The organism is Citrobacter sp. Ca225 (genome assembly GCF_030337175.1).
Classification (GTDB): Bacteria; Pseudomonadota; Gammaproteobacteria; order Enterobacterales; family Enterobacteriaceae; genus Citrobacter_A; species Citrobacter_A amalonaticus.
On the sequence record NZ_JAOWCD010000103.1, the window covers coordinates 162838 to 278180 of the forward strand.

The 115343-nt window shown below is 53.5% G+C and carries 99 protein-coding genes, 3 tRNA genes and 2 pseudogenes (2 of these 104 only partly in view); 47 read left to right on the forward strand and 57 right to left on the reverse strand.

The genetic code is table 11. The annotated features are described in order from the left end of the window. The 5 genes from eno to rlmD form a co-directional block, all read right to left on the reverse strand. On the reverse strand, positions 1-1066 hold the 5' portion of the coding sequence (gene eno, locus OGW13_RS24650) for a phosphopyruvate hydratase (RefSeq protein WP_042999518.1). It extends 230 nt beyond the left edge of the window; only the first 1066 of its 1296 coding nucleotides appear in the window; the start codon lies at positions 1064-1066; its stop codon lies off the left edge, out of view. An 89-nt stretch (positions 1067-1155) separates the two neighbouring features. Beyond that, a complete protein-coding gene (gene pyrG, locus OGW13_RS24655; protein ID WP_042999517.1) occupies positions 1156-2793 on the reverse strand; it encodes a glutamine hydrolyzing CTP synthase in 1638 nt (545 codons plus the stop codon). Between the two features lie 350 nt (positions 2794-3143). Further along, positions 3144-3935, reverse strand: a complete 792-nt coding sequence (gene mazG, locus OGW13_RS24660) for a nucleoside triphosphate pyrophosphohydrolase (protein WP_044264270.1) — start codon at positions 3933-3935, stop codon at positions 3144-3146. A 60-nt stretch (positions 3936-3995) separates the two neighbouring features. Then, a complete protein-coding gene (gene relA, locus OGW13_RS24665) occupies positions 3996-6230 on the reverse strand; it encodes a GTP diphosphokinase (protein WP_042999515.1) in 2235 nt (744 codons plus the stop codon). Positions 6231-6281: 51 nt separating this feature from the next. Next, entirely contained in the window at positions 6282-7580 is a 1299-nt protein-coding gene (gene rlmD / locus OGW13_RS24670; protein WP_044327279.1) for a 23S rRNA (uracil(1939)-C(5))-methyltransferase RlmD, read from the reverse strand. 57 nt (positions 7581-7637) lie between these two features. On the opposite strand from rlmD, the gene barA reads away from it, so the two are divergent. Next, positions 7638-10394, forward strand: coding sequence for a two-component sensor histidine kinase BarA (gene barA, locus OGW13_RS24675; RefSeq protein ID WP_287116601.1), 2757 nt, complete (start codon positions 7638-7640; stop codon positions 10392-10394). 33 nt (positions 10395-10427) lie between these two features. Here barA and OGW13_RS24680 read toward each other — a convergent pair whose 3' ends face one another. The 8 genes from OGW13_RS24680 to syd form a co-directional block, all read right to left on the reverse strand. After that, positions 10428-11570, reverse strand: a complete 1143-nt coding sequence (locus tag OGW13_RS24680) for a glycerate kinase (protein WP_287116602.1) — start codon at positions 11568-11570, stop codon at positions 10428-10430. Between the two features lie 88 nt (positions 11571-11658). Beyond that, positions 11659-12999 (reverse strand): glucarate dehydratase, encoded by a 1341-nt coding sequence (gudD, locus tag OGW13_RS24685; RefSeq protein ID WP_044254254.1) that lies wholly within the window; start codon positions 12997-12999, stop codon positions 11659-11661. Between the two features lie 19 nt (positions 13000-13018). Next, the gene (locus OGW13_RS24690; protein ID WP_042999510.1) at positions 13019-14359 is read right to left on the reverse strand and encodes an enolase C-terminal domain-like protein; all 1341 of its coding nucleotides are present in this window, start codon (positions 14357-14359) and stop codon (positions 13019-13021) included. Then, positions 14356-15714, reverse strand: coding sequence for a galactarate/glucarate/glycerate transporter GudP (gene gudP / locus OGW13_RS24695; RefSeq protein WP_042999509.1), 1359 nt, complete (start codon positions 15712-15714; stop codon positions 14356-14358). The genes OGW13_RS24690 and gudP overlap by 4 nt, the downstream gene beginning before the upstream one ends. 482 nt (positions 15715-16196) lie before the next feature. Then, a complete protein-coding gene (locus tag OGW13_RS24700) occupies positions 16197-16646 on the reverse strand; it encodes a flavodoxin (protein ID WP_042999508.1) in 450 nt (149 codons plus the stop codon). Between the two features lie 6 nt (positions 16647-16652). Next, positions 16653-17447: a tRNA pseudouridine(65) synthase TruC gene (truC, locus tag OGW13_RS24705; RefSeq protein WP_287116603.1), complete on the reverse strand. Its 795-nt coding sequence runs from the start codon at positions 17445-17447 to the stop codon at positions 16653-16655. After that, positions 17447-17776 (reverse strand): YqcC family protein, encoded by a 330-nt coding sequence (locus OGW13_RS24710; protein ID WP_042999506.1) that lies wholly within the window; start codon positions 17774-17776, stop codon positions 17447-17449. The genes truC and OGW13_RS24710 overlap by 1 nt, the downstream gene beginning before the upstream one ends. 637 nt (positions 17777-18413) lie before the next feature. Continuing rightward, positions 18414-18959 (reverse strand): SecY-interacting protein, encoded by a 546-nt coding sequence (syd, locus tag OGW13_RS24715; RefSeq protein WP_044254248.1) that lies wholly within the window; start codon positions 18957-18959, stop codon positions 18414-18416. Positions 18960-19027: 68 nt separating this feature from the next. On the opposite strand from syd, the gene queF reads away from it, so the two are divergent. From queF to xni, 5 genes are all read left to right on the forward strand, one after another. Beyond that, the gene (gene queF / locus OGW13_RS24720) at positions 19028-19876 is read left to right on the forward strand and encodes an NADPH-dependent 7-cyano-7-deazaguanine reductase QueF (protein WP_044254245.1); all 849 of its coding nucleotides are present in this window, start codon (positions 19028-19030) and stop codon (positions 19874-19876) included. 112 nt (positions 19877-19988) lie between these two features. After that, the gene (gene ppnN, locus OGW13_RS24725; protein ID WP_044264278.1) at positions 19989-21353 is read left to right on the forward strand and encodes a nucleotide 5'-monophosphate nucleosidase PpnN; all 1365 of its coding nucleotides are present in this window, start codon (positions 19989-19991) and stop codon (positions 21351-21353) included. A 507-nt stretch (positions 21354-21860) separates the two neighbouring features. Then, complete coding sequence (gene sdaC, locus OGW13_RS24730; protein ID WP_042999502.1) at positions 21861-23150, forward strand: HAAAP family serine/threonine permease SdaC; 1290 nt, start codon at positions 21861-21863, stop codon at positions 23148-23150. A gap of 60 nt (positions 23151-23210) precedes the next feature. Further along, complete coding sequence (sdaB, locus tag OGW13_RS24735) at positions 23211-24578, forward strand: L-serine ammonia-lyase II (RefSeq protein ID WP_042999501.1); 1368 nt, start codon at positions 23211-23213, stop codon at positions 24576-24578. Positions 24579-24690: 112 nt separating this feature from the next. Continuing rightward, positions 24691-25446, forward strand: coding sequence for a flap endonuclease Xni (xni, locus tag OGW13_RS24740; RefSeq protein WP_044326723.1), 756 nt, complete (start codon positions 24691-24693; stop codon positions 25444-25446). Positions 25447-25510: 64 nt separating this feature from the next. Here the strand turns inward: xni and fucA are convergent, their stop codons facing one another. From fucA to OGW13_RS24765, 5 genes are all read right to left on the reverse strand, one after another. After that, positions 25511-26158 (reverse strand): L-fuculose-phosphate aldolase, encoded by a 648-nt coding sequence (gene fucA, locus OGW13_RS24745; protein ID WP_044264281.1) that lies wholly within the window; start codon positions 26156-26158, stop codon positions 25511-25513. A 57-nt stretch (positions 26159-26215) separates the two neighbouring features. Next, entirely contained in the window at positions 26216-27214 is a 999-nt protein-coding gene (locus OGW13_RS24750; protein WP_042999498.1) for a LacI family DNA-binding transcriptional regulator, read from the reverse strand. Positions 27215-27356: 142 nt separating this feature from the next. Then, complete coding sequence (locus OGW13_RS24755) at positions 27357-28307, reverse strand: ABC transporter substrate-binding protein (RefSeq protein WP_287116604.1); 951 nt, start codon at positions 28305-28307, stop codon at positions 27357-27359. A gap of 73 nt (positions 28308-28380) precedes the next feature. After that, positions 28381-29364: an ABC transporter permease gene (locus OGW13_RS24760; protein WP_044254230.1), complete on the reverse strand. Its 984-nt coding sequence runs from the start codon at positions 29362-29364 to the stop codon at positions 28381-28383. A 3-nt stretch (positions 29365-29367) separates the two neighbouring features. Next, positions 29368-30867 carry a sugar ABC transporter ATP-binding protein gene (locus tag OGW13_RS24765; protein ID WP_042999495.1) on the reverse strand — a complete coding sequence of 500 codons (1500 nt, stop codon included), beginning with the start codon at positions 30865-30867 and terminating at the stop codon, positions 29368-29370. A 476-nt stretch (positions 30868-31343) separates the two neighbouring features. On the opposite strand from OGW13_RS24765, the gene fucI reads away from it, so the two are divergent. The 4 genes from fucI to fucR all read left to right on the forward strand — a co-directional run bounded on the left by fucI (position 31344) and on the right by fucR (position 35809). Continuing rightward, the gene (gene fucI / locus OGW13_RS24770) at positions 31344-33119 is read left to right on the forward strand and encodes an L-fucose isomerase (RefSeq protein WP_287116605.1); all 1776 of its coding nucleotides are present in this window, start codon (positions 31344-31346) and stop codon (positions 33117-33119) included. A gap of 105 nt (positions 33120-33224) precedes the next feature. Further along, positions 33225-34622: an L-fuculokinase gene (gene fucK, locus OGW13_RS24775; RefSeq protein WP_287116606.1), complete on the forward strand. Its 1398-nt coding sequence runs from the start codon at positions 33225-33227 to the stop codon at positions 34620-34622. A gap of 11 nt (positions 34623-34633) precedes the next feature. Beyond that, positions 34634-35056 carry an L-fucose mutarotase gene (fucU, locus tag OGW13_RS24780; RefSeq protein ID WP_042999492.1) on the forward strand — a complete coding sequence of 141 codons (423 nt, stop codon included), beginning with the start codon at positions 34634-34636 and terminating at the stop codon, positions 35054-35056. A 42-nt stretch (positions 35057-35098) separates the two neighbouring features. Then, on the forward strand, positions 35099-35809 hold the full coding sequence (gene fucR, locus OGW13_RS24785; protein ID WP_287116607.1) for an L-fucose operon activator: 711 nt from the start codon (positions 35099-35101) through the stop codon (positions 35807-35809). Between the two features lie 64 nt (positions 35810-35873). Here fucR and rlmM read toward each other — a convergent pair whose 3' ends face one another. From rlmM to OGW13_RS24805, 4 genes are all read right to left on the reverse strand, one after another. Continuing rightward, on the reverse strand, positions 35874-36974 hold the full coding sequence (gene rlmM, locus OGW13_RS24790; RefSeq protein WP_042999490.1) for a 23S rRNA (cytidine(2498)-2'-O)-methyltransferase RlmM: 1101 nt from the start codon (positions 36972-36974) through the stop codon (positions 35874-35876). Further along, positions 36967-37362 carry a DUF423 domain-containing protein gene (locus OGW13_RS24795; RefSeq protein WP_042999489.1) on the reverse strand — a complete coding sequence of 132 codons (396 nt, stop codon included), beginning with the start codon at positions 37360-37362 and terminating at the stop codon, positions 36967-36969. Before OGW13_RS24795 ends, rlmM begins: the two co-directional genes overlap by 8 nt. Before the next feature lie 18 nt (positions 37363-37380). Beyond that, a complete protein-coding gene (gene gcvA, locus OGW13_RS24800) occupies positions 37381-38298 on the reverse strand; it encodes a glycine cleavage system transcriptional regulator GcvA (RefSeq protein ID WP_042999488.1) in 918 nt (305 codons plus the stop codon). A gap of 350 nt (positions 38299-38648) precedes the next feature. Continuing rightward, the gene (locus OGW13_RS24805) at positions 38649-38876 is read right to left on the reverse strand and encodes a YgdI/YgdR family lipoprotein (RefSeq protein ID WP_042322452.1); all 228 of its coding nucleotides are present in this window, start codon (positions 38874-38876) and stop codon (positions 38649-38651) included. Positions 38877-39068: 192 nt separating this feature from the next. Between OGW13_RS24805 and csdA the strand changes: the two genes are divergently transcribed. Continuing rightward, positions 39069-40274, forward strand: a complete 1206-nt coding sequence (csdA, locus tag OGW13_RS24810; RefSeq protein WP_104446056.1) for a cysteine desulfurase CsdA — start codon at positions 39069-39071, stop codon at positions 40272-40274. After that, positions 40274-40720: a cysteine desulfurase sulfur acceptor subunit CsdE gene (gene csdE, locus OGW13_RS24815; RefSeq protein WP_287116608.1), complete on the forward strand. Its 447-nt coding sequence runs from the start codon at positions 40274-40276 to the stop codon at positions 40718-40720. The genes csdA and csdE overlap by 1 nt, the downstream gene beginning before the upstream one ends. A 54-nt stretch (positions 40721-40774) precedes the next feature. Here the strand turns inward: csdE and tcdA are convergent, their stop codons facing one another. Further along, complete coding sequence (tcdA, locus tag OGW13_RS24820) at positions 40775-41581, reverse strand: tRNA cyclic N6-threonylcarbamoyladenosine(37) synthase TcdA (protein ID WP_125339095.1); 807 nt, start codon at positions 41579-41581, stop codon at positions 40775-40777. Positions 41582-41688: 107 nt separating this feature from the next. After that, the gene (gene mltA / locus OGW13_RS24825) at positions 41689-42786 is read right to left on the reverse strand and encodes a murein transglycosylase A (protein ID WP_099433201.1); all 1098 of its coding nucleotides are present in this window, start codon (positions 42784-42786) and stop codon (positions 41689-41691) included. A gap of 207 nt (positions 42787-42993) precedes the next feature. Here mltA and OGW13_RS24830 point away from each other — a divergent pair. The 3 genes from OGW13_RS24830 to OGW13_RS24840 all read left to right on the forward strand — a co-directional run bounded on the left by OGW13_RS24830 (position 42994) and on the right by OGW13_RS24840 (position 43351). After that, positions 42994-43070, forward strand: a tRNA-Met gene (locus tag OGW13_RS24830). A 63-nt stretch (positions 43071-43133) separates the two neighbouring features. Continuing rightward, a tRNA-Met gene (locus OGW13_RS24835) sits at positions 43134-43210 on the forward strand. Between the two features lie 64 nt (positions 43211-43274). After that, positions 43275-43351: transfer RNA gene (locus OGW13_RS24840), tRNA-Met, on the forward strand. A gap of 72 nt (positions 43352-43423) precedes the next feature. On the opposite strand, the gene amiC is transcribed toward OGW13_RS24840, so the two are convergent. Next, positions 43424-44677 (reverse strand): N-acetylmuramoyl-L-alanine amidase AmiC, encoded by a 1254-nt coding sequence (gene amiC, locus OGW13_RS24845; protein ID WP_042999483.1) that lies wholly within the window; start codon positions 44675-44677, stop codon positions 43424-43426. Between the two features lie 234 nt (positions 44678-44911). Between amiC and argA the strand changes: the two genes are divergently transcribed. Continuing rightward, entirely contained in the window at positions 44912-46243 is a 1332-nt protein-coding gene (argA, locus tag OGW13_RS24850; RefSeq protein ID WP_042999482.1) for an amino-acid N-acetyltransferase, read from the forward strand. A gap of 50 nt (positions 46244-46293) precedes the next feature. Here the strand turns inward: argA and recD are convergent, their stop codons facing one another. The 12 genes from recD to rppH all read right to left on the reverse strand — a co-directional run bounded on the left by recD (position 46294) and on the right by rppH (position 64562). Further along, positions 46294-48111, reverse strand: a complete 1818-nt coding sequence (gene recD, locus OGW13_RS24855) for an exodeoxyribonuclease V subunit alpha (protein WP_156595740.1) — start codon at positions 48109-48111, stop codon at positions 46294-46296. After that, positions 48108-51653, reverse strand: coding sequence for an exodeoxyribonuclease V subunit beta (gene recB, locus OGW13_RS24860; RefSeq protein ID WP_125339096.1), 3546 nt, complete (start codon positions 51651-51653; stop codon positions 48108-48110). Before recB ends, recD begins: the two co-directional genes overlap by 4 nt. Beyond that, positions 51646-54534 (reverse strand): pitrilysin, encoded by a 2889-nt coding sequence (gene ptrA, locus OGW13_RS24865; RefSeq protein WP_287116609.1) that lies wholly within the window; start codon positions 54532-54534, stop codon positions 51646-51648. The genes recB and ptrA overlap by 8 nt, the downstream gene beginning before the upstream one ends. A 113-nt stretch (positions 54535-54647) precedes the next feature. Continuing rightward, positions 54648-58016 carry an exodeoxyribonuclease V subunit gamma gene (recC, locus tag OGW13_RS24870; RefSeq protein ID WP_109739439.1) on the reverse strand — a complete coding sequence of 1123 codons (3369 nt, stop codon included), beginning with the start codon at positions 58014-58016 and terminating at the stop codon, positions 54648-54650. A gap of 15 nt (positions 58017-58031) precedes the next feature. Next, the gene (locus OGW13_RS24875) at positions 58032-58352 is read right to left on the reverse strand and encodes a prepilin-type N-terminal cleavage/methylation domain-containing protein (protein WP_054176844.1); all 321 of its coding nucleotides are present in this window, start codon (positions 58350-58352) and stop codon (positions 58032-58034) included. Continuing rightward, on the reverse strand, positions 58337-58744 hold the full coding sequence (locus tag OGW13_RS24880) for a DUF2509 family protein (protein ID WP_109739440.1): 408 nt from the start codon (positions 58742-58744) through the stop codon (positions 58337-58339). Before OGW13_RS24880 ends, OGW13_RS24875 begins: the two co-directional genes overlap by 16 nt. Further along, the gene (locus OGW13_RS24885) at positions 58741-59304 is read right to left on the reverse strand and encodes a prepilin peptidase-dependent protein (protein ID WP_042999475.1); all 564 of its coding nucleotides are present in this window, start codon (positions 59302-59304) and stop codon (positions 58741-58743) included. The genes OGW13_RS24880 and OGW13_RS24885 overlap by 4 nt, the downstream gene beginning before the upstream one ends. Further along, on the reverse strand, positions 59295-59765 hold the full coding sequence (locus OGW13_RS24890; protein ID WP_042999474.1) for a prepilin peptidase-dependent protein: 471 nt from the start codon (positions 59763-59765) through the stop codon (positions 59295-59297). Before OGW13_RS24890 ends, OGW13_RS24885 begins: the two co-directional genes overlap by 10 nt. 182 nt (positions 59766-59947) lie before the next feature. Continuing rightward, positions 59948-60742, reverse strand: a complete 795-nt coding sequence (thyA, locus tag OGW13_RS24895; RefSeq protein ID WP_042999473.1) for a thymidylate synthase — start codon at positions 60740-60742, stop codon at positions 59948-59950. Positions 60743-60748: 6 nt separating this feature from the next. Then, positions 60749-61624 (reverse strand): prolipoprotein diacylglyceryl transferase, encoded by an 876-nt coding sequence (gene lgt / locus OGW13_RS24900; RefSeq protein ID WP_287116610.1) that lies wholly within the window; start codon positions 61622-61624, stop codon positions 60749-60751. A 148-nt stretch (positions 61625-61772) separates the two neighbouring features. Next, positions 61773-64019: a phosphoenolpyruvate--protein phosphotransferase gene (ptsP, locus tag OGW13_RS24905; RefSeq protein ID WP_044254183.1), complete on the reverse strand. Its 2247-nt coding sequence runs from the start codon at positions 64017-64019 to the stop codon at positions 61773-61775. Between the two features lie 12 nt (positions 64020-64031). Next, entirely contained in the window at positions 64032-64562 is a 531-nt protein-coding gene (rppH, locus tag OGW13_RS24910; protein WP_042999471.1) for an RNA pyrophosphohydrolase, read from the reverse strand. Positions 64563-65246: 684 nt separating this feature from the next. Between rppH and mutH the strand changes: the two genes are divergently transcribed. The 4 genes from mutH to OGW13_RS24930 all read left to right on the forward strand — a co-directional run bounded on the left by mutH (position 65247) and on the right by OGW13_RS24930 (position 68223). Then, positions 65247-65942 (forward strand): DNA mismatch repair endonuclease MutH, encoded by a 696-nt coding sequence (gene mutH, locus OGW13_RS24915; RefSeq protein WP_044254180.1) that lies wholly within the window; start codon positions 65247-65249, stop codon positions 65940-65942. 63 nt (positions 65943-66005) lie between these two features. Further along, complete coding sequence (locus tag OGW13_RS24920) at positions 66006-66719, forward strand: TerC family protein (protein ID WP_042999468.1); 714 nt, start codon at positions 66006-66008, stop codon at positions 66717-66719. 137 nt (positions 66720-66856) lie between these two features. After that, on the forward strand, positions 66857-67075 hold the full coding sequence (gene ygdR, locus OGW13_RS24925; protein WP_000758655.1) for a lipoprotein YgdR: 219 nt from the start codon (positions 66857-66859) through the stop codon (positions 67073-67075). Between the two features lie 107 nt (positions 67076-67182). Further along, positions 67183-68223, forward strand: a complete 1041-nt coding sequence (locus OGW13_RS24930; protein WP_042999467.1) for an NADP(H)-dependent aldo-keto reductase — start codon at positions 67183-67185, stop codon at positions 68221-68223. A 33-nt stretch (positions 68224-68256) separates the two neighbouring features. On the opposite strand, the gene lplT is transcribed toward OGW13_RS24930, so the two are convergent. Together lplT and aas are read right to left on the reverse strand one after the other, a co-directional pair. Further along, positions 68257-69453: a lysophospholipid transporter LplT gene (lplT, locus tag OGW13_RS24935; RefSeq protein WP_044254177.1), complete on the reverse strand. Its 1197-nt coding sequence runs from the start codon at positions 69451-69453 to the stop codon at positions 68257-68259. After that, entirely contained in the window at positions 69446-71605 is a 2160-nt protein-coding gene (gene aas / locus OGW13_RS24940) for a bifunctional acyl-ACP--phospholipid O-acyltransferase/long-chain-fatty-acid--ACP ligase (protein ID WP_061069641.1), read from the reverse strand. Before aas ends, lplT begins: the two co-directional genes overlap by 8 nt. Before the next feature lie 589 nt (positions 71606-72194). On the opposite strand from aas, the gene galR reads away from it, so the two are divergent. Both galR and OGW13_RS24950 read left to right on the forward strand, forming a co-directional pair. Then, positions 72195-73223 (forward strand): HTH-type transcriptional regulator GalR, encoded by a 1029-nt coding sequence (galR, locus tag OGW13_RS24945; protein WP_042999464.1) that lies wholly within the window; start codon positions 72195-72197, stop codon positions 73221-73223. Positions 73224-73236: 13 nt separating this feature from the next. Next, positions 73237-74250, forward strand: a complete 1014-nt coding sequence (locus OGW13_RS24950) for a LacI family DNA-binding transcriptional regulator (protein WP_044254291.1) — start codon at positions 73237-73239, stop codon at positions 74248-74250. Positions 74251-74355: 105 nt separating this feature from the next. Here OGW13_RS24950 and lysA read toward each other — a convergent pair whose 3' ends face one another. Continuing rightward, positions 74356-75618: a diaminopimelate decarboxylase gene (gene lysA / locus OGW13_RS24955; RefSeq protein ID WP_181627836.1), complete on the reverse strand. Its 1263-nt coding sequence runs from the start codon at positions 75616-75618 to the stop codon at positions 74356-74358. Positions 75619-75735: 117 nt separating this feature from the next. Between lysA and OGW13_RS24960 the strand changes: the two genes are divergently transcribed. Beyond that, a complete protein-coding gene (locus OGW13_RS24960) occupies positions 75736-76671 on the forward strand; it encodes a LysR family transcriptional regulator (protein WP_042999462.1) in 936 nt (311 codons plus the stop codon). On the opposite strand, the gene OGW13_RS24965 is transcribed toward OGW13_RS24960, so the two are convergent. Next, positions 76658-77350, reverse strand: coding sequence for an aspartate/glutamate racemase (locus tag OGW13_RS24965; RefSeq protein WP_216082159.1), 693 nt, complete (start codon positions 77348-77350; stop codon positions 76658-76660). The two genes, OGW13_RS24960 and OGW13_RS24965, sit on opposite strands and share 14 nt — an antisense overlap. A gap of 138 nt (positions 77351-77488) precedes the next feature. Between OGW13_RS24965 and OGW13_RS24970 the strand changes: the two genes are divergently transcribed. After that, positions 77489-77815, forward strand: coding sequence for a cupin domain-containing protein (locus OGW13_RS24970; RefSeq protein WP_042999460.1), 327 nt, complete (start codon positions 77489-77491; stop codon positions 77813-77815). Positions 77816-77873: 58 nt separating this feature from the next. Here the strand turns inward: OGW13_RS24970 and kduD are convergent, their stop codons facing one another. The 4 genes from kduD to OGW13_RS24990 form a co-directional block, all read right to left on the reverse strand. Further along, positions 77874-78635: a 2-dehydro-3-deoxy-D-gluconate 5-dehydrogenase KduD gene (gene kduD / locus OGW13_RS24975; RefSeq protein WP_044254168.1), complete on the reverse strand. Its 762-nt coding sequence runs from the start codon at positions 78633-78635 to the stop codon at positions 77874-77876. A 55-nt stretch (positions 78636-78690) separates the two neighbouring features. Beyond that, positions 78691-79527 carry a 5-dehydro-4-deoxy-D-glucuronate isomerase gene (gene kduI, locus OGW13_RS24980; protein WP_042288966.1) on the reverse strand — a complete coding sequence of 279 codons (837 nt, stop codon included), beginning with the start codon at positions 79525-79527 and terminating at the stop codon, positions 78691-78693. Positions 79528-79916: 389 nt separating this feature from the next. After that, positions 79917-81095 (reverse strand): acetyl-CoA C-acetyltransferase, encoded by a 1179-nt coding sequence (locus tag OGW13_RS24985; RefSeq protein ID WP_287116611.1) that lies wholly within the window; start codon positions 81093-81095, stop codon positions 79917-79919. Between the two features lie 111 nt (positions 81096-81206). Then, complete coding sequence (locus tag OGW13_RS24990) at positions 81207-82082, reverse strand: LysR family transcriptional regulator (protein ID WP_130097316.1); 876 nt, start codon at positions 82080-82082, stop codon at positions 81207-81209. Between the two features lie 101 nt (positions 82083-82183). Between OGW13_RS24990 and OGW13_RS24995 the strand changes: the two genes are divergently transcribed. Together OGW13_RS24995 and OGW13_RS25000 are read left to right on the forward strand one after the other, a co-directional pair. Then, on the forward strand, positions 82184-82639 hold the full coding sequence (locus tag OGW13_RS24995) for a multidrug/biocide efflux PACE transporter (protein ID WP_061069638.1): 456 nt from the start codon (positions 82184-82186) through the stop codon (positions 82637-82639). 141 nt (positions 82640-82780) lie between these two features. Next, entirely contained in the window at positions 82781-84010 is a 1230-nt protein-coding gene (locus tag OGW13_RS25000; RefSeq protein WP_042999455.1) for an amino acid permease, read from the forward strand. A gap of 29 nt (positions 84011-84039) precedes the next feature. On the opposite strand, the gene OGW13_RS25005 is transcribed toward OGW13_RS25000, so the two are convergent. Together OGW13_RS25005 and OGW13_RS25010 are read right to left on the reverse strand one after the other, a co-directional pair. After that, positions 84040-84510 (reverse strand): YqeJ family protein, encoded by a 471-nt coding sequence (locus OGW13_RS25005; RefSeq protein WP_044254160.1) that lies wholly within the window; start codon positions 84508-84510, stop codon positions 84040-84042. Next, on the reverse strand, positions 84497-85291 hold the full coding sequence (locus OGW13_RS25010; protein ID WP_044327636.1) for a winged helix-turn-helix domain-containing protein: 795 nt from the start codon (positions 85289-85291) through the stop codon (positions 84497-84499). Before OGW13_RS25010 ends, OGW13_RS25005 begins: the two co-directional genes overlap by 14 nt. 602 nt (positions 85292-85893) lie before the next feature. On the opposite strand from OGW13_RS25010, the gene OGW13_RS25015 reads away from it, so the two are divergent. Further along, entirely contained in the window at positions 85894-86595 is a 702-nt protein-coding gene (locus tag OGW13_RS25015; RefSeq protein ID WP_043001830.1) for a helix-turn-helix transcriptional regulator, read from the forward strand. Positions 86596-86615: 20 nt separating this feature from the next. Continuing rightward, positions 86616-86927: a hypothetical protein gene (locus tag OGW13_RS25020; protein WP_042999452.1), complete on the forward strand. Its 312-nt coding sequence runs from the start codon at positions 86616-86618 to the stop codon at positions 86925-86927. A 27-nt stretch (positions 86928-86954) separates the two neighbouring features. On the opposite strand, the gene rcnR is transcribed toward OGW13_RS25020, so the two are convergent. Next, positions 86955-87227: a Ni(II)/Co(II)-binding transcriptional repressor RcnR gene (gene rcnR, locus OGW13_RS25025; RefSeq protein WP_042999451.1), complete on the reverse strand. Its 273-nt coding sequence runs from the start codon at positions 87225-87227 to the stop codon at positions 86955-86957. A gap of 120 nt (positions 87228-87347) precedes the next feature. Between rcnR and OGW13_RS25030 the strand changes: the two genes are divergently transcribed. The 6 genes and pseudogenes from OGW13_RS25030 to OGW13_RS25060 all read left to right on the forward strand — a co-directional run bounded on the left by OGW13_RS25030 (position 87348) and on the right by OGW13_RS25060 (position 94987). After that, entirely contained in the window at positions 87348-88241 is an 894-nt protein-coding gene (locus tag OGW13_RS25030; protein ID WP_187251046.1) for a nickel/cobalt efflux protein RcnA, read from the forward strand. An 834-nt stretch (positions 88242-89075) separates the two neighbouring features. After that, a complete protein-coding gene (locus OGW13_RS25035; protein ID WP_043001829.1) occupies positions 89076-89609 on the forward strand; it encodes a fimbrial protein in 534 nt (177 codons plus the stop codon). Between the two features lie 52 nt (positions 89610-89661). Continuing rightward, the gene (locus tag OGW13_RS25040) at positions 89662-90414 is read left to right on the forward strand and encodes a fimbria/pilus periplasmic chaperone (protein WP_054176836.1); all 753 of its coding nucleotides are present in this window, start codon (positions 89662-89664) and stop codon (positions 90412-90414) included. After that, a pseudogene (locus OGW13_RS25045) lies at positions 90395-92943 on the forward strand (fimbrial outer membrane usher protein). The gene OGW13_RS25040 and the pseudogene OGW13_RS25045 overlap by 20 nt, the downstream one beginning before the upstream one ends. A gap of 12 nt (positions 92944-92955) precedes the next feature. After that, positions 92956-94296 carry a fimbrial usher protein StbD gene (stbD, locus tag OGW13_RS25055; protein WP_042999447.1) on the forward strand — a complete coding sequence of 447 codons (1341 nt, stop codon included), beginning with the start codon at positions 92956-92958 and terminating at the stop codon, positions 94294-94296. After that, positions 94262-94987: a fimbria/pilus periplasmic chaperone gene (locus OGW13_RS25060; RefSeq protein WP_287116613.1), complete on the forward strand. Its 726-nt coding sequence runs from the start codon at positions 94262-94264 to the stop codon at positions 94985-94987. The genes stbD and OGW13_RS25060 overlap by 35 nt, the downstream gene beginning before the upstream one ends. A 31-nt stretch (positions 94988-95018) precedes the next feature. Here the strand turns inward: OGW13_RS25060 and OGW13_RS25065 are convergent, their stop codons facing one another. Beyond that, positions 95019-95291: a GNAT family N-acetyltransferase gene (locus OGW13_RS25065; RefSeq protein WP_042999446.1), complete on the reverse strand. Its 273-nt coding sequence runs from the start codon at positions 95289-95291 to the stop codon at positions 95019-95021. 11 nt (positions 95292-95302) lie between these two features. Continuing rightward, entirely contained in the window at positions 95303-95533 is a 231-nt protein-coding gene (gene yjdI, locus OGW13_RS25070; RefSeq protein ID WP_042999445.1) for a 4Fe-4S mono-cluster protein YjdI, read from the reverse strand. A 616-nt stretch (positions 95534-96149) separates the two neighbouring features. On the opposite strand from yjdI, the gene OGW13_RS25075 reads away from it, so the two are divergent. Both OGW13_RS25075 and OGW13_RS25080 read left to right on the forward strand, forming a co-directional pair. After that, a complete protein-coding gene (locus OGW13_RS25075; RefSeq protein WP_042999444.1) occupies positions 96150-96998 on the forward strand; it encodes a winged helix-turn-helix domain-containing protein in 849 nt (282 codons plus the stop codon). A 106-nt stretch (positions 96999-97104) separates the two neighbouring features. Continuing rightward, a complete protein-coding gene (locus OGW13_RS25080; RefSeq protein WP_224267557.1) occupies positions 97105-97473 on the forward strand; it encodes a YqeJ family protein in 369 nt (122 codons plus the stop codon). 45 nt (positions 97474-97518) lie between these two features. On the opposite strand, the gene OGW13_RS25085 is transcribed toward OGW13_RS25080, so the two are convergent. Further along, positions 97519-98070, reverse strand: a complete 552-nt coding sequence (locus OGW13_RS25085; RefSeq protein ID WP_042999442.1) for a hypothetical protein — start codon at positions 98068-98070, stop codon at positions 97519-97521. A 277-nt stretch (positions 98071-98347) separates the two neighbouring features. On the opposite strand from OGW13_RS25085, the gene OGW13_RS25090 reads away from it, so the two are divergent. Further along, positions 98348-98971, forward strand: coding sequence for an ECs1377 family protein (locus OGW13_RS25090; RefSeq protein WP_042999441.1), 624 nt, complete (start codon positions 98348-98350; stop codon positions 98969-98971). Here OGW13_RS25090 and OGW13_RS25095 read toward each other — a convergent pair. From OGW13_RS25095 to OGW13_RS25120, 6 genes are all read right to left on the reverse strand, one after another. After that, positions 98968-99492 (reverse strand): HD domain-containing protein, encoded by a 525-nt coding sequence (locus OGW13_RS25095; protein WP_044254135.1) that lies wholly within the window; start codon positions 99490-99492, stop codon positions 98968-98970. The genes OGW13_RS25090 and OGW13_RS25095 overlap by 4 nt on opposite strands. Positions 99493-99615: 123 nt before the next feature. Next, positions 99616-100707 (reverse strand): fimbrial protein, encoded by a 1092-nt coding sequence (locus tag OGW13_RS25100; RefSeq protein WP_043001827.1) that lies wholly within the window; start codon positions 100705-100707, stop codon positions 99616-99618. 17 nt (positions 100708-100724) lie between these two features. Next, positions 100725-103181 carry a fimbria/pilus outer membrane usher protein gene (locus tag OGW13_RS25105; protein ID WP_248381688.1) on the reverse strand — a complete coding sequence of 819 codons (2457 nt, stop codon included), beginning with the start codon at positions 103179-103181 and terminating at the stop codon, positions 100725-100727. A 62-nt stretch (positions 103182-103243) separates the two neighbouring features. Continuing rightward, on the reverse strand, positions 103244-103909 hold the full coding sequence (locus OGW13_RS25110; RefSeq protein ID WP_042999438.1) for a fimbrial biogenesis chaperone: 666 nt from the start codon (positions 103907-103909) through the stop codon (positions 103244-103246). Positions 103910-103976: 67 nt separating this feature from the next. Next, positions 103977-104519, reverse strand: coding sequence for a fimbrial protein (locus OGW13_RS25115; protein WP_042999437.1), 543 nt, complete (start codon positions 104517-104519; stop codon positions 103977-103979). A 565-nt stretch (positions 104520-105084) separates the two neighbouring features. Beyond that, positions 105085-105660 carry an LOG family protein gene (locus tag OGW13_RS25120; RefSeq protein WP_044254122.1) on the reverse strand — a complete coding sequence of 192 codons (576 nt, stop codon included), beginning with the start codon at positions 105658-105660 and terminating at the stop codon, positions 105085-105087. A 788-nt stretch (positions 105661-106448) separates the two neighbouring features. Between OGW13_RS25120 and OGW13_RS25125 the strand changes: the two genes are divergently transcribed. The 10 genes and pseudogenes from OGW13_RS25125 to OGW13_RS25170 form a co-directional block, all read left to right on the forward strand. Beyond that, entirely contained in the window at positions 106449-107054 is a 606-nt protein-coding gene (locus OGW13_RS25125; RefSeq protein ID WP_042999435.1) for a tyrosine-type DNA invertase, read from the forward strand. A gap of 456 nt (positions 107055-107510) precedes the next feature. Continuing rightward, a pseudogene (locus OGW13_RS25130) lies at positions 107511-108120 on the forward strand (tyrosine-type DNA invertase). A 481-nt stretch (positions 108121-108601) separates the two neighbouring features. After that, positions 108602-109150, forward strand: a complete 549-nt coding sequence (fimA, locus tag OGW13_RS25135; protein ID WP_042999433.1) for a type 1 fimbrial major subunit FimA — start codon at positions 108602-108604, stop codon at positions 109148-109150. A gap of 68 nt (positions 109151-109218) precedes the next feature. Further along, on the forward strand, positions 109219-109758 hold the full coding sequence (fimI, locus tag OGW13_RS25140) for a type 1 fimbrial minor subunit FimI (protein WP_181627848.1): 540 nt from the start codon (positions 109219-109221) through the stop codon (positions 109756-109758). Positions 109759-109814: 56 nt separating this feature from the next. Next, positions 109815-110519, forward strand: coding sequence for a fimbria/pilus periplasmic chaperone (locus OGW13_RS25145; RefSeq protein WP_042999431.1), 705 nt, complete (start codon positions 109815-109817; stop codon positions 110517-110519). Between the two features lie 72 nt (positions 110520-110591). Beyond that, positions 110592-113213 (forward strand): fimbrial biogenesis usher protein, encoded by a 2622-nt coding sequence (locus tag OGW13_RS25150; RefSeq protein WP_222167681.1) that lies wholly within the window; start codon positions 110592-110594, stop codon positions 113211-113213. Between the two features lie 10 nt (positions 113214-113223). Beyond that, positions 113224-113751: a type 1 fimbrial adaptor subunit FimF gene (gene fimF / locus OGW13_RS25155; protein WP_042999429.1), complete on the forward strand. Its 528-nt coding sequence runs from the start codon at positions 113224-113226 to the stop codon at positions 113749-113751. Between the two features lie 12 nt (positions 113752-113763). Next, on the forward strand, positions 113764-114264 hold the full coding sequence (fimG, locus tag OGW13_RS25160) for a type 1 fimbrial minor subunit FimG (RefSeq protein WP_044254116.1): 501 nt from the start codon (positions 113764-113766) through the stop codon (positions 114262-114264). Between the two features lie 16 nt (positions 114265-114280). Then, a complete protein-coding gene (locus OGW13_RS25165) occupies positions 114281-115186 on the forward strand; it encodes a fimbrial protein (RefSeq protein WP_042999427.1) in 906 nt (301 codons plus the stop codon). Between the two features lie 16 nt (positions 115187-115202). Further along, a protein-coding gene (locus OGW13_RS25170; RefSeq protein WP_287116614.1) for an EAL domain-containing protein crosses the window boundary here: on the forward strand, positions 115203-115343 show its 5' end (the start). The gene runs 1281 nt beyond the window's last position; 141 of the gene's 1422 nt are visible here — the first part of the coding sequence; it begins with the start codon at positions 115203-115205; its stop codon lies beyond the right edge, outside the window.

The following is a 115343-nucleotide window of genomic DNA, read 5'->3' on the forward strand; positions in this document are numbered from 1 at the left end:
TTGCAGCCAGCGTTTCGGTCAGAGAACCGATCTGGTTGAATTTGATCAGGATGGAGTTAACGATGCCTTTTTCGATACCTTCTTTCAGGATCTTGGTGTTGGTTACGAACAGGTCGTCACCAACCAGCTGGATTTTGTCGCCCAATACTTTGGTCTGGTATGCAAAACCATCCCAGTCAGACTCGTCCAGACCGTCTTCGATAGAAACGATCGGATACTGTTTGGTCAGGTCTTCCAGGAAGTGAGTGAATTCTTCAGAGGTGAACGCTTTGTTGCCTTCGCCAGCCAGAACGTATTTACCGTCTTTGTAGAATTCAGATGCTGCGCAGTCCATCGCCAGAGTGATGTCTTTGCCCAGCTCGTAGCCAGCAGCTTTAACCGCTTCAGCAATGACAGCCAGCGCTTCAGCGTTGGAGCCCAGGTTCGGCGCATAGCCACCTTCGTCACCCACAGCAGTGTTCATGCCTTTCGCTTTCAGCACTTTAGCCAGGTTGTGGAACACTTCAGAACCCATACGTACGGCTTCTTTCAGGGTTTTCGCGCCAACTGGCTGAATCATGAATTCCTGGATGTCGACGTTGTTGTCAGCGTGCTCACCACCGTTGATGATGTTCATCATCGGAACCGGCATGGAGTATTTGCCCGGAGTACCATTCAGCTCAGCGATGTGCTCGTACAGCGGCATGCCTTTAGCAGCAGCAGCAGCTTTGGCGTTAGCCAGAGACACAGCCAGGATGGCGTTCGCGCCGAAGTTGGATTTGTTTTCAGTACCGTCCAGATCGATCATGATCTTGTCGATGCCAGCCTGATCTTTGGCATCTTTGCCAAGGATAGCCTGAGCGATCGGGCCGTTAACCGCGCCAACAGCTTTCAGTACGCCTTTACCCATGAAGCGGGCTTTGTCGCCATCGCGCAGTTCCAGCGCTTCGCGGGAGCCTGTAGAAGCACCTGACGGAGCTGCTGCCATACCGACGAAACCACCTTCCAGGTGTACTTCGGCTTCAACAGTCGGGTTACCACGGGAGTCGATGATTTCACGACCGATGACTTTAACGATTTTGGACATTAGGTTTTCCTCAGTACAAGTTAAACTAAAACTCCAGACAAACAACGCGTACCTTTGGTACGCGTTGCCGTTCTAACTTTTTTTACTTCTTACTTCGCCTGACGCTTCTGATGCTCGCTGGCGGCTTTCACAAAGCCAGCAAACAGCGGATGTCCATCACGTGGCGTGGAAGTAAATTCCGGATGGAACTGACAGGCCACGAACCACGGATGATTCGGTACCTCAATGATCTCGACCAACTGATCATCACCGGAACGGCCTGCAACACGCAGACCCGCAGCTTCAATCTGTTTCAACAGCATATTGTTGACTTCGTAACGATGGCGATGACGTTCAACAATAGTCGGCGTGCCGTACAACTGACGGACCAGACTATCGTCGCCAAGCTGACACTGCTGCGCGCCAAGACGCATGGTGCCACCCAGATCGCTCTTCTCGGTACGGACTTCAACGTTACCGTCTTCGTCACGCCATTCGGTAATCAGCGCCACAACCGGGTACTTACAGTCTGGCACAAATTCCGTCGAGTTGGCGTTGTCCATACCGGCGACATTACGCGCAAACTCAATCAACGCAACCTGCATACCCAGGCAAATGCCCAGATAAGGAATATTGTTCTCACGCGCATAGCGTGCAGTCGCGATCTTGCCTTCTACGCCACGGTAGCCGAAGCCGCCAGGGATCAGGATAGCGTCCAAATCTTTCAGGATTTCGACACCGCGCGTTTCAACATCCTGCGAATCAATCAGCTTGATGTTGACGGTCACGCGATTTTTCAGACCGCCGTGTTTCAGCGCTTCAATCACGGATTTATAGGCATCCGGCAGTTCAATGTACTTGCCAACCATCCCAATCGTGACTTCGCCTGCCGGGTTCGCTTCTTCGTAAATTACCTGTTCCCATTCGGCCAGGTTAGCTTCCGGACACTCTAAGCTGAATCGTTTACAAATATAATCGTCCAGGCCCTGTGATTTCAACATGCCTGGAATTTTATAGATGGAATCGACATCTTTCAGAGAAATCACCGCTTTTTCCGGAACGTTACAGAACAATGCAATTTTCGCACGTTCGTTAGCCGGGACAGCGCGGTCAGAGCGGCAAATCAGGATATCTGGCTGGATACCGATAGAGAGCAGCTCTTTTACAGAGTGCTGCGTCGGTTTTGTTTTCACTTCACCTGCCGCTGCCATGTACGGAACCAGCGTCAGATGCATAAACAGTGTGTGTTCACGGCCAATTTCAACGGCCATCTGGCGAATCGCTTCAAGGAACGGCAGAGATTCGATATCACCAACGGTACCGCCGATTTCGACCAGCACAACGTCATGGCCTTCGCCGCCTTCCAGCACGCGTTCTTTAATGGCATTGGTGATGTGCGGGATAACCTGTACGGTCGCGCCCAGATAGTCGCCACGGCGCTCTTTGCGCAGAACGTCAGAGTAAATACGACCCGTGGTGAAGTTGTTGCGGCGGCTCATTTTGGTGCGAATGAAACGCTCGTAGTGACCCAGGTCCAGGTCGGTTTCAGCGCCGTCTTCAGTAACGAACACTTCCCCGTGTTGGATTGGGCTCATGGTGCCAGGATCGACGTTGATATACGGATCCAGTTTCATGATGGTCACGTTGAGGCCACGGGCTTCAAGAATGGCTGCGAGGGAGGCTGCGGCAATGCCTTTACCCAGAGAGGATACGACCCCGCCGGTCACAAAAATATAGTTCGTTGTCATGCTGAACCTGAGAAGTTAGGGTGAAACGATGGAATAACCAGGACGGGAAAGTAGTATACCCGAACATGACGTACGCCACAAACTTTCATTATCCCCTCTCCTTCGTTCTTCAAGCCGCACCGGTGTTGGCTTCCTTCACTCACCCCAGTCACATAGCATTTCTATGTTTCTGGGGATTCTTTCAGTCGCCGCCGTGTTGCGACTCGAATAACTCGAAGAAGCAGTATACACGGTGTCTCATCAACATAACGGGAAGAGAAAATAGCCTCTTTGAAGTAAATGTTTTTGACGCAAATCAAGCGCTTGTTATTTAAAAAATCACACAAAACGCCCTTGACCGCGCAATTCCCTTAGAGATCAATTTCCTGCCGTTTTACCTGTTGCCAGACTTCTTCCATCGTTTCCAGGTCAACACCGGTCATTTCCAGGCCGCGCGCCGCCACAATCCGTTCGACCTCACGAAAACGCCGCTCGAACTTTTCGTTGGCTTTTTGCAGAGCGGTCTCCGCTTTGGTGCCTAAATGACGGGCCATATTGACGGTGGCAAACAGCAAATCGCCCATTTCCTCTTCCAGTTTAGCCTGGTCGACAACGACCTGCCGGGCCTCGTGCATGACCTCGTCGATCTCTTCATACACCTTATCGACCACTGGTCCCAGCGTCGTCCAGTCAAAACCGACATTCGAACAGCGCTTCTGGATTTTCTGCGCCCGCATTAGCGCTGGTAAACTGCGCGGAATATCATCGAGGGCAGAATGCTGCGCTTTTTGCGCTCGTTCGCCGGTTTTGATTTGTTCCCAGCGGGCCAGCACTTCAGTGCTGTTGTTGACCTGGGCATCCGCAAAAACATGCGGGTGGCGACGCTCGAGTTTGTCACTGATGGCGGCACAAATATCATTGAAATCAAAGCGCCCTTCTTCCTGGGCTATTTGTGCGTAAAACACGACCTGAAACAGTAGATCGCCCAGCTCACCGCGCAGATCGTCAAAATCCTCACGGGAAATCGCGTCGAGCACTTCGTAGGTTTCTTCAAGGGTGTAAGGGGCGAGCGTGACGAAAGTCTGTTCGTTATCCCACGGACAGCCGGTTTTCGGGTCGCGCAGGCGTTGCATGATGCCAAGCAGGCGGTCAATTTGGGTCATTGGAACATCCTGAAAACACAGGCCCGATAAGCGAGGCGCCACCGGGCCTGGAAAGTAAAATTAATTGCCGTGCAAACGACGCGCGTCAATCACATCAGGTACCTGATTCAGCTTGCTGAGCACGCGTCCCAGCACCTGCAGGTTGTAGATTTCAATTGTCATATCGATAGTAGCAAGCTGTTGTTTGGTATCGCTACGACTGGCAACGCCGAGCACATTGACCTTCTCGTTCGCCAGAATCGTCGTGATATCACGCAATAAACCGCTGCGATCGTTGGCTTGTACGCGCACTACCAGCGAGTATCCCGCCGAATAGCTTTCACCCCACACGGCGTCCACAAGGCGTTCCGGCGCATGCGCACGCAGTTCGACCAGTTGCTCACAGTCCGCCCGATGGACGGAAATCCCGCGGCCCTGGGTAATAAACCCAACAATCTCATCGCCTGGAATCGGCTGGCAGCAACGGGCAATGTGATGCATCAAATTACCTACGCCTTCCACAACAACACGCCCATCGTCTTTACGCCGGTTCTGCGGCGCATGCGTTTTCTGCTGAAGCTGTTTCAGCGCGGCGGCGTCTTCTTCGGCGGCGCTCGGTTTGTTGAACTGCGATTGCAGGAAGTTCACCATCTGGTTCAGACGGATATCGCCCCCGCCAATCGCCGCCAGCAGTTCCTCCAGCTCGTTGAAGTTGTAGCGCGGCAGCAGATGCTTTTCCGCTTCTTTCAGGCTGATCCCTAAATGCGACAGCTCGTCATCCAGAATCTGCCGTCCGGCAAGGATGTTCTTATCGCGGTCCTGTTTCCGGAACCAGGCGTGGATTTTCGAGCGCCCACGGCTGGTCGTCACATAGCCCAGATTCGGATTCAGCCAGTCGCGGCTCGGGTTCGGCTGTTTCTGGGTGATGATTTCGATCTGATCGCCCATCTGCAACTGATAGGTAAACGGCACGATGCGCCCACCGATTTTCGCCCCAATACAACGGTGCCCCACATCACTATGAATGTGATACGCAAAGTCGAGCGGCGTAGAGCCCGCGGGCAGATCCACAACATCGCCTTTCGGCGTAAAGACGTAGACCCGATCGTCAAACACCTGACTGCGCACTTCGTCGAGCATTTCGCCAGAGTCCGCCATCTCTTCCTGCCAGGCGATCAGCTTACGCAGCCAGGCAATGCGGTCCTCATGGCCGGAACGCGCCCCGCCTGCGGCTGCGCCTTCTTTATACTTCCAGTGCGCGGCGACGCCCAGCTCAGCGTCCTCGTGCATTTGTTTAGTACGAATCTGGATCTCTACCGTTTTGCCGCCGGGCCCCAACACCACGGTGTGAATCGACTGATAGCCATTCGGTTTCGGGTTGGCGACATAGTCGTCAAACTCATCCGGCAGATGGCGATAGTGCGTGTGGACAATGCCCAGCGCGGCGTAGCAGTCCTGCAAGCGCTCGGCGACGATACGCACGGCGCGCACGTCAAACAGCTCATCAAATGCCAGATGCTTTTTCTGCATTTTTCGCCAGATGCTGTAGATGTGTTTCGGGCGTCCATACACTTCCGCCTTTACGCCTTCCGTTTTCATCTCTGAGCGCAAATGACTCACGAACTCTTCAATGTAGTGCTCACGATCGATACGCCGTTCATGCAGCAGTTTGGCAATGCGTTTGTACTCGGCAGGATGCAGATAGCGGAAGCAATAATCTTCCAGCTCCCATTTCAGCTGACCGATACCTAATCGGTTCGCCAGCGGCGCATAGATGTTAGTGCACTCTTTTGCCGCCAACACGCGCTCATCTTCCGGCGCGTCTTTCACCTCGCGCAGATGGGCGATTCGTTCAGCAAGTTTGATGACCACACAGCGGAAATCGTCGACCATCGCCAGCAGCATGCGCCGCACGTTGTCGACCTGCTCGGAGGAGACGGAATCGGTATGGGTCGCTTTCAACTGGCGAATGGCCGCCATGTCACGCACGCCATGAATCAGATTGACGATAGACTTACCTACGCTTTCCTGCAGGGTATCTTCGCTAACGACATTGGCATCTGCCAGAGGGAACAGCAGCGCTGCCCGCAGCGTGTCGATATCCATACTGAGTGTCGAGAGGATTTCCACCATCTCCACGCCACGCCACAGCAGCAGTTCCGCATCCGGATGCCCCTGTGTCTGTTGCAGGCAATACGCCCAGGTTTCGGCTAAGCGTTCACATGACTGCTGGCTGGTGATCCCAAGACTTTCGATCCACTTTTTCGGGTCAAATTCCCCAGCTTTGTTTAGATGCGCACTTCTTACCGCAACCATTGTCCTCTCCTTAAGGGACGTGACCTGTCGAAGTCGACAAGTCGTGATTCATTATGAATGCTCAAACAATACCATCGATTCCAGGTGTCCCGTGTGGGGGAACATGTCAAGCATCGCCAGCCGTTGTATTTGATATCCTGCGCGTAATAACGCCTCACTATCACGCGCCAGCGTGGCAGGATTACAGGATACATAAACAATGCGGCCAGGCTGCAATTTTATAATATGTTGCATCACGCCCGCAGCCCCTGCGCGCGCAGGGTCGAGCAAGATTTTATCAAAACCGTTTTTGGCCCACGGCTGTCGGGTGACATCCTCTTCAAGATTTTCATGAAAGAATGTCACATTGTGTAATCCATTTTGTTGTGCATTTTCGCGCCCTTTTTCCACCAGCGCAGGCACGCCTTCCACCCCGACAACGCTTGCCGCCCGGGTTGCCAACGGGAGTGTGAAATTGCCCATCCCGCAGAAGAGATCCAGCACGCGATCGCCAGGCTGTACGTCCAGCCATTCCAGCGCGCTGGCCACCATTTTCTGGTTCACCCCTGCATTGACCTGAATAAAATCACGCGGACTGAAGTTTAAGCGTAGCCCGTTTGATTCATACCAGGGCGTCTGACCAGAAACCGTTTCCAGTATCTCGCTTTGCGGTGCCAGATACAGAGACAGTCCCTTTGAATGCGAAAAGCGTTCCAGTTTTTCGTTATCCGCGCGACTTAACGGCGCGGTATGGCGCAGAATCATCAACGTACCGCTGTCTGCCTGCACCAGTTCAACATGTCCCAGATGGCGAATTCCCTGCAGGCTGCCAAGGCATGCCCTGAGATCGGGCAGCAATGCTTCAAGTTGGGGCACCAGAATGGGGCACTGTCTGACATCAACGATGTCACTGGACGCTGACTTGCGAAACCCCATCTGGAACTGCTGGGTCTTGGGTTGGAAGTTGAGACTTAAACGTGCGCGACGGCGATAGCCCCACGGCGCATCGGCGATCACCTCGGTGACATCGTTATTCATCAGGCGTGACAGCGCGGCGCTTTTACTGCGCTGCTGCAGTTCGATACTCGCGTGCTGTTGCTGACAGCCGCCGCAAATGCCAAAGTGCGGACAACGCGGCGTGACGCGATCCGGGCTATCATTCAAACGGCGCTTAACCTGAGCTTTCGCGTACTGTTTTTTATCTTCGGTGATCGCCACGTCCGCACTTTCCTGCGGCAACAATCCGGGGATAAACAACGTCTTTCCGTTGTGTCGCGCAACGCCCTGACCAAAAGAATCGAGGTCATTGACGGTAACGGTTATGATCTGGCGCGTCGTCACGCGCCGTTTTGCAGAGTAGAATTGCGCCATCGACGAGAATATTCTCAATTTAACAGTGTGACCCTAATTGTCCCATAACGGAACTCCATGACCAACTACAGCCTGCGTGCTCGCATGATGATTCTGATCCTGGCCCCGACCGTGCTTATCGGTTTACTGCTCAGTATCTTTTTCGTTGTGCATCGCTACCACGACTTGCAGCGTCAACTGGAAGATGCCGGTGCCAGTATCATCGAGCCTCTCGCGGTCTCTACCGAATACGGTATGAACCTGCAAAACCGCGAATCCATCGGCCAGCTCATTAGCGTTTTGCATCGCCGCCACTCAGAGATTGTGCGGGCGATTTCGGTCTACGACGAGAACAATCACCTCTTCGTCACCTCGAATTTCAATCTCAATCCGTCGGAAATGCAACTGCCTCCGGGCTCACCGTTTCCGCGCCGACTGAGCGTTGAGGGTCAGGGCGATATTTTAATCCTGCGCACGCCGATCATTTCAGAAAGCTATTCGCTTGACGAATCCCCGGCCACTGATGCGAAAAACGCGGGTAATATGTTGGGATATGTGGCGCTTGAACTCGATCTCAAGTCGGTCCGCTTACAACAGTATAAAGAAATCTTCATTTCTTCCGTCATGATGCTGTTTTGTATCGGCATTGCGCTGATCTTTGGCTGGCGTCTGATGCGCGATGTGACAGGGCCGATTCGCAACATGGTCAATACGGTTGACCGCATCCGCCGGGGGCAACTCGACAGCCGCGTGGAGGGCTTTATGCTCGGCGAGCTGGATGTGTTGAAAAACGGCATTAACTCAATGGCCATGTCGCTCGCGGCCTATCACGAAGAGATGCAGCACAATATCGATCAGGCGACCTCCGATTTGCGTGAAACGCTCGAGCAGATGGAGATCCAAAACGTCGAGCTGGATCTCGCGAAAAAGCGTGCGCAGGAAGCCGCCCGCATCAAGTCTGAATTTTTGGCCAACATGTCCCATGAGCTGCGTACCCCGCTGAACGGCGTGATCGGCTTTACGCGCCTGACGCTGAAAACCGAGCTGAATACCACCCAGCGCGACCACCTGAATACCATCGAGCGTTCGGCAAATAACCTGCTGGCAATCATCAACGACGTTCTCGATTTCTCTAAGCTGGAAGCGGGTAAACTTATTCTCGAAAGCATTCCCTTTGCCCTGCGCAATACGCTCGATGAAGTGGTGACGCTGCTGGCACATTCATCGCACGACAAAGGGCTGGAGCTGACGCTCAATATTAAGAATGACGTACCGGATAACGTGATTGGCGACCCGCTGCGTTTGCAGCAGGTCATCACTAATCTGGTCGGTAACGCGATTAAATTCACCGAGAGCGGCAACATCGACATTCTGGTGGAAAAGCGTTCGCTGAGTAACACCAAAGTGCAGATCGAAGTGCAGATCCGCGATACCGGCATCGGTATCCCCGAGCGCGACCAGTCACGCCTGTTCCAGGCTTTCCGTCAGGCCGATGCCAGTATTTCCCGTCGCCACGGCGGTACCGGACTGGGGCTGGTGATCACGCAGAAGCTGGTTAACGAGATGGGCGGCGATATCTCCTTCCACAGCCAGCCGAATCGCGGCTCAACCTTCTGGTTCCACATCAATCTCGATCTGAATCCGAATGTGATTAAGGATGGCCCGGCGACCACCTGCCTGGTGGGTAAACGTATTGCCTACATCGAGCCAAATGCCGCCGCCGCGCAGTGTACGCTGGATATTCTTAGCGAAACGCCGCTGGAGGTGATTTATAGCCCAACGTTTTCCGCACTGGCCGTTGAGCACTACGACTTTATGCTGCTTGGCGTTGCCGTCACCTTCAAAGAGCCGCTGACAATGCAGCACGAGCGGCTGATTCAGGCAACCAAAATGACCGAATTCCTGATGCTGGCGCTGCCGTGCCACGCTCAGGTGAACGCCGAGAAACTCAAACAGGACGGTGTGGCAAGTTGTCTGCTAAAACCCCTGACCTCCACGCGTCTGCTGCCCGCGCTGGTGGATTTGTGTCGTCAGAATCACCCCGAAAGCGCGCTGGTCTCAGACGAAAGCAAAATTGCCATGACGGTTATGGCGGTTGATGATAATCCAGCCAACCTGAAGCTGATTGGCGCACTGCTGGACGATCTGGTTCAACATGTTGAGCTGTGTGATAGCGGCCAACAGGCGGTCGATCGCGCGAAGCAGATGCAGTTTGATCTGATCCTGATGGATATTCAGATGCCGGACATGGATGGCATTCGGGCTTGCGAACTGATCCACCAGCTTCCTCATCAACAGCAAACCCCGGTGATCGCCGTCACCGCGCACGCGATGGCAGGCCAGAAAGAGAAATTGCTGAGTGCCGGAATGAATGACTATCTGGCAAAACCGATCGAAGAAGAGAAGCTGTTTAATCTGCTGCAACGCTACAAACCTGGCGCAAGTGTTCCGACACGCCGGCTTAGCGCTGAACCGATCGAACCGGTTTTCAACCCAAATGCCACGCTGGACTGGCAACTGGCGCTACGCCAGGCCGCCGGAAAACCCGATCTGGCACGCGATATGCTGCAAATACTGATCGATTTTCTGCCGGAAGTGCGTAATAAAATCGAAGAGCAGTTGGTAGGGGAAAATCCACAAGGATTAATCGATTTGATTCATAAGCTGCATGGCAGTTGCGGTTATAGCGGCGTACCGCGCATGAAGAATTTGTGTCAGTTGCTGGAAAGCCAGTTACGCGAAGGGACGCCAGAAGAAGATCTGGAACCCGAGTTTCTGGAACTGCTGGACGAGATGGATAACGTGGCGCGTGAAGCGCGAAAATGGCTATTGTAGGCCGGACAGGCAGCGCGCCATCCGGCCTGTCGATCAGCGTAGCGTCTGTCCCATTTTGAGCGTCGCCGCGACGTTGCGCGCGGTCATGCGCACGTTCTCTGCGGCGTTCTTCAACGCATCGTCCAGCGTACAGATGGTATAAATCACGCTAAAGACGGCATCCAGCCCATGTTCATGGACGATGCCGACATCGGCCGTCAGGCTACCGGCAATACCGATCACCGGTTTGTGGTAGCGCTTTGCCACCTTCGCCACCCCTACCGGAACTTTACCGTGGATCGTCTGGCTATCCATGCGCCCTTCGCCGGTCACCACCAGATCGGCATCCGCAACGCACGCATCCAGTTGTAGCGCATCGGTGACTATCTCAATTCCGCGTCGCAGTTGCGCACCGCAAAACGCATACAGCGCCGCGCCCATACCGCCTGCCGCACCACCGCCAGCCAGTTCAAGGACATCCACCTCCAGATCGCGGGCGATAATCTGCGCATAATGCGCCAGTGCCGTATCCAGACGATCGATCGTCTCTGCCGTAGCCCCTTTCTGTGGACCAAACACCGCTGACGCCCCCTCTTTACCGGTCAGCGGGTTAGTCACATCACACGCGACTTTAATACGGCATGCGGCAAGACGCGGATCCAACTGGCTGATATCGATCCGTGTAAGCGCATCGAGCGCTGCTCCGCCCTTACCAATTTCATTCTGCCGGGCATCGAGCAATTTTGCCCCCAACGCCTGCACCATGCCCGCACCGCCGTCGTTGGTCGCACTGCCGCCGAGCCCGATAATAATATGATCTACGCCAGCATCCAGCGCATGACGAATCAACTCCCCGGTTCCCCAGGAGGTTGTCTTTAATGGATCGCGTAACGCGACAGGCACCTGCTCCAGGCCGCTGGCTGCCGCCATCTCAATGAAAGCCGTGCGCTCGTCGCCGGATAAGCCGAAAAACGCGGTGACGGGTTCCCCCAGCGGACCCGTGACGTTGACATCAACAATGCGTCCCGCCGTCGCCGCCACCATGGCTTCAACCGTTCCTTCACCGCCATCAGCAACCGGAAGTTTTACGTAATCCGCATCGGGCCAGATTTCACGAAAACCTTGCTCAATGGCGTTCGCCACCTCGAGAGCACTCAAACTTTCCTTATACGAGTCCGGTGCGATCACTATTTTCATAAGCCGTCCTTACGCATGTTGACTCAGCTAAGCATACACCCGGTTTACCAATAAAAAATAACCGGTCCTTTTGGGACCGGTCGACATCTTAACGAACCATGCATGGACGTTTGTTATCGAACGTCCAGTTCGGGATCAGATACTGCATCCCCATCGCGTCATCACGCGCGCCCAGACCATGCTTCTGATACAGCTCGTGAGCTTTCATTACCTGGTCCATATCCAGTTCAACGCCCAGACCCGGTTTCGCCGGTACCTGCACCATACCGCCTTTAATTTCAAACGGCGCTTTGGTCAGACGCTGGTTGCCTTCCTGCCAGATCCAGTGAGTGTCGATCGCCGTGATCTTGCCCGGCGCCGCCGCAGCCACATGGGTAAACATCGCCAACGAAATGTCAAAATGGTTATTGGAGTGTGAACCCCAGGTCAGACCGAACTCATGGCACATCTGCGCGACGCGCACAGAACCCTGCATCGTCCAGAAGTGCGGGTCAGCCAGCGGGATATCCACCGACTGTAATGACAGCGTATGGCCCATCTGACGCCAGTCGGTGGCGATCATATTGGTCGCGGTCGGCAGACCGGTGGCGCGACGGAACTCCGCCATCACCTCACGGCCCGAGAAGCCCTGCTCAGCACCACACGGATCTTCCGCGTAGGCCAGCGAACCTTTCAGGTATTTACCGATTTTGATCGCTTCATTCAGTGACCAGGCACCGTTAGGATCCAGTGTGACGCGCGCCTGTGGGAAGCGTTTTGCCAGCGCCACAATCGACTCCGCCTCTTCTTCCCCAGCCAGCACGCCGCCTTTCAGTTTGAAGTCATTGAAACCGTATTTTTCATACGCCGCTTCTGCCAGACGGACGACCGCATCGGGTGTCATCGCTTCTTCATGACGCAGACGATACCAGTCGCATTGCTCATCCGGTTGGCTCTGATACGGCAGCGGTGTGGCTTTGCGGTTACCGACGAAGAACAGATAGCCGAGCATTTCTACTTCGCTACGCTGTTGACCGTCCCCCAGCAAAGACGCCACGTTTACGCCCAGATGTTGTCCCAGCAGATCCAGCAGCGCAGCTTCAATGCCGGTGACTACGTGGATGGTGGTACGCAGGTCAAACGTTTGCAGACCGCGGCCGCCTGAGTCACGATCGGCAAAAGTATTGCGCACCGCATTCAGCACGTTTTTGTACTCACCAAGCTGTTTACCCACCACCAGCGGGATCGCGTCTTCCAGCGTCTTACGGATTTTTTCGCCACCGGGGATTTCACCCACGCCAGTATGACCGGAATTATCTTTGATAATCACAATATTACGCGTGAAGAACGGGGCATGTGCTCCGCTCAGGTTCATCAGCATACTGTCGTGGCCTGCAACCGGAATAACCTGCATTGCCGTTACAACAGGAGTAGTAAATTGTGCGTTCATTGTTGAGTCCTTATACAAGTCAGTGACGGCCGAAAACGGGACGTTTACGGTCAAAAGTCCAGCCGGGGATCAGGTACTGCATCGGACCGGCGTCATTTCGCGCACCGCCTGGCAGTTTTTTGTAAGCGTCATGCGCCTTCTGCACCTGATCCCAATCCAGTTCAACACCCAGTCCAGGCGCGTGAGGGACAGCAATTTTTCCGTTTTTAATCTCAAGAGGATTTTTCGTCAGGCGGCAATCGCCCTCCTGCCAGATCCAGTGCGTGTCGATGGCGGTCGGTTTACCCGGCGCTGCCGCGCCAACGTGGGTAAACATCGCCAGTGAAATATCGAAGTGGTTGTTAGAGTGGCAGCCCCAGGTCAGCCCCCAGTCGTCGCACAACTGTGCCACACGTACCGCACCGGAAAGCGTCCAGAAATGCGGATCGGCAAGCGGGATATCGACGGCATTCAGCATCACCGCATGACCCATTTCGCGCCAGTTAGTGGCGATCATGTTCGTCGCCACCGGCAATCCCGTGGCGCGACGGAATTCGGCCATCACTTCGCGCCCGGAAAAGCCCTGCTCGGCGCCACACGGATCTTCTGCGTAAGTGAGCACATCGTTCAACCCTTTGCACAGCGTGATCGCCTCTTCAAGCAGCCAGGCACCGTTGGGATCAACGGTAATACGCGCATCCGGGAATCGCTTTTTCAGCGCGCGAGCGGTATCGATCTCTTGCTCACCTGGCAGCACGCCGCCTTTGAGTTTGAAATCTTTAAAACCGTAGCGATCCTGCGAGGCTTCCGCCAGACGCACCACGGCATCGCTGTTGAGTGCTTCCTGATGGCGCAGGTGATACCAGTCGTGGTTGCCCGGTGTGGTCTCCAGATAAGGCAGATCGGTTTTGGTTCTGTCGCCCACGTAGAAAAGATAACCGAGCACGGTCACTGCATCACGCTGCTTGCCTGGCCCTAACAGTTCGCAGACCGGCACGTTGAGCGCCTTGCCCAGCAGATCAAGCAGCGCGGCTTCCAGCGCGGCCACCGCATTGACACGCAGTTCGAATGTCCAGGCGCCTTTGCCAAACGTATCAAAGTCAGCGGCCTGATTGCCTTTGTGGACCTGCTGGACCACTTTATTCAGTCGGGCCACTTCCTGACCGAGCACCATCGGAATGGCATCAACCAGCGTCTGGTAGATAACCTCTCCGCCCGGCGCTTCACCGACGCCGGTGTTCCCGGCGTTATCGGTTAGCACCACGATATTGCGGGTAAAATACGCGTTATGCGCACCGCCAATGTTGAGGAGCATACTGTCATGTCCGGCGACCGGAATGACCTTCATGTCCGTGATAACGGGGCTGGATTGTGTCGTCATGATAGTTGTCCTGCGACCGGTTTCAGTTCGATACGTTTAATATCCCCCACCAGCACCAGGTAGCTCAGTACCGCGATCAACGCATGCACGCCCACATAAATCAGCGCACCGTTGAAGGAGCCGGTCGTGCCAACGATGTAGCCAATGGCAATGGGTGTCACGATGCCAGAGATGTTGCCGAACATGTTGAACAGACCCCCGCTCAGGCCGCTGATCTCTTTCGGCGCTGTATCAGCCATCACCGCCCAGCCCAGGGCACCGATGCCCTTACCAAAGAACGCCAGCGCCATGAAACCGATGATCATCCACTCGACGTTGACGTAGTTACAGAACACCATCACCATCGACAACAACATCCCCATCACGATAGGCGTTTTACGCGCAATGTTCAGTGAGCCGGTCCGACGCATCAGCCAGTCGGAGATAATGCCGCCCAGCACCCCGCCGATAAATCCACACACCGCAGGAACCGAGGCCACAAAGCCCGCTTTCAGGATCGACATACCGCGAGCCTGTACCAGATAAACCGGGAACCAGGTGATAAAGAAGTAGGTCAGCGCGTTAATGCAGTACTGACCGATATACACACCGATCATCATGCGGGAACCCAGCAACTGCTTGACCTGTCCCCATTTCACGCTGAGCGGCACTTTGGCTTTGGTGTCTTTCTGATCCATGTTGATCAGCGCACCGCCTTCTGCAATGTATTCCAGCTCTTTCTTGTTCACGCCCGGATGCTGGTTTGGCTCGTGGATCACTTTCAGCCAGATAAAGCTGATGACAATCCCAAGGCCGCCCATAAAGAAGAACACATGCGACCAACCCACTTCGTGCGTCAGCCAGCCCATGATTGGGGCAAAAATAACGGTGGCAAAGTACTGCGCTGAGTTAAAGATTGCGACCGCCGTTCCCCTCTCCTGTGCCGGGAACCAGGCCGCGACGATGCGACTGTTGCCGGGGAAGGATGGCGCTTCCGCCAGACCGACGAGGAAGCGCAAGGTAAACAGCGCGACGATAATGCCGAATCCGCTGAAGATATCGACGAAGCCCTGTAACAGGGTAAACATGGACCAAATGAAGATGGACCAGAAGTAAACGCGTTTGGAACCAAAACGGTCCAGCAGCCAGCCGCCCGGGATCTGCCCGATAACATAGGCCCATGAGAACGCAGAGAAAACGTAACCCATACCGACCGGATCCAGACCAATATCTTTGGCCATCTCCGAACCGGCAATGGATAAAGTGGCGCGGTCGCCATAGTTGAAGGAGGTGACGATAAACAACATCACCACTATCCAGTAGCGGGCATTGGTGCGTTTTTCCGCACCGCTCGCAGCCTGACTTAATGAACTCATTGTTGCACTCCTGAATTTTCGCGTTAGTCACGCTCACTCTGAACAGCACAACTGGTAGGGGATCAGAGGTGACGTTTCGTGTTTTTTATTGCAGCTTTTATTAGGTCGTTCGCCTTGCTAACTGCATTTTTTATAACTGGCAGGAGAAGTATAAAAAGCACCCGGTTCTTGCTCACCGTGCAAGAACCCAACATTTAGATGATGTATCACTTATGTTTATGGCAAAAGCCCAGGGTGATGGAAGCGACTTCACGGAATTGAAAACCTGTAACGGAAATCGCGTGGGACTTACGTGGAAAAGGCAGGAGTGTGAAACAGGTCGCTTGACCCTATGAAAACGCCCCTAAAAAACCTTCTGTGTTGAGGGTATTTAGGGGCGTTTGCCCGAGGCTAACTCGATTCAGTATGGGTAGCATAGCATCAGGTTGTTCCCGTGCCTGGCACCATAAGAGAGCCCCTCCCGGTAGGGGGAGGGTTCACTCTCAGGATAAGAGTGTGCCCCAATGTTCAACCCAGGGATTGGATTCGCTTTCGGGCTCCGGGTGCTCACTGGCATCAATCAACAACATTTCCCCCACGCGCTGCGCGCTTTGCTCCTGTAACAGGGCATCAAACTGTTTACCGCCATTACAGAAATTGACGTAGCTGCTGTCGCCTAACGCAATCACGCCGTAACGCAGATTTGGCTGGAAACCCAGTTGGTCTTTGATTCCCTGAAACAACGGCACAATGCTGTCAGGTAAATCGCCCTGCCCGGTCGTTGAGGTGACCACCAGCGCGATTTTATCCTGATATTTCTGCCAGTCCGTCAGTTCAGGATCTTCAAAAACGGTCGCATTGTGCCCCTGGGCCGTCAGGATCGCTTCGGCCTCTTCGGCCACCAGTAGCGCGTTACCATACATTGTCCCGACAAAAATCCCGATTTCCGCCATGCTTAATTACTCCCTGAATGAAGAACGTATGCGTTCATCCTGACCTGCTGGCTCACTTAACTCAACCCTTTCATTATCAGGGAGAAGTCCCTGCCAGCCAAACTGTGATAGCGCCTGCATCCAGACCGTATCCAGCCCGGCATGAATCGTCAACGGTTCACCGGTAAACGGATGAGTCAGCGAAAGCTGGCTGGCATGCAGCATCAGTCGGTTGCAGCCAAAATGTTCCGCTGCACTGCGGTTCTGCCGCAAATCGCCATGCTTGCTGTCGCCAATAATCGGATGGCGCAGGTGCGCCAGATGACGTCTGAGCTGATGCTTGCGTCCCGTTTGCGGATCCAGTTCCACCAGTCCGTAACGAGTCGTCGGATAACGCCCGGTTGCCACGGGCATTTCAACGGTGGCGAGGCCACGGTAATGAGTTACCGCAGGCTGTGGGTCTTTGTTTTCGCGGGCAAACTTGTCGGCGATTTTATCCAGTTCCTCCACCAGCGGATAATCGAGTACCGCCTCTTCCATTAACCAACCACGGACAATGGCGTGATAGCGCTTATGGATCTGGTGTTGCTCAAACTGCTGCGCGAGACGGCGTCCGGCTTCACTGGATAAGCCCATCAGCAGGACGCCGGATGTTGGTCTGTCGAGGCGATGCGCGGTAAACACATGCTGACCAATCTGGTCACGCACGGTCTGCATCACCACCACTTTTTCGTCTCGATCCAGCCAGCTGCGGTGCACCAGCCAGCAGGAAGGCTTGTTGACCGCAACCAGCCATTCATCCTGATACAGAATTTCCAGCATCAGGATTTATCTTGCGCAAAAAGCGCATCCAGCGCCTGCAACGCCTCCAGCAGGATTTCGCGCTGCGGATGATCGGCGGTCAGCGCCATTTCGTAATAAGGTGCGACGGCAAACGCCTCGGGCAGCGGTTGCGCACTGTCCAGTAGCGCATGCATGCGGGGGATAAGGACCCATTGCAGCCACTCAATGGGTTCCATCGTATCCATACAAAACGGTTGGGTGCTGGTAAACAGGTGGGCTTCGGGTTCATCCATCCGCCAGTGTTGATGCTCACGCAGCAACGCTTCAAGTGCATGAAGCTGCTGACGCACACGGTCATGAGTCGTCATGAAAGTCACCTCAATGATGAAAAATCTGGCGCGAAGGATACCACCAGTAAAATGAGAAGCAAAAAAAGGGAGCACTGTAAAAACAGTGCTCCCGGTTCGTTTCGCAGCATTCCAGCTACTTTTTGTGCTCCCTGCTCATCCGTGACAACTTTTCCTCTGGTCTTGCGACCTGTTGTTCATCCTGAACATTTTGCATCCTGCTCACACCACCCCGATGTGATTACTTCATCCTGAAGCATCCTGGCCATCCTGACCCACCGACTATCCTGACCGGCTCTCGTTCTCCTTCCTGGAGGTGTCCTTTAACGCATTCCCGCGTTATCCTCTTCACTTCATCCTGAAGCCTTTCCCTGTAACACCGTCCTGGTGTGTCCTGCTGAAGTGTCATCATCCTGATGTTCACTTCGTTGTGCGACTCCCTGTCGACGTACATAGAATCGCCTTTTTCACGCCGTCTTACAAGATGCTTACAGGCAATGCCTTAAGGAAAATTTCATATGAAAGTTGACATAAAATCATTAACTCGATGATTTATTAGGTTATTAGCCATTTTTACTTCGTGATATCTTCATTTACTACCTGGCGATCTCCTACAGGGCTTGTAAGAGATCTCTCACATATTCATGAGTGAAATGGATTACAGAAGAGGATTAAGGTGCGTAAGGAAATCCGCAAGAGAAGGGGCCAGGACGGAACGATTACGGGTTCCCAGCGTTTCTTTGATCACTTCCCCCGACAGATTGCAGAGCGAAATGACCTCCAGTTCATTGTCCAGTGTGGCAATAAAAAGGGTCGGCGACAGTTTCAAACGTTTCTGCGTCACCAGATGACCAATCAGGTTCTCCTGAACCCGTCTGAAATCATCCACGCTCCAGGTTTGCAACAGCGTCAGCGTTTCGCTGCCTGACTGCGCGCGCATATCCCCGGCAAACTGCGTGGTATAAAATGCGTGAAGCGCAGGTTGTACCACAATATCGAAGGCGCGTTCAACCGCGTTTACATTCTGTTCACCTTCAAACGGCTGCGGTTGCCAGTACACGGCATCACGGGTAGTCGAGATAATGCAGGGAGAAGGCACGCCATACAGTTCTTCGCTCATCGGCCAACTGCCGTTTTTTGCATGCCATGCGTCACAGTAACGCGCCGTAAAATCCTTCAGGGCTAAAGCTGTCTGTTCGTCCACCGGTTTCTCTCTTCATAAAAGCCAGGATACACTTGGCGCATAGTGTATCTGGTTTATGACGGTGAAACATGTCTTCTTATGAAAACCATCAGGCTCTTGATGGCCTGACGCTCGGTAAATCAACGGATTACCGGGATATTTACGACCCCAGCCTGTTACAGGGCGTGCCTCGCAGTCTGAATCGCGACCCGCTGGGTCTAAAAGCTGACAGCCTGCCGTTTCACGGTGCCGATATCTGGACGCTGTATGAACTGTCATGGCTGAATGCCAGGGGATTACCACAGGTGGCGGTGGGTCAGGTGGAACTGGATTACACCAGCCTCAATCTGATTGAATCCAAAAGCTTTAAGCTGTATCTGAACAGTTTTAACCAGACGCGGTTTGACTCCTGGGAAGCGGTACAACAGACGCTGGAAAACGATTTGCGCGCCTGTGCTGAAGGGAAAGTGACCGTTGCGCTATACCGTCTCGATGAGCTGGAAGGACAGCCGGTCGCGCATTTTCACGGCACCTGCATTGATGATCAGGACATTGACATCGATAACTACCAGTTCACTACCGATTATCTGCAGTCCGCCACCAGCGGTGAAAAAGTGGTAGAAGAGACGCTGGTGAGTCATCTGTTGAAATCAAACTGTCTGATCACCCATCAGCCGGACTGGGGCTCCATACAAATTCAGTATCGCGGACGCAAGATCGATCGCGAAAAACTACTCCGTTATCTGATCTCTTTCCGCCATCATAACGAGTTTCACGAGCAGTGCGTAGAACGCATTTTCAACGACCTGCTACGCTTCTGTCAGCCGGAAAAACTGAGCGTTTATGCACGCTATACGCGCCGTGGTGGTCTGGATATTAACCCATGGCGGAGCAACACCGACTTCGTTCCGGCAACCGGCAGATTAGTTCGACAGTGAATTATTTCACAATTTTGCGGGTCGGATTCCACGCGTAAGGTTGTGAAAGGTCATAAGCCAGGGCTATTGTACTCTACAGGGAATGACGTTTTGCGTCCCATAAGGAGTTTACTTGATTACACATATTAGCCCGCTTGGCTCAATGGACATGTTGTCGCAGCTGGAAGTCGATATGCTTAAACGCACGGCCAGCAGCGACCTGTATCAACTGTTTCGTAACTGTTCGCTTGCCGTTTTAAACTCCGGCAGTCTGACTGACAACAGCAAAGAGCTGCTGTCCCGCTTTGAAAGTTTCGACATTAACGTGCTGCGTCGAGAACGCGGCGTGAAGCTGGAACTGATCAACCCGCCAGAAGATGCCTTCGTCGACGGCCGTATCATCCGCGCACTGCAGGCGAACTTGTTTGCCGTGCTGCGCGATATTCTGTTTGTTAACGGGCAGATTCATAACGCGGGCCGTTTCCAGCATCTGGATCTCGAAAGCTCCGTGCACATTACTAACCTGGTGTTCTCTATTTTGCGTAATGCCAGAGCGCTGCACGTGGGCGAAGCGCCAAACATGGTGGTTTGCTGGGGCGGCCACTCGATTAATGAAAACGAATACCTGTACGCCCGACGCGTCGGGACACAGTTAGGTCTGCGCGAGCTGAACATCTGTACCGGTTGCGGGCCTGGCGCAATGGAAGCGCCGATGAAAGGTGCCGCGGTGGGCCATGCGCAACAGCGTTATAAAGACAGCCGTTTTATTGGGATGACTGAGCCGTCGATTATCGCCGCTGAACCACCGAACCCGCTGGTTAACGAACTGATCATTATGCCGGATATTGAAAAACGTCTGGAAGCCTTCGTGCGTATCGCCCACGGCATTATCATCTTCCCGGGCGGTGTCGGTACAGCGGAAGAGTTACTGTATCTGTTGGGGATCCTGATGAATCCGGCGAACAAAGATCAGGTTCTACCGCTCATCCTCACCGGCCCGAAAGAGAGCGCTGATTACTTCCGCGTGCTGGATGAGTTCATCGTGCATACGCTGGGAGAAGCCGCGCGCACGCATTACCGCATTATCATTGATGACGCAGCAGAAGTGGCGCGCCTGATGAAAAAAGCGATGCCGCTGGTGAAAGAGAACCGTCGTGATACCGGTGATGCCTACAGCTTCAACTGGTCGATTCGTATCACGCCGGATCTGCAAATGCCGTTCGAACCGTCCCACGAGAACATGGCCAACCTGAAGCTGTACCCTGACCAACCGGTTGAGGTACTGGCGGCAGACCTGCGTCGCGCCTTCTCCGGCATTGTAGCGGGTAACGTTAAGGAAGTGGGTATCCGCGCCATTGAAGAGTTTGGGCCATACAAAATCCACGGCGACAGTGAAATGATGCGTCGCATGGACGATCTCCTGCAAGGTTTTGTTGCGCAGCACCGTATGAAGCTTCCAGGCACCGCCTATATCCCCTGCTACGAAATTTGCGCCTGACGCGAAAAGCGTTTCATGGACCGGGAGCGGCGAATGGCCCTTCCGGTTTTTCTATAATTACCAATGAGATAACACGTTCACTTTATTAAGCCTGCTAATACATCATACAAAAAATATCGCTACGCAAACGATTACCTCGCTAATGCAACCGCGTTTTATCATCCATAATTTAAATTAGTCACCACAAACCACTATAAAGATCGCTTTTTACAACGTAACCTCCGCATCTGTCTGGCAATCCTTTCTGTCAATATGTTGTTAATGCTAGCCTTTGCACGCGTAAATTCGCTGTGATGATTTTTTAACAGACCAATGATCCAAAAATATCCACATTAGAAGTGGATTATTGCATTTGAGATCGCGATCACTGATAGATTCATTAGTTAAATGTATCTTTCTGCCCGCAAATTACTACGGTTAAAAATTTTATAAAAATCGTCGCTGCAAGAATTTCGTTTTACGGTCAGGAACATTTTCCTGATTTTTAGCTTCCTCCAGGAGAAATAGATGGAAACCATTCAAACCAGCACAATTGCTTCGACTGAATCACGAAGCGCATGGCGCAAGACCGATACCATGTGGATGCTGGGCCTTTATGGCACGGCTATCGGTGCGGGCGTATTGTTCCTGCCAATCAACGCAGGTGTCGGTGGGATGATCCCACTGATCATCATGGCAATCCTCGCCTTCCCGATGACCTTCTTCGCCCACCGTGGTCTGACTCGCTTTGTGCTGTCCGGCAAAAATCCGGGTGAAGACATCACAGAAGTGGTTGAAGAGCACTTTGGTATCGGCGCGGGTAAACTGATTACCCTGCTGTACTTCTTCGCGATTTACCCGATTCTGTTGGTCTATAGTGTCGCGATCACCAACACGGTTGAGAGCTTCCTGACTCACCAGTTATCCATCACCCCGCCACCGCGTGCGATCCTGTCGCTGATCCTGATTGTCGGGATGATGACTATCGTTCGCTTCGGTGAGCAGATGATCGTGAAGGCAATGAGCATCCTGGTGTTCCCGTTTGTCGCTGCACTGATGCTGCTGGCACTGTACCTGATCCCACAGTGGAGCGGTGCTGCGCTGGAAACCCTGTCCTTTGATTCTGCGGCTACGACCGGCAACGGTTTGTGGATGACCCTGTGGCTGGCAATTCCGGTGATGGTGTTCTCTTTCAACCACTCTCCGATTATCTCTTCTTTCGCAGTAGCGAAGCGTGAAGAGTACGGCGACGCGGCAGAGAAAAAATGCTCGAAGATTCTGGCATTCGCTCACATCATGATGGTGCTGACGGTGATGTTCTTCGTCTTCAGTTGCGTACTGAGTCTGACTCCGGCGGATCTGGCGGCAGCGAAAGAGCAGAACATCTCGATTCTGTCTTACCTGGCAAACCACTTTAATGCGCCGATCATCGCCTGGATGGCACCGATCATCGCAATGATTGCTATCACCAAATCCTTCCTCGGCCACTACCTGGGCGCACGTGAAGGTTTCAACGGGATGGTCATCAAATCTCTGCGTGGTAAAGGCAAGTCTATCGAAATCAACAAACTGAACCGCATCACTGCGCTGTTCATGCTGGTAACGACCTGGATTGTCGCCACCCTGAACCCGAGCATCCTCGGTATGATTGAAACCCTGGGTGGTCCAATCATCGCGATGATCCTGTTCCTGATGCCGATGTACGCAATCCAGAAAGTACCGGCAATGCGTAAATACAGCGGTCACATCAGCAACGTGTTTGTTGTCGTGATGGGTCTGATTGCTATCTCCGCGATTTTCTACTCCCTGTTCAGCTAAGTTGTTTAGCGCCGCTTTCGGGCGGCGCTTCCTCCCTGATATAACCGCAATGGATGCCCTATGATTAGCGTATTCGATATTTTCAAAATCGGCATTGGCCCTTCCAGTTCACACACCGTTGGACCAATGAAAGCTGGCAAACAATTCACGGATGATCTGATTGCCCGCCATATTCTGACGGATGTCACCCGCGTGGTGGTGGATGTGTATGGCTCCCTGTCGCTGACGGGTAAAGGCCACCACACCGATATCGCGATTATCATGGGTCTTGCGGGAAATCTGCCGGATACCGTCGACATCGACGCCATCCCGGGCTTCATCCAGGATGTGAACACCCACGGGCGACTGCTGCTGGCGAACGGTCAGCATGAAGTTGAATTCCCGGTTGATAAGTGCATGAATTTCCATGCCGATAACCTGTCTCTGCACGAGAACGGGATGCGCATTACCGCGCTGGCGGGCGATAACGTCCTCTACAGCCAGACTTATTACTCCATTGGCGGTGGTTTCATCGTTGATGAAGAACATTTCGGTTTACCGAACAGTGCGCCGGTCAACGTACCGTATCCGTACAAATCGGCTGCCGATTTGCAAAAACACTGTCAGGAAACCGGACTTTCCCTTTCCGGTCTGATGATGCAAAACGAACTGGCATTACACAGCAAAGAAGAGCTGGAACAGCACTTTGCTAACGTCTGGGAGGTAATGCGCAGCGGCATTGAGCGCGGCATCACCACCGAGGGCGTTCTGCCTGGAAAACTGCGCGTTCCCCGCCGTGCGGCAGCGCTGCGTCGTATGCTGGTGAGCAGCGACAAAACCACCACCGATCCGATGGCGGTCGTTGACTGGATCAACATGTTCGCTCTGGCGGTAAACGAAGAGAACGCCGCTGGCGGACGCGTGGTTACTGCACCGACGAACGGCGCCTGTGGTATCGTGCCAGCCGTGCTCGCCTACTACGACAAATTCATCCGCGAAGTGAACGCTAACTCGCTGGCTCGCTACATGCTGGTCGCCAGTGCGATTGGCTCACTGTACAAGATGAATGCCTCCATTTCCGGCGCGGAAGTGGGCTGTCAGGGCGAAGTCGGTGTGGCCTGCTCGATGGCGGCGGCCGGTCTGGCAGAACTGCTGGGCGGCAGTCCGATGCAGGTGTGTATTGCTGCGGAAATCGGTATGGAACACAACCTCGGTCTGACCTGCGATCCAGTTGCAGGACAGGTTCAGGTACCGTGCATTGAGCGTAACGCCATTGCATCCGTCAAGGCGGTCAACGCAGCACGTATGGCCCTGCGCCGTACCAGCGAACCTCGCGTTTGTCTCGATAAAGTCATCGAAACCATGTACGAAACCGGTAAAGACATGAACGCCAAGTACCGCGAAACCTCTCGCGGCGGCCTGGCCATGAAGATTGTCACCTGCGATTAATCGTGCACTCAGAGGCCTCATTTTGCGAGGCCTCTTCCCGTTTTAGCCTCCTGCAATAGCCTGCTTCCGTCCTGAATGTTACCCTACACGCTGACTGGTAAGGGAGAACACCGTGGCTGTCCATCTGCTCATCGTCGACGCACTCAATTTAATTCGCCGGATCCACGCCGTTCAGGGTTCGCCCTGTGTGGAGACCTGTCTGCACGCGCTTGACCAGCTGATTGTCCACAGCCAGCCCACCCACGCCGTGGCGGTGTTTGATGATGAAGCGCGTAACAGTGGATGGCGTCACCAGCGTCTTCCGGACTACAAAGCCGGTCGTCCACCGATGCCGGATGAACTGCACAATGAAATGCCCGCCCTGCGCACGGCCTTTGAACAGCGTGGCGTCGCGTGTTGGGTGTCGAGCGGCAATGAAGCCGATGATTTGGCGGCAACCCTGGCGGTAAAAGTCACACAAGCGGGCCACCAGGCGACTATCGTGTCGACTGACAAAGGCTATTGCCAGTTGCTCTCTCCGACGTTACGCATTCGCGATTACTTTCAGAAACGCTGGCTGGATGCGCCGTTCATTGAAAAAGAGTTTGGCGTTCAACCGCAGCAGTTGCCGGATTACTGGGGACTGGCGGGGATCAGCAGTTCAAAAGTACCCGGCGTCGCCGGTATTGGCCCGAAAGGCGCCACCCAACTGTTGGTGCAGTTTCAGACGCTGGAAGGTCTCTACGCACATCTGGATGAAGTGCCGGAAAAATGGCGCAAGAAGCTGGAGGCTCACCGGGAGATGGCATTCTTATGCCGTGATATCGCACGGTTGCAAACCGATTTGCAGCTTGACGGAAACCTGCAACAGTTGCGTCTGGCACGATAGAATTGCGGGCCGGATGGCGCAGACCGTCCGACCCGGCACACAAACCACGACGACTCTGCACCGCTTATTCTTCGATACGTAATCCGTAGGTTTTAAACTTCTCGAGCACTACGGCGATTTCTTCATCGGATAACACCGGCACCGGATCCATCACCGCCAGCGTCTTCATATAGAGTTGCGCCAGCACTTCCACCTCGTGCGCCAGCCACAGTGCCTTTTGCAGGTTCTCCTCGCAGGCAATTAAACCGTGGTGTTGCAGCAGCGTGGCTTTGCGATTTTTCAGCGCCACGACCACATGTTCTGAGAGTTCGCGAGTGCCAAAAGTGGCGTAGGGCGCGCAGGGAATGGAATTCCCTCCCGCCGCCGCAATCATATAGTGGATGGCCGGGATCGGCCGGTTGAGAATAGACACTGCGGTACAATGAATGGCGTGGTTATGCACAACAGCATTCGCTTCCGGGCGAGTCTGATAAGCCGCCAGATGAAAGCGCCATTCGCTGGACGGTAATTTCCCCTCTTCGTATTTGCCGTCGTTATCCACGTAGACAATCATCTGTTCGGTCATACGTTCATAAGGAATGCCGCTCGGGGTAATCAACATACCGTCCTGATAACGCGCGCTCACATTTCCCGCCGTCCCCTGGTTTAATCCCAGGCGCGTCATTTCAAGACAGGTTTCAATAATTTCTCGAGATAAACGAGTTCTTTCCATCTCAGTTCTCCGGGGTACTCGGTTCAATGACTGATAACACTCTTTTTGTCGCGCGTATTATTTTTGTCTTAAGCGCTTAATTAATTTCATTTCAACTTTTACCGTCTCATGAACAGGGCGATCTTCGATGGCGTTGAGCATCATTGTGAACGCTTTTTCCGCCCAGGCGTTCTCATCCTGCTGCATTGACCACACGTTATTGGACAAGAATCCCAGCATCGGGTGTTCGTCAAACGTACCGATATTGATCTCGGGCGGAATAACGCCAAAACGGTCACGAATGGCTCTTACTGCCCCTTCCAGCACCGGTAATGACGAGGCGATAAACGCCTGCGGACATCCTGCTTCGTCGATCAAAGCCTGCATGATCTGGTATCCCCCTTCCGGGGTGTTCACCGGCCCTTCGCGCACCCAGTCACGATGATGAATCCCTTTTTTACTGAGCGCATTCAGGTAACCCGTCAGACGGTCGCTGATACTGGGCAAACCGGTATCGCCCACCAGAAACCAGACCGGTAACTTTTCAGCATCCAGCAAACTTTGGGTTAAATGTTCACCGCCTGAAATATTGTGACTTTCCACCAGCGCGTTATCCGTGTATTTAAAATCACGGTCCAGCAATACCATCGGTTTTCTCACCTGACGTAAATGATGCTGCTGGTTTTCTAACGTTGACGGGACAATAAAAAGACCGTCCACATTACGGGCAATTAAAGCCTTGGTGATTTTGTTTTCGTAATCGACATCATCATAAGTACAGCTAATCATCAGCTGATAACCGGATCGGCGGCAGCGCTGCTCGAGTTTCTCTGCCAATGTGGCAAAGAAGACGTTAGAAATATTGGGAACAATCAGGCCAAGCGTATCCGTTTTATTCAGCTTCAGGCTGCGGGCGGAATGGTTAATCACATAACCATATCGCTCTACATATTCATTAATACGCGTTTGCGTTTTGAGGCTGATTCGATACTGTTCAGCTTTTCCGTTTAGCACCAGTCTCACGGTTGTCACCGATAAATTCAGGTCGCTGGCTATCTGTTCTACTGTTTTAGCCATGTATGTGCCCCAGTCACCGTCCAAGCGTCAATTGACAATCATAAAATCATTTTACACTTTTGTCTTACCGCATCAGTCGGTTAAGCGCACGCCGTTGATCTCACCTGGTAAGCGGGGGGCGAAGATACCGCCCCCTGCCGGTTTATTTCTTACCGAAAGGATGTAACAACTTGTCTATTTCCGGCGTATTGATGTTCTGGGCGCTCACAAATTTCACCGGGATATCGATCTCTTTCGCGACCGTTTGCCCGGACAGTGCCGCATTCAAGGTTTTAATCCCCTGGTAACCAATCTGATAAGCATCCTGGACGACAAAGCCCTGGATCACCCCGGTGTTCAGGAAGTGAATAATCGCTTCGGTACTGTCAAAACCAATGACTTTCACTTTCCCTTTCAGATTCTGGCTGTCGATAGCGTTGGCGACGCCCAGCGTTGAGCCTTCATTGGTGCCATAAATCCCGGCCAGATCGGGGTTGGCCTGAATCATATCAATGGTCTTATCCATCGCTTTTTGTGGATCGCCATCACTGTACTGCACGGGCAGCACCCTGATATCCGGATACTTTTCCTTCATGCGGGCAATGAACCCTTCCGAGCGTTCAATCGCTGACGACGTCCCGGCGACATGAGCGATAATGCCGACTTTACCTTTATTATTCACTTGCGCCGCCAGCGCGTCCGCCGCTTCAGCGCCAGCTTTGCGGTTATTGGTCGCCACGAAGCTAACCGGAATATCCGAGTTTACGCCGGAGTCAAAGGTGACAACCTTAATACCACGCGAATTCGCCGTTTCCACCAGAGGAGCAAGCGCATTGGCATCCAGCGCCGCCAGCAGCAGACCGTTCGGCTTTTGCGCCATGGCGTTTTCAACCAGCTGAATTTGTTCCGCAATCTGAGTTTCGTCCGCAGGTCCGACATAGCTGGTTTTATCGCCCAACTCTTTCGCTGCTGCTTCCGTCCCCATTTTCACGGTTTGCCAGAATTCATGCTGGAAGCCTTTACTGATGACCGGAAGGTTCAAATCTTTCGCTAGCGCACTGGAAGTGATGCACGCCAGCAGGGATAACGCATAGACAAAATGCCTGGTTTTCATTGTTGTACTCCGTTGTGAGTGTGTCACCCTTAACGTCAGGGTCAGTGTTCCCCGTGACTGCCGGGAGCGTAAATCAACGAATCTTTTTGCGTAACGTATCGAGGTAGACAGCGGCGACGACCACAATGCCCATCGCAACCATTTGCCAGAACTGAGAGACCCCCATCAGGTTCAGGCCGTTTTTCAATACGCTCATAATGAATGCACCGATGATGGTACCGCCGATAGTGCCAATTCCGCCCATCAGACTGGTGCCGCCGATCACCACTGCGGCAATGGCTTCCAGTTCATAACCGACGCCGACCGTTGGCTGACCGGAGTTTAGACGCGAGGCCAGAATCACCCCGGCAATGCCGGTCAGCAGGCCGCAGAAGGCATAGACAAAGATTTTGACGCGCTGAACGTTGATCCCGGAAAGGTGCGCCGCCACTTCATTACTGCCCACGGCATAGACATAGCGACCAATTACCGTTTTCTTGAGGATGTAGCCGGCGACCAGCGCCACAATCACCAGATAAAACACGGGATACGGCAGCACATCGAATAAACGCCCCTGCGCCAGCAATTTGAAGGTGGGATAATCGGCGAAATAAATAGCGCGCCCATCCGTCATCACCATGTTCATTCCCCGAACGGACATCATCAGACCCAGCGTGGCGATGAACGGGGGAATCGTCATTTTGGTCACCAGCAGACCATTCACGTAGCCACACAACCCTCCGGCCAGCACGCCTGCCAAAATACAGACCGGCAACGGCAATCCGAGCGTCGCGCAGATGCCGACCGCAACGCCGGAAAACGCCACCACCGATCCTAAAGAGAGGTCGATCCCTGCGGTGATAATCACAAACGTTACGCCAATGGCCATAATGCCGATAACCGACGTTTGCAGCGCAATTGTCATAATATTTTCGGTATTAAAGAAAAACGGCGAACTGAAACTGAAAAAGACAACCAGGATAATCAAACTAAAAAGCGGTGCAAGGCGCATTAAAAGTTCTTTATTAATTTTTATTTTCTTATTATTGCTGTCTGAAGAGGTTACAGAGATGGTCATGATTTAATCCTCTAACGTCGCATATTGCATGATTTTTTCTTGTGTGGCGTTATCAGCAGTTAATTCTCCGGTAATACGACCACTGCGCATAACTAAGATACGATCGCACATACCCAGCACCTCCGGTAATTCCGAAGAAATCATAATGATCGATTTCCCTTTTGCCACGAGGCGATTCATTAATTCATAGATTTCCAGCTTAGCGCCGACATCAATTCCACGGGTAGGTTCATCAAAAATAAGAATATCGGTATCTTTGCACACCCAACGGGCAATAATAATTTTTTGCTGATTTCCCCCACTCAAATTCAGGGCCGCCTGTTCAAGGTGTGGCGTTTTGATTCTGAGCGTCCTGACCTGCTCTTCACTCGTTTGCTGGCAGCGTTTCGAATCAACGTGCCCAAAACGGTCGGCATATTCAGGGTAATTTCCCAACATAATATTGCGCTCAACGGACAGATTAAGCGCCAGTCCCTCTTTTTTACGGTCTTCGGTTAAATAGCTAATGCCTTGCGCAATGGCGTCAGAAATCCCCTTTATCACAATGGTCTTACCGTTCAACTTAATGGTTCCACTGTCGATGGGGTCGGCGCCAAAAATGGCGCGCGCCAGCTCCGTACGCCCGGCGCCCATCAACCCGGCAAAACCCAGTATCTCGCCCCGGTTCAACGTAAAGTCGATGTTATTGAGCACGCCTTTGCGCGTGAGGCCGTTAACCTCCAGCACCGGTTCCTGATGCGTCCGCGCTTCCCGGCGAGGATAGATATTCCCCAGTTCGCGCCCGACCATCATCGCAATCAGCTCACTGATCTTCACGGTTTCATAATCAACGGTATCAATGTATTGACCGTCGCGCATAACCGTCGCTCGATCGGCAATCAGCGCTAACTCTTCCAGGCGATGCGAGATGTAGACAATCCCGGTCCCCTGCGCTTTAAGCAGGCGGGTCACCTGGAATAAGCTTTCTATTTCTGTTTCCGTCAGCGCCGCGGTGGGTTCGTCCATAATCAGGATTTTGGCATTGACGGATATCGCTTTCGCGATCTCCACCATCTGCTGTTGCGCCACGGTCAGGTCTGACACCAACGTTTCTGGCGAAATATTCAGGTTTAATTTCTGCAAAATCTCGGTTGCCGCCTGTCGCTGCTGTTTTTCATCCAGCCGCCAACGGTTATTTTTACAAAACTCTCTGCCGATAAAGATATTCTCTTCCACGGTTAATTCAGGAAAGAGATTAAATTCCTGATGAATAATGGTAATCCCGGCATTCTGCGCGCTGAGCGGATCGCTGAATGACACAGGCTTCCCCTCAAATATAATATCCCCTTCATCCGGTTGATAAACACCGGACAAAATTTTCATCAGCGTGGATTTGCCTGCACCATTTTCACCTAATAGCGCATGCACTTCGCCCTTGCGAAGAGTAAAGTTCACATTACTCAACGCTAATACGCCGGGAAAGCGTTTGGTAATATGATTCATCTGTAAAAATGTTTCGGACATTGCTGCTTTCCTCAATAATCAGAAACTGCAGGCAGTGAATCAGGCGAAGTGCATTCTCAGGGAGCGAGCGTCACCATGAATGTGAATACTTCCTGAAAACACGTTTACGTCACGTCGATATGTTGCCAGATATTGCTAACTCGAGTTAGCGAATTGCCCTTTAAAGCTATTTTAGCCACCAAAAATAGCCAAATCATTTGGGTTAAAACTGTGATACCGCACAGACATTTATTTATAAGCATCTGATTTTAAATATTTTACTAAATTTGACTGTCATTTAATTATTTGATGCAGATCGAATTTTAACCACTTCTCGTGAAGCCCCTCACAATCCCATCAGAAAAAAGTTGTGTAAAAAACACGCCAATACCTAAGCTAACTCGAGTTAGCAAATTTACCTGTTTCAGCCGACTGCTGCGGTGGTGCCCTGTCATCCACCTGAGCAGCACGCCTATACGTGAAATGAGGAACCCCGAATGAAGAAGATCAGCCTGCCGAAAATTGGTATTCGTCCGGTTATTGATGGACGCCGAATGGGCGTTCGTGAATCTCTGGAAGCACAGACGATGAATATGGCAAAGGCCACTGCCGCCCTGCTGACAGAAAAACTGCGCTACGCCTGTGGCACCCCGGTTGACTGCGTTATTGCCGACACCTGTATTGCCGGAATGGCAGAATCCGCCGCCTGTGAGGAAAAGTTCAGCAGTCAAAACGTCGGCCTGACAATCACCGTAACACCGTGCTGGTGCTACGGTAGCGAAACCATCGATATGGATCCCCTGCGCCCGAAAGCCATCTGGGGCTTTAACGGTACCGAACGTCCGGGCGCGGTCTACCTGGCTGCCGCGCTGGCAGCGCATAGCCAAAAAGGGATCCCAGCGTTCTCCATCTACGGCCAGGATGTACAGGATGCCGGAGATACATCGATCCCAGTCGACGTTGAGGAAAAACTGCTGCGATTCGCCCGGGCAGGGCTCGCCGTCGCCAGCATGAAGGGAAAAAGCTACCTTTCGCTGGGCGGGGTGTCGATGGGGATCGCTGGTTCCATCGTCGATCATCATTTCTTTGAGTCCTGGCTGGGGATGAAGGTCCAGTCCGTCGATATGACCGAACTGCGCCGCCGCATCGATCAAAAAATCTATGACGAAGCCGAGCTGGAAATGGCGTTGGCGTGGGCGGATAAACACTTCCGCTACGGTGAAGATAAAAACGCGAAGCAATATCAACGCAACGCCGAACAGAGCCGGGCCATCCTACGGGAAAGCCTGCTGATGGCGATGTGCATTCGCGACATGATGCAAGGAAATCCTAAGCTCGCGGAGATGGGACGCGTGGAGGAGTCACTCGGTTATAACGCGATTGCCGCAGGCTTCCAGGGACAGCGTCACTGGACCGATCAATATCCCAACGGTGATACCGCCGAAGCGCTACTGAACAGTTCCTTTGACTGGAACGGTGTGCGCGAACCGTTTGTTGTCGCTACCGAAAACGACAGCCTGAACGGCGTAGCCATGCTGCTGGGACATCAGTTGACCGGCACCGCGCAGGTCTTTGCCGATGTGCGTACCTACTGGTCGCCAGAAGCGGTTGAACGCGTGACCGGTCAGCCGCTGACCGGACGGGCAGAACACGGCATTATCCATCTGATTAACTCCGGTTCCGCCGCGCTGGATGGCACCTGTAAACAGCGTGACAGCGAAGGACAACCGACGATGAAACCACACTGGGAGATCACGCAGCAGGAGGCTGACGCCTGCCTCGCGGCAACCGAGTGGTGTCCGGCAATCCATGAATATTTTCGCGGCGGCGGTTATTCATCACGCTTCCTGACCGAAGGCGGCGTGCCGTTCACTATGACCCGCGTGAACATCATCAACGGCCTGGGACCAGTGCTGCAAATTGCGGAAGGCTGGAGCGTCGAGCTACCAAAAGAGGTCCATGACACCCTCGACAAACGCACCGACTCCAGTTGGCCTACCACCTGGTTTGCGCCACGTCTTACCGGCAAAGGACCGTTCTCCGACGTCTATTCCGTGATGGCGAACTGGGGGGCAAACCACGGCGTGCTGACCGTCGGCCACGTCGGCGCAGACTTCATCACCCTCGCCGCGATGCTGCGCATTCCAGTCTGCATGCACAATGTGGAAGAGGCGAAAATTTACCGCCCTTCCGCCTGGGCCGCACACGGGATGGATACAGAAGGCCAGGACTACCGCGCCTGTCAGAACTACGGGCCACTGTATAAACGTTAAGGATCGCGCAACTGCCTGATGGCGACGCTGGCACATCTTATCTGGTCTACGGGGAATGACTCGTGGGTCGGATAAGCACAGCGCCATCCGGCAACGGGAGTCATTATGAAAAATGAAATCATCCTGGTTCTCGACTGTGGCGCGACCAACGTGCGGGCCATTGCCGTAGATCGTCAGGGACACATCGTTGCTCGTGCGGCGGTTGCTAATGCCAGCGAGGTAGCCACGGAAAACACCGCCTGGCATCAGTGGTCGCTGGACGCCATCCTGCAACGTTTCGCACAGTGCTGCCGGACACTGTCGACAGAACTTTCGGCCTTTCAGATCCGCGCTATCACCGTCACCACCTTTGGCGTTGACGGCGCGCTGGTCGATGAAAACGGCGAATTGCTCTACCCAATCATCAGTTGGAAATGCCCGCGCACTGCCGCGATAATGGAAAATATCAGCCGCTTTATGCCGCCGCGTCAGTTGCAGACGCTTTCCGGCGTCGGCGCATTCAGCTTCAACACCTTATATAAGCTGATTTGGCTTAAAGAAAATCAGCCGCAACGGCTGGATCAAGCCCACGCCTGGCTGTTTATCTCCTCACTCATTACTCATCGCCTGACCGGCGAATTCACTACTGACATCACCATGGCGGGCACCAGCCAAATGCTGGATATTCAGCAGCGGGATTTCAGCGCCGATATCTTGCAGGCCGCAGGGTTGCCGAGACGGCTCTTCCCGCGACTCGTGGAAGCCGGTGAACAGGTAGGTTCGTTGCGGCCCGCAATGGCAACTATACTCGGTCTCCCTCCGGGAATTCCCGTGATCTCTGCCGGACACGATACCCAGTTCGCGCTGTTTGGCGCTGGTGCGGGGCAAGATGAGCCAGTTCTCTCTTCCGGCACGTGGGAAATCCTGATGGTGCGTAGCGCCAGGGTCAATAAAGCGTTACTGAGCAGTCATGCCGGTTCAACCTGTGAACTGGACAGTCAGCCGGGGCTTTACAATCCGGGGATGCAATGGCTTGCCTCCGGCATCCTTGAATGGGTGCGCAAGCTGCTGTGGACACCCGAAACCCCGTGGCAAACCTTGATTGCGGAAGCGAAAGCGGTTCCCGCCGGGGCCGATGGCGTGCGGATGCAGTGCGAGCTGCTCTCCTCTGTGGATGCAGGCTGGCGTGGCGTCACCCTGAATACCACCCGCGGTCATTTCTATCGCGCGGCGCTGGAAGGATTAACGGACCAGTTGCGACATAACCTGCATACGCTGGAAAAAATTGGCCAGTTCAACGCCACAGAACTGCTGCTGGTCGGCGGTGGGAGTCGCAATACGCTATGGAATCAGATTAAGGCCAACACCCTGGAGATCCCCATCAAAGTGCTGGATGACGCAGAAACCACCGTTGCCGGCGCGGCGATGTACGGCTGGTACGGTATCGGTGCGTTTTCCAGCCCACAACAGGCCAGAGAACAAGTGCGCTACCAGTACCGTTATTTCTATCCCGAAACACTGTAAAGGAATCTCGCATGCTTAAAACGATTTCTCCCCTCATTTCGCCGGAGTTACTTAAAGTACTGGCGCAAATGGGACACGGCGATGAGATTATTTTCTCAGACGCGCACTTCCCGGCGCACAGCATGGGACCGCAGGTGATCCGTGCGGATGGTCTCAGCGTCAGCGACTTACTGCGAGCCGTGATCCCGCTGTTTGAACTCGACAGCTATGCACCACCGCTGGTGATGATGGCTGCCGTCGAGGGCGATACCCTCGACCCGCACGTTGAAACACGCTATCGCGAAGCGCTTTCCCTACAGGCGCCATGCCCGGAGATCGCGCGAATCGATCGTTTCGCCTTCTACGCCCGTGCACAAAAGGCCTTTGCCATTGTTATCACCGGAGAGTGCGCAAAGTACGGGAATATTCTTTTAAAAAAAGGGGTAACCCCGTAATCTCAATCGCGGTCAGGGCATTTGATTGAGAGGTGAGAAGAGATGAAAGCGGCACGCCAGCAGACGATTGTGGATCTGCTCAGTCAGCATAAAAGCCTGACCACCGAAGCACTGGCCGTTCAGCTCAACGTCAGTAAAGAGACGATCCGCCGCGATCTCCGTGAACTACAGGAACAAGGGAAGGTTCTGCGCAACCACGGGCGCGTTAAAGGGATCGCGCGGGAAAACCCGGACAGTGGCGATCCCTTCCATATACGGCTGAAGAGCCATTACGCGCACAAAGCCGATATTGCCCGAAAGGCGCTGAGCTGGATTGAAGAAGGGATGGTGATTGCGCTGGATGCCAGCTCCACCTGTTGGTATCTGGCGCGGCAACTACCGGATATCAATATACAGGTTTTCACCAACAGCCAGCCGATTTGTCAGGAGCTCGGCAAACGCCAACAACTTCAGCTCATCAGTTCTGGTGGCCGGCTGGAGCGCAAACACGGCTGCTACGTCAACCCCGCACTCATTTCACAACTCAAATTTCTTGATATCGATCTGTTCATTTTTTCCTGCGAAGGGATCGACCGCCACGGCGCACTGTGGGATTCCAGCACCTTCAACGCGGATTTCAAATCAGTCCTGCTGAAACGCGCGTCACAGTCGTTATTGCTGATCGACAAAAGCAAATTCAATCGTTCCGGAGAAGCCCGACTCGGTCATCTGGACGACGTAACGCATATTGTGTCGGACACGCCGCAGTCATAACCACTAACGGGAATGGGTTGCAGACCTGATGAACAACAGTGCATCAGATCTGCAACGGCGCGAGCTAGCGCTCGTCGCGACGTCCGCCTACGGCGGCCCACAGGCGACGCACGTGCACCGTCACTTCTTCACGGTCGTGGTACAACTGCCGCGCCTGAATTTGCGCATTCACACCATGCTCATCAAGCTGCGCCTGGAGATAGGCCAGATTCTGCGAGACCTCTTCGTAGCGTTTTTTCATTGGCAACTTGAGGTTAAAGATAGTTTCCCGGCACCAGCCGTTGACCAACCACTGCGCCATCAACGCCGCCACTTTCGCCGGCTTCTCAACCATATCGCACACCATCCACGAGATGTTGTTGCGGTTGGGGCGATACTTAAAGCCGTCTTCGCGCAGCCAGGTAACCTGTCCGGTATCCATCAGACTTTGCGCCATCGGGCCGTTATCGACCGAATACACCCACATATTGCGTTTGACCAGTTGATAGGTCCAGCCGCCGGGGCAGGCACCTAAATCCACCGCGTACATCCCGTTTGCCAGACGCTCATCCCACTCATCTTGCGGAATAAACACGTGCAACGCTTCTTCCAGCTTCAGCGTCGAGCGGCTGGGCGCATCGGCCGGGAACTTCAGGCGCGGAATGCCCATATAGTACGGCGAGTTATTACTGGCATACGAGTAACCGGTATAGCAGCAGCCTGGCGCGATAAAAAAGACGTGCACCACCGGGCGCTTCGGCGTCTCATAATTCGTCAGCACGCCAGCCTCGCGCAGGGCGGCTCGCAGCGGCACTGTGAATTTGCGACAGAACTTCATCAGCTCTTTACTTTCGTTCGTATCCGCCACTTCCACGCGCAGATCGCCACCCTTTTCCACCACGCCCTGCAACATGCCGACAATCGGCGTAATGCGATCTTCCGGCGGCAAGTGCTGGAGCAACTCGCCGACCACAAACCACTGGCGGGCAAAAATCAGCGAACTGAATGGCAGCTCGCTGATAATTTTTTCGGCGTCTTCGGCCTGATAGCACTCATAGATGACATAGCCTGCATTTTCTTTGACGCGGGCAAAACCGAAATACTCCCGACGCCCTGCTTTATCGGTGATTTCTGCGGCACACTCTTTTTCAAAGCCCGGGCGACACAACAACACAACCTTATTCATGAACTACGCCCTTACGCTTCAAACGGATAGCGCCGATTAACATCAACACCCAACCTGCCAGGAAGCTGACGCCGCCGACAGGGGTAACAAACGCCCACAGGCGCAGATGAGACAGTGCCAGGCAATACAGGCTGCCGCTAAACAGCACCGTTCCTAGCGCGAGGAAAACGCTACTCCAGTAAAACCAGATGCTGATCCGGCGTTGCATCGCAACCGACAGCCCGAATATCGCCAGCGTATGAAACGCCTGATATTGCAGGCCGGTCTGGATCCAGCTCATTTCAACCACACCGAGGGTTTTGCTCAGGACATGCGCACCGAAAGCCCCCAGAGCGACATAAATAAAGCCGCTGATAGCGGCAAAAATCAGCATAAAACGGCTGGTCATGGTAATACCCTACGTAAGTTATTGTTCGTAACGAAAGCGGAATTTCTCTTGTTCCGTGGCCGCTTTCGCCAGTATCCACTGACGGAAGGCGGCTATTTTACCCAGTTCTGCCTGACTGTCATGACAAACCAGATAAAATGCGTTTTTACTGACCAGTACATCATTAAACGGGCAGACCAGTCGCCCCGCTTCAATTTCTGACTGCGCCATCACGTTATTCGCCAGCGCTACGCCCTGTCCGTGGATAGCGGCCTGCAGCACCATCGCGCTGTGGCTAAAGATAGGGCCCTGCTGGACGTTGATGTGATTTAACCCTAGCTGTCGCGTGTAAGTTTGCCAGTCACGACGTGAGGCATCATGTAGCAAAGTATGCGAAGCCAAATCCTCTGGCGATTTCAGGGGCTTATCGCCCGTCAACAGCAACGGCGAACACACCGGCAACAGATATTCGGCGTACAATTTCTCTACGCGCAGTCCAGGCCAGTTACCGCGACCATAAAAAATCGCCACGTCAACATCGTCCGCCAGTTTGTCTTCCTGACGGTCCACGGCCTGGATTCTGACGTCAATTCCCGGATAAGCTGAGTTAAAGCTAGAGAGTCGGGGCACCAGCCACTGAATCGCAAAACTGGGCAATAAACTGACCGTCAACGCCCCCTTTGCACTTCGCGCCTGAAGTTTACGCGTCGCTTCGGTTAATTGCGAAAAAATCTCTTTTATGTCGAGAAAGTAGCTCTGTCCTTCTTCAGTAAGAAGAAGAGAACGGTTGCGTCGGCGAAACAGCTTAAGCCCCAAAAAATCCTCAAGTGACTTGATTTGGTGGCTTACTGCGGCCTGCGTCACAAAAAGCTCTTCTGCTGCGCGGGTGAAGCTCAGATGCCGTGCGGCGGCATCAAAAACACGTAATGCGTTCAGAGGTGGAAGTCGTTTTGACATGGCTTTTAAACTTTGATGTTAAAAGAATTTAACAATTAAGCTACACTGTGTAACCTATTAGTTTTTTTAATCTGAGCCATTATAATTTGTCCGTTGAGGAACTACCAGCAAATACCTATAGTGGCGGCACTTCCTGAGCCGGAACGAAAAGTTTTATCGGAATGCGTGTTCTGGTGGGCTTTTGGCTTACGGTTGTGATGTTGTGTTGTTGTGTTTGCAATTGGTCTGCGATTCAGACCACGGTAGCAACGCTACCCTTTTTCACTTCCTGTACATTTACCCTGTCTGTCCATAGTGATTAATGTAGCACCGCCAATTTGCGGTGCTTTTTTTTACCTACTCTCTACCGACTACTGATCCAACTCGACCATCTCTTTCACATCGGTACGATTGATCTGCTGTTTGTTGCCATTAGCGTCCTTGTACGAAATCATCCCGGTTTCATCATCGGTTTTCGGCTTACCGTCCGCAACGATGCTACGCCCGTCATTGGTGTGCATCACGTAGTTCGGACCGGAACAGGCGCTCAGGGCAAAAGTCAGCATACATGCGGAAATAATTGCGGCAGTCTTTTTCATCTTCTTCTCCTTAAAGCTGTTTATGCTATTAAAAACGTACTCCGTAACAGGCAAAAAGATTTGCCTAACATAATTCAGCATAAGCTACTGGTCTGATTTCGCCACAACATCCAGAAGATTCCTGGTGACCGTACACTTCTTGAATCAACGACCAATTTGCGCCACGATCGGATTACTGAACCGAGGAATACCATGAACGCTTTCAATCCCGCGCAGTTTCGCGCGCAATTTCCGGCACTCGCTGACGCGGGCGTCTATCTGGATAGCGCCGCGACGGCCCTTAAACCGCAGGCCGTCATCGAGGCGACCCGGCAGTTCTATAGCCTGAGCGCTGGCAACGTCCATCGCAGCCAGTTCGCCGAAGCCCAGCGCCTGACCGCGCGCTATGAGGCCGCACGGGAAAAAGTGGCGCGTTTGCTGAATGCGCCAGATGACAAAACCATCGTCTGGACCCGGGGCACGACGGAGGCCATCAATATGGTGGCGCAGAGTTATGCCCGCCCTCGCCTGCAACCGGGCGATGAAATCATCGTCAGCGTCGCGGAGCATCACGCGAATCTCGTGCCGTGGCTGATGCTCGCAGAGCAAACTGGGGCGAAAGTGGTCAAGCTGCCGCTCAATGCCCAGCACCTGCCTGACGTTGAACGTCTGCAGACAACCATCACCCCGCGCAGCCGAATTCTCGCGCTGGGGCAGATGTCGAACGTGACCGGCGGCTGCCCGGACTTAGCCCGTGCCATTACCCTCGCCCATGCCGCGGGCATGGTAGTGATGGTGGATGGCGCGCAGGGAGCCGTCCATTTCCCGGTGGATGTCCAGGCGCTCGACATCGATTTCTACGCCTTCTCAGGCCATAAGCTGTACGGTCCAACCGGTATCGGCGTGCTTTACGGCAAACCGGCGCTGCTGGAGGCCATGTCGCCATGGCTCGGTGGCGGTAAGATGATCAACGACGTCAGTTTCGAGGGCTTCACTACCCAGGCCGCACCGTGGAAGCTTGAAGCAGGTACCCCTAACGTCGCTGGCGTGATTGGCATGAGCGCCGCGCTGGAATGGCTAGCCGATGTTGATATCGCCCAGGCGGAAAGCTGGAGTCGGGGGCTGGCTACACTGGCGGAAGAGGCGCTGGCCCAGCGTCCGGGATTTCGCTCATTTCGCTGTCAGGACTCCAGTCTGCTGGCCTTTGATTTTGCTGGTGTTCATCATAGCGATATGGTCACCCTGCTGGCGGAATATGGTATTGCGCTACGTGCCGGTCAGCACTGCGCGCAGCCGCTGCTGGCTGAACTTGGCGTCTCGGGTACGCTACGTGCCTCATTCGCACCGTATAATACCCAAAGTGATGTGGATGCGTTGATCAACGCCGTTGATCGCGCCCTGGAAATACTGGTGGATTAATGACTAGCCCAATGTTTGCCGGACACCCGTTTGGCACAACCGTAACCGAAGAGACGTTGCGTCATACCTTTATCCCGCTGACCCAGTGGGAAGACAAATATCGACAGCTGATTTTGCTCGGTAAACAGCTGCCGGCACTGCCCGACGATCTCAAAGCGCAGGCTAAAGAGATCGCGGGCTGCGAAAATCGCGTCTGTCTGGGATATACGCGCTCTGAAAAGGGCACTTTACACTTTTTCGGCGACAGTGAAGGTCGCATCGTGCGCGGACTGCTGGCGGTATTACTGACCGCCGCAGAAGGGAAAACCGCAGCGGAACTGCTGGCCCATTCGCCGCTGGCCTTGTTTGATGAACTGGGATTACGCACTCAGCTCAGCGCGTCGCGCAGTCAGGGGCTGGAGGCACTCAATGAAGCGATCGTCGAAGCGGCTCACGCTGCCGGATGACGACGCAGGCTCGTCTTATCCGGCCAGCGACGCATTGCCTCGCGCAAAAGAATCTCAGCCCTGACGCGCCGCTTTTGCCATCATCTTTTTCAACGCATGGGATACTGCTACAAAACCGAACGTGGCGGTAACCATCGTTGCCGCACCGAACCCCGACGCACAGTCCATTCGTTTGGGTCCTTCCGCCGTCGCCTTCATGGCGCACACACTGCCATCAGACTGCGGATACACCAGCGCTTCCGTTGAAAACACGCAGTCGACGCCGAGTTTGCCTTTGCTGTTTTTCACGACGCCAAAATCGCTTTTCAGTCGTTCGCGCAGTTTCGCCGCCAGCGGATCCTGAATCGTTTTCGCCAGGTCAACAACCTGAATCTGCGTCGGATCGATCTGCCCACCCGCGCCGCCGGTGGTCACCAGCGGGATCTTATTGCGCCGACAGTACGCAATCAGCGCCGCTTTTGGCCGCACGCTGTCAATCGCGTCAATCACATAGCTAAAGCCTGCGCTCATGTATTCTGCGACGCTATCCGGCGTTACAAAATCATCGACTACCGTCACCCGGCACTCGGGGTTAATCTGGCGGATACGCTCAGCCATCACCTCGGCTTTCGCCAGCCCAACAGTGTCGCGCAGAGCATGGATCTGGCGGTTGGTGTTGGTCACGCACACGTCATCCATATCGATGAGCGTAATCGCGCCAATCCCGGTTCGCGCCAGAGCTTCTGCCGCCCAGGAACCGACGCCGCCAATCCCAACCACGCAGATATGCGCATCGGCAAACAATTGCAGGGCTTTTTCACCATACAGACGCGCGGTGCCGCCAAAACGCTGACGCCAGGCATCACTGATAACCACAGACATAACACCTCAAATTCATTAATATCGAACGGTATGACTGCCTGATGGCGGCTGCGCCTTATCAGGCCTACCCGATGATGTAGACGGATAAGCGAAGCGCCATCCGACAACTAGCCGCTGAACACGTTACCTGCGCCCGGTGCGCTCTTCAGCACCCACACGCGACCATAGTGATTGTACCAGCCTGCGCGGTGTCCGGCGTCTGGCCCGATGCCCTGGTAAATGTCAAAGTGCTGGCCTTTAATTGCCCCGCCGACATCCAGCGCAACCATCAGACGCAGTTCATACTGCCCGTTAAATTTCCCGTTGTTGTCCAGCAGCGGGACTTCGGCGAGCAGCGTGGTGCCTGCCGGAATAATACTGCGGTCAGACGCCACCGACGCGCGACCAATCAGCGGTACAGCACTGGCACCTTTCACCGGGGCAAAAGATTGCGGTTTAAAGAAGACGAATGACGGATTCTGCTCCAGCAGCTCACGCACTTCTGCTTCGCTGTGGGTTTCGCCCCAGTGGCGAATCGCCTGCATCGACATATCTTCTTTCTTCACTTCACCACGATCGATCAGTACTTTGCCGATGCTGCGATAGGCATGCCCGTTTTTCCCGGCATAGCTGAAGAAGTTCAACGGGGAGCCGTCGCCAAAATCGATATAGCCGCTACCCTGCACGTCCATGATGAAGTTATCCATCAGAGAGTTGCTGTACGCCAGAATGTAGTTCTCGCTCAGTGCGCCCGCGTAAATCTCCGCGCGAGACGGCAAGCGTCCCCGTTTCGGCGGCATGCGATAGATTGGGTACTGGAATTCGCCCTGACGCGTATGGCGCGCCTGAATCACCGGCGTGTAGTAACCGGTAAACTGCACGTTGCCGTAGTTATCGGCACCTTCCATCTGCCAGGCGTCGAGACCAAACTGGCGCATGGTGCGCGTATCGCCGCCAGAGCGCAGCCAGTCCTGCACCGCGTTATAAACGGTGCTTTGATTGCCGTACAGACGCGGAGAAGCACTGCGGATCTGATTGACCTGCTCGGCAAAATCGCCGGCGTTGATCGGTGCGCCGATGGCATCCGGCTGGTTCACCAGTGAGAAAGGCTGGGTAAACTTCCCGTCTTTATACTGCTGTCCGCGATCGGTTGGTTTAGAGGAACAGGCAGCCAGCATTGCAACCACCGCGCCCATGAGAAGGTAACTTACCCAACGTCCTTTCATTGTTCTCTTCTTTTAGCTGTAAATCATGCGTCATGAAGATAACAAACCCGGCCCGCTAATGAAACGAGCACCGCTGCCCAGACGCAAATTTTGCACATTATTTAAACTGAAATGCCTTGTTTTTGTTCATTTTCATCCCGAAACCGTGATCCAGGTGAAAAAAGGGTTGCATGAAAATGTTAGCAGAGTATAGTGCGCATCCACGGACGCGGGGTGGAGCAGCCTGGTAGCTCGTCGGGCTCATAACCCGAAGGTCGTCGGTTCAAATCCGGCCCCCGCAACCAATTAAAATTTGATGCAGTACATGCTTCTGCTAAACAGCTTAAAATGCGCAGCAGAATGGCGGACGCGGGGTGGAGCAGCCTGGTAGCTCGTCGGGCTCATAACCCGAAGGTCGTCGGTTCAAATCCGGCCCCCGCAACCAATCAAATTTTGATGCAGTATCTAATTCTGCAAAGCAGTTTAAAAATGCGAAGCAGGAAGACGGACGCGGGGTGGAGCAGCCTGGTAGCTCGTCGGGCTCATAACCCGAAGGTCGTCGGTTCAAATCCGGCCCCCGCAACCAATACTAAACACCTTAACGGGTGTTTTTTTGTATCTGCGGTTCGTAAAAAAAGCGCTTTTCAGCGCTTTTTTATTATCCCCTTCTCGCCAGCGTCGCCCCATCGGCGAAGTACGCTTTGATCCCAGCCAGAATCGACTCTGCCACTTCCTGCTGGAAGGTGGCTGTTTTCAGCTTTCGCTCTTCTTCGATGTTACTGATAAACGCCGTTTCAACGAGAATCGACGGGATATCCGGCGCTTTCAGCACCGCAAACCCGGCCTGTTCCACCTGATTTTTATGCAGATTGTTAATCCTGCCGAGTTTGTTGAGCACCGCTTTACCAAACTTCAGGCTGTCGGCGATGGTCAGCGATTGCACCATATCGAACATGGTGTGGTCGACGTAGCGGTCGCCGCTTTTGCTCACGCCGCCGATCAAATCCGAGGCGTTCTGCGTTTGCGCCAGATATTTCGCCGCCGTACTGGTCGCCCCTTTGGTCGATAGCGCAAACACGGACGAACCGCTGGGCTGGCGACTGGTGAACGCATCCGCATGAATCGAGACAAACAGGTCGGCCCGCTGCTTCTGGGCTTTCGCCACTCGCACCTTGAGCGGAATGAAAATATCTTCATTTCGCGTCATATAAACCTTCATATTGCCTTCTTTCTCGATTAACGCGCGCAGCCGACGGGCAATCTGCAACACGACATCTTTCTCACGCGTCTTGTATTTACCGACAGCACCAGAATCCTCACCGCCATGCCCCGGATCGAGCATGATCACGATCGGGCGATCGCGCCCCGCTTTGCCCGGCTGAGGCCCACTCTGCGCGGGCGGTACCTGCTTATCAAGATCGCCTTTGTTGTAATCTTCCAGCAGCGCCAGCAGCGGATCCTGCATATCCTGCGCATTGGCCGGATAGAGATCCATAACCAGACGCTCTTTAAAACCCGCCACCGGTGCCAGCGCGAACAGCTGTGGTTTCACATTTTGCTTCAGTTCGAACACCATGCGCACGGTCTGCGGATCGAACTGTCCCACGCGTGCCGACTTAATGTAAGGATCGTCGGGGCGAATTTGCGCCGCCATGCCTTTCAGCACGGAATTCAGGTTCACACCTTCAATATCCACCACCACGCGTTCAGGATTGCTCAGCGCAAACTGCTTGTACTTCAGCTGTTGATTCGATTCCACCGTCACACGGGTGTAACTGGATGCTGGCCAAATACGAACCGCAATGACCTGACTGACCGCAGCCAGACCGACCTGACTGACGCTCAATAGCCACATGGCGCCCGCCCCTTGCAGTAAACGACGGCGGCTAATAGGTGGATTGGATCCTGACATGCTTCTCCCGAGCAAAATAAAACGTATTGGTGATGAGATAGTAAACGTCTAAATTGACCGGAAACTTTAACGAATGACGCATAATCTGTCATCTATAAAAGGGTAAACATTCTTATTGTATTCACGGTATTACTGAGAAAAAACTTTGTCAGGGTCAAAATTTGCACTTGCGCGCGGCGGAAAAACAGAATAAAAATACACTAATTACGAATAATCATGCAATGAGGATATGCCGTGGTGAAGGAGCGTAGAACCGAACTGGTACAGGGATTCCGCCATTCTGTTCCCTATATCAATACCCATCGGGGAAAAACGTTTGTCATTATGCTCGGCGGCGAAGCCATTGAGCATGAAAACTTTTCCAGCATCGTCAATGACATTGGGCTTCTTCACAGCCTCGGCATTCGCCTGGTCGTGGTTTATGGCGCGCGTCCGCAAATTGACGCCAACCTCGCCACTCATCACCATGAGCCGATGTATCACAAAAATACCCGCGTCACCGACGCCAAAACGCTGGAGCTGGTAAAGCAGGCGGCGGGAACGTTGCAACTGGATATCACCGCTCGCCTGTCGATGAGCCTGAACAATACGCCGCTACAGGGGGCGCATATCAACGTGGTCAGCGGCAACTTTATCATTGCGCAGCCGCTGGGCGTCGATGACGGCGTAGATTACTGCCACAGCGGACGTATCCGTCGCATCGATGAAGAGGCGATCCATCGTCAACTGGACAGCGGCGCCATTGTGCTGATGGGCCCCGTTGCGGTGTCTGTCACTGGCGAAAGCTTTAACCTGACTTCAGAAGAGATCGCCACACAACTGGCGATCAAACTGAAAGCCGAAAAGATGATCGGATTCTGTTCTTCGCAAGGGGTGACCAACGACGACGGTGATATCGTCTCCGAACTGTTCCCGAACGAGGCCCAGGCGCGCGTAGAAGCACAGGAAGAAAAAGGCGATTACAACTCGGGTACCGTACGCTTTCTGCGTGGCGCGGTGAAAGCCTGTCGCAGCGGCGTCCGTCGTTGTCACCTGATCAGTTATCAGGAAGATGGCGCACTGTTGCAGGAGCTGTTTTCGCGCGACGGTATCGGGACACAAATTGTGATGGAAAGCGCCGAGCAGATCCGCCGCGCCACCATTAACGACATCGGCGGGATCCTGGAGCTGATCCGCCCGCTGGAACAGCAGGGCATTCTGGTGCGTCGTTCACGCGAACAACTGGAAATGGAGATCGACAAGTTCACCATTATCCAGCGCGATAATATGACCATCGCCTGTGCCGCACTGTACCCCTTCCCGGAAGAAAAAATCGGCGAAATGGCCTGCGTGGCTGTCCATCCGGACTACCGCAGTTCTTCAAGGGGAGAAGTGCTACTGGAGCGGATCGCCGCCCAGGCGAAGCAGATTGGCCTGAGCAAGCTGTTCGTCCTGACGACCCGCAGCATTCACTGGTTCCAGGAACGCGGCTTCACGCCGGTGGATATCGACCTGCTGCCGGAAAGTAAAAAAGAGATGTACAACTATCAGCGGAAATCCAAAGTCCTGATGGCGGATCTGGGGTAGCGGTTATCGCATTGCCGGATAGCGACGCAAATGGCTTATCCGGCAACCTCTCATTTAAACAACGTCGACAGCCCACTGCGTCGTTCGGTTCGGGTGGCAATCGCACTGCCAAGTATGCGTTCATCGGCATATAACGACAGGCGGCGACGTGCGCGGGTCACGGCGGTATACACCAGTTCCCGTGTCACCACCGGCGTGCGCTGCGTGGGTAACACCAGCGCGGCATGATCGAACTCCGAGCCCTGAGATTTGTGCACCGTCATTGCCCAGGTCGTTTCATGCTCCGGCAGGCGGCTGGGCTGCACAGACTTAATACTGCCATCCGGCATCGCAAACCAGACCCTTAATCCTTGCCCACGATCGAGCGCCACACCGATATCGCCGTTAAACAAGCCCAGCGCGCTGTCGTTACGGGCAATCATCACTGGCCGTCCTTCATACCAGCGGGAATGTGGCAGGCGATGAATTTTGCGCTTTTGCTGCATAGCCAGTTCGATACGTTCATTCAGTCCGCTCACGCCAAACGGCCCTTCGCGCAGCGCGCACAGCAGTTGGAACTCATTGAATGCCTGAATGATTAATGCAGGCTCCGCGCGCGCCTGAAGCAGTTGCAGATAGTGTCCATAACCTGCCAGTGCGTTTTCAAGCATGGCGGTGTAATCTTCACTGCTCTCCAGCGTCCGTTTATCGATATCGCTGAAGCCTTGCAGGAAAATGTCGTTTATCGCCGCCTTATCGCCACGGTTAATCGCCGCCGCCAGTTGCCCGATGCCGGAATCGCTGCCAAAACGGTAGCTCTTTTGCAGCAGACAGAGGCTGTCCCGTAGCGTGGCGGCGTCTTCTCCAGCACCTGCCGGAACGGGCATCCCCGTCAGGCGAGCCAGTTGCTGTGCCCGTTCAGGGGTATAGCCCGCATTCACCCAGGCACAGATATCCCCCAGCACCGCCCCCGCCTCGACCGAAGCAAGCTGATCGCGATCGCCAAGGAAAATGATACGCCCGTGCGACGGCAATGCGTCGATCAAGCGCGACATCATCGGCAGGTCGATCATAGACGCCTCATCCACCACCAGCACATCCAGATGTAGCGGGTTGCCCGCGTGATGGCGTAAACGCTGACTACCGGGTTGCGCGCCCAGCAACCGGTGCAGAGTACTGGCATCATCCGGGATACGTTTCTTTTGTTCATCCGTCAGCGGCAACTGACGCAGCGCCTTGCCTAAGGACTCCGTCAAACGCGCCGCTGCTTTACCCGTCGGCGCCGCCAGGCGAATACGGCAACGCTCGCCTTCCTCCATCTGGATCAGCGCCGCCAACAGCCTAGCCACGGTGGTTGTTTTCCCCGTTCCCGGCCCGCCTGAAATCACCGAAATACGGCGGGTCAGCGCGACCGCCGCGGCGACTTTTTGCCAGTTGATTTCGTTTGTCGTCGGGAACAGCGCTTCCAGCGTTTGCGTCAGCAAGGTTTCATCCACCTCAATGGGTCGATTCACCTCGCTAAAGAAATGAGCAACGGTACGTTCGTTGCACCACATCCGGTTCAGGTACAAACGGTCGCCATGAAGGACCATCGGCGATGGCCGCTCTCCATGACTCACGGCGTCAGAAGCGAGCAGGCATTCTTCCCAGTTTTCGGGTTCGCCAATGTCGCTAAGGCATGAAGAATAGAAAGGGGGATTATCTGCATTCAGCGCCAGTTGAGAAAGCGGTAAACAGACGTGCCCTTCTCCGGCATCCCGGCTGAGTAACGCCGCTGCCAGCGTCACGGCAGGTTCATGTTCGCCGGTCACCGCCAGCGCGAATTGCACATCCAGCGGGCGCAGTTGCTTCTGCCCGACGGCCTCAAGTAATCGCTTCTGTAGCGTCATGATGCCTCCTCCAGCGCCACCCCGGCAAACATCTCGTCCATCCGGGTAATCAACTCACCCGCCGGGCGTGTGGTGTAAATCCCCTGCTGCGGCTGTTTGCTGTCCACGCCGCGCAGGAACAGATAAATCACGCCGCCAAAATGGCGCTCGTAGTCGTAATCTGCGATGCGATGGCGCAGATACCGGTGCAGCGCGAGGGTATAGAGCTGATACTGCAAATCATAGCGATGCGCCTGCATGGCCGCCGCCATCGCCTCTGGGGTGTAAGCGGCGCTGTTTTCTCCCAGCCAGTTCGATTTGTAATCCAGCAGGTAATAGCGCCCGTTGTGACGAAATACCAGATCGATAAAGCCCTTCAGCATCCCGCGAACCTGGGTGAACTCCAGTGGCGGACAGCCCGCCGAGAGCGGGTCAAACTGGCGGATCAGCGCATCCAGGTTTTCCGCAATAAGCGGTTGGCTAATGGGCAGATAAAACTCCATCTCGACCTGTTTTTCACGCGCAGAAAGCTGGCTCAGACTGACGCCAGTCTCATTGAGTGGCGCATGGAGAATCGCCGTCACCCACGCGGTGATGACCGGTTCCCAGTCGGCATCGTAGCCACCAAGCTCCAGTTTTTCCTGCACCCAGGCAGCCTCAACCGGCTGGGTAAAATCGAGATCTTCAAACAGGCTGTGTAAAAATGTTCCTGGCGATGCGCCGCGTGGGAACTGGTGCGGCGTCAGTTCCGGCTCCTCAACCACTTCACCCACGCCTGTCGCATCGATATCCAGTCGCGGCATCAGATCCTGTGCGATGCCGTGACCACGCTGTTGCAGGCCGGAATAGCTGGTCACCCGCCAGTTGTCGCCCGGCGTTCGTTGTACCCGTCGGGCATTCAGAGACGCCTCGCTCGCAACGGTGCCAGGCAACGGCTCCATACTGACCGCGTCCGGGATACGACAGACGATGTTCTCATCGCAAACTGCGTCTATCGCCGAGCGTAGCCCGGCGGCATCCATCGGTTCGCCTTTTTGCAGCAGACGCCCCAGCGCGCTCTGATGCACATCGGTATCGCCCTTTTTATCGCCCCGACGACGAACCAGAGGTGCGACGCCCAGACTGCAGTGCCAGACTGAACGCGTCAGCGCCACGTACAGTAAACGCAAATCTTCCGCCAGCCTTTCGGCTTCCGCCAGCGCCACGCTTTCGTCCGCCTCGCTCAGATCCAGAACTGCTTCAAACGAGTTGCGGTCGTGATAAAACGCCTGATCCTGAACGCGGAAATTCGTGATAAACGGCAGCCAGACCAGCGGATACTCCAGCCCTTTTGACTTGTGGATGGTGACGATCTGCACCAGATGGCTGTCGCTTTCCAGACGCATTTGCTGGCTGGAAGCATTGCTGTCAGGCTCAAGAATATGCTGCGAGAGCCAGCGCACCAGCGCATGCTCGCTTTCCAGTTGCGAAGCGGCCTCCTGCAATAGCTCACTGATGTGCAAAATATCGGTCAGGCGACGCTCACCTCCCGCCGTTGCCAGCAGGTTCTCCGCAATCTGTCGCGCTGACATCAGCGCACGCAGCATCGGCATCACGCCACGTTTTTGCCAGATTTGACGGTAGCCGACAAACTCGTCAACCACCCGATCCCAGGCGTTTTCATTGCCATTGAGCATGTCAATGTCGCGCGCGTTCAACCCCATCATTGAGGCCGCCAGCGCGCTGCGTAGCGTATTTTCTTTTTCCGGCGCCATCACCGCCTGTAGAAGCCAGAGCATCTCCTGCGCTTCCAGCGTTTCAAACACGCTGTCGCGGTTGGAAAGATAGACGGACGGAATCGCCAGTTGTGTCAGAGCATCGCGTACCTGCGCCGCTTCCTGGCGGCTACGCACCAGCACGCTGATATCCGCCGCGCTCACCGGACGCGCGTCGTGGCCGCTGATAAGCATCGCCTCTCCACGCAACCCGGCCTTCAGCCAGTCGCGGATCTGCGCAGCACACACCTGCGCCATATAGCTTTGATAATCGCCTATTCCGCAGCTTTCTCCTTCCATCAACCACATCGTCATTGCGGGCTGAGTTTCGCCGTAAAATTCAAAACGCAGCGACTGGTTTTTTTCGGCGTATTTCACCGGCTGGAACGGGATCTCGCGGAACATGAAAGCGTCATCCATCAGGCCGAACAGCCTGTTGACGCTGTTCACCATGCCTGGTGCGGAACGCCAGTTGGTGTCGAGGGTATAGTGCGCGCTGACCTCACTGCGGGCCTTCATATAGGTAAAAATATCCGCGCCGCGAAACGCATAAATCGCCTGCTTCGGGTCGCCAATCAGTAGCAGTGCAGTGTCTGGCTGATGCTGCCAGATGCGACGGAAAATACGGTATTGCTGCGGATCGGTATCCTGGAACTCATCGATCATTGCTACCGGGAAGCGGGTACGGATCGCCGCCGCCAGCGCATCGCCGCTTTCACTGCGCAACGCGCTATCCAGTCGGCTGAGCATATCGTCAAACCCCAGTTCACCCCGGCGGCGTTTTTCTTTCGCCACCGTTTCACGGATCTCCGCCAGCGCGCGGGTGATCATCAGATCTCTGAGCGTCAGCGGTTCCGCCAGTAATTCATCAATCGCGACAAACAGCGGATGCTGCGGCACAACGCCGCCTTCTTTGGTTCTGTCCTCAAGGAAACGCTGAGAGAATTTCTCCAGTGCCTCTGGCAACTGGTAGCTTTGCGTTGCGGACTGCGCCCAGGCGCTGATCTTCTCAATCCATTTGCCCTGGTTGCCACGGTTGAATTTACGCCGGTCGATGCCTGAGGCTTCCATCAATCCCTCAAGTTCACCCACAGCATCACACCATTGTTGCTTAAGCGCATTGATTCGCTGCACGATCTGCTGATGACGGGACGCCAGCGTTTCGTCATCCGGCGGTGGCGCTTTGATAACCGGCGCTTCCCCTTGCAGGTAACGGTTAATATCCGCCAGCAGCGCCTGTGGCCCTTTCCACGTTTCAAACACCACCTCGGCAATTTCACGCGGCAGGGGGTAACAGTGACGGCGCCAGAAATCCGCACAGGCCTGATAACGCAGAAGCGATTCATCCTCGATCAGCTGTTGTTCAAATAACATGCCGGATTCGAAGGCATTCAGACTCAGCATGCGCTGACAAAAACCGTGGATGGTGAATACCGCCGCCTCATCCATCTGTCTTTCGGCGAGCAGCAGCCACTGCGCCGCCTGCTTTTTATCGTCGATTTCATCCAGCAGACGGGCATAAAGGGGGTTGTCAGTCGATTCGCGCAGGCAGGCGATACGCAGCTCATGAATATTACTGCGGATACGCCCGCGCAACTCTTCGGTGGCGGCCTCAGTAAAGGTTACCACCAGCAGTTCTTCAACGGTCAGGGGACGGGGAAAGGCGGAAGACCCGCCGAGCCCGAGGAGCAGGCGCAGATAGAGCGCCGCGATAGTAAAGGTTTTGCCGGTGCCCGCAGAGGCTTCAATCAGGCGCTCGCCCGTGAGGGGCAAGCGCAGGGGATCAAGGGACTCGGCGACATCATTCATTCTGTTCTCTCACCAGGGGCAAAGTTTGCTGCAACGCGCTGACGTTGTCCCACACTTTCCAGCCTTCCGGGTGCACATAGTGCGGCTTCCCGTTTGGACCGCCGGAAATCTGCGACAGTACCGCCATGCCTTGCGGCTCGACCACCGCCTGATGGAAGAAATCAGCAAGTTTTTGCGGCGTCAGCTGTTTTATCTGAGCCACAATTTTATCACGTGAATCGAAACGCATATTGCCGCGATCGAAATCTTTGCTTAATTTCGACGCTTCTTCACCCAGCGTTTGCGGTGCCTGCAACATCTGCGCGACGATCGCCTGTTTAATCTGGGCGAACTCTTCCGGTTTCATGGCCCGCAGTTTTGCTTCCGCCGTGGGGAAAAACGCCTTGTAGCGTTCCCAGAGATACGGCGGCTGTTTATCGCTGCTTTGCAGCAGGAAACCCATTCCCCACTGGCGTCCGACGCTCATCGGGAAGGCAAACACCGCATACCCTAACTGCTCTTCCGTTCGCAGTTGATTGTAGAACCACGGCTGGACAATCTGGCCCAGCATGGCGCTGTAGGCCGAGCTGGCATACTCGTCATAACCGGCAGGGACAAAGACTGCCGCCAGCGCGGAGTCGGTACTGCTGCCCGCTTTTTCAAAAATGACAGACTGCTTCTTATCCACCAGCACATCTTTGTTGCGACACCATTCGGAACCGTTCGCCCCCAGCTGTTTCTGGATATCCCGCGCCATCGTCGTGATCTGCGCTTCGCTCATGTTGCCAACCGCCAGAAACTCCGTACGAGCGCCCGTTTTCAATGCTTCACGGTAGGCCATCACCTCTTTCAGGGTGATCGACGGCAGCAGTGCACGCCGTTCGTCACGGGAAAAATAAGGCACCTGAGAGATCATCTGCACCGGCATAATCGCCTGCTCGTAGGCTTTCCCCTTTTCGGCAGAATCCATCATCTGGCTATACCAGGATTTCGCCTGCTCAAGCTGCTCTTCAGTTGCGGTATAGCTGAAATAACCTGCAAGCAATGCCTGGAAAAGTTGCGGCAGACGCTGCGTATAGCCGTCAGCATTGAGCATTAAGCCATTGTTAGCGTTGGTTGAGAAACCGATGCCGCCCACCGCCGCCTGGTTACTTAACTGATCGAGCGCAATTCCCGCCAGATAATCGTTCAGCGCAAACATGACCTGGTTTCTGGCGCTGTCCATCGCCTGTGGATTACGCAGAATGACGCTCACGTCCGCTTTCGGTTCGCTGGCGAAATACTGGCTCGGGGTGTATACCACGCGCAAATTAGGCTCATCGACAATCAGCGCCGGACGGTCGTATTTCTTTTCCGGCTTGATCAGCGTGAAATCGCTAGGAATGTAAGGGTTCAGTTCCGGCAGAGACAGGGCTATCTCCTGCGCTTTCTTCTGCCACTCGCTGAACGTCTGCTCGCTGATTTTATTGACCTGATAAGGAGCATCAACAAAGTAAGCGGTCTTGTTGTGAGGTTCTTTTGGGCTAATGTACCAGATTCGCGCATTTTGCGGCGTCATCATCTCCAGACGCGCCTGAATGGCTTTCGCATCGTATTGATCAGCAATGTTCACTGCGTCCAGAGTATGCGCCACCGGCACGCGGATCATGGTATCCGCCAGCCATTCGACGTAATCCATATCACGGGTGATCGACGGGTAACGGAAGTCCAGATCAAGCACATGCGACAGCTCGTCAAAGTAGCGTTTATCGACGCCCTTTTCGCGTAACAGATTGAGATAGCTGAAAATAGCCGCAACCACTTCTTCGCGGTTCGCCAGCCCTTTGTCGGTCAGGGTAGCGGAAATGGCTAACACACCGCTGTTGCCGTTGACTACCGGATCGGAGTCCGCGCGAATACCTTCCACCAGCCCTTGTTTTTGCAGCCAGTCAGAAAGCGTACCCGGGCTACGGTTACCGATCAGATAGGTGATCAGTTCATCGGTTTTACTACGAAACTGCGCACTGTTGTTGTCGATTCGGAACTCAACGCGCAGCACTTTACGCGGCAGCGCAGGTACGTAATGGATGATAACGCCCTTCTGCGCATCAGTGACGACCGGAACGGTAATTTCCGGCTTCTCGATATTCTTGTTGGGCACTCGCCCAAAGGTCTCTGCAGCAATCTTTGCCAGTTCCGGCAATGGCTTATTGCTGTAGATAACCGCTTTCATCAGATTGGCGGAGTAATACTTGCTGTGAAAATCGCGCAACGCCTGTTGCACCGGATTACCCGGTTTGTCGCTTAAGGTTTCCAGGTTGCCGCCGGAAAAACGTGAACCGGGGTGAGCCGGGTTGATGGTTTCCGCGCTCACCTGCGCCATTCGCATCCCGTCACGGGTACGCGCCATCGTCAGCTCAGCGTTTACTGCATTGCGCTCACGCTCGGCATATTTTTTATCCAGTAACGGTTCAGCAATGGCATCGGCCAGGCGGTCAACGGCACCAGTAAGCGCGTCGTTTTCCACTTCCAGATAGAACGCCGTGCGGTACGGCGCGGTGCTGGCATTGTGGCTGCCGCCGTGCAATTTGAGGTATTCCGCAAGGCTATCGGCCTGTGGGTACTTTTTCGATCCCATCAGACACATGTGTTCAAGATAATGTGCCAGCCCCTGATGCGCATCGGGATCTTCCAGAGACCCCACGGGCACCACCAGCGCAGAAAGCGATTTCACCGCCTGCGGGTCGGATACCAGTAATACCACCAAACCATTATCGAGACGGACGGCCTGATACTGGCGGGTATCTTTGTCGCTTTTACGGATGGTTTCCGCAATGGGCTGCCAACCGGTATCTGCCTGACTTAAAGGCGCCCAAAAGGCGACCAACAACAGTAACGCTTTGAACCAGGTGCTGCGGGGCATTCAAGAACCTCATCATTAACTTTCTTTCTGCGCAAAGACACATTGGATGCTTCTCTGAGCAGGGCAACGCATCATAAAGGAAGCATCAAAATTGCGCAATTTTTATACAATCATCACGACTGATTAAATCTGAAAAGCGGAAGCAGGTAACGTTGTGACTGCAAAATAATGGCCTCAAAGGTTTCAGAGTCCAGTTGTCGCCACAGGCGCTGATACCAGATATCCTCGCCTTCGCCACGCACAACCATGTTGCCTTCGTAAGCCTGCATAAACTTCACGCGGGCTTTTTGACGCGTATCATCGTCATCTAACATGGCATCATTTGCCGCGTCATAACAGGTTTTTATCCACGCGCCGCCGCTTTCCGGTAGCACCAGTAGCGGTGTGGACATCCCTTCGCGATATCCGTCAATCAGTTGCGCCAGATACCCCAATGCCTGCTCTTGCTCCAGCGGTGGGAATCGCCACTCTCCGTCTTTTCGCAAAAACAGCCGGCTTTCACCTTTTCCTCCGCAGGCACAATAGACAAGGTGTTCGAGCCAAAGTTGCACGCCTTGTGAAATGCTGATTAACGAAGGCCGCCAGCGCAACAGACCATCTTCTTGCACCTGCGGCAGCCAGCCCGTCAACTGTACGCCATTGCAGTGCAGATCAACCTCCAGGCTTTGGCTCGGCTGACGACAAGCCACGATCCTGTCCGCCAGCGTCTGCATTTCCTGATGCTGAGCTTCCCAGAGGATATCGCCATAGGCCCCATACGGCAGATCCCCCGCCGCACGGAAGCGACGGAACAGACGTTCGGCATCATCCTGTTCAACCAGCGTATTCAGTAACTGCTGGTTGAGCTGATAACGGGTCAGCCCTTCCAGGGTAAACGGTTCGGTGTCCGGGATCTCACGCTCTTCGGAGCGGAAATTAACCTGCAGACGCTGCTGGAAAAACGCCCGCACCGGATGCGCCCAGAAGCGCTGCAGCGTTTCCAGACTCAGCGTCTCTGGCATATCAAAGGCTAACGGCTGCACAAAATCGCTATGGGCTTCTCCACGACGGCTTGCCGCCGGTAGCCATTCGCTGGCGTAGCTCTGCTGTTTACCGGGCAGGAAGTTTTGCGCATCGAACGGCATACGGGTATGCAGGCGGGCGATATGCGCTTTCACTCGTTTCTCGCTCTCATCGCTGGTTAACGCGTCGTCACCCGGCAGGTAGTGGCTTTGTCCGATGTAATCGAGCAGCTCCTGCACCAGCACGGAAGGAAACCGTTCGCTGTTATCCTGGATCGAGCGCCCGATATAGCTGATGTAAAGCGACTGCTGGGCAGAAATTAAGGCTTCAAGGAACAGATAACGATCATCATCACGACGACTGCGATCCCCACGCATTGGTTTCTGGCTCATGAGATCAAAACCGAGCGGCGCAAGCTGGCGCGGATAAACACCGTCGTTCATTCCCAGCAGACAGACCACTTTGAAAGGAATGGAGCGCATCGGCATCAGCGTACAGATGTTTACCGGCCCGGCTAAAAAGCGCTGACTAATTCGCTCCTGATCCAACCGCTTCGCCAGTTCATCGCGCAACAGGGATAGCGGAACCGCATCACCATACTTAGCCTCTATACCTTCGGCGATGATCGCCTGCCACTGCTGCTCAATCAGCGTCATGGCCGCCTCGGTTTCAGCGTCAGGCAGGAAGAAATCGTTGAGCATCTCGCGACACACTGGCAGCCACTCTTCCAGTGGACGTTCCTGTGCCAGGCCACGACGCCAGAGATTAAGCTGCATCAGTAACGACGCCAGATGCCCTACCAGTTCGGCGATGAGTCCGCTGGACTCATCGTAAGGCAGAACGGACTGCCACTCACCCTGCGCACTTTCCATGGCATAGCCCAGCAGCATGCGCGTCAGGCCAAACTGCCACGTATGCTGTCCCGTTGTCGGAAGTTCCAGTTCGCGCACGTTGTCGTCATCAATACCCCAGCGAATGCCCGATTCATTGACCCACAACCGCAAGTAACGCAATCCTTCTTCGCTGATATTGAAGCGTGCCGCCAGCACCGGGACATCCAGCAGCGCCAGCACGTCCTCAGAAACAAAACGGCTGTCAGGCAGAGACAGCAGGCTGATGAAGGCCTGCAACACCGGATGTGACTGACGCGCCCGACGATCGGAAATCGCATAAGGTAGATAACGCTCCGCAGGGGCGCTGCCAAAGACGGCCTGAATAAACGGGCTATAGCTGTCGATATCCGCCACCATCACGATGATGTCACGCGGGGTGAGCGTTGGGTCTGCCTCCAGCATTGCCAGAAGACGATCGTGGAGGACTTCAACTTCACGCTGGGGGCTATGACAGACATGGAAGGTGACGCTGGTGTCGTTTGGATCAAGGCGTCGCTTATTGTCACTGCGGGAATACTCTTCCAGACTCACGCCCGCCACTGCGCGGTTTTCCAGCTCAAGGATATCGGCCTGGATGTTATGCAGCAGGTTATCCGGCGTAATGTCGACAAACGCATCCAGCTCCTGGCTGTTTTCCAGTTCAGAGAGCAGATAAATATAGTCGCGCCCCAGTTTCCCCCACGAGGCCAACATCGGGTTACCGACATCCTGTTCGCCATCGCCGTTAAACAAACTTTCGGCATTCGCATTGTCACGAAACAGCGGTAAATGACGGTCTTCAAAACTGTGTCGCCGCTGACGTGCCAGCAGTTTTGCCAGATACGCCGGATCTTTAATATCGCCCCAGTAGTAGCGGCAGGGATTGGTGAAGAGCAGATGAATCTCGATATGTTTACCGAGCGCCTGCAGTGCCTGTAGGTATACCGGTGGCAGCGCGGAGATCCCGCAGATAAACACACGAGAAGGAAGTCCTGGCGGGCAAGTGGTTGCCTTCTCCAGAGTCTGGATAAACCGTTGATAGAGATTGGCACGATGCCAACGCGGTTGTCCCAGCGCATCGGTATATTCCACCAACGCTTTCCATAGCGGCGCCTGCCAGCTTTGCGCCTCTCCTAACCCGTCGACCATTCGCCCCGCTTCCCACTGGGTTAGCCATTCCGGTCGGTACACCAGATACTGATCGAAAAGATCCGCCGCGCGCGACGACAACTGAAACAACTTACGTTTATCCGTATCGTCCGTCAGATAGTGGCGTAGTAACGCGAAATCATCATGATCCAGCAGTTGCGGGAGCAGCGTCATCAACTTCCAGCTCATGCTTTGTTTGCTGAAAGCGCTCTCTTTGGGGATCTCCGGCAGTACGCGGACGAACATTTCCCAGATAAAACTTGCCGGGAGTGGGAATTCTATGTTGGCGGCGATACCAAATTTCTGCGAAAGGGTCATCTGTAGCCACTGCGCCATCCCGGTACTCTGTACCAGAATCATTTCCGGCTCAAAAGGATCGTCCAGCCGCTCGCGCTCGACGATGAACTCCATCAATGCTTCCAGCACATCCAGACGATTTGAGTGGTAGACCCTTAACATAGAGACTCCTGGCAACTAACGGTTTGGGCAGTGCAGGCGCGTCATTTTCCCCTGCCTGCCCTGAGGTGAAGATAGCGTAACGCTGATGCTGACACATCCCGCCTGCGTTGTCTGCATCCGGTTAACCTGCCAGTTAACAGGTGGCGAAAACGAACGCAGTTGCGTCTGCTGCCAGCCCTGACGCCAGAGTTGCAGGTACTGGCTCCTGATGAAAAAACCGTTCATTAGCGCGCGCTGGTATCCGGAAAGCGCCGTCACCACCATCACCATAAGAACCATTGCCAGTATCACCTCTGGCAGGCTAAATCCGCACTGGCGGCTCAGGGGAGCTGGCATAGCGCGACCTCCCGTAGCGGACAGAAATCGCTCCAGCCATGAAGAGAAAAGACGACGTTTTCCTCCTGTTGCTCGCCTTCTCGCCATAGGGAGGTTCCCTGATAGCTGGCAATAAGCAAAGCGCGACTGTTGGCGAGTCTGCGCAGGCAGACGGGGACATTGGCATCCCCGTAGTACCGACACGGTTTATCCGAGCTTATCGACCATGGCTGCATCCTGCCCCACTCCATGGCTGACTGTACGACAGCCTGGCGTTGCAGAGCCTGACTTTCTATCGTCACCCGTGAAGCAAAACTGCTCTGCTGCTGGTTAACGCCCTGCAACAGTAAGCTGCCGAGGACCAACAGCAGCAGAACCAGCGCCAGAGAGGAGACGCCCCGTTCGTGGTTCATAAATTAAACCCGGTAACGCTGTAGCGTGCATCGACCACGGTTTGCGGATCCCTCCGGCTAATGCCGCGCAGATGTATGGTCAATTCGGGTGCAAAGCCCGCGATATCCTGAGGCACAACCTCAAATGCCGTAATGTGTACGACGTCAGGATCGGTCATTTTATCCCATCCTTTTCCACTGCACGTTTTCGCGCCGCGCTGCGTCTCCAGCACGTTATCATTCAGGCGAAACCCGGTTTGTTCAGCTTCCTTTACCGGCTCGCTTTCCCAGACGCCATTCGCGTTGGCGTCCCACTGAACGATGACACACTGTCCCGCGTTGGTAATGTTTACTCCATCACCACTACAGCTACCGTGGCAATATCCTGCGCGTTGGAGGTGTTTCGCAATGGTGTACACCCGCTGCCACATGTCATCCTCCAGCGCGAGTCTGCGGGTCTGCTGCAAAATATCGCGCTGTAATGCCGGTAAAAAACGGGCGGCTCCCAGCAACAGTACGCTGCTGATCGCCATTGCAATCAGCACCTCAAGCAGAGAGAAACCGCGTTCACTCACCGACAACCCTGGGTATCGTCGCGCTCGCACAAGCGGATGCGTCCCCACGGTGAAACCACTACCCGCCATTCGCCTGTCGAATTTTTCAGTCGGATATTCCCCGGCCACGCGGTATTGCGCTGACCATAAAACGTCAGTGAAGCTGTAATCCCGACGAGCTCGACATCGTGCCAGAGCGGCACAAAAACGAACGCCGAGCGCGGCGTACAGGTATTTCGTGAGGCTGTCGAACTGACAAGACACCATGACGCGTCCTCCCTGATGGCGGTAATGATGTGATCGCGGTTATGCCAGTTGGCATCTTCCCGTAGCTGCAGCAAGAAATCGCGCAACTGACAGGCGGTCTGCCAGAGATGTTGCTGTTGCTGCCACTGCTGCCAACCATAGAGTCCTGTTGCACTCAGGCTGATAATAATAAGCATCGCGACCAGCGTTTCGATGAGCGTATAGCCCTGCTGTGTATTCATGACGGCAGTATGACGCGTCGGGAGGTTAACACGAGGCGAGAATTCAGGTTTTTCGGCGCTTTACGAAAGAAATTTACTCTGTTACAGCAGGTTGCATCATTTCAGGAACCTGCGCCGAAAAACCAAAATTTGGGTAAAAAAAACCGACGCGCAAAGGCGTCGGTTATGACAGGATAAAGCCGTCAGATAGCAACCGGCGCTTTTATCCCCGGATGCGGGTCGTAACCCTCGATTTCAAAATCTTCGAAGCGATAATCGAAGAGGGAATCAGGTTTACGTTTAATCACCAGTTTCGGCAGTGCGCGCGGTTCGCGAGTCAGTTGCAGATGCGTCTGCTCCATGTGGTTGCTGTACAGATGCGTGTCACCACCGGTCCAGACGAAATCGCCGACCTCCAGATCGCACTGCTGCGCCATCATATGCACCAGCAACGCATAGCTGGCGATGTTAAACGGCAGGCCGAGGAACACGTCGCAGGAGCGCTGATACAGCTGGCAAGAGAGCTTGCCGTCCGCGACATAGAACTGGAAGAACGCGTGGCATGGCGCCAGCGCCATTTTGTCCAGTTCGCCGACGTTCCACGCCGAAACGATGATACGGCGCGAATCAGGATCATTTTTCAACTGGTTCAGCACCGTCGTGATCTGATCAATGTGGCGACCGTCCGGCGTTGGCCAGGCGCGCCACTGTTTGCCATACACCGGGCCCAGGTTGCCGTTTTCATCCGCCCATTCGTCCCAGATGGTGACGTTATTGTCGTGCAGATAGGCCACGTTGGTGTCACCTTGCAGAAACCACAGCAGCTCGTGGATGATGGAGCGCAAGTGGCAACGTTTTGTCGTCACCAGCGGGAATCCTTCCTGCAGGTTAAAACGCATCTGATGACCAAAAATGGAAAGCGTTCCGGTTCCGGTACGGTCGTTTTTCTGTGTGCCTTCATCCAGCACTTTTTGCATCAGTTCTAAATACTGTTTCATGGTTCCTCAGGAAACGTGTTGCTGTGGGCGACGGCGATAGGCCCAAACCATCATGATCACACCAGCGACAATCATCGGAATCGAGAGGATCTGTCCCATGCTGATGTACTGTACCCATTCACCGGTGAACTGCTGATCCGGCTGACGGAAGAATTCAACAATGATACGAAACGCGCCGTAGCCAATCAAAAACAGCCCGGAGACTGACCCCATCGGACGCGGTTTACGAATAAACAGGTTAAGAATGATAAACAGCACTACGCCTTCCAGCGCCATCTCATAGAGCTGAGACGCATGGCGCGGTAAAGAGCCGTAGGTATCAAAAATAGATTGCCATTGCGGGTTGGTTTGCAGCAGCAGAATGTCTTCAGTGCGCGACCCGGGAAACAGCATGGCGTAAGAGAAATTCGGGTCGACACGGCCCCACAGTTCGCCATTGATAAAGTTGCCCAGACGCCCGGCCCCCAGCCCAAAGGGGATCAGCGGCGCAATAAAATCAGAGACCTGGAAGAAACTGCGCTTCGTGCGTTTGGCGAAGATAATCATCACCAGAATCACACCAATCAGCCCACCGTGGAAGGACATACCTCCGTCCCAGACGCGGAACAGGTACAGCGGATTATCCAGGAACAGCGGGAAGTTATAGAACAGTACATAGCCAATACGCCCCCCGAGGAAGACCCCGACGAAACCTGCATAAAGTAAGTTTTCGACTTCATTTTTGGTCCAGCCACTGCCCGGACGGTTGGCTCGGCGCGTCGCCAGCCACATCGCGAAAATAAAGCCGACCAGATACATTAAACCGTACCAGTGAAGTGCGACGGGTCCAATTGAGAAAATGACCGGATCGAATTCCGGAAAATGCAGATAGCTACTGGTCATCTGTCACCACAAGTTCTTGTTATTTCGCTGAAAAAACTCAGCAAGCGATATGCGCACCCACTACTTACAGGCGCTCCAAAGGAGCGAATGATAGCATACGAGGTTCTGTGAGGCTGTCGGGAAGATGTAAAAGATCTGTATAGCGCTTTTACAACCCCCCTCGAATCAGGCCGCCCATGCCGCGACGCTCCATAAACGCTGCCACCTGATGGCGCACTTCCGTTGCCAGTTGTGCCTCAAGGCTGCGTTGGGCAAGGATTTTTGCCTCTTCGTAATCAATGCGACGCAGCAGGTATTTTACGCGCGCCACAGAGCGACCGTTCATTGAAAGATGGCGAAAACCCAGTCCAATCAGGATGGTGACGCACATCGGATCGCCCGCCATTTCGCCACATACGCGCAGGTCGATATCGCTACGCTCAGCTTCCTGCGCAATCATCGACAGCGCGCGTAGCATTCCTGGATGCAAACTGTCATAAATGCTGGCAACGCGCGTATTGTTGCGATCCACCGCCAGCACGTACTGGGTCAGATCGTTAGTCCCGACGGAGACAAAATCGATACGACTCGCCAGATTCGGCAGCATAAAGACCATCGACGGTACTTCCAGCATGATGCCGATACGCGGTTTCGGGATCGCGTACCCAATCATCTCTTCCACTTCGCGGCCCGCACGTTCAATCAGGCGGCGCGCTTCATCCACCTCATCGATACTGGTTACCATCGGCAGCAGAATACTCAGGTTGCCCGTCGCCGCATTGGCGCGCAGCATCGCCCGCACCTGGACAAGGAAGATTTCCGGCTGATCGAGCGTAATGCGGATGCCTCGCCAGCCCAGGCAGGGATTCTCCTCGCTGATTGGCATGTACGGCAGCTGTTTGTCCGCGCCAACGTCCAGCGTTCGTAACGTCACCGGCTTGTCATTAAACATCTGCAACATGCCCTGGTACTGCGCCACCTGCTCTTCTTCCGAAGGGAAACCGCTTTGCAGCATGAAGGGAATTTCGGTGCGATACAGGCCAATGCCGTCGATACGACTGCCCAGCTTTTCTTCATGTTCCGGGCTGAGTCCCGCGTTCAGCATAACTTTGATCCGCTCACCGCTTTTCAGCTGTGCGGGTAAATTGACGTCATCTTCCGCCAGTCGGCTGAGCTCGTTCTCTTCGCTGATAAGCCGCTGATATTCCTGGATCAATACCGGTTCAGGATCGACCAGCAGCTCACCGCGGTAGCCATCCACCACCAGCGTACGCCGGTGCAGCACCGATGGCTGAATATCGGCGCCCATCACGGTGGGAATCCCCATGGCACGGACCATGATCGCGGCATGGGAGTTGGCCGCCCCGTCGCGGACAACAACGCCCGCCAGCCGGTCCTGCGGCAGTTCCGCCAGCGTGGTGGCCGAGAGTTCATCAGCCACCAGCACGAAGCGTTCTGGCCAGGCATTTGGCCCTTGTATGGAATCATCGAGATGGAACAGCAGGCGTTGGCCCAGCGCACGCAGGTCGCCTGCACGCTCTTTGAGATAGTTGTCGCTCAGCGCGGCAAACTGTTCGGCAAACTTTTCGATGATCGTTTTGACCGCCCATTCGGCCACAGACCCTTTATCCACTTCGGCAAACAGCTCGCGTCGCAGGCGGGCATCGGAAAGCAGGTGCGAATAGAGATCGAATATCGCGGCGGTCTCTTTCTGCGCCCCAGCGGCAAACCGCTTGCTGTAACGGCGAAACTCATTTGCCGCCTCTTCCAGCGCACCGGTCAGGCGCTCACGCTCCAGAGCGGGATCCAGCGTCGAGGCCTGATACACCTGCTCCATCAGCGGTAGCGTCGCATCCTGCCAGCCTTCGGCAATCGCCACGCCCGGCGCCGCCGGTAGCGCACGAATTCGAGTCTGGCGATACTGGCCGAACAGGGCGGTAAGCTGAGATTGTGACAGAATCGCTGCCATCTGCGTGGCAAGTGTCACCAGGAAAGATTCTTCGCTTTCATCGTACTGGCGCAGTTCGCGCTGCTGTACAACGAGGACGCCCAGCAGTTGACGACGCTGAATGATCGGCACCCCGAGGAAGGCACGGAAGCGTTCTTCTTTTACCGAGGGGATGTATTTAAAACTGGGGTGTTTTTGCGCATCAGCGAGGTTAATAGGTTCCGCCAGCCTGCCAACCAGGCCGACGATACCTTCATCAAATGCGAGTGCGACAGTACGACCGCGCGGTTTTTTAAGCCCCCGCGTCGCCATGAGGTAATAACAACGTCGGTCATGATCGGCCAGATAAACCGAGCAGACCTCTGTATCCATCGCAAGACAGATGTCAGTAACCAGAATATTCAGCGCTTCATTAAGACGCGGAGCACTGGCCACCTTTTCGACTATTTCGCGCAGGCGGGTGAGCATAATTTGCGTGGCTTAACCTCTTTTACGTCGATAAGCAGGTGTATTTTGCGGTTTTGGCGTCGCTTCCTGAAGCGCCATCACAACACTTGCGAACTCTTTCATCACCCTGCGGTAGACATCGCGTTTAAATGAAACCACTTGCCGGACCGGATACCAGTAACTTACCCAACGCCAGCCGTCAAACTCAGGAGTGCTGCTGGTTTGCATATTGATTTCCGCGTCCCCGCTCATCAACTGCAAAAGAAACCACTTTTGTTTCTGGCCGATACACACCGGCTTTGTATCCCAACGCACCAAACGTTTCGGTAACTTGTAACGCAACCAGTTGCGAGTAGAGGCAAGGATTCGCACATCTTTACGGCTTAACCCTACTTCTTCAAACAGTTCCCGGTACATCGCCTGTTCTGCTGATTCTCCTGGATTTATCCCACCCTGTGGGAACTGCCAGGAGTGCTGACCAAACCGCCGGGCCCACATCACTTGCCCCTGACGATTACAAATTACGATACCTACATTTGGGCGGTAGCCATCGTCATCAATCACCGGACTACCTCAACATAAACCTTATATGAGAATGATTGTTTCACACTCCTGACAGACGGTAAACCACTGAGTTACGGCGGTGTGCATCTAATAACAATTGAATAACTCACAGTTAATGACAAAGTTATAAACAGACACTCACCCATTCGGGCGATTTTATTCACCTTTTCTGTGGATAGAGTTGTGAAGAAGTACGGAATTACTCCGGGAAAACCCGGAACAGTCTGAATAAACGGACAAGAAGGTGAAAAAAATATTTTCTTTTATTCATGGGGTTACTGGCTCGTTTTAGCGATAACCAGGCAAAAAGGTGATAGCCATCACACTGACGATCCTCAGGCTGATGAAAGATCGAACAGCGCCGACTTTATCCACAGATTGTGCCAATAAGTTAAACACAAATTGTGTGAAAATTCGATTTTTGTCGCACGTCAAGGCTGTAAATGGAAACAGTAGTCGGGGTTTTTCACAGTTATCCCATCTTTCTGTGGATAACATGGTGTAAGATCCTGTTTAAATTCAGTGACCAGAAATGGAAAACCTATTTTTATGTTGCGCAACACGTGACGTCAGAAACTAAAAACCAATATAAATCATGACATTGAATATGACATGTGGAAAACGATAAACTTCTTTCTCACGGTATAAAATCCTTGTTCATTTTTTCACCTAAGGTGTAACGCCATGTCCGGACTCCATCCTTTACGCTTTCCACCGGAATCTGAAGCCCTTCTGCTCCAGCAAGCGCAGCAGCTTTCGGGCTATTCGCTGGGCGAACTGGCGGCGATGGCAGGTATTGTTGCGCCGAAAGATCTCAAGCGGGACAAAGGCTGGATCGGCGTATTACTGGAACTCTGGTTGGGGGCCAGCGCCGGAAGTAAGCCTGAACAGGATTTCGCCGCATTAGGCGTCGAATTGAAAACCATTCCTGTGGATAGCCTCGGCCGGCCGCTTGAAACCACCTTTGTCTGCGTTGCACCGCTGACCGGAAACAGCGGCGTGACGTGGGAAACCAGTCACGTACGACACAAACTGAAGCGGGTACTGTGGATCCCGGTAGAAGGCGAACGCAGCATTCCCCTCGCGCAGCGGCGGGTGGGATCGCCAGTACTGTGGAGCCCTGATGAAGAAGAAGACCGTCAGTTACGGCTCGACTGGGAAGAATTAATGGACATGATTGTGCTCGGTCAGGTTGAACGTATCACTGCCCGCCATGGCGAATTTTTACAACTACGACCGAAGGCGGCAAACGCCAAAGCGCTCACCGAGGCGATCGGCGCCCAGGGCGAGCCAATACTGACGTTGCCGCGTGGTTTTTACCTGAAAAAGAACTTCACGCGCGCCCTGCTGGAACGCCACTTTTTGTTACAGCAGCGTTAGACTTTCGCCTTGTGTCCGGGAAGCATATAATTAGCCTTTCTTTTTTTGGCAGGACTTTGTTCAATGTTATTTGCATGGATAACCGATCCTAACGCCTGGCTTGCGCTCGGTACGCTGACGCTGCTGGAGATCGTGCTTGGGATCGATAATATTATTTTCCTCTCACTGGTGGTTGCAAAACTCCCGACTGCGCAACGTGCGCACGCCCGTCGTCTCGGTCTCGCAGCGGCGATGATCATGCGACTGGCGCTGCTGGCCTCCATCGCCTGGGTGACCCGGCTGACCAATCCGCTGTTCGAGGTGTTTGGTGAAGCCATTTCCGCCCGCGACCTGATCCTTCTGCTCGGCGGATTGTTCCTGATCTGGAAAGCGAGTAAGGAGATCCACGAATCCATTGAAGGTGAAGAAGAGGGGGTGAACATGCGCGTCAGCTCCTTTCTGGGGGCCATCGTGCAGATCATGCTGCTCGACATTATCTTCAGTCTGGACTCGGTGATCACGGCGGTTGGCTTGTCCGATCATCTGTTCATCATGATGGCGGCGGTGGTAATTGCCGTTGGCGTAATGATGTTTGCGGCGCGTCCTATAGGCGAGTTTGTCGACAGGCACCCGTCCGTGAAGATGCTGGCGCTGTCGTTTCTGATTCTGGTGGGCTTCACCCTGATCCTGGAAAGCTTCGACGTTCACGTGCCGAAGGGTTACATCTATTTCGCCATGTTCTTCTCGATTGCGGTTGAGAGCCTGAACTTGTTGCGAAACAAAAAGAACCCGCTGTAATTGTCCTTTTCGCTCCCTGCGGGGAGCGAACCTCTCCCCTTTTCTCCTCTCAGATTAAGATTTTCCTGCTTTTCCTGCCCACAACTTCAGGTTATTACTAGACTGTTATCAGACGCAGGCCACGTGAGGATAAATGGATGAAAAAATGGGCAGTGATAATTTCCGCAGTAGGACTGGCTTTTGCTGTTTCCGGTTGTAGCAGCGATTATGTCATGGCGACCAAAGATGGTCGGATGATCCTGACCGACGGGAAACCCGAAATTGATGACGATACCGGTCTGGTGAGCTACCACGACCAGCAGGGCAACGCCATGCAAATTAACCGCGACGACGTTTCTCAAATCATTGAACGTTGAAGATTGAGGTCAGCCGCGTTGCTGGCCTTAACAATTTTTCTTCCCTTTTTCCCTTCCCTCAGCCATTTTTATAATCCTTATGTCGTGATTATAAAAAGGAAACGGCTATGCAATATCACCGCATACCCCACAGCTCGCTTGAAGTCAGTACACTGGGGCTGGGCACAATGACGTTTGGTGAACAAAATAGCGAAGCCGACGCACATGCACAGCTCAACTATGCCGTCGCCAACGGCATTAACCTGATCGACGTGGCCGAAATGTACCCGGTCCCGCCACGCCCGGAAACCCAGGGGCTTACCGAAACTTACGTCGGAAACTGGCTGGCCAAATATGGCAATCGAGAAAAGCTGATTGTCGCCTCCAAAGTGAGCGGCCCGTCGCGCAATAATGACAACAGTATTCGCCCGAATCAGGCACTGGATCGTAAAAACATTCGTGAAGCGCTGCACGACAGCCTGAAACGTCTGCAAACCGATTATCTGGACCTTTACCAGGTTCACTGGCCGCAGCGCCCTACCAACTGTTTTGGCAAACTCGGCTATAGCTGGAGCGACGCCGCGCCGGTGGTGTCGCTACTGGATACGCTGGATGCGCTGGCCGAGTTCCAGCGGGCGGGCAAAATCCGCTACATTGGCGTCTCGAATGAAACGGCCTTTGGCGTGATGCGTTATCTGCATCTGGCGGATAAGCATGATCTGCCGCGCATTGTCACCATCCAGAACCCTTACAGCCTGGTCAACCGCAGCTTTGAAGTGGGGCTGGCGGAAGTGAGCCAGTATGAAGGCGTCGAACTGCTGGCCTATTCCTGCCTGGGATTTGGCACGCTGACCGGTAAATACCTGAATGGCGCGAAACCTGCCGGTGCGCGCAATACACTGTTTAGCCGCTTTACCCGCTACAGCGGCGAGCAGACGCAAAAAGCCGTGGCGGCGTATGTCGATATCGCCAGACGGCATAACCTTGATCCGGCGCAGATGGCGCTGGCATTCGTTCGTCGTCAACCGTTTGTTGCCAGTACACTGCTGGGCGCCACCACCATGGAACAGCTGAAAACCAACGTCGAGAGTCTGCATCTCGAATTAAGCGAAGAGGTGTTGGCAGAGATTGAAGCGGTGCATCAGGTTTACACCTATCCTGCACCGTAACAGAAGCGCGCCGGAGGAATTCCGGCGCGTTGATTATGCCTGGCGGCGCTGCCAGATCCACAGCGCCGCTATTGCCAGCGCAAACAGACCGCCAAAACCGATACCCACGGCGACAACCGGAATTCCTACCCACACCGCCAGCGAGTAGAGCCCCAGCATCAACAGCATCGCGCTGTTCTCACCGAGGTTCTGTACCGCGATCGCATTACCCGCCCCGACGCTCTTTTTACCGCGCTCCTGCAACAATGCATTCAGCGGCACGACAAAGAAACCGCCCAGCACACCGATCAGCATCAGTAGCGCATAGGCAGGCAACAGCGCGTGTTGCAGAGAGAAAATCAGCACCACGACGCCAATCAGGATCCCTGCTGGCATACAACGCACCACGGTATCCAGCGTGACCAGTCTGGCAGCAGCTCCGGCCCCGGCCACAATACCGATCGCGACCATCGCGTTCAGGTAGGTTGGCGTGGCGTTATCGGTAATGCCTAACGCCACCGGTACCCACAGGACCAGCAGAAAACGCAGCGTGACTCCCGCCCCCCAGAACAGACTGGTGCCCACCAGCGAAAAACGCGTTTCGCCGTTGCGCCACAGTGAAACGCAGGCACAAAAGAAACTGCGTGTCATTTTCATCAGATGCCAGGACTGCCCAGGACGAGCAGCAGCCAGCTTGGGAATAGACAGATTCGCCACCACCGCTCCGGCGTAGGCCAGCGCACAGACAACCAGCGCGGCAATAACATGCCAGTCGGCCAGCACGCCGCCCGCCACCGAGCCAAGCAGGATCGCCGCAATCGTGGATGCTTCCATCAGGCCGTTCGCTTTCACCAGCTTATCGCCGGTCGTCAGTTCCCCCAGAATGCCGTATTTGGCCGGCGAGTAAGCCGCCGCGCCAATCCCCACCAGCGTATAGCCGATAAACGGATTGAAGCCAAAACAGATCGTTGCCGCCCCCAGCAGTTTCAGGCCGTTGGCGAACATCATCACCCGGCCTTTGGCAAAGCTGTCAGCGATCTGCCCCACAAACGGCGCAAACAGGATGTACGCGCCCACAAACACCATTTGCAGAATCGGCTGACTCCAGTCCGGATAGAACTGTTCCTTCAGCAGCGCCAGCGTGGCAAACAACAGGGCGTTATCGCCAAACGCAGAGAGAAACTGCGCCGCGATAACCGACATCATTCCTTTCGACCAGACAGAGGTATTGGTATGTACTGACTCAGGCATTTTGTTTTTCCGGATCATCAACCCAACTTTTCAGCATCACGAAATCCGGCTTACCGCTGCCGAGTAACGGGAGTTGCTTCAGGTAACGGATATCGCGCGGCACCGCCAGTTCTGGCACGCCGTGCGAACGGGCATACTGCTGTAATACATCACGCGTCAGCTCGCTATCGGTGGTAAAGAGCACCAGTGCTTCGCCTTTGCTGGCATCGCTCTTGATCGCCGTCGCGTGCATTTTTTCCGGCGACACGCCGAGCGCCAGTTGCTCAACCATCTCCAGAGAGACCATTTCACCGGCAATTTTCGCAAAGCGTTTGGCGCGTCCCTGAATTTGCACGAATCCTTGCTCATCAAAGCGCACGATATCGCCGGTGTCATACCAGCCGCGCTCCAGTTCCCCGGCGGCGTTTTCCGCCACCGGCACCTCCAGTACGCCCGGTTTTTCCACGCGCAGATAACCGTTCATGATGTTTGGCCCTTTCAACTGCAAACGACCGCCCTCTTCAATACCCGGGATCGCCAGCAGACGCGCGTCCATGCCGGGCAGGATCCGCCCGACGGTACCAGGCTTCGCCGCCATCGGGACGTTAATCGAAACCACGGGCGCACACTCCGTTACGCCATAGCCTTCGAGAATCCGCAGACCAAACTTATCCTGCCAGAGCTGTTTTGTACTCTCCTGGAGTTTCTCCGCTCCCGCCACCACATAGCGCAGACGATAGAAATCATACGGATTGGCAAAACGCGCATAGTTGCCGAGGAACGTGGAGGTACCGAACAGCACCGTGCAGTTCCGGTCATAAACCAGTTCCGGCACAATGCGGTAATGCAGCGGGCTGGGATAGAGGAACACGTCAGCGCCGGTGAGCAGCGGCGTAAAAAGCCCTACCGTCAGACCGAACGAGTGAAACAGCGGCAGTGCCGACATAAAACGGTCATTGGCGGTGAAGTCAGCAATGGTTTTTATCTGCTCGACGTTAGCCAGCAGGCTTTTGTGGCTATGCACCACCCCCTTGGGATGACCTTCGGAACCCGAGGTAAAGAGGATCACCGCCGCCTCTTCCGGCTGCTGCTTGACCTGCGCCCGATGCGGCATCAGCAGGTGCGCAAAGATCCACAGTTTGTCCGCCGTGGTCACATCGGCTTTGAGATCTTCCAGATAGACCCAGCGAACCTGCGTCAGTTGCTCCGGCAGGTGCCAGAGTTTGCCTTTATCCAGGAACTGGCGGGAGGTAAAAATGGTTTTGATTTCCGCAGCGGTGATAGCGCTGGTCAGCCCTTTGACGCCCGCCGTGTAGTTCATCATTGCCGGGATACGACGGCGAGACACCGCGCCGAAAATCACCGCCGCGCTGATCGCGGCATTGGGCAACATCAGGCCAATTTTTTCGCCTTCCGCGCTATATTTTTCCAGAATACGCCCGACAAAAAGCGTCTTAGTGAGCAACTGTCGGTAGCTGTCCGGCTTGAAGTTGATGTCTTCGATACAGTGCTTGCCCGCGCCATAACGGTACATCGCCGCCAGCAGCGATTCATACAGCGTTTCGCGCGGACGCACCGCCATCCGTGCTTCCATCATTTTCTGATGCAGCATTTCACCGGCGATTTTACGGCGATCGCGCGCGCGCGGCGCATCGGGCATAGGCAGATGAGTGGGTGGTAAAACATGCAGGTGGATCCGCGGGAAGAATCGGCGTTTCACCAGCCCTTTCAGGCGGCTGAAATGGGTGAGTTCTGCACCTTCAATCCGTACCGGTACCAGCGTCGCGCCAGATTTCGCGGCGACAAATCCGGCGCCGTCGTAAATTTTCATCAGCGAGCCGCTCACCGAAATGCGCCCCTCCGGGAAAATCACCACCGGGCGACCCTGCTCAATCAGTCGAACCAGATGTTTAATCGCCATCGGCTTCGTTGGGTCGAGCGGCACAAAATCGATCAGCGAGGTTAACCAGCGCATGTACCACTGTTGACTAATCGAGGTGTAAACCGCAAACACCGGACGTACCGGTAGAAATAGCGCCAGCAGAATGCCGTCGATAAACGAGACATGGTTGGGGGTGATTAAGACGCGTTCTCCCCGCAACGCCTGCATATCCCCCGTCACGCGTACCCGATAGAGCACGCGGCACAGGTTACGGAAAAAGCTAAATAACATTTCAACTCCCTTTGCGCACGATTCGGTAAAATAATGGTGGCAGATTACACGAACAAGGCAACAGGAGCGACAGTAAACTCGGGGCGAAAAAAAACCTGCGCATCCGCGCAGGTTGGTGCAAGAGACAAGGTACGAAGAGCGTACCGAATAATCTCACCAATCAATACCTCTGGGATCTTGATTGTGGTCTGTGCATGACCGCTTCGCCAGCGAGAAAACGCAAAGGAATGAAGGGAAATGCAACCAGTTGTGTAAATTCTCGCTTACTGTTACAGATTGCCGAAACAGTAAAAAAAAACCTGCGCGACTGCGCAGGTTGGTGTAATTCGTGTGCTCAACCCGAAAGTTGACTTCACCTATCAATACCTCTGGGATCTCAACTTTATCAAGCAGCCAGGAAGCGTCGCCAGCGAACAATCGCAACAGCCCTTCGCAAAGTGTAACTAATGGTTTGCATCATTCGATTTTTGGCGTAATTCCAAGGATTTTGCTCACATTTGCCGCGTCGCAACAGGCAATCTGCTTGAACCAGCAGCCGTTTTCCGTAACACTGACAGAATGTAAGCGTTTACCCACAATAGGTACTGTCATGGCGACCATAAAGGATGTAGCCCGACTGGCTGGTGTATCAGTCGCCACCGTTTCCCGCGTCATCAATGATTCCCCCAAAGCCAGCGAGGCGTCGCGCCTGGCGGTGGCCAGTGCGATGGAGTCGCTCAGCTACCATCCCAATGCGAATGCGCGCGCGCTCGCGCAGCAGTCCACCGAAACGATTGGTCTGGTGGTTGGCGATGTTTCTGACCCTTTTTTCGGCGCGATGGTGAAAGCCGTCGAGCAGGTCTCCTATAACACCGGCAATTTTTTACTGATTGGCAACGGCTACCATAATGAAAAAAAAGAGCGTCAGGCAATCGAGCAGCTTATTCGTCACCGCTGCGCGGCGCTCGTCGTTCACGCCAAGATGATCCCGGATGCCGACCTGGCATCATTAATGAAGCAAATGCCCGGCATGGTGCTAATCAACCGGATCCTGCCCGGTTTCGAACAGCGCTGTGTGGCGCTGGATGACCGCTACGGCGCCTGGCTGGCGACCCGTCATCTGATCCAACAGGGCCACACGCGCATTGGCTACCTTTGCTCGAATCACTCTATTTCGGATGCGGAAGATCGTCTCAAAGGCTATTACGATGCCCTTGAAGAGAGCCATCTCCCGGTCAACGATCGCCTTGTGACGTTTGGCGAACCGGACGAAAGCGGCGGTGAGCAGGCGATGACCGAACTGTTAGGCCGCGGCAGAAACTTCACCGCGGTGGCCTGTTATAACGACTCCATGGCCGCTGGCGCGATGGGCGTGCTAAATGATAATGGTGTGGACGTCCCGGCAGAGATCTCGCTGATAGGCTTTGATGACGTGCTGGTTTCGCGCTACGTTCGTCCGCGCCTGACCACCGTGCGTTATCCTGTCGTGACAATGGCGACACAGGCCGCAGAACTGGCGCTCGCGCTGGCGGAAAAGCGCCCGCTACCGGATGTCACCCATGTTTTCAGCCCTACCCTGGTCCGTCGCCATTCCGTGACGACGCCAGCGGAGCCGGGCAATGCGTCATCAAACGAGTAATCAGGATCGCGTCATGATAACAATGCTGGATGTTTCCCGTCGTGCCGGTGTCTCGAAAGCCACCGTTTCTCGTGTGCTGAACGGCACCGGTCAGGTCAAAGAAAGTACGCGTCAGAAAGTGTTTAAGGCGATGCAGGCGCTGGATTATCGTCCGAACTTTCTGGCCCGCTCGCTGGCGAACCGAACCAGCAACAGCATTGGGCTGGTTGTGTCGACCTTTGATGGCTTCTACTTTGGCCGCCTGCTACAGCAGGCCTCGCGGCAGACTGAATCTCACGGCAAGCAGTTGATTGTGACCGATGGTCACGATACGCCGGAGCGCGAACAAGAAGCGGTGCAGATGCTGGCCGATCGACAGTGCGACGCCATCATTCTCTACACCCGTTACATGAGCGAAAAAGCGATCCTCGCGCTGGCGGATTCGATCACGATGCCGTTGATTATCATTAACCGCGATGTCAGCCTGGCCCGCGAACGCGCCATCTTTTTTGAACAGGAAGACGCGGCATTTCAGGCGGTGGATTACCTGATTTCGCAAGGACATCGCGAGATAGCCTGTATTACCGTACCGGGACACACCCCGACCGGGAAGTCGCGTCTGATGGGCTATCGCAAGGCACTGGAAAAAAACGGTATCGACTGGGATCCGGCGAAGGTGAAATATGGTGATTCCAGCATGACGCGCGGCTATGACGCCTGTAATGAACTGTTGCAGGAAGGGGTAACGTTCAGCGCCCTGTTTGCCTGTAACGACGACATGGCGCTGGGTGCGTCGAAAGCCCTGCACCAGGCCGGGCTTAACATTCCGCAGGATGTGTCGCTGTTTGGGTTTGACGATGCGCCGAGTGCAAAATGGCTTGAACCGGGATTGTCGACGGTTTATCTCCCCATCGACACGATGATCACCACAGCCATCGATCAGGCGATCCGCATGGTCAATGGCGAAGAAATTGAACCGATCCCGCCCTTTACCGGCACGCTGGTGTTGCGTGATTCGGTCACCACCGGGCCGTATTTTAAGGCATAAATCGTAACGCTATCTGCGCGATGCAAGGCCTGATGGCGCTTCGCTTATCAGGCCTGCAGACGACGGTAACTCCGCAGATCGGATAAGCCGCCGCCCGACAAGAAATCAAAACACTTCCAGCGCCAACAGCTCTTCAATGGTCTGGCGACGGCGAATCAGTCGCGCCTGACCGTTGTCAAATAATACTTCCGGCAGCAGCGGACGGCTATTGTAGTTCGACGACATTGAGGCGCCGTAGGCGCCGGTATCATGCAACACCAGATAATCGCCCGGCACCACCGCTGGCAGCGCGCGGGTTTCCACCTTGCCGCCCTCCTGCTGGGTAAAGACGTCGCCGGATTCACACAGCGGTCCTGCGACGACCGTGTCGACCCGCGGCGCGTTCTCCAGTGAACGACCATCCGCCGCCAGCGCGGTAATATGGTGATAACTGCCATACATTGCCGGGCGCATCAGATCGTTAAAGCCCGCATCCACCAGCACAAAATGACGACTGCCCATCTGCTTCACGCTGCGAACCTGAGTGACCAGCACGCCTGACTGAGCGACGAGAAAACGTCCTGGCTCAATTTCCAGCTTTACGTGATGCCCCAGATGACGGGCGATCTGCTCGCGCGCGGCATTCCACAGACCAAAGTAATGCCGGGTATCCACCGCCTCATCGTCATCGTGATAAGGGATCGACAGACCGCCGCCGGCGGAGATCGCCTCCAGATCCTGGCCGAAATCCACCACCTGACGCACCATCGCGCCGCACACTTGCTCCAGATGACCATAGTCAACACCTGAACCAATATGCATGTGGATACCCACCAGCTTCAGTTGATGGCGCTGCATCACCGCCAGCGCCTGCGGCAAATCGGTATGCCAGATACCGTGTTTGCTGTTTTCGCCGCCGGTATTGGTTTTCTGGCTGTGGCCGTGACCAAAGCCCGGATTAACGCGCAGCCAGACGCGATGGCCCGGAGAGACCTGTCCAAGCTGATCGAGCATATCAACGGAACCGGCGTTGACCGGAATGCGTAATTCGCTGACGCGGGCCAGGGTGGCGTTATCAATCACATCGGCAGTAAATACGATGTCATCCGGATGCGTTTGCGGATCATATCCCGCCGCCAGCGCACGCTCAATTTCGCCTAACGATACGGAGTCCACTTTGACGCCCTGTTCACGCATTAAGCGCAGAATATGAATATTGGAACAGGCCTTCTGCGCGAAGCGCACCACATCAAACTGTTGCAGTGCCGCAATCTGACGACGGATGATCTGCGCGTCGTAAACCCAGACCGGGCAACCAAATTCGGCTGGCAACCTGAGCAGGTTTTCTGCGGTGAGATCGGTATCGGTGCAATACAGTGAATGAGGCATAACAGGCTCCGGACATGACGTTTTTTATGATTACGCCACAGTACGAAGAGAATAAAAAATATCGTTTTATACCGACTTTATGCAAAAATGATATGGTTTTAATCCTGCGAGGTGATGATGGCTGCCGTTAACTTACGTCATATTGAAATCTTTCATGCGGTCATGACCGCCGGAAACCTGACCGAAGCCGCGCGGTTGCTGCATACGTCACAGCCCACCGTCAGCCGTGAACTGGCGCGCTTTGAAAAAGTGCTGGGATTAACGTTGTTCGAACGTACGCGCGGTCGCCTGCATCCGACGGTTCAGGGGTTGCGTCTGTTCGAAGAAGTCCAGCGATCCTGGTACGGGCTGGACAGGATCGTCAGCGCAGCGGAAAGCCTGCGGGAGTTTCGCCAGGGGGAACTGTCGATAGTCTGCCTGCCGGTCTTTTCGCAGTCGCTGCTGCCCACGTTGATTCAGCCGTTTCTCGCCCGCTATCCGGACGTCAGCCTGAATATTGTCCCGCAGGAGTCACCGCTGCTTGAAGAGTGGCTTTCTGCCCAGCGCCACGATCTGGGGTTGACGGAAACACTGCACACGCCTGCCGGTACTGAACGTACGGAGCTCTTCTCGCTTGATGAAGTCTGCGTGCTGCCGCCGGGGCATCCGCTGGCGGAAAAGTCAGTATTAACGCCGCAGGATTTTCAGGGGGAGAACTACATCAGCCTGTCGCGCACGGACAGTTACCGGCAACTGCTGGACACCCTGTTTAATGAGCACGACGTTAAACGGCGGATGGTGGTGGAGACTCACAGCGCGGCGTCAGTGTGCGCCATGGTGCGCGCCGGAGCCGGTCTTTCGGTGGTAAACCCGTTCACCGCTCTGGATTATGCGGCGAGTGGCGTGGTGGTGCGCCGTTTCAGTATTTCCGTGCCGTTTACCGTCAGCCTGGTGCGTCCCATCCACCGACCCGCCTCCGCGCTGGTCGAGGCCTTCAGCCATCATCTGCAAACCCGCCATCACCTCCTGGTGACAGCGCTGGAGCAGATCCTCGGGCCGGTTACGACAGCATAAACGTCACGGCGTCTGCGGCATGGATCGCGGCGGTGTCAAACACCGGGATCGGGCTACGCTCCACCGGCACCAACAGACCAATCTCCGTGCAGCCAAAAATGACGCCCTCAGCCCCCTGTGCCGCCAGGGCTTCAATCACTTCCACATAGTACTGACGTGACGCTTCGGTAAACTGTCCGAGGCAAAGCTCATCAAAGATGACCTGGTTGATCGTCGCCCGCGCATCCGCATCGGGTATCAGGCACTCAATGGCAAACTGCTGTTCCAGGCGGCCGCGATAAAAATCCTGCTCCATCGTGTAACGCGTTCCCAACAGCGCAACCCGGCGCATTCCCTGCGCGGAGATGACGCGCCCGGTCGCATCAGCAATGTGTAAAAAAGGCAGCGAGCAGCGCGATTCAATGGCCTCCGCCACGTTGTGCATCGTGTTGGTACATAAGACGATCCCTTCCGCCCCCGCCTGCTGCAGCCCGATCGCGGCCTGCGCAAGAATGTCTCCGGCTTTATCCCACTCACCGCGACTCTGGCACGCTTCGATCTCGTGGAAGTCAACGCTGTGCAACAGCAGACTCGCAGAATGAAGCCCACCCAGTTGTTGTTTGATCCCTTCGTTAATTAACCGGTAGTACGGGATGGTCGATTCCCAACTCATCCCGCCTAACAAGCCGATCGTCTTCATTACCTGCTCCTTCATCAGTGATTTACAGCAGTGAAGCAAACTTGTGATCAAGTTTCCAGTTCATTTGATCTCCCATTTTCTTTGCCACGCACCTGAGTTAGCTTTAATGAAACATTGTTTCAAACAATAGGATCCCACATGTTTGTTTTCCATAACGAGACGACGCTTGACGATCTGGGTAATGGCGTCACTCGCCGTATCCTCGCGCATAACGGCAAACTGATGGCTGTCGAGGTTAACTTTGAGCAAGGGGCGATTGGCCCGCTGCATCACCATCCACATGAACAACTGACCTACGTGTTATCCGGTGAATTTGAATTTACTATCGGTGACGAGAAGCAGGTGGTACGCGCGGGGGATACGTTGTATAAGCAGCCAAATATCGTTCACGGCTGTGTCTGCCTGAAGCCGGGAACACTGCTGGATACCTTTACGCCGGTTCGCGAAGATTTTCTCAACGCCTGATTTCATCAATAAAAAAACCCTGCGCGAAGGCAGGGTTTTGTCAGCAAGCGGGCGCGAATTAACGTGCCAGCCAACCACCGTCAACCGCCACGGTATAGCCGTTGATGTAATCAGATGCGCTGGAGGCCAGGAAGACCACCGGCCCCATCAGATCGCTCGGCAGACCCCAACGTCCTGCCGGGATACGGTCGAGGATTTCAGCGCTACGCTGCTCATCGGCGCGCAGTTGCTGGGTATTGTTGGTCGCCATGTAACCCGGTGCAATCGCGTTGACGTTGATGTTGTGCTTCGCCCACTCGTTCGCCATCAGACGGGTCACCCCCATTACGCCACTTTTGGAAGCCGTGTAAGACGGGACGCGGATACCGCCCTGGAAGGAGAGCATGGAGGCGATATTGATGATTTTGCCGCCGTTACCCTGTGCGATGAAGTGTTTGGCCGCCGCCTGCGACATAAAGAACACGCTCTTGATGTTCAGGTTCATCACGTCATCCCAGTCTTTTTCGCTGAAATTGATCGCGTCTTCGCGGCGGATCAGACCCGCGTTGTTGACCAGAATATCGATATGGCCGAACTCAGCAACCGCACGCTCCAGCAGTGCCGGGATCGCGTCGATCTGACGCAGATCGGCGGTCAGACTCAAAAAACGACGGCCCAGAGCGGTCACACGCTCGATGGTTTCGGTCGGTTCAACGATGTTAATCCCGACGATATCGCAGCCCGCTTCCGCCAGACCGAGCGCCATGCCCTGGCCCAGACCGGTATCACAACCGGTCACGACAGCGACTTTACCTTCGAGAGAGAATGCATTCAAAATCATTGTAAATCCTTAGTTTTTCATACCTGTCACGGACAGGCGTTATGAGCGCCCGCGACTAACGCAGATCTTTCACCGCAACGTGGTCCATATCATCAAAGACCTGGTTTTCACCGACCATGCCCCAGATGAAGGTATAGGCTTTGGTGCCCACCCCGGAATGGATCGACCAGCTTGGCGAAATGACGGCCTGCTCGTTATGCATAACGATATGACGCGTTTCCTGAGGCTGCCCCATCATATGGAAGACACAGGTGTCTTCTTCCATATTGAAATAGAAGTACACTTCCATACGGCGTTCATGGGTGTGGCACGGCATGGTGTTCCACAGGTTGCCCGGTGCCAGTTCGGTAAGGCCCATACTCAGTTGGCAGGTTTCCAGTACATCCGGCACGAAATATTTATTGATGGTGCGACGGTTGCTGGTGAGATTGTCACCTAATGTCACAGGCGCGACATCAGCAGGCGTCACTTTTTTGGTGGGATACGTGGTATGCGCCGGTGCGCAGTTATAATAGAACTTGGCTGGCGTTGCGCTATCGACGCTGGCGAAAACCACTTCTTTCGCCCCTTTGCCAACATACAGCGCATCGCGGTGGCCGATCTCATAGCATTGGCCGTCGACGGTGATAGTGCCCGCGCCGCCGATGTTGATCACACCCAGTTCTCGACGTTCCAGAAAATAGGTTACGCCAAGCTGTTTACCGACTTCACCGCCAACGGAGACCGTTTTTGCCACCGGCATAATGCCACCGACGATGATGCGGTCAATGTGGCTATAAACCATCGTGTATTCGTCAGCCACGAACACTTTCTCAACCAAAAACTCCTTGCGTAGCCCCTGGGTATCCAGTGTTTTGGCGTGCGCGCTGTGAATACTTTGTCTTACGTCCACATTTACCTCCAGTGATGTACTGAGCGGGAATCCCTCAACGGAGAGCGAAACGCTGTTCCGTTTTACGTTATGCGCCCATGATAGTCTTCCGGGGATCCGTTTTCAATTACAAATAAAACATCGTTTCACTTTTTCTGCATCTTATTATCAAAAGTGTAATTCCGATCACGATCGATTCATTCCGTGATTAAGAGCAGGAGGAAAATGGTATAGAAAAACAAGGAAATAGGCGTTACCCCTGAGTTTTCGACGCCCTGACTTGCGGGTAAACGGCTGTCAGTTCATTCGCTTAACGCGAAAATCAGAAGGAAGGAGAAACAAAACGCAGCCATGCCGCCACGATTATCGTGCGGCATAACGGGGGGAGTGAAGAGGAGAAAAAAGAGTCGTTAATCGCGCTCAATGGCTAACGCCACGCCTTGCCCGCCGCCAATGCACAGCGTTGCCAGACCTTTGCGGGCATTACGTTTGACCATTTCGTGAACCAGAGAAACCAGAATACGACAGCCGGAAGCGCCAATCGGGTGGCCAAGGGCAATCGCGCCGCCGTTGACGTTCACCCGTCGCTCGTCCCATTCCAGCATTTTGCCGACCGAAAGAGCCTGGGCGGCAAACGCCTCATTTGCTTCAATGAGATCCACATCGGCCAGTTGCCAGCCGACCCGCTCCAGACAACGGCGAGTGGCATACACGGGGGCGATCCCCATCAACGCAGGATCCACGCCGACGCTGGCAAAGGCGCGGATGCGCGCCAGCACAGGCAGGTTCAACTCCAGCGCTTTGGACTCGCTCATCATCATTACCGCTGCCGCGCCATCGTTTATAGAAGAGGCATTGCCGGCGGTTACCGACCGCTGCAGTTCAAACGCCGGATCCAGACGCGCCAGGCCTTCTGCGCTGGCATCCGTACGCGGCTGCTCATCGGTATCAATGATCACGGTTTGCCCATTACGCTGGGTGGTGACCGGGACGATTTCCGCTTTAAAGCGACCAGCATCGATGGCCGCGCGTGCCTTTTGCTGTGAACTGAGCGCATACGCATCCTGCAGTTCCCGGCTGATGCCATATTCACGCGCCAGATTCTCTGCGGTCACACCCATATGGTAATCATTGAAGGCATCCCACAGGCCGTCGTGTACCAGGCTGTCGACGAGCTGGCTGTTGCCCAGTTGCGCGCCGGTTCGGCTGTCGGTGAGTACATGTGGCGCACGGCTCATGTTCTCTTGCCCACCGGCAATCACAATATCCGCTTCACCGCACTGGATCGCCTGCGTGGCAAGATGCAGCGCTTTCAGCCCCGAGCCGCAGACGTCGTTAATGGTGATAGCAGAAACCGTGTTCGGTAATCCCCCTTTGATCGCTGACTGACGCGCCGGGTTTTGTCCCGCCCCCGCCGTCAACACCTGTCCGAGGATCACTTCATCAACGGCATGCGCATTCACGCCGCTGCCTTCAATCAACGCTTTGACCACCATACTGCCCAGTTCAACGGCAGAATGACGCGCCAGCGTCCCCTGAAAACAACCAATTGGCGTACGCAACGCCCCGACGATCACCACCTCTTTCATTACGACCTCAGCGCAAAATAACACCGCAATAGTAGAGGATTGTTAAAAATAGTTATCCTGATTGTTTAAGAAAGGTGAGTTTTATCACAAAGGAAATCGTTATCACGCCTCTCAGCCCGGGACACTGCCTTGCTGTAAATGGTATCTCAGCCAACTCCCTGCCACACCGGGCGGGGATTTTTTGTTCCAGAGCAGATCGATGGCGATCGCTTTCGGCCATCCCGGGACAGCCAGTTGCACCAGCGGTTTTTCCGCCGCGAACTCCTCCACCAGTGCACACGGAAGCGCGCACCAGCCAAACCCCTGTACCGCCATACTCAACAACAACAAATAGTTCGGCGCAGACCAGACCGGGCCGCGGGCAAGCTGGGCACCATGGTCGATATAGGTGTTAAGGCGCAATTCACGCCAGGTATGCAGTTGATCCCATTGCAGTTTCTTCTCTTTCGCCAGCGGATGGGACGCGGCAACGTAAAGTCCCATCCACGTTTGCATCGGCAAGCGCGTCACACCGATATCGGTGGGATAGTGGTCTCTGGCTTCAATCAAACCAACCTGCGCCCGCTCTTTTTGCAGCAGATCGATAACGTCCACATCCTCACCAATCAGACATTCAAATTCGGTATGTGGAAACTGGCGATCAAACTGCACCATCAGTTCCTCCAGCACGTCGGGGTGTAACGTGTCGGAGAGCACAAACGTCAGACGCGCTTCGGTTTCGCCAGCCAGCGAAAGCGCCACCTCATCGAGACGTTCGCTGGCCGACAGAATCGCCTGAACGTAACCAAGTACTTTCTTGCCTTCTTCCGTTAGCACCGGCTGACGCGAAGAGCGGTCAAAAAGCGAAACGCCAAGATCGGCTTCAAGGTGAGCGATCGCCGTGCTAATGGTGGACTGACTTTTCCGCAGTCTGCGTGCCGCCGCCGAGAAAGAGCCACAGGAAACGGTCTCGACAAATGCGGTTAAGGCTTCAGGTGAGTAACGCATGAACTATCTACTTTATCGATGGATACTATCTTTTAGATATCACATAAAACGATAAAATTCCCCCTATTCCGTTATCCGGGCGTTTTCAAGAAAGGTAAGTTATGCAACACAATGCAGTTCAACGTCGTTCATTACTGGAGCGTGTCTTTCACGCCGTCTGTTTTGAAGGGATCGCTACGGCGATCCTGGCTCCCACCACGGCCTGGTTGATGCAACGATCGGTGCTGGAAATGGGCGGACTGACGATCCTGCTGGCGACCACGGCGATGATCTGGAACATCATCTACAACGCGCTGTTTGACCGTTTCTGGCCTTCACATCTGGTGACACGAACGGCGAAAGTGCGTGCGTTTCACGCGCTGGGGTTTGAAAGCGGCTTTATCGTCATCGGCGTGAGTATCGTGGCGTATGTACTGAACGTTAGCCTGATACAGGCCTTTACGCTGGAGATCGGCTTCTTCCTGTTCTTCCTGCCCTACACCATGTTCTATAACTGGGCTTATGACACGTTGCGCGTACGCTTTGTGAGGCGTCGCGAACCGCGCGTGACTGCCTGATAACTCACACTTTTGCCGGAATCCACGCGGTTCCGGCAAAACCTGTTGCCCCCCTTCTCCCGTTCAGTCCTCACGCCCACCCGCTCATTTATGGTAAATTGCGCTTCTTTTTGTTTATTTTATAGTTGATACGTTCAAGAAATGTCTAAAATTTGGTCAAAAGAAGAGACGCTCTGGAGCTTTGCGTTATATGGAACTGCCGTGGGCGCAGGAACCCTGTTTCTCCCCATCCAGCTAGGCTCCGCGGGCGCGATTGTCCTGTTTGTCACCGCTCTGGTCGCCTGGCCTCTCACATACTGGCCGCATAAAGCGTTATGTCAGTTCATTCTCTCGTCGAAAACCTCTGCGGGAGAAGGGATCACCGGTGCAGTGACGCACTATTACGGTAAGAAGATCGGCAGCCTGATTACCACGCTGTACTTTATTGCCTTTTTCGTGGTGGTTCTGATTTATGCCGTCGCCATCACCAACTCCCTGACAGAACAGCTCGCCCGCTATCTTGAGATTAGCCTCGGCATCCGCATGGGAGTCAGCCTTGGCGTGGTATTGATCCTGAACCTGATTTTCCTGATGGGCCGCCATGCGACCATACGAGTGATGGGCTTTTTGGTGTTCCCGCTGATCGCTTACTTCCTGTTTCTCTCGCTATATCTGACCGGCAGTTGGCAACCCTCTTTGCTTACCGGACAAATGGCGTTCGATCAGCACACGCTGCATCAGGTATGGATATCAATTCCGGTGATGGTTTTTGCTTTTAGCCATACGCCTATTATCTCTACGTTTGCCATCGACAGACGTGAGAAATATGGTGAGCTGGCCATGGGTAAATGCAAAAAAATCATGAAGGTAGCGTATCTTATCATCTGCTTAAGCGTGCTGTTCTTCGTCTTTAGCTGCCTGCTGTCGATTCCGCCATCGTACATCGAAGCCGCTAAAAATGAAGGTGTCACCATTCTTTCGGCCTTATCCATGATGCCTGCCGCCCCGGCGTGGCTCTCGATTTCAGGTATCATCGTCGCCGTGGTGGCGATGTCGAAATCCTTTCTCGGCACCTACTTTGGCGTCATCGAAGGGGCAACCGAGGTGGTCAAAACTGGTCTGCAACAGGTTGGGGTGAAGAAAAGCCGGGCCTTTAACCGCGCCCTGTCGATCATGATGGTATCGACCATCACCTTTATTATCTGCTGCATCAATCCGAATGCGATCTCGATGATTTACGCCATCAGCGGGCCGCTCATTGCCATGATTTTGTTCATTATGCCGACCCTGTCGACATACCTGATCCCGGCGTTAAAACCGCACCGCTCGTTCGGCAATCTGGTCACCCTGATTGTCGGCCTGCTGTGCGTGTCCGTGATGTTCCTTGGCTAATACTGGCGTAAACGGCTCGTCCGGGCCGTTTACTCACTACTACGGCATAATAACGAAGGGGCGCCAACCGTCGTAAAGGCCCACCCTTCCCGATAGCGTTTAATCGATAGCGAGAAAGAAGCGCGCTCAGTGAGATAAAGCGCAGGCAACGAACGGTATCCTTTGTTCACCTCTAAATTGTCGCTCGGAAACCGCACGAGGTTATTGGTGCTGATAATATAGTTGTCACGAACCTTATAATAGGTGAAATACACAATCCGGCTAATTTTAAACTTTTTATTTTGCGGCGTATGCAAATCACCGGTAATGGTGACGATCCCCTGATTATTTTGCATTTGATAGGCTACATCCCCCCGAAACTCCTCATTATTAATTTCCCATACCACACGCCCCTCGCAATCAATATTATTTTTGCTTTTATGTGCATACCAGAACCCCACACCGGCCAGGGTTACTATTACCACCAATACAATGAAGATAACTATTTTAGTTTTTATCATTAATTGAATACCAGGTCGTACATTTTGTTAGAGGATGTTCCCTTATATCCAACTGACAAGCAATTGCCGCAATATTCTTCGCGCTGCTCATTCCCGAGAGATAGACATAGTTATGATTCTGACAGATATCCGGGTGTCTCGTCAGGAATACCGTATAGCGAGTATTAAAGGTACTTTTGCTTTTCATTAACAGGGTACAGGATGAAAAGGAGACAGAGTCAACAATGGCATAGGAAGAGAACAGCGATTCGGCCGTCGGATATAAAAAGCCAAAAGAAACGCTGACACCGATCAGCAATGCCGACAGTAAAATAGCCCCCATCTTTAGTGTTGTTCTTGAAGGCCGTAATTTAAGCGCTACCGCTGTCAGAGCAGGCCATACAGGCTCCTCCGTGCTCTCGCCCTCTTCCACATTTTCAACCGATTCCGTCTCCGTACGTTGAATCTCTGCGGTGATCATCATACCCCGCCGGGCAACGGTTCTAATCAGGTCGCGCGGCAACCCAACCTCCGATAATGCATTTCTGAGCATGAGCACCGTCTGATATAACGTATTGACGGAGGTGATAGTGTTTTTATCACCCCAACCAATCTTTACAAGCTGGGCTTGCGGAATAACAACCCCACAATTTGTAAGGAGATATAAAAGGATGAAACTCGCAGGGTTTTGAAGAATGACAGTTTTTTGCGTATTTTTATTCGTCAGACTTCTGTCACCCGGGTGAAAGTCAACCAGGTTATTAATTGTGTATACTGTAGTGTGTGTGTACTTCTCAAACACTGTGTGCGTTCTCGCATTTACATGATGAATGTCATGCTACAAAAATCTTATACAGAGATCACTAAATATATAATAGATATGTTTGGACGCTCATAACCTACAAACAAAAATTCTTATAAATCAATACACTTCAATCTGAAAAAGATCAGGTGTTCTTAATTAAGACCATTTTAGGTGCGTTATCACTCAGCACTCATTATTATAGTTTCACGTTTAAAAAGCGGACAAACAGATAAATAGCATTACTTAATAAAAGACAATAGCATTGTTACAATTTTTTCAGAGAATTTAACATAAGATCAACTTTTTGCCATTAATGCCATTTAGCGATAAAACTTAAACATTTTTGCAATATAGATTTTCCTGGTGGTTGTTACAAAATTCCTGGAGGCTTTTTTTCATGCTTCCTCAACGGAACAATGACCCCGCCAGAAACCTGAATTGATACAGAGGTAAACCCCTTAAAAAATTCGTGATTAAGAATAATAGCAATAAATAAAATTTCGGATTTCCTCTCTATCAAAGTTGCATTTTGTAGAGTATTGACATGTTTTAAAACGGATGAAATTATGAAATCATCTACGGATAGGGAGGCTCTCAATATGGGGCTGGACGTTAAATTAAAGAATTTGACATGCAGCAGTTGTACCTTGCATTGTAAAATAATGCCCGAAAAATCACCCCGCTTACAGTATTGCGCCAATGCCTGTTTTTGCATGTGGCCAGAAGAAAGCATTTATTTTAATAAAGGGGTCATTGAAGGTATTTTAAATCACAATCACAACGCCAGACTTAGTGGTTATATTTTTGTGGATTTCTCTATTAGCTTTTTACGCCTGTTTTTGGATAAAGAGTGGATAGAATATCTCGCAAGCACCCGCATGGGCATTATTTTGATCAGCGATCGCAACATGCAGTCGCTCGCCAACTACTGGCGCAAAAATCATCCTGCTGTTTCCGCTATCATTTACCATGATGACGGACTGGATGTCGCCAATGAGAAGATCAGGCAGGTGTTTATCGGACGGCATTTGTCGTTCACCAAGGGGAATACGTTGACGCAGATGGAGTTCACCATTCTGGGCCACATGGTTGCAGGCAGTAATCCGCACCAGATCGCTCAACTGTTGAACATGGATATCCGCAGCATCTACGCCTACAAGCAACGAATTGAAAAAAGAATGGGTGGACGAATCAATTCGTTGTTTATTCACTCTCATGCGGTTTCTGGCGATAAGTCGTCTTATCCGCTGTTGCTCAAAGAGATGGATGGTACAGCAGTGCATTTGCAAAGACGCAGATGAGTCCGACAACAGGGAACGAAATGGACAAGGATTATAAAGTGGGATACTACGAAGAAGAAACGCGCGCGCTGAGTGCAGTACTGTTATCACTGTTTACGGCCCGTGCCGAGATAGCTTTCGGTGAGCTGGAGTGCTCTCTGCAAAAACTCGCCTTCCCGCCTGCTGTTCGCAGGTTGTGTGAAGAGGCGTTGCAAAGTCATAGTGAAGACGAAGCCGATCGGACGAATGCCCGGGCGGTTTGCTGCCTGCTGCATGCACTGGAATCGATCAGTGGCTATAAGCACGTTGAGCGCTATATTGCCCAACGGAATCAGGCGGTCGTGTATTGCTAAGACACCGAGTCGGGACAGCGTTCCCGACTATTTTATATAGGAGTCCAGAACTTTCAGTACCACGTCCAGATCTTCTTCCCGCTTCTCTTCATCACTCTGATGGACGATATGCTCGGTCAGATGCCCTTTAATCACTTCTCGCATTAAACCATTCACGGCTCCGCGTATTGCGGCGATCTGTTGCAACACAGCGGCGCACTCATGGGGTTCATCGAGCATTTTTTTCAGCGCAACCACCTGCCCCTGAATTTTGCTGGTTCGGGCTTTAAGCTTCTGTTTATCCCGGATTGTGTGTGACATCGCAACACCTCCTTAACATAAAACGTGGTGAATTATAGCATTACGCATCTACTGGGGGGTAGTATTTAGTACTGGGGGGGAGTAGAATCGGGCGAAGACAAGCAACTAAGAATCATTATCATGGGTGAATTTTCAACACTTCTTCAGCAAGGCAACGCGTGGTTTTTCATTCCCAGCGCGATTCTTCTCGGCGTGCTGCATGGACTGGAACCCGGTCACTCGAAAACGATGATGGCAGCATTTATCATCGCCATTAAAGGAACCATTAAGCAGGCGGTGATGCTGGGACTGGCGGCAACGCTCTCCCATACCGCCGTGGTCTGGCTGATCGCCCTCGGTGGCATGTACATCAGTCGGGCGTTTACCGCAGAATCTGTGGAGCCCTGGCTGCAACTGATTTCCGCGTTTATTATTCTGGGCACCGCAACCTGGATGTTCTGGCGGACATGGCAGGGTGAGCGAAACTGGCTCACCGCCACGCAGCATGATCACCACCATGACCACCATGATCATGCGCATCACGATCATCATGACCACCACGAACACCACGAACACCACGAACACCACGATCACGACCATCATCATGACCACTGCGATCTGGCGGGACTGACTGAGGGGTCGAAAGCATATCAGGATGCCCATGAACGCGCGCATGCCAGCGATATTCAACGCCGCTTTCACGACAAAGAGGTGACCAATGGGCAAATCTTATTGTTCGGTCTGACCGGCGGACTGATCCCCTGTCCAGCCGCGATTACCGTACTGCTGATTTGTATCCAGTTAAAGGCCTTCACGCTCGGCGCAACAATGGTGCTCTGCTTTAGCCTGGGGCTGGCGATTACGCTGGTGGCCGTCGGCGTGGGCGCAGCAGTCAGCGTCCATCAGGTCGCTAAACGCTGGAGTGGATTCAATGCTCTGGCAAGAAAAGCGCCTTATTTTTCCAGCCTGCTGATCGGTCTGGTCGGTCTGTATATGGGAATTCATGGCTACATGGGGATTGCTCACACCTCCTGAACACATATTTCTGACGCACAGCGCCTGCCGCTGTGCTCACTTCCCTTTCCAAAAAACCATCCATTTAGTTGCGAGTTGCAACTATTTTCTCGATAAATATTTCCTTGCATCACCATAAGGCACACCACGTTGGGCTGAAAATCCCTTGTCAGTGACCATTTTCAGGGCTGGTTCTTCCTGTTTATTGCGATGAAAATGAGGAAAGCATCTCAATATCAATTACAGAGCAAAAATTTTTTTCCCATTTTTTGATGTCAAACAACCCGCTATTATTGGAACCCATCTTACTTAGCTTCCAAAAGAAGACAGGTAATCACATAAAATTCTTATCCCGGCATAGCATCATAAAAATGGTTAGCACGGTTAATCATTCATTTTTCCTTATGCATTAAATGTGAATTATCTTAACCTGGCAATCAATTAAGTCGTAATACGTTTTACGTCCGGCTCAACACTTCAATATTAATCATCTAATAATCTAAAATTCCTAAAGAAGTTAACGCCGATCTATTTCCAAATTTCAATAGCCCCAACCTATCACCGGTATTCCATCTGTTCGTTTTAAACGATTTTCCTCTCCAGGAATTTTCCGGCTAATATTCTCACAGACAAATTAATTTATTCATTCGGGTGAAATGAATCTCGCTACGAGAATAAAATCATGGTGTTGAAGATATTCTCAGCACAAAAAAACTCACCTTTAAGAAAATTACCAATAATTTTATTTTGTCTTCATTCCCGCACAGAGCCATCACGATAAATGTCCCTGCGCATGGAAGAACCCTGACTCACAGGGTAAATCAACACGACTGATAAAAAATGGAGTTTTATATTATGACCTTAAATCGTGCCTTCCTTTCGGCGCTGATGGCTTCTGCGCTTTTTTCCACGAATGCACTGGCCTCTGACAATACCATTACGTTTATGGGCGAAGTGAGTGACGAGACTTGTTCAATATCGGTAAACGGCTCTGATGCTTCTCCGGTGGTATTACTGCCGACCGTGACGGCTACCGAACTGAATGCCAATCAGGTTGCTGGCGCGACGACATTTGATGTCGGTGTGAGCAACTGTACCGGCTCGTCTTCTGGCGTGCAGATCTCGACGGTCTTCGTGGGTAACAACATCAGTTCTGCTACCGGAAACCTTGGCAGCACAGGTTCTGCGACGAATGTAGAGATCCAAATTCTCGATACCAGTGATGCCGAAATTGATTTCCGCAGCGCCTTTACCGGCACCGGCGACCTCTCTCTCGCGGCTAACCAGACCTCAGCGAGCGCGACCTATAAAGCCCAGTATTACAGCGCCGGCGCGGCCACGACCGGTACAGTACTGGCTTCACTGCAATACGCCGTTTCTTATCAGTAAACGTCGTTCTGGCGGGAATGTACTCCCGCCATCCACATTCAGGGAAAATACTATGCGAACCTCTCATCGTCATCGCACGCTTATTTCAGGCTGCCTGTTTCTTTTTTTAGTCGCATGCTGTAGCCATGCCAATGCCAGTATTACGATGACAGGAACGCGTATCATTTATGATGGTGCGGCGAAATCGACTGATGTGCATCTAAAAAATAAAGATGCCATTCCTTATGTTGTCCAGAGCTGGTTCGATAACGGTAATATGGCCGATGGCCCGGAAAAGTCTGCGCAGGTTCCGTTTATTGCCACGCCTCCGGCATTTCGCATTCAACCAGGCGAAGGACAAATCATTCGTATTGTTTACACTCACGGGAAAAAATTACCACAGGACCGGGAGTCACTGGTCTATTTTAATTTCATGCAAATTCCTCCCGCCAATGCCGGACAATCAGCGAGCCAAACCGAAAAACAAAATAGCCTGCTGATTATGTTGCGCAATCGGGTCAAACTTTTTTATCGCCCGGCAGGACTGGTCGGCGATCCGCAAAAAATGCTGGAGAATCTGCAGGTCAAACGGATTAACGGAAATAAAGAACTGGCGATAAGTATTAAGAACAATCAGCCTTATTTCGTTACGGTCGCGGCCCTGCAACCTGGCGGGTCGTCGCAAATCCAGCACCCTAAAAATGACATGATCTCGCCTTTTGCCAGCGAAACGTTTCACTTTCCGCGAACCGCTGACGCGCAGCGCGTACGCATTACCTTGATCAACGATCAGGGAGCACGCATCAGTGCCGACTATCCGCTGTAACACCGTCGTCGCGCCCCTGATCGGCCTGGCGTTAGTTCCGGCGACGGCCTGCGCGGAATACTACTTTGACCCGGCGCTTTTGCAGGGTTCCGATTTTGGTAAGTCACTGGATCTGGATCGTTTTAATCAGCGGGACAACGCCCTTCCGACAGGCGACTATGTGCTCGACGTATATCTTAACAACCAGTTGATTCGTCGCCAGGCATCGATCGCCCTGGTCAAACCCAAAGGCGACAAAACTGATGTGCAACCCTGCCTGTCACCGGAACTGATTGCCCTCAGCGCCATACGTACGACGCAAAATGTAACCCCTAACATCTGTCTGCCGATCGACGCTCTGGGCCCGAAAATCAACTGGGAGGTGGATTTAAGCTCGCTGCGCCTGAACATGGTGGTTCCCCAGGCGGGGCTGTTACATTCGCCACGAGGATTCATCCCGGTCTCCGAATGGGACGCCGGGGAAACCGCGCTGTTTCTGCGCCACAATACCAACTTTTACCACACCGAAAACACAGACAGCCATCTGCGCTATGACTATCTGTGGAGCAACATCAATGCTGGCTTCAACCTTGGCCTGTGGCAGGTTCGCCATCAGGGCAACCTGCGCTACGCCGATGACAATCAGACGGGAAGACACTACAAATACAATGCGGTTGCCACCTCGGTACAACGGCCTTTGCCGCAACTGGACAGCATCATTGCCTTCGGCGACAACTACACCAACAGCAGTCTGTTTGGCAATCTCTCATTCAATGGCGTCAAGCTCAGCACTGACCAACGCATGTGGCCACAGGGTAAACGAGGCTATGCCCCGGAAGTGCGCGGCGTCGCCACCACGACGGCCCGTGTGGTTGTACGCCAGCAGGGAAAAGTGATTTACGAAACTACCGTCGCGCCCGGCGCCTTCGTGATTAACGATCTGTACAACACCCGCGGCCAGGGCGATCTGACTGTGGATGTCGTTGAAGCAAACGGACAAGTTTCGCGCTTCACCGTCCCCTATTCCGCCGTACCGGACTCGATTCGTCCCGGTAACTGGAATTACGAACTGGCGATGGGCTACGTTCGTCAGTACTACAGCGTAGAAAATAAGTTTATTGAAGGTGTACTGCAGCGCGGGATGAGCAACGTGCTGACGGCCAACATGGGTTCACGACTGGCAGATAATTATCAGGCCTTCCTCGCCGGCGGCGTGCTGGCAACCTCCGTCGGCGCATTCGGTTTGAACACGGTTTTTTCCAGCGCTCATGTAGAAAATAACGAAAAACAACAAGGCTGGCGCGTCGAGGCAAGCTACAGTAAAACCTTCACCACCGGCACCAACCTGGTCCTCGCGGCCTATCGCTATTCCACCAGCGGCTATCGCGATCTGCAGGACGTACTCGGCGTACGTCGCCAGGAGAAAAACGGCACCCTCTACTACTCTGATACGCTCAATCAGCGGAACAACTTCTCGGCGACCGTCAGCCAGCCGATGGGCGACTGGGGCATGCTGAGCTTTACCGGCAGCACCTCGGATTACTATAACAATGCCTCACGCATCACCCAGTGCAGCTCGGTTACAGTAATAGCTGGCGTGACATCAGCTTCAATATCAGCGCCGCACGCCAGCGGAGTACCTACTCCAGCCGCTACTTCAACAGCGTCAACGATCGCGATTTTGATAACGAAAACCAGCGAAAATACACGGAAAACACCGTATCGCTAGGGATTTCGATTCCATTCGACTTTGGTTCCAGCCGCTCGCAAATCAACTTCGACATGAACCGCAGTCGCGACAGCCGGACGGCCACGGTTGGGATGAGCGGGACGACGGGTGAAAAGAGTTCTACCTCGTGGGCGCTCTACAGCGGCATTGAGCACAACAACGACAGTGGCGACAGCTCGACCTGGGGCGGAAATATTGAACATCGCACCTCCGTCGGCGCCTTCCGCGCTTATGCCTCCCGGGGCGACAGTTATCAGCAGTATGGACTGGGGATGTCCGGTACGCTGGTCGCCCATCGCGGTGGGATTACCGCCGGTCCGTATACCAGCGACACCTTCGCACTGGTGGAGGCTCCCGGTGCACGCGGAGCCAAGATTCGTAATGGACAGGGCGCGACGGTGGACCGTTTCGGCTACGCGATCCTCCCGTCATTAACGCCCTACCGCTATAACACCATTAGTCTCGACAGCCAGAATATGGCCGATGACGTCGAACTTCAGGGCGGCAGCAAGCGGCTGGTCCCCTATGCGGGCGCAATTTCTCGCGTAACGTTTAAGACCACTCACGGGAAAGCAACGTTGATTAACACCACTCTGCCCGATAGCAGCCAGCCACCGATGGGCGCGGACGTCACGGACAGCAATGGCGAAGCCGTGGGCATCATGGGCCAGGGCGGGCAAATCTACGCCCGACTCGCCGCTCAGTCCGGCGTGCTGTTCGTTAAGTGGGGTAAAACCGCCGCCCAGCAGTGCCAGGTCTGGTATCAATTGCCAACGACGCGCGACGCGCCGCTGTACCAACTTACGCTACCTTGTCGCTAGGAGTGATGGCTGATGAAATTATCCTCTTTTTTCCCGCTGCTGTTAGTTGGCGTCGTACTGGCACAGCCGGCATGGTCTGCCTGTAAAAGGGTAACCTCTGCCAACGATCTGTCTCAGACAGCGAAAGATGCCGGTTACATCGGCGCCAGCTGGGGAGGCGTTGGCGATAGCGAAGTCAAAGGCAAACTGGGGTTGCCTGGCGTTATCACCTTAAGCAGCGGCACCGGATTTCAAACGGAAGGCACACTGCTCGCCAGTTCGACGGCCAGCTTTGTGCCTAATGGCCGCACCCAGGGCGTCAACGCCAATCAGATCTATTTTCGCTGCGACGTCGCCGAAATCGGCAAGGTGTATGAGTATTACGCCACCAACGGCGATGATGCCTGGGGCGGCAGAGAAGCGGTTGCCGGGATTGAAGGCGCTTACTACACCTACGTCAAAAACGTGGCGCTCAGACTGACGAACCTGAAAACCGGGCAATACTATTCGCGCTACTGGCAAACACGCCTCATCCCTGAAAGCGAGATGTTCAATGACGGGACCTACATTTACATCCCGGGCAGCGCCTTCAGCGATGTTTTCGTTGAGCTGTTTCGGGTTGATGACGCATCAAAAGGGGTGAACGGTTCAAACCGCTATGGTTATACCTACGCCGGGCCGGCTGGCTATATCGCCTTCCACGGCGGCGGCATGAGCTCCGGGCTGTTTGACGGTGCTGACAGCAGAACCAACTACGACGGCTGGGGCGCCATGCAGTGGCCTGGCGGCTGGACGCTCACCAGCCAGAGTTACTTTGTGCGCGGCGCCGCCTGTCGAATCGATGACTATCCCGCTATTGTCCGTCTGCCGCCGATCAGCGTCGGTGAGCTGAGCGGCGGCGGCACAGCGCAGACCCCGTTTAACATTACCGTCGAATGCGAAACCGGCGCGATTTCCGGCACCGCGGTCTCGACAACCAGCAAAGCGAACGTGGCGATGGGTTTTCTGGTGAATAATCAGACGGCAGCGAATGCGGCAAATCAGTTAGGGCTTAAGACCGGATCGGGAGCCTGGACCTGGCTGCTCGATAACCACTATGGCGTCAGCGGCGTGGCGTCCGGCGTGGGCATTCGCATCTACAGCGAAAAACTGGGCGGTAGCGCTATCAACCTGCTGCCAAATCTGACGTCAACCGCCACGGGCAACGCCGGGGGATGGTACGGCTATGCCGATTTAACCAGTAAAACTTCAACAAGCGGTTCGACCGAATTGTATAACGGGGAATTCACCGCCTCGCTGGAAGCCATTCCAGGCGAAGCCATAACAGCAGGATCGGTTTATGCACAACTTCAGGTGGTGGTTAGTTTTCAGTAGCGCGTTGCTGTTGAACGTTCTGCCGTTCTCCGCTCATGCGGTGGTGAATAGCGAAGTGACCCGGGTAATTTTTAATGCTGGTGACAAAAGCGCTTCGCTGGCGCTGATCAATTCCCCGCAGCAGCCAGCCCTGGTTCAGGTCTGGACCGATACGGGTAATCCCTCGAGCCAGCCCAATGAGGAGACGACGCCCGTCATCGTACTACCGCCGGTATTTAAAATGCAGCCCGGCGAACTGCGCAGCATTACGCTGCAAATGACCGACACCTCGGTACTGCCGCGCGATCGCGAAGCGCTTTACTGGCTGAACGTGTATCAGATCCCGCCCATGACGCAGACCGACGCCCAGGTGGCGCAGAAAGTGGTTCTGCCGTTACGCATCCGTATGAAGGTGTTCATTCGCCCGAAAGGCGTCGGTGCGCTTAAGGAAAGCGATGCGGAGAAGTTGCACGTGATATACGCCGGGGCGCAAAATCAGTTGCAGTTAACCAACCCCACCCCGTGGCATATCACGCTGGCCGGAATAAGCTGTGAGTCCGGCAGTGCAAGCGGCATCATGATTGCGCCGCTGACGACGGTATCGGTCCCGCTACAGGGACAAGGAGCACCATGTTCATCGGTCCGCTATGACATCATTAACGACCAGGGTACCCTGTGGCATTACAATAAAGCCGTCTCGCGTCTCCCGTAGCGGACGGCTTACGCACCTTGCCCGGCATATTTCAGGCCCGAATATCGTCATACTCGCGAGTTTTATCAAACTCGTGTTTGGCAAACGGGCAAAGAGGAATAACTTTGCGTTTTTCGCGGCGCATTTTCTCCACGACTTTCGCCACCAGCTGTTTTCCCACCCCCTGACCTTTCAGGCTGGCATCGACATCGGTATGCTCAATAATGCTTAAATGCTCACCGGTTGGAACAAAAACAATTTCAGCGACCTGATTCCCCTGATCATTATTGACATAGAATTTATTGTGACCTTCCAGTATTTCCATTTTCCCCTCGCTTATTTACGACGATATTGTAGCGCCCCGCTTGGGCAAGTATCGATAACGTTGATCACCGTTGAGACATCCACTTCATCAGGCATAATCCACGGCTTACGTTTCAGATTGAAAAGTCTGGCGCTACCGCGTACACAATTCCCAGAGTGCTGACAAATTGCTGTATTGAAGTAGACATCGATTTTCTCACCGGTATAGACGCGATAACCCGCATCCTCAAGTTGCTTATCCATGACATTGCCTCATTTTTTGTTTATCCCTTAAGCATAGCGCGTGAATATCACCCGCCACCACTTTAATGTTAGATGAGTAAATACTCATCTGTTCCTTATGTTTAAGCATAAAAAACCAATTATAGTGGCATTTAAGATTTTATATTATGCATTTAATGATATTTAAGGTTATTCGCTCTAATTGACTATTTAACATCAGGTCGGCATAATAAATCTTTCAAATGACTCATTAAAAAAATCTGTTTTTATTCAAGAATACTCATTAAAAATAGTGAGTTACAGAAAAGTATACCTGTCTGATACCGAATCTTAAATCACGACGTTGAAACAGATTTCAACGCCACTTTGTTGATAATCAGGCCATAATTTCTCCGGTATGCGGCATTGGGATGTTTAAATGATTACAGTAGCTGATTATTCATTGCGGCAGAATCCACCGACCTTGTTAATAAATTGCTTTGTTTTATATGCACTTATGTGAAACTTCAGAACAAAAACATTAGTTTCATAAATTAAACGACTTACTGAACTCATTTATACTATACGTAATAGTATGTTCAGAATTTTCTACAATTAAGTCTCTACTGTTTATAACTTTCGAACACCGTGAACCCATATGTACTGGATTATTAACGATAATATTGAATTCAGACCAGACAGTAAAAAGTTAATTTCTGTCACTAACCCAGAAATTAACGTGGTTTTGACAACGCCTGCCAGTCGTTGTCTGCTTTTGCTGCTTGACGCTTCACCGGACGTCGTCACTCAGCAGGAATTTTTTAAAAAGGTATGGGAAGATGAAGGCATGCTGGTGCCTGCCAACACCCTTTACCAAAATATTTCTATTGTCCGTCGAGGCTTACGCGCCGTTGGCGAGACTGACCGGATCCTCGTCGCCACAGTCCCGCGCAAAGGTTTCCAAATCGACAAAAGCGTTAAAATTACTCGCGTTGCTGCGGTTCAGGAGGCTGAAGTGGCCCCTGATTCTCTGCAGGGTGAAGATGAACTGGATGTGGAGTACCGCACTGAGGCGGATCCCGCGCTTACGCCAGAAGAAATCGCCCCTCCTGCCCGTGCGATGACGGTAAGTAAGAGCAGCAGATTGCCGCTTTTCGTTAGCATTCTCGCCATGGTAGCGGCATTTTTTATTGGCGCTATCGGCATGAACTATTTCTGGCACTTTAGCGATACGAAGCCATTCTTCGCTGATTACACCTTCGTCGAGCAAGACAAAGGCTGTCGTTTCTATACCAAAGATGACAGCCACGATAACAAAAACAGCTTTGCACACTTTAAGGCGCTGATTCTGGGTTCTGGACTCGATTGCGAAAAGTACCCCTGGGTGTACTTCCCGCTATCACAAACGTCGCCAGGCTTAGCGGTTCTTGTCTGCCGCCAGAACTACCTGAAATCAGCCATTCCAGGTTGTATTACACTCTCTTTTCGTGGAGTAGGAAGTGAGTAAAAGAACAGTCATAACGATGAGTGCCATATTTTTACTCGCGGGTGTGCTCATCAGCGCGTTATACAATTTTTTAATGTCAAAACATTACGATAAACAGGAATGTTCGATGTCGCTGGTGGTGTTTCATAAAAACGCCCGCGCAAATATCACGCTGAACTACATGTATTCGCTGAAAAACCAGAACGGCATCGTGGCCGTCAGCGGAACCTATATTGAAGATAACAAATTGAAAGGGCGCATCAGACGAGATGTGGCCTATAACTGGACAGAAAATCAGGATTCGTATCACTTACATTCAAGCAGAATCAACAAGTTCGAAATTATCGAAACGTTGCCGGATGATCTGTTAGCCGATATTCTGCCTGATTTTTACGTCTACCCCGATAAAGATGTGAGTTACTCCATTCTCAATCAGGGTGTTCACGGGTTCCTGTTCACCATCGGGAAACGTCCCCTGCTCTATTGCGCCCGATAAACGGGAGAAAACCGTCAGCTCTGTGCTCAACAGGGCTGACGCGTTTTAAAGAAACATACTCTCTTCGAGTAAATTCTCTTTGATCAGCAGTAGATCGTGAACCCGGTGCCCACCTAATTTCTTACACGCAAGGTTGCGATAGGTGTATACCCGTTTCGGCGGTAGCGCCAATGATTCGGCAATCAGGTTAATATCTTTACCCAACAGCGATTCACAAATAATCCTTTTTTCAACACGATTGAGAACATGATTCCTGATAGCCTGGCGTTTTTCCATACCGACCAGACGCGTAATGATCATCATCAGCGATAGCAGAGACTGCTGTGCGCTGACAATCACATCGGCATCCAGGACCAATGCACTCCGCTCTGAGTCCAGTATAACCAGCAACTTACATTTTTTGTTGAGTCTGGAGATTTCTTTAGCACAACATTTGTTGAACAAATTAAGATGCAAAATCACGGTATCGTCGAATGTGAGTCTTTCAACAGGTAAATGAGGCATGGTTTCTTTCACGATTTCCAGGTTGGCCTCTTTTGCCAATAAGACAATACCCTCCTGCAAATAGTTATCATTACTTATAATATATATCGCCATCGCTTTATTTCCGTATTAATAATTTAACTCACAGGTCGTTTCCGTTCTTCTATATCCAGCTTTAGCGAGACATGTAAAAAATTATATTGATAAGCTTACGAATAATACAATTAAATAGTCTTAACTGGTGTGACATTTATAACTTATTGATAATGTGCATTTTAATTAAATTTCTTAAACACTCTTAAGTAGACAATTATTCGTTTGTCTCTGTATTCTGTCTCTTTCTCTATGTTATGTTGTGCCATTAGCGAACGGGCGGATGGGATGGAAAAAAATGACCAGGCGTATCGATTACCTGATTGAAAAATATCATTTCACTGAAATCAACGAGTCGCCGCGCATTGCCAGCCAATGGAAAGAGGTTCTGGCGGAGTGCCAACAAGAAAATGCCGGCGTTGAAGAACGACTGCGTATTGCGCTGCTTAATGTCGATTACGTAACCAGCTTTGAATTGCCCTTCCGTTTGCTCCTCACCCGTACTCCGCAACTGATCGACAAGCTGCGGAAAGAATTTGCCCTCACCCAGAAAAATGTGCTGATTAATGATAAACGCCGTGGCCAGGTTTACAGCATCAATGCCGATCTCAGTCGCGTCCCCGATGCCTTTCGCTATCGTCTGTCGTCGCGTATCCGCCGTATGGATGAGGAAACCATTACCACGGCGCCCTATCAGCAGGTTGCCAGTCAGACAAAGCATCCCGAGGAACGGCTTCGCCTGGCACTGGAGAGTGGTTTGCAGGTTAACGCCCTGGATGGACTGTTCTGGCTGGGGATCCAGCGTATTGCCGCCGATATTCAGCGACTCCGCGCGTCAGGCATGCCGATTCTGGCGTCAGATGTCGAGGTGTTCGATTCACTGACCGGCACGCGTCGTACCGTGACGGCATACCATCTTTAACCGGTTGTCAGTTCCTGAAAGCGGGATAAAAAAAGCGCGCGCGCCTCTCGTGGCATCAGTGGGGTGACGGTCAACCGCGTCGTGGGCGAGACCCCTGCCAGCATCGGCCAGTCATTACCGGGATCCAGATTGAGATCGCGCCGCTCGGTTGCCAGCATCATCAGGTCCACCTGTTTAATCACCTTGCTCGGGGTGAGAGGAAGATCGAAACGCTGACGAATGGCGTTATCCAGCCGCGCTTCAATCTCTTTGTACGCGGGAAGCAAGCGCTTTAACGGTGAGGGAAGATCCAGACAATAGGCCTCAGCGGCATCGTGCAGCAGCGCTTCAAGCGCGAACTCAGGTGGCGTTAACTGGCTGCACAGAACCCCGTGTTGGGCGACACTGTAAAATTCAGGCACATGTCCGGCAAAGCGACAGAGATGCGAAAGGGCGACCGCGATATCTTCAATCACAATATGCTCCGGTCGAATATCACCGTAATCGATGTGTTGCCCGGTAATGGTGGCGATAAATTTCATCCGTTCTCCTGCTTCCTTGCCGTTCTTGCCCACGTCGGGCGCCTGGGTAGCCATAAAGAAACTACGTTTTTATATTCACTACGTAAATATTTTTCACCCCTTACCGCACGCTTTTATGGCTTCTTAGTTATATTCCAGCACAAAGGTGGCAGTGCCATTTGCCCGTCCCGCGGTGACCGTCGATCCTGTCTGCACCATCTGTGCCATAAAATTGACCGGCACTGCCGTTGCGGCGCTGGAAGCGGGAACTTTCTGTACCACTGGCAGATTTGCGGGCTCATTCAGCGTCACCGATGTTCCCTTTACCGGCCCGTTACCGCCATTATCGCCATAGCGGATCCGGATCCCGACGCCGTCCGCACCACCGGGAAAGTGCGTAATATCCAGCGTATCCGTCGCCCCGGTCGTCGCCGGGGTCGCGAAGAAACCAATACGGATATCCGTGGGTGTAGCGCAATACACAGGGATGCTAAACGGCACCGCCGAACCGCCAGAGGTACCCGGGCCTTTGAAATCGCTCCGGTTCGCTTTGCCCAGATCGACAAAAATACTGGCGCGGGTGACGCTACAGCTACCGCGACTGCCGATGTCCACGTTCATCGCCGCAAGATCGAGAATCACCGGCCTGCTGACCTGATCGCCATTTCCCCCCGCATTCGGGTACGTCATCGACAGGTTCCCGACATTTGCCAGCGTGTTGGCGAAAGCATGATTATTACTTACCAGTTGAATATCAGCGGTTTTATAGAAGGTCACCCACGCTTTCACCTCCACTTCCCGTTGCGTCAGCATTGACGGGCTCTCTGTGCTGTCGCAAACCGTAACCGACCGACTGCCCACTGACTCCAGGAAATGGATCGGCCCCCCGTCGCACTGGAAACTGAGTGAGTAGCCGATCCCGGGCAAGGCCGAATTGAACACCGCATGTCCGTCAATTATCTGCCCACCCTGGGTATTCAACTGCTGATAGACGATTTTTTTCCACGACGATGTCGTCCCTTGCCGATCGCAGGTAAAGCGAATCCCCCCACCGTTCACCGGCATAATACTGCTCATCTGAGTATTGACCCGCAGCGTCGGCAGATATTTGATGTTTTGAAAGTTCAGGGTCATTTGTCCGGTATTACCCTGACAGGTTTCGGCCTGAACGTACTGGCTAAACAGGCTCGCTACCAGCAGCATTAACCCGCAAATAAGACGAAAAACCCCTGACATCGTCAGTTCCTCATGATTCATAAACATTGTCCCGCCACCTCTTTCACCGGGTTCCGGTCCTGTGCATCCGCTATCCGGAAATGCAGTACGCACTGGCGGCTCACGCCCGCGTCGTCCCATTTCACCGCAAGAGTGCCTGCCGTCGGCACCCCGCTCAGGTAGACCTGCCCGCGTTCGGCCACCATCGCGCTGGCGGTACCGCCATCACCGACCAGCCGGGCGCTGGCACCAAAAGGCACCACATCCTGATCGCGGCGAAGCGTGAACAGTACGCGGTTGCCGATATGCGTCTGGTAATGTGCTTCCACCACTGCGCCGCCGCCAGGGATCACCGTCGCCCCCTGCAACTCGACATCCGCATCATCCGGTAACGTTTGGGCATCCAGCGCGATCACGTTTTTGTGATAGGGCGTAAGCGTGGGCACCACGGCATAACCACGCCAGTCGGTATGAACATTGTTTGCGTTCTGAATCGCGACGTTTGCCGCGCCCGGCGCGCGAACAATGGCGAAGCTGTCACCGACGTTCTGTCCGAGCGTGATGCCGTGCGGATGTACCACCAGAGCGCCAGACGCCCCCCAGGTCATCTGGCTGCTGTCGCGATCGCGGCGATACCCCAGTTGCGTCGTCCCATATCCACCGTGATAGTCCAGCGATGCGCTGCTGTTGCTACCCTGCCCCTGATTTGCAATCCCCTGCTGTACCGAATAGTAGAGGTTTTGGTTCTGCGGCAGCGCACCGTATATCCCCACCTGTTGCGAGGTGTAGCCGTGATTATCGGAAGAGGTGTTGTAGCTTACGGTGCTGTCTGACCACGCGCCGCCCAGCGGCAGCGTGACGTTCAATGACCATGAGCGATCCGGCGCGCTGTGTCCTGTCGTTTTGGTGTAGAAATAGCCGACGCTCCAGGCAACACGCTTCCAGGTACTGTAAAATCCGGCGTGCAGGGTTTGATCGCGATCCGCGTTATGCCAGTAGTCCTGCGAATACGCTGACAGCGAAAGCGTACCCACCCCTCCCAGCGCCTGATTAACGGAAATCTCTTCGCGACTGCGTTTGCTCCATGTCTGACCGTAGCGGCTTTCCAGCATCGCGGCTTCGCTAAAATCGTAATATCCGCTGGAAGAGTAACGATAGCTGGCCAGACTGAACGAGGTCCCCGTTTGCGCAACGCTTTTCTGGTACTGCGCGCGCAGCGAATGACCGGTATAACGCTTACCTGAAGGCGTCGTGGTCGCCGCCCAGGTCGTATCCAACCCCAGCGCGCCCAGCAGGCCAAAACCACGCCCCAGCCCTGCCGCGACGGCATGATAATCTTCAGCCAGCTGCGAACCGCCATAGAAGGTGAACTCAGCGGGCAGACCATAAAAAAGCGTTCCCTGCATAAACGTCGGCGAACGACTGCGTTGCGAGGTCGAGTGGTAGCGCCCGGCGCTCAGGCTGAATCTGGCGCGTCCTTCACGCAGCATAAATGGAACCGCAGCAAACGGCTGTGTCCAGCGCCGCTCAGAACCATCGCTCTCTTTAACAGTGACCTCCAGGTCGCCGCTCTGGGCGGTGGGATAGAGATCCTGAATGGCAAATGCCCCCGGCGACACGTAGGTTTCATAAATCACATAGCCGTGCTGCGCGATGGTTACTTTCGCATTACTGTGCGCCACGCCGCGCACAATCGGAGCAAAGCCGTTCATGCTGTCCGGTTGCATTTCGTCATCAGACATCAGCTGCACACCGCGAAATTGCACGCTGTCAAAGACGTCGCCACGGGTGTAAGTATCCCCCATTCGCAGCTGACTTTTCAGTGAGACAATATCGCGCTGCAGGTAAGTACTTTGCGAGTCCCAGCGTCGGGTTTTATCGTACTGCATCGACGAGATGTTACGCAGGCGCCATGCGCCGAGGTTAACGCCACTGCGCAGGTTCAGATAACTGGAACGCCCGTCATCCGTTGACTGCCGGGTCTGCGAGCCGGAAAAAGTGTAATCGACGAAGGCGGCCGGAATGCCGTCATCCCAACGCGCGGGATCGACATAACCGTGGCTTTGCACGTTCATCGCCGCCTGCGGAATGCTCAGATTCAGACGCTGAGTGGAGAAATCAAACTGGCTGCGGGCATCGGGAATGTAGCGTTCGATATCGGTGAAAGTGCCTCCATCAGGCAACTGACTGAAGGCGGTAAACGCGCTGACGTTAACCCCGTATTCCGCCAGTTGCGAAGGGGTGAGCACCGGTTTCAGTTGCCCATTCTCCTCGACAAACGTCACATTCTGCTGTGTGACCTCCTGTTCGTTGAGCCAGACACTGACCGGGTACGTTCCGGGCTGCTGTCCGCCCGCTTTGGCAAAATAGCGCAGGTCCGCCAGTTTCTGTTGCGGATCGCGTAATTCCAGCGCGGCAGGATCAAAATAGTCATCCGCCCACGCCTGACGCTGATCGCAAAACAGCAGTAAAACGCCAGGGATGATCGTCAGCAGTAGCGTCGCGCTATCCGCCGATAACAGGACGGTTCTCTTTTTCACGGGAAGGTTGCCTGACATCACTGTTGCGCGGAGTCGGTCACGCCGCCAAAATCATTGATTGCCCGCCATGTCACCGGGCCGCTGCCGTTGATCGTCCAGCGACGCGTGCTCAGCGGGGCGATCATCCCCGGCTCGGCAAGCGCTTTGCCGCCCACGGTCAGGGAGAACAAGGAGATGTGATACGGCGTCGGGTTGTTCGCCACCAGTTGGTTTCCCTGCACGGTAAAGGTCAACTGCGTCCAGGCGTCTTTTGCCTCGCCTTTCAGCCCCTGCGGGCGATAAAAAAGTTTGAAGCGAGACTTCACGTTAATCTGCAGTTTATTGGCGTCCTCTTTTTGCGTCGGGGCGATACTTTTAATGTTCAGCCAGAACATGGACTCCCGATCGGCAGGCAATGCGCCCCCCGTAAACGTAATACGCAGGACGTTTTGCTGTTCCGGCTCAAGACGAAACAGCGGCGGCGTGACCACGAACGGCACTGGCCGCTTATCCTCTGCGTTCGCGTTTTCCACCCATGATTGCACCAGATACGGCGTCTGCGTGTCGGCATTCGTCACCGTCATGGTGGCTTCGCGCTTCCCTTCCTGATAAACAACACGGGTTCCACCCATGACAATGCCTGCCTGCGCGGTAGCGCTCAGCAGAATTAACGATGCCGTCATTGCGGCGATAAACTGTTTCATGAAGTGTGACCATCAGGAAAAGAAGAAAAAAGCGTTGAGCAGACCGGAAGCCTGCTCAGAGTGTCGATCAGTTGTATACCATCAGGAAGTCAGCAGTGCCGTTAGCGCTGCCCGCTGTCACATTCGTGGTCGTGGAAACATAATCGGCCATAAATTTCAGGTCGGCTTTATTTGATACCACATTCGCAGCGGCAGACACTGAGCCCAGCGTAATTGGCGTAGGCGCGCTACCGGCGTTATATAATTTGATACCGACACCTGTTGCGATGGAGCTGGAATTCAATGCCAGCAGTGCGGGATTATTCGCATCTGTCACCCCCGTAAATAACACGGCCACCGTTTTCACCGACGCCGGACAATTATCTACGCTGATGGTAAAAGGCGTTTTCGTGGTTTCCACCCCTGTACCGGTAAAAAAGGTTTTTGCCCATCGACCTAAATCCACGGTGGGATGTTTTGACCCCGTAGTGACATTACAGGAACTGTCGACAATCTCACCGGAAAATTCCACTGTACCACCGGTCCCCTGCACCCCAGAAACCGCTGACAGCGCGACACCAGACGCCATTGCGCTGACCAGAAACGCGGCTATACGAATTTGACTCTTCATTATTTCGCTCATTTAAACGTATTATTAATGTTTACTTTCGCCAATACAAAAATTGTTCTGGCGTTTCTCCCTTCGCATGCTCCTGCTGATAATATTCACAATCCCGTCGTGATAATACGAGGCTTTACTTGCTGTGGTAATGCGGCAAAGACAAAACATGGTCTTTTAATAAAACTTGCATCACTGCCATGTTAGCCGTGATTAAAATAATATTTTTCTATGTTACCAATTGCAATACCACTGAATTTCCTGCAACACAGGAAGATAAAAGTCTACATTAATATTCGCGGCCATTTTTTTATTAACTGTATCAACATCCCCTGGGGCAACGGTTAAAATAAACATAATGGCAACATATAGAGAGAAAAGAGATCATTTTCTGGGCTTTTTTTTGCCCGACGGGCATCTGGCCTAAGTGAAATTAAGAATATTCCTGGGGGGAAAGCACCCTTTTAACCATCGATATGAATCCGGCGTAAAAATGCCCCCGGAAGGCCATAGCCTGGGCGGGGGCATGTCAGTGACAGGTGTCATCCTCTGCTCTTCAGGAGCACAATGAGTCGTCTTATTTCTGGGTCACGGTCCACTTGGAGGTCGGCGGCGTATATGTCGAAAAATATTCAACAATTTCCGGCAACGAATCGGAGAAAAACAGCATATCCACGTAGCTCTGCTTCATAAAACCTTCATCGGCCATTTTCTGTACCATGACCTGCAGCGGTTGATAAAAATTGTTCATGTTATAAAACGCACAGGGCTTGTGGTGGATGCCTAATTGTCCCCACGTCCACTGCTCAAAAATCTCTTCCAACGTGCCTGCCCCGCCGGGTAAGGCGATGAAAGCAGAAGACAATGCCGCCATGCGATCTTTACGCTGGTGCATGTTCTCAACGACCTGCAAATCAGTCAGCCCGGTATGCGCAATTTCACGTTCAACCAAAGACACGGGCATCACCCCCGTCACGTGCCCGCCGTGTTGCAGGGCGGAATCCGCCACGGCCCCCATCAATCCGACCCGGCCACCGCCATAAACAATGCCCAGCCCGGCCTGAGCCAGATAGGTTCCGGCTTCGCGCGCGGCCTGCATATAAACCGAAGAATGGCCTTCAGATGAACCGCAAAAAATACCGATAGACTTCATATAATTTCCTTTGGGAATTACTTAATCCGTAAATCTTCATTCACTCAATGTCGAAACAGCATAATGCAAAGGGGCTCAATACACTATGTGAGATCGGCCAGATGAAAGTACTGACCAGGTGATTTCCAGTAATTACCAGAACGATACGCATAAACGCCTTAGATGAATAAGAGTAGTTTCAGGCGTTATTATTCCCTCGCTCGCATTTTATTTGTCGCAAAACATTTCAACACTTAAAGACAGGCTAATTTCAGCCACACGCCCTCATCCGCCAAATATACCCGTACTAATGCAATTTCTGCGGGTTAACGGGAATCAATCTGCTCACGGCTAAATACCAGCCCCCGCCTCTAAAGCGGTTATATGACTTATTATTGCTATTCTCACCGTGTTTTTTGCAGTATTGTTTACTCATTGTTGTAGTTCTACAGTGAATGCTAGCGAGGTTGCCATGTCGTTTTTCGTCCTTAGCAAAGCCTTTTGCTCATCATTCGGGGTATTCCGGAATGGGCTCGATCGTAGAACAGCAATAACGTTTATTGATTCAGTAAGATAAGCAAAAACACAAGACCAGAGGAGGCACCCAGTCGATAATGTCACGACGTTATGACGAAACAACATACAGCCATTTTCATTATCCGCTCACGTCCTTCTGTAGCGAAGCAACGTTGCATACGATTAGCGCCTACCGTGCAGTACAAATAAATCATGAGTTAAAACCGGATAAGACCATTGGATTAATGGAAATCAGCAGAACGCTTGCGCACCTGCAATCAAAAGGGAACCTAATGAAAAATAACGCCGATAATAAGAAGAGGAATTTCCTGACTCAAAATGAAATAGAGTCACTTCTCAAAGCAGCAAACACGGGACCACACGCTGCCCGCAATTACTGTCTGACCTTATTGTGTTTTATTCATGGATTTCGTGCCAGTGAAATCTGTCGCCTGCAAATATCAGATATTGATATTAAATCTCGATGTATTTATATTCACCGCCTGAAAAAAGGTTTTTCGACAACACATCCATTATTAAGAGAAGAAATTCAGGCGTTAAAAAACTGGCTGACTATACGAACTGACTATCCTCATGCCAACAGTGAGTGGCTATTTTTATCAAGAAAAGGAAACCCTCTTTCTCGCCAACAGTTTTATCAAATCATTTCAGCCTCGGGCGATCACGCTGGGCTCCCGCTTGAAATTCATCCGCATATGCTTCGTCACTCATGCGGTTTTGCATTAGCCAATATGGGGATCGACACCCGTCTCATCCAGGATTACCTGGGACACCGTAACATTCGCCATACCGTCTGGTACACCGCCAGTAACGCTGGTCGATTTTACGGTATCTGGGATGACGCTAAACTCAAACAGCATAATGCTATTTCACTGTGACAGATACAACACCATGGATGGTGTTAAAACCACGATAAACAAAGCATTAATAATATTTAACCATATATTTATTATGCTTATTGTTCACTTCCATCCTTATTTGCAGCAGAATTAAACAGTTTTATTATATCCATGTAATGAATCAGGATACTTTTTTCAACATGACCTTTTCGTCAAACAAACCTTCGCCACCTTCTCACCTCTGTAACTATTTTTCGTTTAAATTTATACACCTGACTTTGTCTACAACAGCCGCTATTGTCGCACCTGATAAAATCAATAAAAATAAGACTTATCACGTGGTAATAATAGCTACGTATGTAAAAGTGATGTAATCACCAACGGTGATTAATCCCTCAAATATAATATGCCTTTAACATCGTGGATTATTTTTTAATCGCATGATGTTTTCTACAGGTGTTCATTAACAGAAACATATTTCAGGAGTAATGCATTGTGAATCGACGTCGTTATCTTACTGGCAAAGAAGTACAAGCCATGATGCAGGCTGCCCGACATGGCGCAACCGGAGAGCGAGATTATTGTCTTATTTTGCTGGCGTTCCGTCACGGCATGCGCATCAGTGAACTCCTCGATTTGCATTATCGCGACCTCGATCTCAACGAGGGACGAATCAATGTCCGTCGACTGAAAAACGGATTTTCCACCATTCATCCACTGCGTTTTGATGAGCGTGAGGCCGTTGAACGCTGGAGTCAGGAACGCGCAGGCTGGAGAGGCGCAGGCCGCACTGACGCCGTGTTTATCTCCCGCCGGGGGACACCGCTTTCTCGCCAGCAGGCATATCGCATTATTCGGGCTGCGGGGGTTGATGCTGGCACCGTTACCCATACTCACCCCCATATGCTCCGTCACGCCTGCGGTTATGAACTTGCCGAACGGGGAGCCGATACGCGACTGATTCAGGATTATCTTGGCCATCGAAATATTCGTCATACCGTCCGTTATACCGCCAGCAACGCCGCACGTTTCGCCGGATTATGGGAGAGAAGCAGCCTGTTAGAGGTCATTTCGCAGGAGAAAAAGAAATAAGCTAACGGATTGATATAAAAAGGAAAGTCTTTACCTGAACAGGTCAATTGGGGCCAAACTGTTTATATCATAAAAAGAATTAGTAAAGCTTTGCAACTAACAAGTTAGGAATTATCGATAAACACTCTTTATCTCATTGATTAGAATAGTATTACCTCCAACATTTTTTCACATTTACCACCGCCGTTTACGCGCTTTCACCATTTCTCCACCTGACTCCTGCACCATTTCAGTCATCTACATAAAACTATTTTTCAGTTTTTTATATCAAAAAATTGCAACCATAAGAAACAAAAAACCAATAATAAAGAAATAATATGCCATTTAAAGCCGTTTATACCAACGAGTCAAAATGGCCCCAATTGACTCATTCATTGGGTAAAAACTGTGCAGAACCGGCAGTCGCCCCATTCGGCTGAAATATGGAATGCCTGGAAGGCACAACGACTGGCCATTTCGGTTCGTGATATCGACATTGTTTAAAGGAAAACAGCATGAAAATTAAAACACTGGCTATCGTTGCTATGTCAGCCCTGTCCCTGACCTCCGCGGCGGCTCTGGCCGATACCACCACGGTAAACGGCGGTACAGTGCATTTTAAAGGAGAAGTCGTTAACGCAGCCTGCGCCGTCGACGCCGGTTCAGTCGAACAAACCGTTCAGCTTGGTCAGGTTCGTTCGGCAAAACTGGCTACTGCGGGCAGCACCAGTTCTGCGGTCGGTTTCAACATTCAGCTTGATGATTGTGATACCAGCGTGTCAACCAAAGCCTCTGTCGCGTTTTCTGGCACGGCCGTTGATACCACCAACAACACCGTACTGGCACTGCAGGGCTCTGCTGCCGGTAGCGCCACTAACGTTGGCGTCCAGATCCTCGACAACAAAGGCACCCCACTGGCGCTGGACGGCGCAACCTTTAGCGCAGCAACAACCCTGAACGATGGCACGAATATCATCCCGTTCCAGGCACGTTACTACGCCACGGGCGCCGCAACTGCCGGTACCGCTAACGCAGACGCCACCTTCAAAGTTCAATACGAGTAATTCATCACGCAAGGATGCACCAGGGGCCAGGAAGGCCTGTTATCCGTAATGGGACTGAGGTGATAACGATGCAAAGGATGAAATCAGGTCTGCTGATGCTTTTACTTCCCGCCTGCGCGCTGGCCGGCAACAAGTGGAACGTGACGTTACCTGGCGGAAACATGCGTTTCCAGGGGGTCATTATTGCCGAATCTTGCCGCGTTGAAGCTGGCGATCGCCAGATGACCGTGCAAATGGGGCAGATCAGCAGCAATCGATTTCATGCGCCAGGGGAGGATATCAATCCGGTTTCTTTCGATATTCAGCTTCAGGAGTGCAGTACCGCCGTAAGTCAACGCGTCGGCGTGGCATTTCATGGCGTCGCGGATGGTAAAAACCCTGACGTTCTCTCCGTAGGAGAAGGTCCGGGGATCGCCAGCGGTATCGGGATAGCGTTATTTGATAAAGAGGGTAGCCAACTCCCACTTAACGGCCCACCGACGAGCTGGGCACGGCTTTACTCCGGGCCAACCACACTGCATTTCGTTGCGAAATACCGTTCTACCGGACGTCAGGTCACCGGTGGGGTCGCGAATGCACAAGCCTGGTTCTCTTTGACCTACCAGTAACAACCCCGCAGAGATAGCAAATACAGGAAACGACGGTGAATACAGCAAGGATAAACATGAAAAAAACACGCACCATGATGCGCAACCTGCTGGGCGGGATGCTGATGATAGCCGTCATGGGATTATTCACACCGGCTGAAGCTGGCGTTGCGCTGGGGGCAACACGGGTGATTTATCCGGCGGGTCAAAAACAGGTGCAACTGGCGGTCACCAATAATGATGACAGCAGCACGTATCTGATCCAGTCCTGGGTAGAAAATGCCGAGGGCGTCAAAGACGGACGTTTTGTGGTCACACCACCGCTGTTTGCCATGCAGGGAAAAAAGGAGAACACCTTACGCATCCTTGATGCAACCAACAATCAGTTACCACAGGACCGCGAGAGTCTGTTCTGGATGAACGTCAAAGCCATTCCGTCGATGGACAAATCCAGGCTCAGCGATAACACCCTGCAACTGGCCATTATCAGCCGTATCAAGCTGTATTACCGTCCAGCCGGTCTCGCGCTGCCGCCAGATCAGGCCGCAGAAAAACTCACTTTCCGCCGCAGCGCAGGCACGCTCACATTGATCAACCCAACGCCGTACTACCTGACGGTGACCGAACTCAATGCCGGCACCCGGGTACTGGAAAATGCCCTTGTGCCTCCCCTGGGCGAAGCCCGCGTGAAGTTGCCAGCCGATGCGGGCAGCGAGATTACTTATAAAACCATTAATGACTATGGCGCACTCACGCCGCGCATGAAAGGCGCACTGCGATAACGAACAGGGAATCCGCGTGATCCCTGAATAAAAAAAGAACTGACAGCCGGGCGATTTTGAACCGGAGGGACTATGTCATATCTGAAACCTGGACTCGTCCACAGGCGGCGTTATGCACCACTTTTGTCAGGCGCAATGGCGCAGATCCCCTTTGCCTTTTTGCTTGCCTCACACACATTTTCCGCGCAGGCAGAACTCTATTTTAACCCGCGCTTTCTGGCGGACGATCCGGCTGCCGTCGCGGATCTTTCCGGTTTTGAAAAGGGACATGAGCTCCCCCCCGGCACGTATCGCGTCGATATTTATCTGAACGAGGGGTTTATGACCACCCGCGACGTCACTTTTCATGCCAGCGACAACCACCGCGAACTGACTCCATGCCTGACGCGTGAACAGCTCGCCGCAATGGGGCTGAACACCGCTGCCGTCAGTGGAATGAACGTGTTGGCAGCGGATACCTGTGTCCCGTTAACGGAAATGATCCTTGACGCCACCACCCGTTTAGATGTGGGTCAGCAGCGGTTGTATTTGACGATTCCTCAGGTCTTTATGGGAAATCAGGCTCGCGGTTATATCCCGCCGGAACGCTGGGATCATGGGATTACCGCCGGGCTACTGAATTACAACTTCACCGGCAACAATGTCCAGAACGACGTCGGCGGCAGCAGCAACTACGCCTACTTAAACCTGCAAAGTGGCCTTAATCTGGGCGCGTGGCGTCTGCGCGACAATACCACCTGGAGCTACAGCAGCGGCGGGAGTGCCTCGAGCAATGAAAACAAATGGCAGCACGTTAATACCTGGCTGGAAAGAGACATCACGCCGTTGCGCTCACGCCTGACACTCGGCGACAGCTATACCAACGGCGATGTCTTTGACGGTATTAACTTCCGCGGCGCGCAGCTCGCATCTGATGACAATATGCTGCCGGACAGCCAGAAAGGCTTTGCCCCGGTGATCCATGGGATTGCGCGCGGGACGGCACAGGTCTCCATCAAACAGAATGGCTATGAGATCTATCACAGCACGGTACCGCCTGGCCCCTTCAGCATTAGCGACCTGTATGCCGCGGGTAACGGCGGCGATCTGCAGGTTACCATCAAGGAAGCCGACGGGAGCAGCCAGAACTTCACCGTTCCTTACTCCTCAGTCCCGGTATTGCAACGTGAAGGCCATACCCGCTATGCCGTCACCGCCGGAGAGTACCGTAGCGGTAACGATCAGCAGGAAGAACCGACCTTTTTTCAGAGCACCATACTCCACGGCCTCCCGGCTGGCTGGACCTTGTACGGCGGTACACAACTGGCAGACCGCTACCGCGCCTTCAATCTGGGGGTGGGGAAAAACATGGGGGTGCTGGGGGCGCTGTCGGTGGACATCACTCAGGCCAATGCCACTCTGCCCGATGACAGCAAACATCAGGGACAATCGGTGCGTTTCCTCTATAACAAATCACTCAGCGACGTTGGCACGAATATCCAACTGGTGGGCTATCGCTACTCCACACGCGGATATTTTAGCTTTGCCGATACCACTTACCGTCGGATGAGCGGCCATGACGTCGAAACGCAGGATGGCGTGATTCAGGTTCAGCCGAAATTCACGGACTACTACAACCTCGCCTATAACAAGCGCGGCAAAGTGCAGGTGAGCCTGACCCAGCAGTTAGGCCGCACCGCCACGCTCTATCTGAGCGGAAGTCACCAGACTTACTGGGGCACCGACAGCGCTGATGAACAATTGCAGGCCGGTCTGAATACCGCCATCGGCGATATCAACTGGACGCTGAGCTACAGCCTGACCAAAAACGCCTGGCAGGATGGTCGCGACCAGATGCTGGCTATTAACGTCAATATTCCTTTCAGCCACTGGCTGCGCTCGGACAGTCAGTCCGTCTGGCGACACGCCAGCGCCAGCTACAGCATGTCGAATGACCTCAACGGTCGAATGACCAACCTGGCGGGGCTGTATGGCACCGTGCTGGAAGACAATAACCTCAGCTACAGCGTGCAAACCGGCTATGCGGGCGGTGGTGAAGGTAACAGCAGCAGCACTGGCTATGCCACGCTGAACTATCGCGGCGGTTCTGGCAATGCCAACGTCGGTTACAGCCGTAGCGACGGACTCAAACAGTTCTATTACGGGATGAGCGGCGGCGTGCTGGCACATGCTAATGGCGTCACGCTGAGTCAACCACTCAATGACACGGTTGTGCTGATTAAGGCTCCCGGCGCTGAGGGCGCGAAAGTGGAAAACCAGACCGGAGTACGCACTGACTGGCGTGGCTATGCGGTGCTGCCTTACGCCACCGAGTACCGGGAAAACCGGGTGGCGCTGGATACCAATACGCTCGCCGATAACGTTGATCTGGATGAGGCAGTGGTCAACGTCGTCCCCACGCACGGCGCGATCGTCCGGGCGGAATTTAACGCCCACGTCGGGATGAAACTGCTGATGACGCTCATCCATAACGGCAAGCCGGTACCATTCGGCGCAATGGTAACCGCCGACAGCAGCCAAAGCAGCAGCATCGTCGCCGATAACGGTCAGGTTTATCTGAGCGGTATGCCGCTGGCAGGCAAGGTTCGGGTGAAATGGGGTGACGGCGCAAACGCCAGCTGTGTGGCGGAGTACCGCTTATCCGCAGAAAACCAACAACAGTTGCTCAGCCAGCTCACGGCGCAATGCCGCTAAGGACAAGATGATGAACAAACGTCTTTATCTGCTGGGTGCCATCTTCTCGCTGGTCAGCGCCAGTGCGTTCGCCGCCGACAGCACAATCACGATCAGCGGATATGTCAGGGATAACGCCTGCGCCGTGGCGGGCGAATCGAAAGATTTTACCGTCGATTTGCTGGATAACGCCGCTAAACAGTTCAGCCATATCGGCGCCACCACGCCTGTCGTCCCGTTTCGTATTGTGCTTTCTCCCTGCGGCACGTCGGTCACGGCGGTAAAAGTCGGTTTTATCGGTATTGCCGACAACGATAACACCCGCTTATTGAAACTCGACAGCGGAACATCGGCGGCGGCAGGGATGGGAATCGAGATCCTCAACGGCCAGCAAACGACACTGCCGCTGAATGCCGGGTCCGCCACCCTTCCGTGGACGACCCTGACGCCCGGTCAGACCAATACGCTTAACTTTTATGCCCGCCTGATGGCAACGCAGCTCCCCGTCACGCCGGGACACGTCAATGCAACAGCGACGTTCACTCTTGAATTTCAGTAAGCGGAGGCTTTGATGAAATGGTTTCAACCCCGGTGGCTACTGACAGTCATCCTTGCCGCTTCTGCTGTTGTGCAGGCGGCTGACGTGACCATTACCGTGAACGGGAAAGTGGTCGCCAAGCCGTGCACGGTGTCGACCACCACTGCCACCGTCGAACTGGGCGATCTCTACACCTTCAGTCTGGTCAATGCCGGTTCCTCCTCCGCGTGGCACAGCGTGGCGCTTGAGCTAAGCAATTGTCCGGTGGGCACCTCGCGCGTCACCGCCAGCTTCAGCGGTACCGCCGACAGCACGGGCTACTACAAAAACCAGGGGACTGCCGGAAATATCCAGCTTGAACTCCAGGATGACAGCGGTAACAGACTGAACACCGGCGCGACAAAATCAGTGGTGGTGGATGACGCCTCGCAATCCGCCCGTTTTCCTTTGCAGGTCAGGGCGTTGTCGGTCAACGGCGGCGCAACCCAGGGAACGATCCAGGCGGTGATTAACGTGACCTATACCTATGCATGACCAGGAGAGTATGTTGATGAAAAGAGTCGTAACCCTGTTGACGACACTGTTGCTGATGGGCTGGTCAATCAATGCCTGGTCCTTTGCGTGCAAAACCGCCAGCGGCGCGACCATTCCCATTGGCGGTGGTAGCGCGAACGTCTACGTTGATCTCTCGCCTGCGGTTAACGTCGGGCAAAACCTGGTGGTCGACCTCTCAACGCAGATTTTTTGTCATAACGATTATCCCGAAACCATCACTGACTATGTCACCCTTCAGCAGGGGTCCGCTTACGGCGGCGTGTTATCGAGTTTTTCCGGCTCCGTAAGATACAACGGCTCCAGCTACCCGTTTCCGACCACCAGCGAAACCGCACGGATGATCTATGACTCGAGAGTCGATAAGCCGTGGCCGACCGTCCTGTATCTGACGCCAATCAGCTCTGCGGGCGGCGTCGCAATCAGTGCAGGAACGCTTATTGCTAAACTCATTCTCCGCCAGACCAACAACAAAAACAGCGATGACTTTCAGTTCGTCTGGAGCATTTATGCGAACAATAGTGTGGTCATTCCGACTGGCGGCTGCGATGTCTCCTCCCGCAACGTCACGGTTACGCTGCCGGACTATCCGGGCTCCGCCCCCGTTCCGCTGACGGTCTACTGCGCGCAGAGCCAAAATCTGACGTATTACCTCTCCGGCACCACCGCAGATTCCGCCAATTCGATCTTTACCAATACCGCGTCGTCTTCGCCCGCGAAGGGCATCGGTGTTCAGCTCACGCGCAACGGTACCATCGTCCCCGCCAACAGCACCGTGTCATTAGGCACGGTCGGCACCTCTGCCGTGAGCCTCGGCTTAACGGCTAACTACGCGCGAACCAGCGGACAAGTGACGGCAGGCAATGTTCAGTCAATCATTGGGGTGACGTTTGTTTATCAGTGATGTGGGAAAGCCGGGGATGGACTACATTTTGTCCCCCTGCCCCTGTGCCGCCGAAGGTCTCGCGAGGATGATGACGCCAGACCGCCAGCGTCTGGTGCTGCTTAATTCGCCGTCGCTGGATATCTCAACGCTTCCTGCACTGGCGTCAGCACGCCGG

Bases quoted from the DNA above. Each gene is read 5' to 3' on its own strand.
- pyrG (WP_042999517.1), bottom strand. From the start codon at position 2,793: ATGACAACGAACTATATTTTTGTGACCGGCGGGGTCGTATCCTCTCTG.
- mazG (WP_044264270.1), bottom strand. From the start codon at position 3,935: ATGACCCAAATTGACCGCCTGCTTGGCATCATGCAACGCCTGCGCGAC.
- relA (WP_042999515.1), bottom strand. From the start codon at position 6,230: ATGGTTGCGGTAAGAAGTGCGCATCTAAACAAAGCTGGGGAATTTGAC.
- rlmD (WP_044327279.1), bottom strand. From the start codon at position 7,580: ATGGCGCAATTCTACTCTGCAAAACGGCGCGTGACGACGCGCCAGATC.
- barA (WP_287116601.1), top strand. From the start codon at position 7,638: ATGACCAACTACAGCCTGCGTGCTCGCATGATGATTCTGATCCTGGCC.
- OGW13_RS24680 (WP_287116602.1), bottom strand. From the start codon at position 11,570: ATGAAAATAGTGATCGCACCGGACTCGTATAAGGAAAGTTTGAGTGCT.
- gudD (WP_044254254.1), bottom strand. From the start codon at position 12,999: ATGAACGCACAATTTACTACTCCTGTTGTAACGGCAATGCAGGTTATT.
- OGW13_RS24690 (WP_042999510.1), bottom strand. From the start codon at position 14,359: ATGACGACACAATCCAGCCCCGTTATCACGGACATGAAGGTCATTCCG.
- gudP (WP_042999509.1), bottom strand. From the start codon at position 15,714: ATGAGTTCATTAAGTCAGGCTGCGAGCGGTGCGGAAAAACGCACCAAT.
- OGW13_RS24700 (WP_042999508.1), bottom strand. From the start codon at position 16,646: ATGGCGGAAATCGGGATTTTTGTCGGGACAATGTATGGTAACGCGCTA.
- truC (WP_287116603.1), bottom strand. From the start codon at position 17,447: ATGCTGGAAATTCTGTATCAGGATGAATGGCTGGTTGCGGTCAACAAG.
- OGW13_RS24710 (WP_042999506.1), bottom strand. From the start codon at position 17,776: ATGACGACTCATGACCGTGTGCGTCAGCAGCTTCATGCACTTGAAGCG.
- queF (WP_044254245.1), top strand. From the start codon at position 19,028: ATGTCTTCTTATGAAAACCATCAGGCTCTTGATGGCCTGACGCTCGGT.
- sdaC (WP_042999502.1), top strand. From the start codon at position 21,861: ATGGAAACCATTCAAACCAGCACAATTGCTTCGACTGAATCACGAAGC.
- sdaB (WP_042999501.1), top strand. From the start codon at position 23,211: ATGATTAGCGTATTCGATATTTTCAAAATCGGCATTGGCCCTTCCAGT.
- fucA (WP_044264281.1), bottom strand. From the start codon at position 26,158: ATGGAAAGAACTCGTTTATCTCGAGAAATTATTGAAACCTGTCTTGAA.
- OGW13_RS24750 (WP_042999498.1), bottom strand. From the start codon at position 27,214: ATGGCTAAAACAGTAGAACAGATAGCCAGCGACCTGAATTTATCGGTG.
- OGW13_RS24755 (WP_287116604.1), bottom strand. From the start codon at position 28,307: ATGAAAACCAGGCATTTTGTCTATGCGTTATCCCTGCTGGCGTGCATC.
- OGW13_RS24760 (WP_044254230.1), bottom strand. From the start codon at position 29,364: ATGACCATCTCTGTAACCTCTTCAGACAGCAATAATAAGAAAATAAAA.
- OGW13_RS24765 (WP_042999495.1), bottom strand. From the start codon at position 30,867: ATGTCCGAAACATTTTTACAGATGAATCATATTACCAAACGCTTTCCC.
- fucI (WP_287116605.1), top strand. From the start codon at position 31,344: ATGAAGAAGATCAGCCTGCCGAAAATTGGTATTCGTCCGGTTATTGAT.
- fucK (WP_287116606.1), top strand. From the start codon at position 33,225: ATGAAAAATGAAATCATCCTGGTTCTCGACTGTGGCGCGACCAACGTG.
- fucU (WP_042999492.1), top strand. From the start codon at position 34,634: ATGCTTAAAACGATTTCTCCCCTCATTTCGCCGGAGTTACTTAAAGTA.
- fucR (WP_287116607.1), top strand. From the start codon at position 35,099: ATGAAAGCGGCACGCCAGCAGACGATTGTGGATCTGCTCAGTCAGCAT.
- rlmM (WP_042999490.1), bottom strand. From the start codon at position 36,974: ATGAATAAGGTTGTGTTGTTGTGTCGCCCGGGCTTTGAAAAAGAGTGT.
- OGW13_RS24795 (WP_042999489.1), bottom strand. From the start codon at position 37,362: ATGACCAGCCGTTTTATGCTGATTTTTGCCGCTATCAGCGGCTTTATT.
- gcvA (WP_042999488.1), bottom strand. From the start codon at position 38,298: ATGTCAAAACGACTTCCACCTCTGAACGCATTACGTGTTTTTGATGCC.
- OGW13_RS24805 (WP_042322452.1), bottom strand. From the start codon at position 38,876: ATGAAAAAGACTGCCGCAATTATTTCCGCATGTATGCTGACTTTTGCC.
- csdA (WP_104446056.1), top strand. From the start codon at position 39,069: ATGAACGCTTTCAATCCCGCGCAGTTTCGCGCGCAATTTCCGGCACTC.
- csdE (WP_287116608.1), top strand. From the start codon at position 40,274: ATGACTAGCCCAATGTTTGCCGGACACCCGTTTGGCACAACCGTAACC.
- tcdA (WP_125339095.1), bottom strand. From the start codon at position 41,581: ATGTCTGTGGTTATCAGTGATGCCTGGCGTCAGCGTTTTGGCGGCACC.
- mltA (WP_099433201.1), bottom strand. From the start codon at position 42,786: ATGAAAGGACGTTGGGTAAGTTACCTTCTCATGGGCGCGGTGGTTGCA.
- amiC (WP_042999483.1), bottom strand. From the start codon at position 44,677: ATGTCAGGATCCAATCCACCTATTAGCCGCCGTCGTTTACTGCAAGGG.
- recD (WP_156595740.1), bottom strand. From the start codon at position 48,111: ATGACGCTACAGAAGCGATTACTTGAGGCCGTCGGGCAGAAGCAACTG.
- recB (WP_125339096.1), bottom strand. From the start codon at position 51,653: ATGAATGATGTCGCCGAGTCCCTTGATCCCCTGCGCTTGCCCCTCACG.
- ptrA (WP_287116609.1), bottom strand. From the start codon at position 54,534: ATGCCCCGCAGCACCTGGTTCAAAGCGTTACTGTTGTTGGTCGCCTTT.
- recC (WP_109739439.1), bottom strand. From the start codon at position 58,016: ATGTTAAGGGTCTACCACTCAAATCGTCTGGATGTGCTGGAAGCATTG.
- OGW13_RS24875 (WP_054176844.1), bottom strand. From the start codon at position 58,352: ATGCCAGCTCCCCTGAGCCGCCAGTGCGGATTTAGCCTGCCAGAGGTG.
- OGW13_RS24880 (WP_109739440.1), bottom strand. From the start codon at position 58,744: ATGAACCACGAACGGGGCGTCTCCTCTCTGGCGCTGGTTCTGCTGCTG.
- OGW13_RS24890 (WP_042999474.1), bottom strand. From the start codon at position 59,765: ATGAATACACAGCAGGGCTATACGCTCATCGAAACGCTGGTCGCGATG.
- thyA (WP_042999473.1), bottom strand. From the start codon at position 60,742: ATGAAACAGTATTTAGAACTGATGCAAAAAGTGCTGGATGAAGGCACA.
- lgt (WP_287116610.1), bottom strand. From the start codon at position 61,624: ATGACCAGTAGCTATCTGCATTTTCCGGAATTCGATCCGGTCATTTTC.
- ptsP (WP_044254183.1), bottom strand. From the start codon at position 64,019: ATGCTCACCCGCCTGCGCGAAATAGTCGAAAAGGTGGCCAGTGCTCCG.
- mutH (WP_044254180.1), top strand. From the start codon at position 65,247: ATGTCCGGACTCCATCCTTTACGCTTTCCACCGGAATCTGAAGCCCTT.
- OGW13_RS24920 (WP_042999468.1), top strand. From the start codon at position 66,006: ATGTTATTTGCATGGATAACCGATCCTAACGCCTGGCTTGCGCTCGGT.
- ygdR (WP_000758655.1), top strand. From the start codon at position 66,857: ATGAAAAAATGGGCAGTGATAATTTCCGCAGTAGGACTGGCTTTTGCT.
- OGW13_RS24930 (WP_042999467.1), top strand. From the start codon at position 67,183: ATGCAATATCACCGCATACCCCACAGCTCGCTTGAAGTCAGTACACTG.
- lplT (WP_044254177.1), bottom strand. From the start codon at position 69,453: ATGCCTGAGTCAGTACATACCAATACCTCTGTCTGGTCGAAAGGAATG.
- aas (WP_061069641.1), bottom strand. From the start codon at position 71,605: ATGTTATTTAGCTTTTTCCGTAACCTGTGCCGCGTGCTCTATCGGGTA.
- galR (WP_042999464.1), top strand. From the start codon at position 72,195: ATGGCGACCATAAAGGATGTAGCCCGACTGGCTGGTGTATCAGTCGCC.
- OGW13_RS24950 (WP_044254291.1), top strand. From the start codon at position 73,237: ATGATAACAATGCTGGATGTTTCCCGTCGTGCCGGTGTCTCGAAAGCC.
- lysA (WP_181627836.1), bottom strand. From the start codon at position 75,618: ATGCCTCATTCACTGTATTGCACCGATACCGATCTCACCGCAGAAAAC.
- OGW13_RS24960 (WP_042999462.1), top strand. From the start codon at position 75,736: ATGGCTGCCGTTAACTTACGTCATATTGAAATCTTTCATGCGGTCATG.
- OGW13_RS24965 (WP_216082159.1), bottom strand. From the start codon at position 77,350: ATGAAGACGATCGGCTTGTTAGGCGGGATGAGTTGGGAATCGACCATC.
- OGW13_RS24970 (WP_042999460.1), top strand. From the start codon at position 77,489: ATGTTTGTTTTCCATAACGAGACGACGCTTGACGATCTGGGTAATGGC.
- kduD (WP_044254168.1), bottom strand. From the start codon at position 78,635: ATGATTTTGAATGCATTCTCTCTCGAAGGTAAAGTCGCTGTCGTGACC.
- OGW13_RS24985 (WP_287116611.1), bottom strand. From the start codon at position 81,095: ATGAAAGAGGTGGTGATCGTCGGGGCGTTGCGTACGCCAATTGGTTGT.
- OGW13_RS24990 (WP_130097316.1), bottom strand. From the start codon at position 82,082: ATGCGTTACTCACCTGAAGCCTTAACCGCATTTGTCGAGACCGTTTCC.
- OGW13_RS24995 (WP_061069638.1), top strand. From the start codon at position 82,184: ATGCAACACAATGCAGTTCAACGTCGTTCATTACTGGAGCGTGTCTTT.
- OGW13_RS25000 (WP_042999455.1), top strand. From the start codon at position 82,781: ATGTCTAAAATTTGGTCAAAAGAAGAGACGCTCTGGAGCTTTGCGTTA.
- OGW13_RS25005 (WP_044254160.1), bottom strand. From the start codon at position 84,510: ATGATAAAAACTAAAATAGTTATCTTCATTGTATTGGTGGTAATAGTA.
- OGW13_RS25015 (WP_043001830.1), top strand. From the start codon at position 85,894: ATGGGGCTGGACGTTAAATTAAAGAATTTGACATGCAGCAGTTGTACC.
- OGW13_RS25020 (WP_042999452.1), top strand. From the start codon at position 86,616: ATGGACAAGGATTATAAAGTGGGATACTACGAAGAAGAAACGCGCGCG.
- rcnR (WP_042999451.1), bottom strand. From the start codon at position 87,227: ATGTCACACACAATCCGGGATAAACAGAAGCTTAAAGCCCGAACCAGC.
- OGW13_RS25030 (WP_187251046.1), top strand. From the start codon at position 87,348: ATGGGTGAATTTTCAACACTTCTTCAGCAAGGCAACGCGTGGTTTTTC.
- OGW13_RS25035 (WP_043001829.1), top strand. From the start codon at position 89,076: ATGACCTTAAATCGTGCCTTCCTTTCGGCGCTGATGGCTTCTGCGCTT.
- OGW13_RS25040 (WP_054176836.1), top strand. From the start codon at position 89,662: ATGCGAACCTCTCATCGTCATCGCACGCTTATTTCAGGCTGCCTGTTT.
- stbD (WP_042999447.1), top strand. From the start codon at position 92,956: ATGAAATTATCCTCTTTTTTCCCGCTGCTGTTAGTTGGCGTCGTACTG.
- OGW13_RS25060 (WP_287116613.1), top strand. From the start codon at position 94,262: ATGCACAACTTCAGGTGGTGGTTAGTTTTCAGTAGCGCGTTGCTGTTG.
- OGW13_RS25065 (WP_042999446.1), bottom strand. From the start codon at position 95,291: ATGGAAATACTGGAAGGTCACAATAAATTCTATGTCAATAATGATCAG.
- yjdI (WP_042999445.1), bottom strand. From the start codon at position 95,533: ATGGATAAGCAACTTGAGGATGCGGGTTATCGCGTCTATACCGGTGAG.
- OGW13_RS25075 (WP_042999444.1), top strand. From the start codon at position 96,150: ATGTACTGGATTATTAACGATAATATTGAATTCAGACCAGACAGTAAA.
- OGW13_RS25080 (WP_224267557.1), top strand. From the start codon at position 97,105: ATGTCGCTGGTGGTGTTTCATAAAAACGCCCGCGCAAATATCACGCTG.
- OGW13_RS25085 (WP_042999442.1), bottom strand. From the start codon at position 98,070: ATGGCGATATATATTATAAGTAATGATAACTATTTGCAGGAGGGTATT.
- OGW13_RS25090 (WP_042999441.1), top strand. From the start codon at position 98,348: ATGACCAGGCGTATCGATTACCTGATTGAAAAATATCATTTCACTGAA.
- OGW13_RS25095 (WP_044254135.1), bottom strand. From the start codon at position 99,492: ATGAAATTTATCGCCACCATTACCGGGCAACACATCGATTACGGTGAT.
- OGW13_RS25100 (WP_043001827.1), bottom strand. From the start codon at position 100,707: ATGTCAGGGGTTTTTCGTCTTATTTGCGGGTTAATGCTGCTGGTAGCG.
- OGW13_RS25110 (WP_042999438.1), bottom strand. From the start codon at position 103,909: ATGAAACAGTTTATCGCCGCAATGACGGCATCGTTAATTCTGCTGAGC.
- OGW13_RS25115 (WP_042999437.1), bottom strand. From the start codon at position 104,519: ATGAAGAGTCAAATTCGTATAGCCGCGTTTCTGGTCAGCGCAATGGCG.
- OGW13_RS25120 (WP_044254122.1), bottom strand. From the start codon at position 105,660: ATGAAGTCTATCGGTATTTTTTGCGGTTCATCTGAAGGCCATTCTTCG.
- OGW13_RS25125 (WP_042999435.1), top strand. From the start codon at position 106,449: ATGAAAAATAACGCCGATAATAAGAAGAGGAATTTCCTGACTCAAAAT.
- fimA (WP_042999433.1), top strand. From the start codon at position 108,602: ATGAAAATTAAAACACTGGCTATCGTTGCTATGTCAGCCCTGTCCCTG.
- fimI (WP_181627848.1), top strand. From the start codon at position 109,219: ATGCAAAGGATGAAATCAGGTCTGCTGATGCTTTTACTTCCCGCCTGC.
- OGW13_RS25145 (WP_042999431.1), top strand. From the start codon at position 109,815: ATGAAAAAAACACGCACCATGATGCGCAACCTGCTGGGCGGGATGCTG.
- OGW13_RS25150 (WP_222167681.1), top strand. From the start codon at position 110,592: ATGTCATATCTGAAACCTGGACTCGTCCACAGGCGGCGTTATGCACCA.
- fimF (WP_042999429.1), top strand. From the start codon at position 113,224: ATGAACAAACGTCTTTATCTGCTGGGTGCCATCTTCTCGCTGGTCAGC.
- fimG (WP_044254116.1), top strand. From the start codon at position 113,764: ATGAAATGGTTTCAACCCCGGTGGCTACTGACAGTCATCCTTGCCGCT.
- OGW13_RS25165 (WP_042999427.1), top strand. From the start codon at position 114,281: ATGAAAAGAGTCGTAACCCTGTTGACGACACTGTTGCTGATGGGCTGG.